Annotated in this window: 115 protein-coding genes, 1 other RNA gene and 3 pseudogenes (1 of these 119 cut by a window edge); 56 read left to right on the top strand and 63 right to left on the bottom strand. The window is 70.3% G+C overall.

The annotated features are described in order from the left end of the window. Positions 1–72 precede the first annotated feature (72 nt). The 3 genes from PGN25_17620 (at position 73) to PGN25_17630 (ending at position 3347) form a co-directional block, all read left to right on the top strand. Complete coding sequence (locus PGN25_17620) at positions 73–2016, top strand: PAS domain-containing sensor histidine kinase (protein ID MEH3119341.1); 1944 nt, start codon at positions 73–75, stop codon at positions 2014–2016. A 43-nt stretch (positions 2017–2059) separates the two neighbouring features. Further along, the gene (locus PGN25_17625) at positions 2060–2812 is read left to right on the top strand and encodes a peptidoglycan-binding domain-containing protein (GenBank protein ID MEH3119342.1); all 753 of its coding nucleotides are present in this window, start codon (positions 2060–2062) and stop codon (positions 2810–2812) included. Between the two features lie 193 nt (positions 2813–3005). Further along, positions 3006–3347, top strand: a complete 342-nt coding sequence (locus tag PGN25_17630; GenBank protein ID MEH3119343.1) for a DUF1491 family protein — start codon at positions 3006–3008, stop codon at positions 3345–3347. 55 nt (positions 3348–3402) lie between these two features. On the opposite strand, the gene PGN25_17635 is transcribed toward PGN25_17630, so the two are convergent. From PGN25_17635 to flhA, 8 genes are all read right to left on the bottom strand, one after another. Next, positions 3403–4398: a hypothetical protein gene (locus PGN25_17635; GenBank protein ID MEH3119344.1), complete on the bottom strand. Its 996-nt coding sequence runs from the start codon at positions 4396–4398 to the stop codon at positions 3403–3405. Positions 4399–4498: 100 nt separating this feature from the next. Then, on the bottom strand, positions 4499–5392 hold the full coding sequence (locus PGN25_17640) for a dihydrodipicolinate synthase family protein (protein MEH3119345.1): 894 nt from the start codon (positions 5390–5392) through the stop codon (positions 4499–4501). A 167-nt stretch (positions 5393–5559) separates the two neighbouring features. Next, positions 5560–6006, bottom strand: a complete 447-nt coding sequence (locus PGN25_17645) for a hypothetical protein (protein MEH3119346.1) — start codon at positions 6004–6006, stop codon at positions 5560–5562. A 3-nt stretch (positions 6007–6009) separates the two neighbouring features. Next, positions 6010–6339 carry a flagellar protein FlgN gene (locus tag PGN25_17650; protein ID MEH3119347.1) on the bottom strand — a complete coding sequence of 110 codons (330 nt, stop codon included), beginning with the start codon at positions 6337–6339 and terminating at the stop codon, positions 6010–6012. Positions 6340–6344: 5 nt separating this feature from the next. Beyond that, complete coding sequence (locus tag PGN25_17655; GenBank protein MEH3119348.1) at positions 6345–6818, bottom strand: rod-binding protein; 474 nt, start codon at positions 6816–6818, stop codon at positions 6345–6347. A gap of 73 nt (positions 6819–6891) precedes the next feature. Continuing rightward, entirely contained in the window at positions 6892–7302 is a 411-nt protein-coding gene (locus tag PGN25_17660) for a hypothetical protein (protein ID MEH3119349.1), read from the bottom strand. Between the two features lie 7 nt (positions 7303–7309). Beyond that, positions 7310–8080 carry a flagellar biosynthesis protein FliR gene (gene fliR / locus PGN25_17665; GenBank protein MEH3119350.1) on the bottom strand — a complete coding sequence of 257 codons (771 nt, stop codon included), beginning with the start codon at positions 8078–8080 and terminating at the stop codon, positions 7310–7312. Then, a complete protein-coding gene (gene flhA / locus PGN25_17670; GenBank protein ID MEH3119351.1) occupies positions 8077–10158 on the bottom strand; it encodes a flagellar biosynthesis protein FlhA in 2082 nt (693 codons plus the stop codon). The genes fliR and flhA overlap by 4 nt, the downstream gene beginning before the upstream one ends. A 308-nt stretch (positions 10159–10466) precedes the next feature. Between flhA and PGN25_17675 the strand changes: the two genes are divergently transcribed. Further along, positions 10467–12164, top strand: coding sequence for a methyl-accepting chemotaxis protein (locus tag PGN25_17675; GenBank protein ID MEH3119352.1), 1698 nt, complete (start codon positions 10467–10469; stop codon positions 12162–12164). 502 nt (positions 12165–12666) lie between these two features. Here PGN25_17675 and fliQ read toward each other — a convergent pair. The 11 genes from fliQ to PGN25_17730 all read right to left on the bottom strand — a co-directional run bounded on the left by fliQ (position 12667) and on the right by PGN25_17730 (position 22438). Beyond that, positions 12667–12933 (bottom strand): flagellar biosynthesis protein FliQ, encoded by a 267-nt coding sequence (gene fliQ, locus PGN25_17680; protein MEH3119353.1) that lies wholly within the window; start codon positions 12931–12933, stop codon positions 12667–12669. Positions 12934–13112: 179 nt separating this feature from the next. Then, the gene (gene flgD / locus PGN25_17685; protein MEH3119354.1) at positions 13113–13526 is read right to left on the bottom strand and encodes a flagellar hook assembly protein FlgD; all 414 of its coding nucleotides are present in this window, start codon (positions 13524–13526) and stop codon (positions 13113–13115) included. A 6-nt stretch (positions 13527–13532) separates the two neighbouring features. After that, entirely contained in the window at positions 13533–14060 is a 528-nt protein-coding gene (flbT, locus tag PGN25_17690; protein MEH3119355.1) for a flagellar biosynthesis repressor FlbT, read from the bottom strand. Between the two features lie 10 nt (positions 14061–14070). Continuing rightward, positions 14071–14421, bottom strand: a complete 351-nt coding sequence (flaF, locus tag PGN25_17695) for a flagellar biosynthesis regulator FlaF (protein ID MEH3119356.1) — start codon at positions 14419–14421, stop codon at positions 14071–14073. Between the two features lie 52 nt (positions 14422–14473). Then, on the bottom strand, positions 14474–15538 hold the full coding sequence (locus PGN25_17700) for a flagellar hook-associated family protein (GenBank protein ID MEH3119357.1): 1065 nt from the start codon (positions 15536–15538) through the stop codon (positions 14474–14476). Further along, a complete protein-coding gene (flgK, locus tag PGN25_17705) occupies positions 15535–17004 on the bottom strand; it encodes a flagellar hook-associated protein FlgK (GenBank protein ID MEH3119358.1) in 1470 nt (489 codons plus the stop codon). The genes PGN25_17700 and flgK overlap by 4 nt, the downstream gene beginning before the upstream one ends. A gap of 75 nt (positions 17005–17079) precedes the next feature. Beyond that, a complete protein-coding gene (locus tag PGN25_17710) occupies positions 17080–18291 on the bottom strand; it encodes a flagellar hook protein FlgE (GenBank protein MEH3119359.1) in 1212 nt (403 codons plus the stop codon). Between the two features lie 82 nt (positions 18292–18373). Further along, complete coding sequence (fliI, locus tag PGN25_17715) at positions 18374–19702, bottom strand: flagellar protein export ATPase FliI (protein MEH3119360.1); 1329 nt, start codon at positions 19700–19702, stop codon at positions 18374–18376. A 4-nt stretch (positions 19703–19706) separates the two neighbouring features. Then, positions 19707–20435, bottom strand: coding sequence for a flagellar basal-body rod protein FlgF (flgF, locus tag PGN25_17720; GenBank protein ID MEH3119361.1), 729 nt, complete (start codon positions 20433–20435; stop codon positions 19707–19709). Positions 20436–20439: 4 nt separating this feature from the next. Continuing rightward, on the bottom strand, positions 20440–21693 hold the full coding sequence (locus PGN25_17725; GenBank protein MEH3119362.1) for a DUF1217 domain-containing protein: 1254 nt from the start codon (positions 21691–21693) through the stop codon (positions 20440–20442). A gap of 172 nt (positions 21694–21865) precedes the next feature. Further along, the gene (locus tag PGN25_17730; GenBank protein MEH3119363.1) at positions 21866–22438 is read right to left on the bottom strand and encodes a hypothetical protein; all 573 of its coding nucleotides are present in this window, start codon (positions 22436–22438) and stop codon (positions 21866–21868) included. A 195-nt stretch (positions 22439–22633) separates the two neighbouring features. Between PGN25_17730 and PGN25_17735 the strand changes: the two genes are divergently transcribed. Together PGN25_17735 and PGN25_17740 are read left to right on the top strand one after the other, a co-directional pair. Continuing rightward, on the top strand, positions 22634–22996 hold the full coding sequence (locus PGN25_17735; protein MEH3119364.1) for a PilZ domain-containing protein: 363 nt from the start codon (positions 22634–22636) through the stop codon (positions 22994–22996). 278 nt (positions 22997–23274) lie between these two features. Beyond that, positions 23275–25047: a flagellin gene (locus tag PGN25_17740; GenBank protein MEH3119365.1), complete on the top strand. Its 1773-nt coding sequence runs from the start codon at positions 23275–23277 to the stop codon at positions 25045–25047. 127 nt (positions 25048–25174) lie between these two features. On the opposite strand, the gene PGN25_17745 is transcribed toward PGN25_17740, so the two are convergent. Further along, the gene (locus PGN25_17745; protein ID MEH3119366.1) at positions 25175–25855 is read right to left on the bottom strand and encodes a response regulator transcription factor; all 681 of its coding nucleotides are present in this window, start codon (positions 25853–25855) and stop codon (positions 25175–25177) included. A 388-nt stretch (positions 25856–26243) separates the two neighbouring features. Here PGN25_17745 and PGN25_17750 point away from each other — a divergent pair, with 388 nt between their 5' ends. Next, a complete protein-coding gene (locus tag PGN25_17750) occupies positions 26244–27524 on the top strand; it encodes an aminotransferase class I/II-fold pyridoxal phosphate-dependent enzyme (GenBank protein MEH3119367.1) in 1281 nt (426 codons plus the stop codon). A gap of 135 nt (positions 27525–27659) precedes the next feature. Here the strand turns inward: PGN25_17750 and PGN25_17755 are convergent, their stop codons facing one another. The 5 genes from PGN25_17755 to PGN25_17775 form a co-directional block, all read right to left on the bottom strand. After that, positions 27660–28778, bottom strand: a complete 1119-nt coding sequence (locus tag PGN25_17755; GenBank protein ID MEH3119368.1) for an ATP-dependent RecD-like DNA helicase — start codon at positions 28776–28778, stop codon at positions 27660–27662. 227 nt (positions 28779–29005) lie between these two features. Continuing rightward, a complete protein-coding gene (hemF, locus tag PGN25_17760; GenBank protein ID MEH3119369.1) occupies positions 29006–29932 on the bottom strand; it encodes an oxygen-dependent coproporphyrinogen oxidase in 927 nt (308 codons plus the stop codon). A 42-nt stretch (positions 29933–29974) separates the two neighbouring features. Continuing rightward, on the bottom strand, positions 29975–32164 hold the full coding sequence (locus PGN25_17765) for a TonB-dependent siderophore receptor (GenBank protein MEH3119370.1): 2190 nt from the start codon (positions 32162–32164) through the stop codon (positions 29975–29977). Between the two features lie 191 nt (positions 32165–32355). Continuing rightward, positions 32356–33666, bottom strand: a complete 1311-nt coding sequence (locus PGN25_17770; protein MEH3119371.1) for an IS4 family transposase — start codon at positions 33664–33666, stop codon at positions 32356–32358. A gap of 439 nt (positions 33667–34105) precedes the next feature. Then, complete coding sequence (locus PGN25_17775; GenBank protein MEH3119372.1) at positions 34106–34240, bottom strand: hypothetical protein; 135 nt, start codon at positions 34238–34240, stop codon at positions 34106–34108. 185 nt (positions 34241–34425) lie between these two features. On the opposite strand from PGN25_17775, the gene PGN25_17780 reads away from it, so the two are divergent. After that, positions 34426–35172, top strand: a complete 747-nt coding sequence (locus PGN25_17780; GenBank protein ID MEH3119373.1) for a YebC/PmpR family DNA-binding transcriptional regulator — start codon at positions 34426–34428, stop codon at positions 35170–35172. 418 nt (positions 35173–35590) lie between these two features. On the opposite strand, the gene PGN25_17785 is transcribed toward PGN25_17780, so the two are convergent. Together PGN25_17785 and PGN25_17790 are read right to left on the bottom strand one after the other, a co-directional pair. After that, entirely contained in the window at positions 35591–36451 is an 861-nt protein-coding gene (locus tag PGN25_17785; protein ID MEH3119374.1) for a phosphoribulokinase, read from the bottom strand. Between the two features lie 28 nt (positions 36452–36479). Beyond that, positions 36480–37535 carry a class 1 fructose-bisphosphatase gene (locus tag PGN25_17790; protein ID MEH3119375.1) on the bottom strand — a complete coding sequence of 352 codons (1056 nt, stop codon included), beginning with the start codon at positions 37533–37535 and terminating at the stop codon, positions 36480–36482. A 205-nt stretch (positions 37536–37740) separates the two neighbouring features. Between PGN25_17790 and PGN25_17795 the strand changes: the two genes are divergently transcribed. Together PGN25_17795 and PGN25_17800 are read left to right on the top strand one after the other, a co-directional pair. Continuing rightward, a complete protein-coding gene (locus PGN25_17795; GenBank protein ID MEH3119376.1) occupies positions 37741–38766 on the top strand; it encodes a LysR family transcriptional regulator in 1026 nt (341 codons plus the stop codon). Further along, positions 38763–40005, top strand: a pseudogene (locus PGN25_17800) (FAD-dependent oxidoreductase). The gene PGN25_17795 and the pseudogene PGN25_17800 overlap by 4 nt, the downstream one beginning before the upstream one ends. Before the next feature lie 12 nt (positions 40006–40017). Here PGN25_17800 and PGN25_17805 read toward each other — a convergent pair. Further along, positions 40018–40296: an XRE family transcriptional regulator gene (locus PGN25_17805; GenBank protein MEH3119377.1), complete on the bottom strand. Its 279-nt coding sequence runs from the start codon at positions 40294–40296 to the stop codon at positions 40018–40020. Between the two features lie 398 nt (positions 40297–40694). Between PGN25_17805 and PGN25_17810 the strand changes: the two genes are divergently transcribed. From PGN25_17810 to PGN25_17840, 7 genes and pseudogenes are all read left to right on the top strand, one after another. Continuing rightward, a complete protein-coding gene (locus PGN25_17810) occupies positions 40695–41207 on the top strand; it encodes an META domain-containing protein (GenBank protein MEH3119378.1) in 513 nt (170 codons plus the stop codon). A gap of 118 nt (positions 41208–41325) precedes the next feature. After that, on the top strand, positions 41326–41505 hold the full coding sequence (locus tag PGN25_17815; GenBank protein MEH3119379.1) for a hypothetical protein: 180 nt from the start codon (positions 41326–41328) through the stop codon (positions 41503–41505). 406 nt (positions 41506–41911) lie between these two features. Then, positions 41912–42892 (top strand): cysteine synthase A, encoded by a 981-nt coding sequence (gene cysK / locus PGN25_17820; protein ID MEH3119380.1) that lies wholly within the window; start codon positions 41912–41914, stop codon positions 42890–42892. A gap of 233 nt (positions 42893–43125) precedes the next feature. Beyond that, complete coding sequence (locus tag PGN25_17825; GenBank protein MEH3119381.1) at positions 43126–43422, top strand: hypothetical protein; 297 nt, start codon at positions 43126–43128, stop codon at positions 43420–43422. Then, positions 43412–43558 (top strand): hypothetical protein, encoded by a 147-nt coding sequence (locus tag PGN25_17830; GenBank protein MEH3119382.1) that lies wholly within the window; start codon positions 43412–43414, stop codon positions 43556–43558. Before PGN25_17825 ends, PGN25_17830 begins: the two co-directional genes overlap by 11 nt. A 43-nt stretch (positions 43559–43601) precedes the next feature. Continuing rightward, entirely contained in the window at positions 43602–43766 is a 165-nt protein-coding gene (locus PGN25_17835) for a hypothetical protein (protein MEH3119383.1), read from the top strand. 95 nt (positions 43767–43861) lie between these two features. Then, a pseudogene (locus PGN25_17840) lies at positions 43862–44047 on the top strand (Rrf2 family transcriptional regulator). A gap of 19 nt (positions 44048–44066) precedes the next feature. Here PGN25_17840 and PGN25_17845 read toward each other — a convergent pair. Together PGN25_17845 and PGN25_17850 are read right to left on the bottom strand one after the other, a co-directional pair. Then, complete coding sequence (locus PGN25_17845) at positions 44067–45440, bottom strand: PleD family two-component system response regulator (GenBank protein ID MEH3119384.1); 1374 nt, start codon at positions 45438–45440, stop codon at positions 44067–44069. A gap of 56 nt (positions 45441–45496) precedes the next feature. Further along, on the bottom strand, positions 45497–45877 hold the full coding sequence (locus PGN25_17850) for a response regulator (GenBank protein MEH3119385.1): 381 nt from the start codon (positions 45875–45877) through the stop codon (positions 45497–45499). 78 nt (positions 45878–45955) lie between these two features. Here PGN25_17850 and PGN25_17855 point away from each other — a divergent pair, with 78 nt between their 5' ends. After that, positions 45956–46252 carry a DUF3572 domain-containing protein gene (locus PGN25_17855; protein MEH3119386.1) on the top strand — a complete coding sequence of 99 codons (297 nt, stop codon included), beginning with the start codon at positions 45956–45958 and terminating at the stop codon, positions 46250–46252. A 134-nt stretch (positions 46253–46386) separates the two neighbouring features. Here PGN25_17855 and ruvA read toward each other — a convergent pair whose 3' ends face one another. Then, a complete protein-coding gene (ruvA, locus tag PGN25_17860; protein MEH3119387.1) occupies positions 46387–47013 on the bottom strand; it encodes a Holliday junction branch migration protein RuvA in 627 nt (208 codons plus the stop codon). Between the two features lie 87 nt (positions 47014–47100). Between ruvA and PGN25_17865 the strand changes: the two genes are divergently transcribed. Continuing rightward, the gene (locus PGN25_17865) at positions 47101–47730 is read left to right on the top strand and encodes a YceI family protein (GenBank protein ID MEH3119388.1); all 630 of its coding nucleotides are present in this window, start codon (positions 47101–47103) and stop codon (positions 47728–47730) included. A 94-nt stretch (positions 47731–47824) separates the two neighbouring features. After that, positions 47825–48391, top strand: a complete 567-nt coding sequence (gene ruvC / locus PGN25_17870) for a crossover junction endodeoxyribonuclease RuvC (GenBank protein MEH3119389.1) — start codon at positions 47825–47827, stop codon at positions 48389–48391. A 31-nt stretch (positions 48392–48422) separates the two neighbouring features. Here the strand turns inward: ruvC and PGN25_17875 are convergent, their stop codons facing one another. The 7 genes and pseudogenes from PGN25_17875 to PGN25_17905 all read right to left on the bottom strand — a co-directional run bounded on the left by PGN25_17875 (position 48423) and on the right by PGN25_17905 (position 53453). Then, entirely contained in the window at positions 48423–49403 is a 981-nt protein-coding gene (locus PGN25_17875; GenBank protein ID MEH3119390.1) for an NADPH:quinone oxidoreductase family protein, read from the bottom strand. Between the two features lie 154 nt (positions 49404–49557). After that, positions 49558–49845: pseudogene (locus PGN25_17880) on the bottom strand (hypothetical protein). 154 nt (positions 49846–49999) lie between these two features. Further along, the gene (gene urtA, locus PGN25_17885; GenBank protein MEH3119391.1) at positions 50000–51244 is read right to left on the bottom strand and encodes an urea ABC transporter substrate-binding protein; all 1245 of its coding nucleotides are present in this window, start codon (positions 51242–51244) and stop codon (positions 50000–50002) included. Positions 51245–51324: 80 nt separating this feature from the next. Beyond that, positions 51325–51501, bottom strand: coding sequence for a hypothetical protein (locus tag PGN25_17890; GenBank protein ID MEH3119392.1), 177 nt, complete (start codon positions 51499–51501; stop codon positions 51325–51327). 36 nt (positions 51502–51537) lie between these two features. Next, positions 51538–52050, bottom strand: coding sequence for a hypothetical protein (locus PGN25_17895; protein ID MEH3119393.1), 513 nt, complete (start codon positions 52048–52050; stop codon positions 51538–51540). A 47-nt stretch (positions 52051–52097) separates the two neighbouring features. After that, positions 52098–52703 (bottom strand): flavin reductase family protein, encoded by a 606-nt coding sequence (locus PGN25_17900; protein ID MEH3119394.1) that lies wholly within the window; start codon positions 52701–52703, stop codon positions 52098–52100. A gap of 162 nt (positions 52704–52865) precedes the next feature. Further along, on the bottom strand, positions 52866–53453 hold the full coding sequence (locus PGN25_17905) for a nitroreductase (protein ID MEH3119395.1): 588 nt from the start codon (positions 53451–53453) through the stop codon (positions 52866–52868). A gap of 113 nt (positions 53454–53566) precedes the next feature. On the opposite strand from PGN25_17905, the gene PGN25_17910 reads away from it, so the two are divergent. Further along, complete coding sequence (locus tag PGN25_17910; protein MEH3119396.1) at positions 53567–54487, top strand: hypothetical protein; 921 nt, start codon at positions 53567–53569, stop codon at positions 54485–54487. A 4-nt stretch (positions 54488–54491) separates the two neighbouring features. Continuing rightward, complete coding sequence (locus PGN25_17915; GenBank protein MEH3119397.1) at positions 54492–54878, top strand: hypothetical protein; 387 nt, start codon at positions 54492–54494, stop codon at positions 54876–54878. 14 nt (positions 54879–54892) lie between these two features. On the opposite strand, the gene PGN25_17920 is transcribed toward PGN25_17915, so the two are convergent. Continuing rightward, positions 54893–55024 carry a hypothetical protein gene (locus tag PGN25_17920; protein MEH3119398.1) on the bottom strand — a complete coding sequence of 44 codons (132 nt, stop codon included), beginning with the start codon at positions 55022–55024 and terminating at the stop codon, positions 54893–54895. 124 nt (positions 55025–55148) lie between these two features. Here PGN25_17920 and PGN25_17925 point away from each other — a divergent pair, with 124 nt between their 5' ends. Next, on the top strand, positions 55149–56561 hold the full coding sequence (locus PGN25_17925) for a PLP-dependent aminotransferase family protein (protein MEH3119399.1): 1413 nt from the start codon (positions 55149–55151) through the stop codon (positions 56559–56561). Positions 56562–56583: 22 nt separating this feature from the next. Here PGN25_17925 and thrS read toward each other — a convergent pair whose 3' ends face one another. Both thrS and PGN25_17935 read right to left on the bottom strand, forming a co-directional pair. Then, complete coding sequence (thrS, locus tag PGN25_17930) at positions 56584–58611, bottom strand: threonine--tRNA ligase (GenBank protein ID MEH3119400.1); 2028 nt, start codon at positions 58609–58611, stop codon at positions 56584–56586. Positions 58612–58760: 149 nt separating this feature from the next. Then, entirely contained in the window at positions 58761–60152 is a 1392-nt protein-coding gene (locus PGN25_17935; GenBank protein ID MEH3119401.1) for a dicarboxylate/amino acid:cation symporter, read from the bottom strand. 487 nt (positions 60153–60639) lie between these two features. On the opposite strand from PGN25_17935, the gene ileS reads away from it, so the two are divergent. From ileS to bioD, 10 genes are all read left to right on the top strand, one after another. After that, on the top strand, positions 60640–63621 hold the full coding sequence (gene ileS, locus PGN25_17940) for an isoleucine--tRNA ligase (GenBank protein MEH3119402.1): 2982 nt from the start codon (positions 60640–60642) through the stop codon (positions 63619–63621). Then, on the top strand, positions 63618–64145 hold the full coding sequence (gene lspA, locus PGN25_17945; GenBank protein ID MEH3119403.1) for a signal peptidase II: 528 nt from the start codon (positions 63618–63620) through the stop codon (positions 64143–64145). The genes ileS and lspA overlap by 4 nt, the downstream gene beginning before the upstream one ends. Positions 64146–64340: 195 nt before the next feature. Continuing rightward, entirely contained in the window at positions 64341–65030 is a 690-nt protein-coding gene (locus tag PGN25_17950) for a hypothetical protein (protein MEH3119404.1), read from the top strand. A gap of 210 nt (positions 65031–65240) precedes the next feature. Then, positions 65241–66623: a pitrilysin family protein gene (locus tag PGN25_17955; protein MEH3119405.1), complete on the top strand. Its 1383-nt coding sequence runs from the start codon at positions 65241–65243 to the stop codon at positions 66621–66623. Between the two features lie 73 nt (positions 66624–66696). Further along, positions 66697–67980 carry a pitrilysin family protein gene (locus PGN25_17960; protein ID MEH3119406.1) on the top strand — a complete coding sequence of 428 codons (1284 nt, stop codon included), beginning with the start codon at positions 66697–66699 and terminating at the stop codon, positions 67978–67980. A gap of 473 nt (positions 67981–68453) precedes the next feature. Next, positions 68454–68657, top strand: coding sequence for a type II toxin-antitoxin system HicA family toxin (locus PGN25_17965; protein ID MEH3119407.1), 204 nt, complete (start codon positions 68454–68456; stop codon positions 68655–68657). Between the two features lie 180 nt (positions 68658–68837). Further along, positions 68838–68963, top strand: a complete 126-nt coding sequence (locus PGN25_17970; protein MEH3119408.1) for a type II toxin-antitoxin system HicB family antitoxin — start codon at positions 68838–68840, stop codon at positions 68961–68963. Positions 68964–69056: 93 nt separating this feature from the next. Beyond that, a complete protein-coding gene (locus PGN25_17975; protein MEH3119409.1) occupies positions 69057–69989 on the top strand; it encodes a ring-cleaving dioxygenase in 933 nt (310 codons plus the stop codon). Positions 69990–70158: 169 nt separating this feature from the next. Next, positions 70159–70932, top strand: coding sequence for a ferredoxin--NADP reductase (locus PGN25_17980; GenBank protein MEH3119410.1), 774 nt, complete (start codon positions 70159–70161; stop codon positions 70930–70932). A 162-nt stretch (positions 70933–71094) separates the two neighbouring features. Further along, positions 71095–71775 (top strand): dethiobiotin synthase, encoded by a 681-nt coding sequence (bioD, locus tag PGN25_17985; protein ID MEH3119411.1) that lies wholly within the window; start codon positions 71095–71097, stop codon positions 71773–71775. A 483-nt stretch (positions 71776–72258) separates the two neighbouring features. Here bioD and PGN25_17990 read toward each other — a convergent pair whose 3' ends face one another. Both PGN25_17990 and PGN25_17995 read right to left on the bottom strand, forming a co-directional pair. Then, the gene (locus tag PGN25_17990) at positions 72259–72618 is read right to left on the bottom strand and encodes a photosystem reaction center subunit H (protein ID MEH3119412.1); all 360 of its coding nucleotides are present in this window, start codon (positions 72616–72618) and stop codon (positions 72259–72261) included. 37 nt (positions 72619–72655) lie between these two features. Then, positions 72656–73075, bottom strand: a complete 420-nt coding sequence (locus PGN25_17995) for a response regulator (GenBank protein MEH3119413.1) — start codon at positions 73073–73075, stop codon at positions 72656–72658. Between the two features lie 165 nt (positions 73076–73240). Here PGN25_17995 and PGN25_18000 point away from each other — a divergent pair, with 165 nt between their 5' ends. The 7 genes from PGN25_18000 to PGN25_18030 all read left to right on the top strand — a co-directional run bounded on the left by PGN25_18000 (position 73241) and on the right by PGN25_18030 (position 78176). Continuing rightward, positions 73241–73915 carry a YoaK family protein gene (locus PGN25_18000; protein MEH3119414.1) on the top strand — a complete coding sequence of 225 codons (675 nt, stop codon included), beginning with the start codon at positions 73241–73243 and terminating at the stop codon, positions 73913–73915. 17 nt (positions 73916–73932) lie between these two features. Beyond that, positions 73933–74940, top strand: coding sequence for a WD40 repeat domain-containing protein (locus PGN25_18005; protein MEH3119415.1), 1008 nt, complete (start codon positions 73933–73935; stop codon positions 74938–74940). A 15-nt stretch (positions 74941–74955) separates the two neighbouring features. Further along, positions 74956–75216, top strand: a complete 261-nt coding sequence (locus PGN25_18010; protein ID MEH3119416.1) for a hypothetical protein — start codon at positions 74956–74958, stop codon at positions 75214–75216. A 203-nt stretch (positions 75217–75419) separates the two neighbouring features. Then, a complete protein-coding gene (locus tag PGN25_18015) occupies positions 75420–75707 on the top strand; it encodes a hypothetical protein (GenBank protein MEH3119417.1) in 288 nt (95 codons plus the stop codon). Next, positions 75700–76161, top strand: a complete 462-nt coding sequence (locus PGN25_18020) for a hypothetical protein (protein MEH3119418.1) — start codon at positions 75700–75702, stop codon at positions 76159–76161. The genes PGN25_18015 and PGN25_18020 overlap by 8 nt, the downstream gene beginning before the upstream one ends. 122 nt (positions 76162–76283) lie before the next feature. Then, positions 76284–76814, top strand: coding sequence for a DUF2937 family protein (locus PGN25_18025; GenBank protein ID MEH3119419.1), 531 nt, complete (start codon positions 76284–76286; stop codon positions 76812–76814). A 129-nt stretch (positions 76815–76943) separates the two neighbouring features. Further along, complete coding sequence (locus PGN25_18030) at positions 76944–78176, top strand: peptide ABC transporter permease (protein ID MEH3119420.1); 1233 nt, start codon at positions 76944–76946, stop codon at positions 78174–78176. Positions 78177–78331: 155 nt separating this feature from the next. On the opposite strand, the gene PGN25_18035 is transcribed toward PGN25_18030, so the two are convergent. From PGN25_18035 to argB, 3 genes are all read right to left on the bottom strand, one after another. Next, positions 78332–78784: a metallopeptidase family protein gene (locus PGN25_18035; protein ID MEH3119421.1), complete on the bottom strand. Its 453-nt coding sequence runs from the start codon at positions 78782–78784 to the stop codon at positions 78332–78334. Beyond that, on the bottom strand, positions 78781–79512 hold the full coding sequence (locus PGN25_18040; GenBank protein MEH3119422.1) for a pyrimidine 5'-nucleotidase: 732 nt from the start codon (positions 79510–79512) through the stop codon (positions 78781–78783). Before PGN25_18040 ends, PGN25_18035 begins: the two co-directional genes overlap by 4 nt. A gap of 93 nt (positions 79513–79605) precedes the next feature. After that, positions 79606–80502 (bottom strand): acetylglutamate kinase, encoded by an 897-nt coding sequence (argB, locus tag PGN25_18045; GenBank protein MEH3119423.1) that lies wholly within the window; start codon positions 80500–80502, stop codon positions 79606–79608. A gap of 560 nt (positions 80503–81062) precedes the next feature. On the opposite strand from argB, the gene PGN25_18050 reads away from it, so the two are divergent. Beyond that, positions 81063–81287: a hypothetical protein gene (locus tag PGN25_18050; GenBank protein ID MEH3119424.1), complete on the top strand. Its 225-nt coding sequence runs from the start codon at positions 81063–81065 to the stop codon at positions 81285–81287. A gap of 6 nt (positions 81288–81293) precedes the next feature. Here the strand turns inward: PGN25_18050 and PGN25_18055 are convergent, their stop codons facing one another. Next, positions 81294–82073, bottom strand: coding sequence for an MOSC domain-containing protein (locus PGN25_18055; GenBank protein MEH3119425.1), 780 nt, complete (start codon positions 82071–82073; stop codon positions 81294–81296). Positions 82074–82295: 222 nt separating this feature from the next. Between PGN25_18055 and clpB the strand changes: the two genes are divergently transcribed. From clpB to PGN25_18080, 5 genes are all read left to right on the top strand, one after another. After that, a complete protein-coding gene (clpB, locus tag PGN25_18060; GenBank protein ID MEH3119426.1) occupies positions 82296–84914 on the top strand; it encodes an ATP-dependent chaperone ClpB in 2619 nt (872 codons plus the stop codon). Between the two features lie 224 nt (positions 84915–85138). Then, positions 85139–85405: a ribbon-helix-helix protein, CopG family gene (locus tag PGN25_18065; protein ID MEH3119427.1), complete on the top strand. Its 267-nt coding sequence runs from the start codon at positions 85139–85141 to the stop codon at positions 85403–85405. Beyond that, complete coding sequence (locus tag PGN25_18070; GenBank protein ID MEH3119428.1) at positions 85402–85713, top strand: type II toxin-antitoxin system RelE/ParE family toxin; 312 nt, start codon at positions 85402–85404, stop codon at positions 85711–85713. Before PGN25_18065 ends, PGN25_18070 begins: the two co-directional genes overlap by 4 nt. A gap of 95 nt (positions 85714–85808) precedes the next feature. Continuing rightward, entirely contained in the window at positions 85809–86483 is a 675-nt protein-coding gene (locus PGN25_18075; GenBank protein MEH3119429.1) for a metallophosphoesterase family protein, read from the top strand. Between the two features lie 144 nt (positions 86484–86627). Then, positions 86628–88067 carry a TIGR00366 family protein gene (locus tag PGN25_18080; GenBank protein MEH3119430.1) on the top strand — a complete coding sequence of 480 codons (1440 nt, stop codon included), beginning with the start codon at positions 86628–86630 and terminating at the stop codon, positions 88065–88067. 9 nt (positions 88068–88076) lie between these two features. Here PGN25_18080 and PGN25_18085 read toward each other — a convergent pair whose 3' ends face one another. From PGN25_18085 to rpmH, 6 genes are all read right to left on the bottom strand, one after another. Continuing rightward, on the bottom strand, positions 88077–88667 hold the full coding sequence (locus PGN25_18085; protein MEH3119431.1) for a hypothetical protein: 591 nt from the start codon (positions 88665–88667) through the stop codon (positions 88077–88079). Positions 88668–88695: 28 nt separating this feature from the next. Then, positions 88696–89067: a DUF423 domain-containing protein gene (locus tag PGN25_18090; GenBank protein ID MEH3119432.1), complete on the bottom strand. Its 372-nt coding sequence runs from the start codon at positions 89065–89067 to the stop codon at positions 88696–88698. After that, entirely contained in the window at positions 89064–89723 is a 660-nt protein-coding gene (gene yihA, locus PGN25_18095) for a ribosome biogenesis GTP-binding protein YihA/YsxC (GenBank protein ID MEH3119433.1), read from the bottom strand. The genes PGN25_18090 and yihA overlap by 4 nt, the downstream gene beginning before the upstream one ends. A gap of 113 nt (positions 89724–89836) precedes the next feature. Beyond that, positions 89837–91684, bottom strand: coding sequence for a membrane protein insertase YidC (gene yidC, locus PGN25_18100; protein MEH3119434.1), 1848 nt, complete (start codon positions 91682–91684; stop codon positions 89837–89839). Next, the gene (rnpA, locus tag PGN25_18105; protein MEH3119435.1) at positions 91677–92180 is read right to left on the bottom strand and encodes a ribonuclease P protein component; all 504 of its coding nucleotides are present in this window, start codon (positions 92178–92180) and stop codon (positions 91677–91679) included. Before rnpA ends, yidC begins: the two co-directional genes overlap by 8 nt. Before the next feature lie 76 nt (positions 92181–92256). After that, positions 92257–92391, bottom strand: coding sequence for a 50S ribosomal protein L34 (gene rpmH, locus PGN25_18110; GenBank protein MEH3119436.1), 135 nt, complete (start codon positions 92389–92391; stop codon positions 92257–92259). A 528-nt stretch (positions 92392–92919) separates the two neighbouring features. Between rpmH and PGN25_18115 the strand changes: the two genes are divergently transcribed. After that, entirely contained in the window at positions 92920–93453 is a 534-nt protein-coding gene (locus PGN25_18115; protein ID MEH3119437.1) for a DUF1465 family protein, read from the top strand. A 291-nt stretch (positions 93454–93744) separates the two neighbouring features. Here PGN25_18115 and rpmE read toward each other — a convergent pair whose 3' ends face one another. Next, positions 93745–93999 (bottom strand): 50S ribosomal protein L31, encoded by a 255-nt coding sequence (gene rpmE / locus PGN25_18120; protein ID MEH3119438.1) that lies wholly within the window; start codon positions 93997–93999, stop codon positions 93745–93747. Between the two features lie 313 nt (positions 94000–94312). Here rpmE and PGN25_18125 point away from each other — a divergent pair, with 313 nt between their 5' ends. Both PGN25_18125 and PGN25_18130 read left to right on the top strand, forming a co-directional pair. Continuing rightward, positions 94313–96172, top strand: a complete 1860-nt coding sequence (locus PGN25_18125) for an ABC transporter transmembrane domain-containing protein (GenBank protein MEH3119439.1) — start codon at positions 94313–94315, stop codon at positions 96170–96172. A gap of 7 nt (positions 96173–96179) precedes the next feature. Next, positions 96180–97187 carry a D-cysteine desulfhydrase family protein gene (locus PGN25_18130; GenBank protein MEH3119440.1) on the top strand — a complete coding sequence of 336 codons (1008 nt, stop codon included), beginning with the start codon at positions 96180–96182 and terminating at the stop codon, positions 97185–97187. Positions 97188–97752: 565 nt separating this feature from the next. Here PGN25_18130 and PGN25_18135 read toward each other — a convergent pair. From PGN25_18135 to PGN25_18170, 8 genes are all read right to left on the bottom strand, one after another. Then, on the bottom strand, positions 97753–98001 hold the full coding sequence (locus PGN25_18135; GenBank protein ID MEH3119441.1) for a DUF4926 domain-containing protein: 249 nt from the start codon (positions 97999–98001) through the stop codon (positions 97753–97755). 78 nt (positions 98002–98079) lie between these two features. Then, positions 98080–99093: a peptidoglycan -binding protein gene (locus PGN25_18140; GenBank protein MEH3119442.1), complete on the bottom strand. Its 1014-nt coding sequence runs from the start codon at positions 99091–99093 to the stop codon at positions 98080–98082. A gap of 4 nt (positions 99094–99097) precedes the next feature. Continuing rightward, positions 99098–100084 carry a MotA/TolQ/ExbB proton channel family protein gene (locus PGN25_18145; protein ID MEH3119443.1) on the bottom strand — a complete coding sequence of 329 codons (987 nt, stop codon included), beginning with the start codon at positions 100082–100084 and terminating at the stop codon, positions 99098–99100. 212 nt (positions 100085–100296) lie between these two features. Continuing rightward, on the bottom strand, positions 100297–101118 hold the full coding sequence (locus PGN25_18150; GenBank protein MEH3119444.1) for a TIGR00282 family metallophosphoesterase: 822 nt from the start codon (positions 101116–101118) through the stop codon (positions 100297–100299). An 11-nt stretch (positions 101119–101129) separates the two neighbouring features. Continuing rightward, positions 101130–101720, bottom strand: a complete 591-nt coding sequence (locus PGN25_18155) for a 5-formyltetrahydrofolate cyclo-ligase (GenBank protein MEH3119445.1) — start codon at positions 101718–101720, stop codon at positions 101130–101132. Then, positions 101710–101866, bottom strand: a non-coding RNA gene (gene ssrS / locus PGN25_18160) — 6S RNA. Before ssrS ends, PGN25_18155 begins: the two co-directional genes overlap by 11 nt. A 73-nt stretch (positions 101867–101939) precedes the next feature. Next, the gene (locus PGN25_18165) at positions 101940–102287 is read right to left on the bottom strand and encodes a cell division protein ZapA (protein MEH3119446.1); all 348 of its coding nucleotides are present in this window, start codon (positions 102285–102287) and stop codon (positions 101940–101942) included. Between the two features lie 23 nt (positions 102288–102310). Then, on the bottom strand, positions 102311–102634 hold the full coding sequence (locus PGN25_18170; protein ID MEH3119447.1) for a DUF4164 domain-containing protein: 324 nt from the start codon (positions 102632–102634) through the stop codon (positions 102311–102313). Positions 102635–103090: 456 nt separating this feature from the next. Between PGN25_18170 and gap the strand changes: the two genes are divergently transcribed. The 7 genes from gap to PGN25_18205 all read left to right on the top strand — a co-directional run bounded on the left by gap (position 103091) and on the right by PGN25_18205 (position 110487). Then, positions 103091–104098 carry a type I glyceraldehyde-3-phosphate dehydrogenase gene (gene gap / locus PGN25_18175; GenBank protein ID MEH3119448.1) on the top strand — a complete coding sequence of 336 codons (1008 nt, stop codon included), beginning with the start codon at positions 103091–103093 and terminating at the stop codon, positions 104096–104098. Positions 104099–104210: 112 nt separating this feature from the next. Continuing rightward, positions 104211–104726, top strand: a complete 516-nt coding sequence (locus PGN25_18180) for a hypothetical protein (GenBank protein MEH3119449.1) — start codon at positions 104211–104213, stop codon at positions 104724–104726. Positions 104727–104742: 16 nt separating this feature from the next. After that, positions 104743–105945 (top strand): phosphoglycerate kinase, encoded by a 1203-nt coding sequence (locus PGN25_18185; protein ID MEH3119450.1) that lies wholly within the window; start codon positions 104743–104745, stop codon positions 105943–105945. A 165-nt stretch (positions 105946–106110) separates the two neighbouring features. Beyond that, positions 106111–107178 carry a fructose-bisphosphate aldolase class II gene (gene fba / locus PGN25_18190; GenBank protein ID MEH3119451.1) on the top strand — a complete coding sequence of 356 codons (1068 nt, stop codon included), beginning with the start codon at positions 106111–106113 and terminating at the stop codon, positions 107176–107178. Between the two features lie 6 nt (positions 107179–107184). Beyond that, a complete protein-coding gene (locus tag PGN25_18195) occupies positions 107185–107853 on the top strand; it encodes a thiamine phosphate synthase (protein MEH3119452.1) in 669 nt (222 codons plus the stop codon). Continuing rightward, entirely contained in the window at positions 107850–108995 is a 1146-nt protein-coding gene (locus PGN25_18200) for a tetratricopeptide repeat protein (GenBank protein MEH3119453.1), read from the top strand. Before PGN25_18195 ends, PGN25_18200 begins: the two co-directional genes overlap by 4 nt. 88 nt (positions 108996–109083) lie before the next feature. Next, the gene (locus tag PGN25_18205; GenBank protein MEH3119454.1) at positions 109084–110487 is read left to right on the top strand and encodes an amino acid permease; all 1404 of its coding nucleotides are present in this window, start codon (positions 109084–109086) and stop codon (positions 110485–110487) included. A gap of 9 nt (positions 110488–110496) precedes the next feature. Here the strand turns inward: PGN25_18205 and PGN25_18210 are convergent, their stop codons facing one another. Continuing rightward, positions 110497–111143, bottom strand: partial view of an NAD(P)H-hydrate dehydratase gene (locus PGN25_18210; protein MEH3119455.1) — the final stretch only. Its footprint extends 877 nt past the window's final position; the window shows 647 of its 1524 coding nt (coding positions 878–1524); its start codon lies off the right edge, out of view; the stop codon is at positions 110497–110499.

Genomic DNA, 111143 nt, shown 5'->3' on the forward strand with positions numbered 1-111143 from the left:
TTGCCCAAGATCGTAGCGAGCAGTCGAGGGGCGCGGGACACCCGTGTTGCAGGGTCGTTCTTCGCGCTGTGCGTGGTGGTGTTGCGTAAAGACGGTGCCCTTGCCTCCCTGTTCGATGCCCGTCTCGCCGGGCTGGTCCACGCCTCCGTGCTGGCCGAGCCGGGCGTGCGCTTCCGCCACGAGCGTTTCCTGGTTTCGCGGCTCGCCACCGGCGCGGTGATGATGGCGGCGCTGCCGCCCTACCTCGTCTGGCGCGGCGTCCCGAGCGGCATCGAGGCGGTGGCCATCGCCAGCCTGTTCCTGCCGGTCTTCGCCGCCGTCGTCCTGTCGCGCACCGGCTCCCTCTGGGTCGCCCACGCGCTGTCCTCGGCGGGCCTGACCGGCCTCGTCGTCTGCCTCGCCGCTCTGACCGGCGGCGCGAGTTCGGCCGCCGCGATCTGGCTCGCGGCGATCCCGCTCGAAGCGATGATCTCCGGCTCGCGCCGGGCGACGGTGGCCGCCTCGGTCATCGCCGTGCTCGGCGCCTTCGCGGTCGCGCTCAGCGGCTACGTGCCGGTGGGCGGCCTCGCGCTCGCCTGGCCCAACGCCGTCGCCATGCCGGTCTTCGCCGTGACCGCCATCGGCCACATCGCGGCGCAGGCGATGGAGCACATGCGCCGCGAGGGCGAGTGGCGCGCGCGGATGCAGGACAACGAGGCCCGCGACCGCCTGCTGCTCTCGGCCATCGACGACCTCGTGACGTGGCACGACGCCAATGGCCGCGTGCTGGAGGCGAGCGGCTCGGCCGCCCGCTTCGTCGGCGCCGAGGCGAGCCGCCTGCGCGGCCACGGCCTGCTCGACCGGGTGCATATCGGCGACCGTCCGGCCCTGCTCCAGGCGATCAGCGACGTCGCCGCCAGCGGGCTCGCGGCCACCGTGCCGTTCCGCCTGCATCTCGACGCGCCGCGCGCCGACGGCACCCGCACCCTCTTCGCCGAGATGCGCGCCCACCGGATCGAGGCGGGACTGGCCGGCGCCAACGGCTCGACCGTCGTCGCCGTGACCCGCGACGTGTCCGAGCACCGCCGCCACGCCCAGGAACTCGACCGCGCCCGTGCCGAGGCCGAGCGCGCCGACGAGGTGAAGACGCACTTCCTGGCCACCGTCAGCCACGAGCTGCGCACCCCGCTCAACGCCATCATCGGCTTCTCGGACGTGCTGGCGGGAGAGGGCGCGGTCGCGCTGTCGCCGGAGCGGGCCTGCGAATATGCCGGCATCATCGCCCATTCCGGGCGCCACCTGCTCGACGTGGTGAACACGCTGCTCGACATCTCGCGCATCCGCGGCGGACATTTCGACTTCCAGCCGGAGCCGGTCGATGTCGAGGCGCTGATCCGCGGCTGCTGCGACCTGATGCGGCTCAAGGCCGACGCCTCGGGCATCGCCCTGGCGAGCGCGCCCGTGCCGGCCGGCTCGGCCCTGGTGGCCGATGCCCGCGCCTGCCGCCAGATGCTCATCAACCTGATCTCGAACGCCGTGAAGTTCACGCCCCGCGGCGGCCGGGTCGAGGTCATGGTGCGCCGGGGCGGGGCCTATCTCGACTTCGTGGTGAGCGACGACGGCATCGGCATCACCGAAGCCGACCTGCCGCGGCTCGGCGATCCCTTCTTCCAGGCCGCCGGCGGCTACGGGCGGGCGCACGAGGGCACCGGCCTCGGCCTGTCGGTGGTGCGCGGGCTCGCCGGACTGCATGGCGGCGCGGTCTCCGTCGAGAGCGCGCCGGGCAGGGGCACCGCCGTCACCGTGACGCTGCCGCTCGATTGCAGCCGCAACAGGAGCGGCGCGCGGGGTGCCGCGGCGCAGGCGAAGGCCGTGAGCCAGCCCGCGCCGATCCGGACCTCGGTGCGCAGCGCCGCGATGCCGGAGCCGGCGCCCGAGCCGATCCGCCTGCCGGTCGGCCTGTTCGACCCGGCGCCGCGTTCCTCGGCCGCCCCCACGGCCGCCTCACCGAACCCCCCGATGCGCCGTGCCGGCTGAGCCCTCCGATGCAACCCCGACATCGATCCGAAGGAGCGAAGTGATGCGCGAGCCGCCCGCCAGACGGGATCAGCGCGAGATCGTCGTCCCCGGCGACATGCGCGCCGCCCGCACCCCGGCCCGATCCCCACGCCGCAAGCCGGCCCTGCGCGGCCCCGTCGCAGCGGGCTGGCAGGCCTCGGTGCTGAACGCCGCGGCGGGGGCCGGCCGGTTCTGCCTGCGCTATCCCGGCGGCGTGTTCGGGACGGTGACGGGCATCGGCGCGGCGGCCTATGTCTGCGTCAACGCCATGGGCCTGCAGGCCGGGCCGCATCCGGCCCCGATCCTGCCGACCGTCGAGCCCAAGCTCTCGGTCGCACCCTCGGCCGCCGCGCGGCCCGCGCCGCAGCCGGTGCGAGAGGTGCGCGCCGCCGAGGCGCCGAGGCCCGCTCCGGTGCGGGAAGTGCCCGTGCCTCCGCGCGACGCCATCGCCGACATGATCCGATCGGGCGAGACGACCGCCTCGGTCACGCCCAGGCTTGAGCGCAGGCCGGAGCCGAAGGCCGCTCCCAAGGTCGAGAAGGGCGAGGCCCGGAAGTCCGACGGCCCGAAGCCCGACCCGGCGGTGATCCGCGTCCAGCGCGCCCTGGCCAAGCTCGGCTACGGCCCGCTCAAGGATGACGGTCTGATGGGGCCGGGCACGAAGGCGGCGATCGAGAAGTTCGAGCGCGACCGCAAGCTGCCGGTCAAGGGCGAGGCGGCCGGGCCGACCCTGCGCGCGCTGACCCGCGAGATGACCGCCAAGGCGAACGGGTAGCGGGGCCATCGACGCGGCGGCGGCGGGCGCTTATGAGTGCCTCCGCCGTGCAGACCCCGGCCGAGCGCGCTTCTGCCGGCGTCAACGCCTCGCGTCTCCCATTCGCGCGCTCATCCTTCGAGGCCCGCTCACGCGGGCATCTCAGGATGAGGCGTCGAAGGGGAAAGCCGTGCCCGCAGGATAAGAAGGCGCCATGCCACGCCTCCGCTCGGATTTCTGGGTCTCCGCGCAACTGCGCCGCCTCAACGGCGAGGGCATCCCGGCGGTGCAGCGCCGCCGCGGCGCGGCGGAGGCCGGCGCCGTCTTCGTCAAGATCGATCGGCTCGACGGGACCGCCGATCTCTACGGCCCGGCGCCGCAGGCGCTGATCGAGGCCGAGGCGGCGGGCGAGCGGCTTTTCACCGCCGTGCTGGGCGCCGTCCCGTCCCCGGATGTCGAGGAGCGGCTCGCGCGGGAAATCCGCTTCGATTCCGATCTCTGGATCATCGAGATCGATGACCGCGAGGGCCGGCACGGCCTGCCGCTCGCGGAATAGTGTTTCGGGATTTTCCGCCGATCGCCCCCGGCGTCTGCGGAGGCGCGTCCGCGGGTCAGCTCGTGCGGCGCAGGCGCGTCGGCAGCACCGTGCGCAGGCCGCCGCGCTCGGCCGCCGTGGCGGCGCCGCGCCTGGCCTCCGGCCCGTGCAGCGGCTGGTGCTCACCGGCGGCGCGCTCCATCACCGGCGCACCGAGGATCGCGCAGAGCAGGTCGCGGGCGGTGGCCCGGCTGGTCTCGCGAAACAGCGTGACGAGGGAGAACACCCGGTCGACCGAGCGCGCCACGGTGTCGTTGAGGGTGAGGAAGACGAACACCGCCTCGCCCTCGCGAAGATCCGCCGCGCGCAGGGCCAGGGTCAGCAGGTCGTAGCGGGCGGCCGGGTCGATCGCGGCGCCGAGATAGTTTTGCGGCAGGCCGAGGCCCTGGCCGAGGGCGGCGACGAAGACCTGAACGTTCCGGGAATGGGAATGCTCGACGAGGCGCGTCGCCAGCGACCGGGGCGCGGGCGGGCAGGGCCGCAGGGCGGCGGTGGCCTCCACCGCCTCGCGGATCGCCCGGCGCTGCTCCGCATCGGCGTGCAGCCAGAGCGGGGCGAGGTCGGCGGGCGGAATGTCGGACCGGGCGAGCAGGGTGCGGGCGAGATCGAGATCGGTGCGGGCGCGGGCGAGCAGGCGCTCCAGAGCCCGCGTGCCGATCAGCGCGCCGGGGTTTTCCGCGAGCGCCCGGTCGGCCTCCGCTTCCGTTTCCGGCTCCTGCGGTGGCGCGACGGAGAGCCCGCGGGCGGCGAGGGCGGCCCGCACGCCGGCCGGTATGTCGGGACAGCCGCCGAGCTTGTCGGCGACGATGCGCGCGGTCTCGGCATCCACCGTCGGGATCAGGCCGGCGGCCAGCGACTCGAAGGCCTGGAGGATGGCCCGGTCATGGACGGGTGCGGCCAGGAACAGGTCGGTCTGGACCCGCAGGATCACGGGCTTCAGGTCCAGCGCGGGATCGCGCGAGAGCTCGATGAGGCCGGACAGGTCCGGCGCGTCGGCGACCGATGAGGACATGGCACTTCGATTACGCGGAACTCAATCGACCCTCAGTCAAGCAGTTCTGCGTGAATCGACCTTTAAGGCCGTACCGGGGCCGGTGTCCCGCGACGGTTGCTCAGGCCGGATCGAGCCGCCTCACGACATCCGCCACCCGTTCGCGGACGGGTTCGGGCAAGGGCAGGATCGGGCGGGGTGGATCGGCCTGGCATAAGTCGAGGATGCCGGCCGCCGCGTAGATCACCCGCAGGCTCGAGAACTCCTTGAACAGATCCCAGAGAGGCTGCATCCGTGCGTTCAGGGTCCGCGCCTGCGCCGCGTCGCCCGCCTGCGCGGCCCGGAGGATCGCGAGGCAGGGCTCCGGAAAAAGTCCGGCTGCGACGGAGTACCAAGTCTCGCCGCCGGCGAGCAGCGCCTCGGCGGCGTTCCAGTCGCCGCTATAGCCGAGGCGGAATCCGGCCGGCACCGCGCGGCTCAGGGAGTCGAGATGACCGGCTGCCGAATCCGCGTCCGGAGCCGGGCTCTTCAGCGCCGCGATGCCCGGCACCTGCGCGAGCCGCCCGACCAGCGAGGGTGTGAAGCGGAAATGCGTGGTGCCCGGATTGTCGTAGATGCACAGCGGCAGGCCGCCCCGCGTCGCGACGGTGGAAAAGTGCTCGAACACTTCGTCATCGGTCAGCGGCGTGTAGGAAACGGCGGCCAGAAGCCCTGCGGCGGCGCCAGCCACCCGCGCGTCTTGCGCGAGCGCCACGGCCTCGTCGGTGCGCAGCGCCCCGACGCCGACGATGATCGGCACGCGGCCGTCGGCCTCCTCCAGGGCGGTGTCGATGGCGCGGCGGCGCTCCCCGCGAGAGAGGTAGGCGTAGGTGCCGGTGCTGCCGAGAAGCCCGATCGAAGTGATGTCCGTGGCGGCAAGCGCCGCGATCAGGGCGCGTAGCGCCGCCGTATCGACACGACCCTCGGGCGAGGCGGGGGTGATGGGGAAGGCGGACAGGCCGGTGAAGCAGGTCATGGCCGCAGCAGGATGCGAGTGCGCCGTGGCGCGGTCAACGCGGAAACGGGTGCACGCTGCGGCATTCGGCCCAACCCATCAGGGCGAGCGGAGCGAAGCAATCCAGGACCGCGACGTCCACCGGACTCGAGCGCAGTCCGCCGCATTCGCAGGCCGCAGAGGAAAAACTACGAGCGCACCTCGCGCTTGGCCACGAAGTTCAACTCGTCCACCAGCACGTCCTTGACCACGTCGGAGCCGAGGCGTTCGTTGACCCGGGCGCGGATCCGGGCGAGGCGGCCGTTGATGTCGTAGCGGGCGAGCTTGCGGAAATCGATTCCGGTGTCGCCGTAGATCTGGCGGAAGGCCTCGTCGACCACGAAGGCGTTGGGGGCGACGGGCAGCGTGTGCATCAGCTTGGCATCGGCCGTGAAGACCAGCACCGCGACGACGTAGCCCTGCACCTTGCCGTCCGCGACCATCGGGATGTTGATGGGCGCGAGCTTCTGGTATTGCAGCCCTTCGAGATAGGGCTCGGTCGATTTGGTGAAGAACCCGCCGCCGAAGGTCACCGCCGCGTAGCAGGAGGCGAGGGTGACGGCGCAGATCCACAGGCCGGTGACGAGGACGCGCATGGCCTAGCGCCCGAGGCGTGCGGAGTAGGTGCCGTCGGATTCGGCGGCCTGGAGGCTGGCCTGGAGCGTGTCGCCGATCTCCTCCACGGCCCGCAGATGCAGGGCGACCGCCTCCTGGTTGCGGATCAGCTTGTCGCGCAGCCGCGCCAGCACGATGCCCGTCTCGGCGTCGATGCTCGCGGCGTCGATCCCGCGGGTGAGGCGGGTGAGTTCGAGCAGGCTCCGGCTCTTGGCGCGGTTGGCCGCCTCCAGATCGAGCGGGGCGTTGGCCGTCAGCGCCTCGGTCTCGGCCTCGACGGTGACTTCCAGGCGCTTGAGGGATTCGAGCAGCATCGCGGTCAGACCTTCCCTGCGACGCCCGTGGTCGTGGGCGCCGCCGTCGTGCCGGTGGTGGGATGGGCGGCGTTGAGCATGCGGGCGATGCCGATGCCGCCGGTCTTGGCGATCTGCTGGCCGATCTGCTCGGAGAGCATCGACTTCCAGATGCCGCCGGCATTGCCCTTGCCGAACACCGTCTCGGCCTTCGGCAGCATCGCCTCGACGAATTGCTGCAGCACCTGACCCTCGAACTTCCGGTAGGGGTCGGCGGAGCCCGTCCGCGCGGTGTCGTTCTTCAGGCTGGTCAGCGCGCCGTGGACGTCGAGCGGCATGTGCGTGCCCGGACCCGCCTCGCGCGCCGCCTCGTCGGCGGCGCTGGCGAAGGCGGCCGGGTCGCCGGGCTGCGACAGCCTGGCCGCGGCCTCCTGATAGCGGGCCGGGTCGGCGGCGCGGGCCACGTCCATCACGATGTCGGAAGGGGGGGTGATGCTCATCGCGCCATCGAGCCTTGACGCGGCGCGGACCGGGCGCGCCGCTGAAGATCGATCGGACCGTAGACCCGCTGGCTTACGGGAGGCTTGCGTCGCGGCGCTGCGCCAGCCCGTCGAGCCGCTCCATCGCCTCGGCCCGCTCGCGCTCACGGCCGAGCAGCGCCTCGATCCGCTCGGCGCTCACCGCGGCGCGCCGCCGAGCGAGGCCCTGTTCGCGCACCGCGTCCGCTTGCGAGGCGGCGATCCGTTCGAGTTCGGTGGCGCGCGCGGCGAGCCCGCGCAGGCGGCGGTTGGCGGATTCCAGGAACAGGTGGCCGTGGGCGCTCGTGCCGAGCGCCGCGAGCAGGGCGGCCCGGTCGGCTTCCACCGCGTCCGCGTCGCGCCGGGTCTGGGCGAGCTGCCACTCGGCGGCGCGGCGCATCTGCTCCTGCACGGCGGTGAGCCGCTCCGCGCGCTTCAGGCGCTTGGCGAGGTCGGCGGCGGACATCGACGCTTCAGCCCTTGCGCAGCCAAGCGAGGTAGCCGGCGAGGAACTGCGTCATGAACTCGCCCGACAGCGTGTGGAGCAGGATCAGCGCGCCGAACATCACGAAGGGCGTGGCGACGAAGTAGACGGGGATCGTCGGCGTGAGCTTGTTCACGAAGCCGGCCGCGAGGTTCACCGCCACGGCGTAGATGATGAAGGGCGCGGCGATCCTCAAACTGAGGGTGAAGGCCTCGCCGATCTGGTCGGCGAGACGCACCAGCGCGGTCTGCGTGCCGAAGCCCTCGCCCGGCGGGATGCGACTGTAAGAATCGACCAGCCCGCGAAACAGCTCCCAATGCAGGTCGGCGGCAAACAGCAGCGCGACCGCGGTGAGGACGATCAGCGACTCGACCGCGGGGATCGCGTCGGTGCCCTCGACCGGCGTGCCCGGCATCGAGCCGAAGCCGACCATGGTGGAGACCGCGTTCATCACCGTCTCCAGCACGAAGACGAAGATGCGCCCGAGCAGGCCGATGAGGAGCCCCGTCACCGTCTCGCTGCCGATCCAGGCCAGCGTCTCCGTCGGCGCCTGCCCCGGGAGCCTTGCCTGGAACAGCGGCAGCAGCAGGGGCGTGACGGCGAGCGACACGCCGCCGGCGATGAGGAGCCTCACCTGCGCCGGCACGCGGGGGCTGGAGAAACCGGGCACGATCAGCAGGCAGCCGCCGATCCGGCAGAAGATCAGGAAGAGGCCGAGGAAGGCGTCGCCGCCGAGCAGGCTGCCGAAGCCGGGGATCACGAGATGGTGCCCAGCGACTTCAGCTCGACGCCCCGCGCGATCTCCAGATGCGAGAGAACGGGCAGCGTCGGGAAGATGCGCTCGACGATCATGCGCACATAGGGCCGGGCGTCGGGGGCGGTGACGAGGGCGAAGCCGTGGACCTGCCGCATCCGCTCGCGGATCGCCTCGCCGGCCTCGGTGCCGAACTGCTCCACGAGGCGCGGGTCGATGTCGAACTCGATCACCTCGCCCTTGGCGTCGCGCTTCAGGCTCTGGTGGAAGGTGAGGTCCCAGTTGGCGCCGAGCCGCAGCACGTGCAGCACCCCGTCCTCGGCGAGATCGCCGCAGATCTGCTGGGCGACGCGCATCCGGACGTGCTCGGCGATCTGCTCGGCGCGGCGGGCATGCGGGGTGATCTCGGCCACCGCCTCCAGGATCAGGTGCAGGTTGCGGATCGAGACCCGCTCGGCGAGCAGGAGCTTCAACACCGCCTGGAGGCCGGAATGCGAGATCTGCGAGGGGCAGATCTCGTCGATCAGCCGCTTGTATTCGGGATCGAGCCGGTCGAGCAGCGCCCGCATGTCCTTGTAGGACAGGAACTGGGGCAGGTTGTTGCGGATCACCTCGGAGAGGTGGGTGAGCAGCACCGAGGCGCCGTCGATCGCCTCGAAGCCGGAGCGGCGTACCTCGCCGGCATAGGCGTCGACGATCCACAGGGCCTTCATGCCGAAGGCCGGCTCGCGCACCTCCTCCGCCGGCACGTCGGGGCGCGGCCCGTCGCCGACCACGACCAGCAACTCGCCGGGGCGCATCTCCTGCGTCGCCGCCGCCGTGCCGTGGATGCGGATCTGGTAGCTCTTGGGCGGCAGGTTGAGGCTGTCGGTGAGCTTGATGTCGGGCACGACGAAGCCGTACTGGCGCGCGAACTTGCGGCGCATCTTGGCCACGCGGTGATGCAGTTCGGCGTGGCTGCCCTGGATCTGCGCGGCGACCTGGCGGCCGAGGCACAGCTCGATCTCCGGCGTGCGCAACTGCTCCTTGACCGAATCCTTGACCTCGGCCTGCTTCGCTTCCTCTTCGTTCTTCGCCTTCGCCGCGGCGGCGGCCGCTTGCGCGGCGCGGCGCCTGGGAATCGTGACCGCGACGAAGCCCATCAGCCCGGCGAGCGCGACGAAGGGCAGGAAGGGCAGGCCCGGGACGAGCGCGAACATCAGCATCAGCACGGCGGCGACGAGCAGGGCTCGCGGGTAGGCGCTGAGCTGGCCGAGCACGGCCTCTTCCGCCGCGCCGCGGGTGCCGCCCTTCGAGACGAGGAGGCCGGCGGCGAGGGAGACGATCAGCGCCGGGATCTGCGAGACGAGGCCGTCGCCGACCGAGAGCTTGACGAAGACGTCCGCCGCCTGACCGAGCGGCATGCCGTGGCGGGTGGTGCCGATGATGACGCCGCCGAACACGTTGACGGCGATGACGATGAGCGAGGCCACCGCCTCGCCGCGCACGAACTTCGAGGCGCCGTCCATCGAGCCGAAGAAGGCGGATTCTTCCTCCAGTTCCCGGCGGCGGCGCTGCGCCTCCTTGTCGTCGATCAGGCCGGCGTTGAGGTCGGCGTCGATCGCCATCTGCTTGCCGGGGATGGCGTCGAGGGTGAAGCGGGCGCCCACTTCCGCGATGCGGGTCGCGCCCTTGGTGATGACGAGGAAGTTGACGGTGATCAGGATCACGAAGACGACGATCCCGATCACGAAATCGCCGCTCATCACGAATTGCGAGAAGCCCTGGATGACGTGGCCGGCGGCGTCCACGCCCTTCTGGCCGTTGGCCAGGATCAGCCGCGTCGTGGCGATGCCCAGCGCGAGCCGCAGCAGCGTCGCGATCAGGAGCACGGTCGGGAAGGCGGAGAATTCGAGCGGCTTCTGAATCCAGAGCGCCACCATCAGGATCAGTACCGAGAGCGCGATCGAGAAGGCGAGCCCGACATCGATCAGCAGCGCGGGCACCGGCAGGAACAGCACCGCCAGGATCGCGACGATGCCGGCGGCGAAGCCGACATCCCGCCGCGACCGCTTCTCCAGGACGAGCGCCTCGCTCACCGCCATGACGTCAACCGTTCCCCACAGGTGAACCAGCTTGTGGCCGGGCAAGCTTGCGCGGGGATGGGCGGCGGCGGCGCGGACCGGATCGGTTGGAAACACGATCGTCGCGATGTCGAGAGGGAACTGCGCCGTGCACCCACACCGTCGACTTCGGGGGCGGCCGGCGCCTGAAGTGGGATGATGCCGGGGCAAATACCTGCCGTGCCACCGATCGAAGCGATCACGGGAAATTTATCGTTTGATAAAGCTATTTCACGCAAAAGTGCTCTGACGAGCACGAATCGCCTTGCGTGCATGGTTAGGGGGGACGGATGAAAATTCTCGATAATGCGAGGTTGCTTTCAAAAACGATTGTGCCGATTCTCGTCATACTTTCTGTATCGATCGGGCTGATTTATTACGCGATCGGCATCATTTCCGGTCTCTCTGAGCAGACTAGGCAAATCGTCGATGTGCAAGCTGCACGCCTCGAAAGCATCCTTTCCGTTCGAATTCATGCCAATGAAACAAGCATTTTGGCGCGCAACATCATCATCGAAACGCGCCAGGGCGAGTTGGGAACTTACAAGCAGCGCTACGATGCGACGATCGCCTCGGCCTATAAGGCTCTCGATCGTCTGACCGCGCTCTCCGACAGTCCCGAGCGACGCCGGGAGAACGAAAAGCTTCGCGAAATCGCCGCCACTCTCTACGCCGTCAATGACCGCGCCATCCAGTTGGGGCTCAGGAACGAGAACGAGGCTTCCGCGAAAGTCCTGCTGACGGAAGCGTCCGTAGCCCGTGCGAAGTTGCGTGACAGCATCCAGTCGCGAATCGATGTGCTGACTTTGGAACTCGCCAAGGCCAGGGATGAGGCCGCGCAGGCCGCAAGCCGGTCGAGCCTGATTCTGGGCGTTGCGTCGGCACTGGGCTTTCTTGTCGCCCTCGGGCTTGCCGGTGCGATCACCGTGTTCGGGGTCATCCGGCCCCTGGCCAGCCTCGTCGCCGTGCTCCGGCGCATGGCGGAGGGGGACGTCGATGCGACGATCCCGGAGGCCGCGCGCGGCGATGAGATCGGCGCGGTCGGCCGGGCGGTCGAGGGCATCAAGGCCATGGTCGCGCAGAAGGCGGCGGAGCAGGCCGAGATGCGCCGCGTCGCCGACGAGGCCGCCGCCGCCGAGCGCCGCCGCACCATGATCGAACTCGCCGACGGCTTCGAACAGGCGGTCGGGGGCATTGTCGGCCAAGTGTCCTCGTCGGCGACCGAACTTCAGGCGACCGCGCAGCAGATGTCCTCGACCGCCAACGAGACGGCGAGCCAGTCGAGCACCGTCGCCGCGGCCGCGGAGGAGGCCGCGAGCAATGTCGGTACCGTGGCGGCGGCGGCGGAGGAACTCGGCGCGTCCGTCCAGGAGATCGGACGGCAGGTTCAGGGTTCCGCGGGGCTCGCGCAGAACGCCGTCGCGGAGGCGGATCAGACCGGCCAGCTCGTGCGCGAGCTCAGCCGCACCTCCGCGCGCATCGGCGACATGGTGAACATGATCTCCAACATCGCCTCGCAGACGAACCTGCTCGCCCTGAACGCCACGATCGAGGCGGCGCGCGCGGGCGAGGCCGGGCGCGGCTTCGCCGTGGTCGCGACGGAGGTGAAGGAACTCGCCGGCCAGACCGCCCGCGCGACGGAGGAGATCGTCGGCCAGATCGGCGAGATCCAAGGCGTCACCGAGAGGGCCGTCTCCGCCATCGGTTCGATCACCGGGCGCATCGGAGAGATCAACGCCGTCGCCGCGACCATCGCGGCCGCGGTCGAGCAACAGGGCGCGGCCACCCAGGAGATCGTGCGCAACGTGTCCCAGGCCTCGGTCGGGACGACCGAGGTGACCCGCAACGTCGTGGGGCTGGCGCAGGCCTCGGACGAGGCCGGGGCGGCGGCGGGCCAGGTCCTGTCGGCGGCTTCCGAACTGTCGCGTCAGTCGGAGCATCTCACCGGCGAGGTCGATCGCTTTCTCGCCACGATCCGCGCGGCCTGACCCCACGCGGCGCGGATCATGCGCGACGGGCCCGACCGATCTCGCGGCCATATTCAAGCGCTTACACCGACCTGTTCACTGTCAAACGACGCATGGCAGGCCATCCCGTCGCGTGCTGTCAACTGGCGGCAGCGATGCTAAACTCTCTTCGCCGAAGCTTTTGTCCTTCCCAAGGTCGAGGCTTTCGCGAGGGACCGGGCGGTCAAGTCTCGACAGCTTCCTCCGCCCGGTTCCATCCTTTCTCCTCTTCGCTCATCGGACGGATGCCCGCTCGCGGCGTGTGACGTCCGGCACCTATTACGGCCGGGTCGGCAAGGACCAGACGCAGGCCTTCCGCTTCTCGGGCGGGACGAGGTTCTGATCGGTCCGGTTCCTTCCGTCATCGCGAGCGCCGCTCGATCCAGAGGCGCGACCTCTCCGGATCGAGCGGCGCTCTGGACTGCTTCGGCTTCGCCTCGCGACGGGGGCGTCACGGGATTGTGCGCAACGGCCGACAGCGCGGTCAGAATCCCGTGGCGATCCGCCCGTAGGTCATCTCGGCGAACGCATGGATCTGCGAGCCGACGAAGGTGCCGGTCACCAGCATCACCAGCAGGATCGCGACGATCTTCGGCACGAAGGTGAGGGTCACCTCCTGGATCTGGGTCAGCGCCTGGAGCAGGGCGACCGCGATCCCGACCAGCATCGCCGCGCCGACCGAGGGGCCGGCGGCGACCAGCACCGTCCAGATCGCCGAGCGGACGAGTTCGAGGGCGTCGACCTCGTTCATGGTGCGGTTTTCTGTTGGCGCATCGTCTTTTCAGAGCCGTTTGACCGGGAACAAGCCCACCCTGGTCCTCATCCTGAGGTGCCGGAGCATGGCGGAGGCCTCGAAGGGTGTTCCAGGGATCGTGCGGGGGCTGGAGGATCCTTCGAGGCCCGCCGACGCGGGAACCTCGGGACGACGCGCTAGCTGATCGAGATGCCGGAGGCGAGCAGCATCTCGCGGCCGTCGGCGAGCTTGGCCATGGCGCCGTCGCCGGTGACGCGCACCGACCGCACCACGCCGGAGATCGTGCCGTCCGCCGAGGTGATCGTGCGCCCGATGATGGCGTCGGCTTGGTCGAGGAAGCTGGAGGCGAGCAGCGAATCGAGCTTCTGGTTGGTCTTGGTCGCCTGCTCGACCTGCGAGAACGTGGCGAGCTGGCCGACATATTCCGTCGAATCCATCGGCTTCGTCGGATCCTGGTTCTGAAGCTGCGCCATCAGCAGCTTCAGGAAGGTGTCGGCGTTCATCTTCGAGGCGACGGAGGTCGCTGCCGCGGCAGCCGTGGCCGTGGTCGCGGCGGTGCTCGTGCTCGTGGCGGTGCTGGTGACGTCCATCGTCTGTCAGGCCTTGTCGGAGGGCGAAGCCGGCTGGGCACGCGATGCCGGCCGGCGGCGGGGATTGAGCCGGGCGGCGGGGACGAGGGCGGCGGTCGGCCCCTCGGGAAGGGGGCCCGCCTCTCCGAGCAGCATGGCCTCCGCCGGGTAGAGCCCGCGGATGATCTTCAGCGCCTCGAACGGCCGCCCGGCCTCGACCAGGGCGTGCGCCGCGCTCAAGCCCTCGCGGATCGCGGCCTCGGTCGTGGCGGCGAGGATGCCCTCCTCGATCCGGCCGTAGAGGGTCCGGGCCGGACCGGCCTGGGCCGGTGCGATCAGCAGGGTCTGCGCCGCGAAGTAGAGTTGGCGCAAGGGCGTCGTCGCGTCCTCGGCCTGGAGCACGTGGCCCTCCAGCAGGAAGGTCGCGTCGTTCATCAGTTCGAGCGAGACCTTGCGATCGACGCGCACCACGGCGCCGTTGATGAAGACGCGCTCGCCCGCCTTCAGGCTCAGATGCATGGTGCGGGCCGCGGCCTTGCCGGCTTCGCGCGTCATCGCTTCACCCTCACCGCAGGCCGTCGCGGATCGAGGTGTTGACCTCGATCAGCGCCGCGAGGCTGCGCTCGGGCGTGCCCAGCACCGCGCCCGCCTCGCGCATGTTCCACAGGCCGATGGCGACGAGATCGGCGCGCAGGGCCTCCGGCAGGCCGTTCTCGGCATCGAGCAGGTCGGCGATCAGCACGTTCCACAGATCCTGGATCGAGCCGATCGCGGCGTTCCGCTCCGGACCCGCCGCGGCGCCCCGTGCCTCGGCCGCGCGCAGCAGGCCGAGCGCCCGGTCGAAGGCCTCGCGCTCGCGCTCGCGGCCGAGATCGGGCGCGTCCTCCATGATCTCGGAATAGGATAGGCGATACATCGAGGACCGATGCTCCGTGACGGTTCGGGGACGGTTCGGGAAGGGCGCGCGTTCAGGAGACGAAGTTGATCAGGCTGAGGCTGCGCAATTGCGCGGTCAGCCCGTAGGACATCTGCATCTGGGTGGTGATGGCATCGACGCGGGCTTTGGCCTCGGCCGGATCGACGCCCTCCAGATCCTTGATCCGGCTCGTCAGCAGCGTGGTCTGCTTGGCCATGCGCGCGTTCGCATCCGCGATGCGGCTCTGCGATCGGCCGAGATCGGCCTGCATCGTCGTCAGCCCGCCGCTCGCTTGGCCGAGCAACTGCATCGCCTTGTCGGTGGCCACCCCTTGCGCCTCCTGCGAGAGGCCGGACAGGCCGAGCCCCGAGACGACGACGTAGGCCATGCCGAGCGTGCGGAAGGGCTCGGCATTGGCGCTGGCGGAGGTGGTCGCGGTCTCGGTGAGGGAGATCTGGCTGTCGATGGTGCGGCTCGACGCCCCCGACCACGTCCGGCTCCAGTTCGCTTCCGTGAACAGGCCCGCGAGCGGCCCGTCGATGAAGCCCTTGAGCGCAGTCGCGGTGATGCCGGAGGCCGCCGCGCTGCCCGGGGCGAAGCCGAAGAAGCTGGTGAAGGCCGCCTCGACCGCCGTCTTCGCGGCCGAGATCGGGCTGCCCTCGTAGGGCGTCAGCGGCGCGGCGCCGCTGTCGGTGCCGCCGAACACGGATTGGCCGCCGGCGCTGGTGTTGAGCGCGCCCGCCAGCGCGGCGAGCCGGCCCTTCGCGGTCTCCGCGAGCGTCTTCGCGCGCTGATCGACGGGGAGGGCGACCAGCTCCTTCAGCGTCGCGTCGGCGGCGGACTGGATCTCCTTGAGCGCGCTCTGCGTGGTGTCGAGCCGCAGCGAGGCCGCCGCGTTGCCCTGCGTCAGGGCCGCGAGCACGGCGCTCTGCCGCCGCAGGCCGAAGGCCTCGGCGACGCCCTCGCCGAGCGTCGCGCCGACATCGGCGTGGCGGCCGGTGGCGATCTCCTTGGTCGCGGCGGCCAGTTCCGTCTGCAGGCGCGCGGTGCCGGTGCGCGGCGCGTTCCACAGGTTGAGACTCGAGATGAAGCCGGTCGTCATCATGGCCGTGGTCACCGCACCGCGTCGAGGAGGGTCTTGAGGAGGTCGTTGACCACCGTGACGAGCTTGGCCGAAGCGCTGTAGGAGCGCTCCAGTTGCAGCGCGAGCGCGGTCTCGTCGTCGCCGTTCACGCCCGATGCGTTCGAGAGCGCCTCGTTCGCCCGCGTCAGCAGGGTCTTCTGGTAGGTGGCGCCGTCCGAGGCGTCCTTGCGCTGCGCTTCGAGCCAGCCGGCCGAGGCCTCGGCGAGGTCGGGCAGGCCGGACGACGTGCCGAGGCCGAGCGCCGGATCGAGCGTCCGCCGCTCGCCGAGCGCCGAGACGAGGCCGCGCAGGCGGCCCGCATAGGCGGCGTCGCCGACGGCGGCCGGATCGGCGTAATCGGTGCCGTTCATGCCGCCGCCGCGCAGCAGGGCGAGGTTGCCGCCCCGGCCGGGATCGACCGCGGCGTTGACCGCGATCGACGCCGCGAGGCCGGTGCGCCCTGCGGCCGTGTCCGCGGGCAGGGTCGCGCTGCCGCCGGCGGTGAACAGGCCGGCCCGGGGGCCGCTGTCGAACCCCACCGCGTCGCTCTCGGCGAAGGCGCCGATCAGGCCGCCGGCCACGGCGTCGAGCTGCGCCTCGTAGGTCACCGCCGTCCGGTCACGGAGCGTCGCGAGTCCGGCGATCCGCCCGGAGGCGAGCGGCATCGGCGAGGCGGAGCCGGTCACGGGCACGCCGTCGATCATCACGGCGGCTCCGGCGGTGCCGGCGGCGAAGGTGGTCGTGGCGGCGAAGGTGACCGTGCGGGCCCCGCGGTCGAACAGGGTGACGCCGCCATCGGTGTACAGCGCCATGTCGCCGCCCTCGCGGATCACCGCGGTGACGCCGATCTCCTGCGAGAGCGCGGTGAGGATCCGGTCGCGGTCGTCGAGGGCATCGGTGGCGTCGCCGCCATTGGCCGTGCTCCGGGTCACGGCCCGGTTGGCCGCGTCGAACCGGCCGAGCAGGTCGTTGATGCGCGTGACCGCGTCGGCGATCCCCTTGTCGGCCTCCGCCCGCACGGCGTGGACGGCGTCCGTGGACTCCTTGAGGCTGCCGGCCAGCGCCTTGGCCGCATCGACCGCGCTGCGGGCGAGCGCCGTGCTGTCGGGCTGGTTGGCGGCGGCCTGGAGCGCGGCCTGGAAGGCCGAGAGCCGCGCGGCGGGCGCGGTGGCGTCGTCCGTGTCGCCGACGGTCTGCGCGAGCTTGGTCAGGCCGTCGAGCACGGCGGCGCTGCGCGCGGCGTCCGACGAGGCCGTCAGCGTGCGGGCGTACAGGGTCGGATCGCCGGCGCGGGTGATCGTCACCGTCGCGCCGCCCCCGCTGCCGGCGACCAGCGTGGCGATCTTGCGCGAGTAGCCGGGATCGTTCGCGCCCGCGACGTTGCGTGCGGACACGGCGATCTGGTTCGAGGTCGCGAGCAGCGAGGCGCGCGCGGTGTTGAGCGCGAGGGTGAGACCCATCGGTCGGTTCCTGGGACGCGGGGCGTGGCGGGCGCCCCTTCGGGAAAGGGCGCCCGGATGCGGCGGCGTGCGCCGTCAGCGCTTGAGGTTCATCAGGGTCTCGAGCAGCTCGTTGCCGGTCATGAACACCTTCGAATTGGCGGTGTAGACCGTCTGCGCCTCGATCATCGTGGTCAGCTCGCTGCTGACGTCGACGTTCGACTGCTCCAGGGCGCCGGCCTTCAGGGTGCCGCGGCCGCCCTGGCCGGCGAAGCCGATCTGGATGTCGCCCGACTCGGTGCCGGTGGTGAAGACGTTGCCCGCCCGCGGCGAGAGGTTGTCGGGGCTCGCCACGTCCGCCAGCGGCACCTTGAAGGCGGCCTTGCGGGTGCCGTCGGAATAGACCGCATAGACGGTGCCGTCCTCGCCGAAGGCGGTGCCGGTCACGGCGGTGGGCGAGGAGCCGTCGGCGGTGCCGGACAGATTATGGGCGCCGGAGAGCTGCGTCAGGCCGCTCAGGTCGACCGTGACGCTGCGGCCGTTCGGCACCTGCACGGTCGCCGAGCTGCCGCTGCCGACCTTGCCGTTGGCGTCGAAGGTCAGGGAGGTCGAGCCGATGGGCGTGGTCGGCGCGGCCGGGTTGTAGACGTTGACCGTCCAGGTGTCGGCGGCGGTCTTGGTCATCTGGACGTCCAGGGTCACCGGCTGGCCGACGTTGTCGTAGACCTTGAGCGAGTTCTTCTTCGAATAGCCGACCGCGCCCGCCGCACTGGAATCGTAGACGGGGGTCTCGAAGGAGAGGTTGCCGCCGATCGTCGCCTTCGTGGAGGGGCGCGCCTCCTGCCCCATCACGCTGACGTTGACGGGCTGGAGGTCGGCCACGCCGTTGAGGACCGGGTTCGGGGTGCCGTTGGCGAGGCTGTAGCCCATCAGGGTGAAGCCGCCGGCATTGACGAGGTTGCCGGTCTTGCCGTCGACCACGAAGCTGCCGGCCCGCGTCAGGAACGGGGCGCCGCCCGCGTCGCGCACCACGAAGAAGCCGTTGCCCTGGATCGCGAGATCCTTGTCGGAATTGGTCGAGGCGATCGGACCGCCAGCGCTCACCGAGCGGCGCAACGTGGTCTCGACGGCACCCGAATTGTAGGTGCCGACATCGCCGGAATCGAGCAGCAGCGACGAGAACTCGGCGGAGGTGCGCTTGTAGCCGGTGGTGCTGGCGTTCTGGATGTTCTCGGCCACGGTCGAGATGCGGTTCGACTGGGCGTTCATCCCGGAGACGCCGGTGCGGAGCACGCCGATGAGACTCATGCTGACACCTCGTTGACTTTCGAATTCGTGCGCAGTGGACACGGCGTCGCTTGCGCGGGGCTGAAGGGGTGGTGGGGTCCGCTCATCCGCGCAAGGATTGAGCGAGTTCGAGGAAGGCGTCGCGGCTCGGCGGCTGGCCCGGCTCCTGGCGCAGCGCCTCGTAGATCCGCGGCACGAGGCTGACCGCCTGGTCGAGGTCGGGGTCGCCGCCGGCGCGGTAGCCGCCCATCAGGCGCAGGTCCCGCGTCTCCTCGAAGCGGGCCATCATGCTCCTCAGCTTGCGCACCAGTTCGCGCTGGTCGCCGGTCCAGACCTCGCCCGAGAGGCGCGAGATCGAGCCGAGCGGGTCGATCGCCGGGTAGCGGCCCTGCTCGGCGATGGCGCGGTCGAGCACGACGTGGCCGTCGAGGGTGCCGCGGATCGAGTCGGCGACCGGATCGTTGTGGTCGTCGCCGTCGACCAGCACCGAGAAGATGCCGGTGACCGTGCCCGTGCCCTCGGCGCCGGGCCCGGCGCGCTCCAGGAGCCGCGGCAAATCCGAAAAGACGCTCGGCGGATAGCCCCGCGCCACCGCCGGCTCGCCCGCGGCCAGCGCCACGTCGCGGGCGGCGTGGGCGTAGCGGGTCACCGAATCGACGATGAGCAGCACCGACTCGCCGCGGTCGCGGAAGGATTCGGCCACGGCCAGCGCCACCTTCGGCGCTTGGCGCCGCATCATCGGGCTCTCGTCGCCGGTCGAGACGACGACGACGGCGCGCTCGCGGGCGGCGGCGATCGGGCCTTCGAGGAACTCGCGCACCTCGCGTCCGCGCTCGCCCACCAGCGCCACCACGACGCTGTCGAAGCCCTGAGCCCCGGCCAGCATCGCCAGCAGGGTCGACTTGCCGACGCCGGAGCCGGCGAAGATGCCGATGCGCTGGCCGGCGCAGAGCGGCGTGAACAGGTCGATCGCCCGCACCCCCGTCGGCAGCGGTGTCTTCACCCGCGCCCGGGTCATCGCCGCGGGCGGGTCGGCGTCCAGCGGAACGCTGTCCGGTCCGTCGGGCAAGGGGCCGAGACCGTCGACGGGGCGGCCGAGCGCGTCGATCACCCGGCCCTTCCAGCGCGGGTCCGGGCGCAACTGCGCCGGGCCGATGCGGTGGGCACGGCTGCCGATGCCCGCCTCGATCCGGCTCTCGAACGGCTTCACCGTCGCGCCGTCGGCGTCGATGCGCACCACCTCGCCGATCTGCTCCCGGCCGTCGGCGGAAAAACCCATGCGGTCGCCGAGCCGCACGAAGGCGGAGACGCCCGCGACCCGCGCCGCGGCGGCGGTGACCTCGCGCACGGGGCCGCCGACCCGCACCAGCGGAAGCGCGCGGCGCCCGGCCTCCATCGCCCGTTCCAGGCGCTCGATGGCGTTCTCCGTCATCGCGCTAGCCCTGCGGACCCAGCGTCTTGATCGCGCCGGTCAGCGTGTTGTCGGCCTCCGCATTCATGGCGGCCGCGCTCTCGAAGGCGCGCTGGATCGCGATGAGCTTCGTCATCTCCAGGATCGGGTTGACGTTGGCACCCTCGACATGGCCCTGCACGAGACCGATCCGGGTGAAGTCCTGCACCGGCCGGCCGGGCAGGCTGGAGGCGACCGCGTTCTCGCCCGCGCGGGTCAGCTTCGCCTTCGGATCGAGGCTGAACAGGCCGAGGGCGCCGACCTGATTGACGCCCTGGTGGATGCTGCCGTCGCGGCCGATGGTCGGTGGGCCGGCCTGGGGATCGAGCAGCAGCGGACCGCCGCCGGGATCGACCACGGGCAGTCCGCCGACCGTGCGCAACTGTCCGTTGGCATCCATCGTCAGGCGGCCGTCGCGGGTATGGAGCGTGGTGCCCTTCGGTCCCTGCACCCCGAGCCAGGCATCGCCCTGCACGGCGACGTCGAGGGGGGAATCGGTCTTCGTGATCGGGCCGGCGGCCCGCGAGAGGGTGCTGCTGCCCGGTCCGACGAAGGCGACTTCGCCGCGGTTCGAGCGCGCGAGCAGTTCCGAGAAGCTGACCTCCTCCGCGCGGAAGCCCGCGGTCGCCATGTTGGCGACGTTGTTGGCGGTGGTGGTCAGGCGCTTTTCGAGGGCGATCTGGCTCGACAGCGCGACGTAGAGGCTGCTCTGCATCGGCTCAGGCCCGGGCCGTCTGGACGCTCATGAGCGTCTCGGCATCGATGCCGTCGGCGGTGTCGCCGAAGAGGGCCAGCACGGGCGCGCCGGCGGTGTTGTTCTGCGCGTCCCAGATCGCCGCGAAGCGGCGCACGAAGGCATCGACCTTGGCCGGGTCCTGGAAGCGCGCGATGTCGATCTTGTCGGCGAGCAGCGCGGCGCGCTTGGCCAGGGCCTCGCTCGTCGCCGCGCCGCTAGTGGCCGGCAGGCCGATCACGGTGTTGGCCACCTGGCTCAGCGCTGCGTCGCCGAGGATGTCGTAGGCGCTCGTCAGCGTCGCGGCCTTGCGGGCGAAGTAGAGCGCGAGGCGCACGCCGGTATCCGCGTCGCCCGCGTCGCTCTCCAGCGACTGGCGCAGGTAGGCCTCGGTGACGGTCTGCGCCATCGCGTCCGGCCCGAGATCGGTGCCGAAGCCGACATCGGCCGCGCGCTTGTCGGAACCGGAGAGCGGGACGTTGCGGATCGCCAGGGTGCGGTTCGCCCCGCTGCCGCTCACCAGGGTGTCGGCGTTCGGACCCGAGCCGCCATAGGCGCCGTCGGCCCCGAGATCGGTCAGGCCGGTGGTCTCGAAGAACAGGCTGCCGTCGGCGGCGAGCCCGGCCTGGACCTTGCCCTTGAGGGAGGAGGCCTCGATCTGCGCGGACACGGCGGCGGCGATCTCGCGCGGCGTCACCTTCGACAGGTCCTGCACCCGGCCGGCGAGCGTCTGCGCGTTGAGCCGGATCGTCACCGATTGCGTCGTCGCGGCATCGATGCGGGATTCCACGAGGAAGCTCGCCTCGGCCGGGCCGCTGAAGTCGTAGGCGTCGGCCAGGAGCTTCGGCGCGCCGAGCGAGGCGGCCCGGGCCGCCGTGCCGAAGCTCGCCGCGTCGGCGCCCGAGGCCGAGAGCCCCCGATCGAAGCTGAAAGCCCGGGCGAAGGCGGTGTAGCGGTCGTCGGCCAAGCGGTTGGCGAAGCTCGTCGTGCTCGAAGTTCCTTCCGCCACCACCTTGCGCATGAACGCCTTGGCGTAGGTCATCTCCTCCAGGCCGTAGGCCTTCATGGCGTAGGCGTAGAGGCGCTGGTCGCCGAGCAGGTCGTCGATCGATTTCACGCTGCCGATATGCGCCTCGTAATAGGCGGTCTCGCGCGCGACCGCCGGCTCGGCCGCCTTCCGCTTGAGCGAGGCGGTCAGGTCCTTGGCGATCAGCCGGTAGCTGGTGAGCGTGTCGGTCACGGGCGGCGCCTGAGCGGGAGCGCGGGGGGACGGCGGCCATCGGGGCGGCCGGTGGTGAGGGCAGGATCCGAGCCCGGCTCTAGGGCGGCTCGCTTGTCCCAGGCTTGCCCGATTCCTTGTTGGGTCCCTTGCTCGCGTCCTTGCCCACGCCGGCTGCCGCGCAGCGATGTCGTCATGGCGCGGCCGGGCCGATGATCGTCTCGGTGGTGATGACGACCCAGCCCGCACCGGTCCGGCGGATCGACAGGACGCGCCCCGCGCCGGGCAGTTCGCTGCCGAGGGAGGCGGCGAGCCGCCCCCCGCTTCCCTCCAGGGTCGCGACCCCGTCGGCGACGCCCCGCAGGGCGTAGGCGCCCGCGGGCGGCGGTGCCGGCCGCTCCGAGGCGGCGGGGGACGCGGCCACCGGGCGGTCAGGCAGCGAGCCCGTGGTGACGGGGTCGAAATCCGGATCGGCGAGACGGCCCTGCGCCACGGTCTTCTTCCAGGCGAAAGCGGTGGGGCCGGCGGGCAGCACCGCCTGGACGTCGTAGCCGTGGGTGCCGGTGGCGATGCCGTAGCCGGCGAAGCCCGTGGCGGTCAGGGCGAGCAGGACGAGGCCGGCCAGAACCGCGCGCTCGCGTCCCGCCTCGCGGGCGCGCCGGGCGGCGACGCTGCCCGCCAGCGGCCGCGGTGCCGGCACGAGGGGCTGTACGAGGGGCCGTGGAGTCCGGCCGGAGGAGAGGCGCCGTGCGGCGTGGGGCGTCATGCGAGTCTCGAGCGCCCGATCCCGAGGCGGCCGGCGACGGGATGGCGCGGCGCGTCCGATCGTCATCGGGGTTCACGACATGTGAAGGTTTATGCTTGACGCGAAGTTAACGCTGTCGCGCGACAGCCTTCGCCGCCTCATCGACAGCGCCGCGGCCGGTTGTTAAGCCGGAGCGTGGGAGGCGCCGGGGCGAGCATGGACGATCCGCGGGAGAGTGTTTCGCGCGAGTCCGGCGCGCTCGCGGTGCGGGCGGGCAAGCGCTACCGCGTGGTGCAGCAGGGCCGCATCGTCCTCGGCCCCGAGCGGCTTCTGGCCTGCACCGTGCGCGACCTCTCGCACCGGGGCGCCAAGATCCACGTCGCCGCCGCGCACGATCTGCCGGAAACCTTTCCCCTCGTCATCGCCGCCCACGACCTGCGCACGGTGACCGTCCGGCTGCGGTGGCGCCGGGGCGATCTCGCCGGCGTCACCTTCGAGGCCGGGGCGGCACCTTCTCCACAGATTCGCGGAACGGCTGTGGAGGGCGCGGGCGGGACGGTCCCGGCCCGCCCCGCTTAATCGCTTCGTAACGGGCTCGGGCCATTCTCCGCCCATCGCGAGGCGCTTCCCGCAACCCATGCCGGGGCGGCTTCCGAGAACAGGCCAGCGGGTGGCGTCGTCAACGGCGCCACGGACATGATGTCGGTCCGCTGATCCGGTGCGAGTCCGGAGGTGTGATGCGCGGCGCCACGGGCCCTCACGGGCCTGCCGCGGCCCTCTCGGGGGGCCGCGCGGCCGCACCGGTGCGAGTCCGGTCCTGAAGAACCGTCCCCTCTCCCTTGCCGGAAGTCTGATCCGTGACCAGCCTGCTGACCAACTCCGCCGCGATGACGGCACTGACGACGCTCAAGTCGATCAACACCAACCTCGACGCCACCTCGAACCGCGTCTCCACCGGCCAGCGCGTCTCGAACGCCGCCGACAACGCCGCCTACTGGTCGATCGCCACGACCGTGCGCACCGACAACGCCTCGCTCTCGGCCGTGAAGGACTCCCTCGGCCTGGGCTCCTCGGCGGTCGACACCGCCTATAACGGCCTGAACTCGATCCTGTCCGACCTGCAGAACATGCGCGCCAAGCTGCAGACGGCGCTGCAGCCGGGCGTCGACCGCTCCAAGGTGCAGACCGAGATCGCCGCGCTCCAGAGCAAGATGAAGGCGACCGCCGACTCGTCGAACTCGTCCGGCCAGAACTGGCTCTCGGTCAACTCCTCGGCCAGCAACGCCGCCTACAAGGCGACGCAGAACGTGGTGGCCGGCTTCGCCCGCACCAGCACCGGCGCGATCACCTTCTCGCAGATCACCATCGACGTGCAGAGCATCCGCCTCTACGACACCAACTCCACCAGCGTCACCACCGCGGCGACCAACGCCCAGGTCGTCGGCGCCACCGCCCTGACGGGCACGGCCGCCTTCCGCCCCAACGACGCCATCGCCGCCAACCGCGGCACGGCCGATTTCAGCGGCACCAACGAGGTGGGCTTCACCCTGACCACGGGCGCCACGTCGGTGACCGTGCGGCTCAACGCCGACACGCTGAAATCGGCGGCCAAGGATCTCACCAAGGTCACGACCGACGAGTTCCTGAGCGCCTTCAACAACCAGATCGCCGCCTCCGCCCTCAACGGCGCGGTGACGGCGGCTCTCGACAGCGCCGGCCGCCTGACCTTCTCCACCTCGGCGACCGGTTCGGCCACCGGCCTGAACGTCGCGGTGGCGCCCGCTTCCGTCCCGACGAAGACCCTGATCGACGCCGGCTTCGGCACCGTCCCCGACGTCGCCTCGGTGACCGGCGGCGCCTACACCAACCTGGACACCTCCACGGCCAAGGTCATCACCATCAACGACGGGACGACGGTCAAGACCATCACCCTGAACGCGGCCTCCTACACGGCCCTCGGTGCGGCGGCCACCTCGACGGGCAACAACGCGGTCAACGGCGCCGACGCGGCGGCGATGATCAACGCGCAGCTCGCCGCGACGGGGACGGGGACCCCTCCCGGTGCCAGCACGGTGAGCGCGAGCTTCGCGGGCGGCAAACTCACCCTGACGAACGCGGTGACGGGCAATGCGATCACCCTCGGCGGTGCCGACGTGGCCGGCTTCGGCTTCACGGCGGGGGCGACGGCCGCTCCGACCGGCCGGAATGCCTCGGGCACCAATGCCGGCACCACGCAGGCGCAGGGCATCCTCGACACCAACGTCGGCACCTACACCACGCCCGGCGCCGGGACCGGCTACTCGATCGCCAGCCTCGACATCTCGAAGCTCGTCGGCACCACCGGCGACACCGATCTCTCGGCGATCATCACCGCGGTGGACAAGGCGATCGCCAAGGTCACCGATGCCGGCACGAAGCTCGGCGCCGGCAAGACCCAGATCGACGGCCAGAAGTCCTTCGTCGACACCCTGATGAAGGCCAACGACCGCACCATCGGCATCCTGGTCGATGCCGATGTCGAAGAGGAGTCGACCAAGCTGAAGGCGCTCCAGACCCAGCAGCAGCTCGCGGTCCAGACGCTGTCGATCGCCAACAGCTCGACGCAGAGCATCCTGTCGCTGTTCCGCTGAGCCCGGCGGCGGGCCCGTCCCTCGCGGACGGGCCCGCACCGACACGCGAAAGGGCCGCGCTCGCACCGAGCGCGGCCTTTTTTCGATTTCGACGTTCGGTGCGGAATTCTCAGCCGACGCGAGATTCTCAGCCGACGAAAGTGTAGCCCGCCATCCGCTTGGCCTCGATCGGGTCGTGGCCCAGCCGCATCCGCAGCTTCTTGCGCAGCTTGCTGATGTGGCCCTCGACCACGCTCTCCTCCACCTCGGTGTCGCGCTCGCTGTAGACGGCGGAAAAGATCTGGCCCTTGGTCACCTGCCGGCCGCGGTTCTTCGCGAGGTATTCGAGGATGTGCCGCTCGCGCCGGGGCAGGATCAGCGGGCAGCCGTCGATCTCCGGGTCGCGCCCGTCGGCGAACACCTTGAGGCGGCCCTCCCGGTCCGGGGCCGGAGCGGGCTCGGCACCCCGGCCGGTGCGGCGCCGGATCGCGCTCGCCCGGGCGATGATCTCGCGGATGTGGACGGGCTTGCGCACCACGTCGTCGATGCCGGCGGTGAACAGCGCCAGGGTCTGCTCCAGGGAGCGGGTCTCGTTCAGCGCGATGATCGGCGCCCGGCTGAGCGAGCGGATCGCCACGGTGCAGGAGGCGCGGTCGCCGCAATCGCCGATCAGGAAGCCGTCGATCGCCTCCACATCGATCCGAGACGCGGCGTCGAGCCAGCCCTTCATGGTCTCGGCGGCGAGCCCCTGCGCCGGAACCCCCTCGGTGCCGAAGCCGGCGACGTAGTGATCGGTCACGCTCTGCCGCTCGTCGATGACGATGTACATCTTGCGACACTCGAAGACGTGCGAGCTCGTCGCGGCGAGCGCGGTCGTTCGCTGCGCGCCGCTCGGACCCGTCGGATTGGGGGATGATCTGTCGAATGCGGCGTTAGGCCGGAGGAAGAAGGGACGCGGTGATCGCCCGCGGCTCTTCCTTGCCGGTGTTAAGCATCATTTGACGTTCGTTAGCTTTTTGTCTGGAATGGTTAACGACCGGTTAAGGGGCCGGCCGCGCGTTAGGAGTTCGGCAGAGTGACCCGGACGCTCGTGACAGATCTGCCACACTGTGACGGAACGGTCGCGCTTTGATCGCGTATCGTCGCGCGCCGGCCCCTTGACCGCTGGAGGGACACGGTCTCGAACGGCGGCTCGGCTCCGCCACGAGGATTCTTCCATGCCGTCGCTGTCCACCCTGTCGTCCGAGGCCCTGTCGGAGCTCCGCTCCGGCCTGCGCGGCGAGTACGAGGCTCTGAAGGCGCAGGGGCTCAAGCTCGACATGACCCGCGGCAAGCCCGCTTCCGACCAGCTCGACCTCGCCGCCGGGATGCTGGCCCTGCCCGGCAACCGCGACACCACGGCGGAAGACGGCACCGACGCGCGCAACTACGGCAACCTCCAGGGCCTGCCCGAGACGCGGGCGCTGTTCGCACCCGTGCTCGGCGCGCCGCCCGAGCAGGTCGTGATCGCCAACAATTCGAGCCTCGCGCTGATGCACGACGTGCTCGTCTACGCGCTGCTGAAGGGCGTGCCCGGCGGCGAGCGTCCGTGGTCGAAGCAGGAGCCGATCGCGATCCTCTGCCCGGTGCCCGGCTACGACCGGCACTTCACCCTGTGCGAGGGCTTCGGCATCCGCATGATTCCGATCCCCATGACGGGGGCGGGGCCCGACATGGACGCCGTCGAGCGCGAGGCCGCCGATCCGTCGGTGAAGGGCATCTGGTGCGTGCCCCAGTACGCGAACCCGAGCGGCGAGACCTATTCCGACGAGACCGTGCGGCGGCTGGCCTCCCTGAAGGCGGCCGCGCCCGATTTCCGCATCCTGTGGGACAACGCCTACGCGGTGCATCACCTCACCGAGGCACGGCCGGCGCTCACCAACATCCTGGAGGCCTGCGCGGAAGCCGGACACCCCGACCGGCCGATCGTGTTCGCCTCGACCTCGAAGGTGACGCTGGCCGGCGCCGGCCTCGCGATGCTGGCCGCCTCGCCCGCGAACGTGAAGTGGTATCTCGCCCAGGCCGGGCGCCGCAGCATCGGTCCGGACAAGCTCAACCAACTGCGCCACGTCCGCTTCCTGCGCGACGCCGCCGGGATCGGTGCCCACATGGAGCGCCACCGCGCCCTGATCGCCCCGAAATTCGCGGCCGTCGAGCAGGCGTTCTCCGCCCGCCTCGGCGGTTGGGAGGTGGCCCGCTGGAGCCGACCGCTCGGCGGCTACTTCGTCACCCTCGACGTGACCGACGGCACCGCGGCGCAGGTGGTCGGGCTCGCGGGCGAAGCCGGCATCGCCCTGACGCCGGCCGGGGCGACGCACCCTTACGGCCGTGACCCGCACGACCGGACCCTGCGCATCGCGCCGACCTTCCCGGGGCTCGATGCCGTGCGCAAGGCGGCGGAGGCGGTGGCCTTGTGCACGCTGCTGGCGGCGGTGGAGGCGCGGGCGGCGGGTTGGTAGGACACTCCGATTCCGTCATTGCGAGGCGAAGCCGAAGCAATCCAGCGCGCTGCCGTTTCCGGAAAAGTCGCGCCGCTGGATCGCTTCGCATCCGCTCGCGATGACGGCGGAGACGGGTCGATCGAGAGGCCGCCCTCACACCACCACGGTGATCGCCTGCGCCGCCCGGGTCAGGCCCGTATAGAGCCAGCGGGCGCGGTGCTCGCGGAAGGCGTAGGACTCGTCGAACAGCACCACCTTGTCCCATTGCGAGCCTTGCGCCTTGTGGACGGTGAGCGCGTAGCCGTAGGTGAACGCGTCGGTCTCGCGGCGCAGGAACGGCGGGATCTCCTCCTCCGAGCCCTCGATCACCTGCCGCAGCACCTTGATGTCGACGGCGCGCCGCCGCACCGCCGGGTCGTCCTCGGGCACGATGTCGAGGCGGATCGTGTCGGGGCGGGGCGGCGCGCGCAGGGCCTGCACCGTCCAGGTCGAGCCGTTGAGCAGGCCCTTGGTGCGGTCGTTCCTCAGGCAGACCAGCTTCTCGCCGACCGAGGGCATCGGGTCGGTGTGGCCGGCGAGCTCCCGCAGGCGGTTGTTGTAGAGGCGACGCGTCCGGTTGAGGCCGACCAGCACCTGATCGCAATCGAGCACCTGGGCCGGGTCGATGTCGCGGCGGCGGATCACCCGGCTCTCGCCGTACGCGCCGACCTCCAGGCGTCCGCCTTCGCGGATCGTCATCGCCATGCGCACGATCGGATCGTCGGCGGCCTGTCGGTGCACGTCGGTGAGCATCACGTCGGGCTGGCCTTCCGTGAAGAAGCCGCCGCCGCGCACCGGCGGCAACTGCGCGGGATCGCCCAGGACCAGCACCGGCTTGTCGAAGGAGAGGAGGTCGTGGCCGAGATCGGCATCGACCATCGAGCACTCGTCGATGACGATGAGGTCGGCCTTGGCCGCCGGGCCGGCGCGATTGAGGCTGAAGGTCGGGCCGCCCTCGTCGCCCTCCTTGGTGCGGTAGATCAGCGAGTGGATCGTCGCCGCGTCGTGGCAGCCCTTCTGGCGCATCACCGAGGCCGCCTTGCCGGTGAAGGCGCCGTAGACGACCGGGCCGTCGACGTCGTCGGCGAGGCGGCGGGCGAGCGTGGTCTTGCCGGTGCCGGCATAGCCGAACAGGCGGAAGACCTGGGAGCCGCCCTCCTTGCGCCAGCGGGCGATCGCTTTCAGCGCCGCATCCTGCTGCGGGGCGAACCGGGTGGGAACGGACTCGGCCATGGCGTCACGTCGTCAGCGGGTGGGCGGGCCGGCGGCCGGGCTTTCTCGGAGCGGATTGGACCGGCGATATCCCATTTCCATCCGCACCGTGAGGTGCCGGAGCGCAGCGAAGGTCTCGAAGGGGAGTTCCAGGGATCGCGCGGAGCCTGGAACACCCTTCGAGACCGCTCACGCGGCGCCTCAGGATGAGGGTGAGGGTAGGAGACTCGCGATGATCGGACAGGCTTTCACGGCCAGCGCACGGTCGGCGGCAGCGAGGACAGGATCGAGGCGACGTTGCCGCCGGTCTTCAGGCCGAAGATGGTGCCGCGGTCGTAGAGCAGGTTGAACTCGACGTAGCGCCCGCGCCGCACCTGCTGCTCTTCCCGGTCGGCCTCGGTCCACCCTTGGGCGAGGTTGCGCCGGACGATCTCGGGATAGGCCTTGAGGAAGGCTTCGCCGACATCGCGGGTATAGGCCAGGTCCGCCTGCGGCTCGCCGGTCCAGTGATAATCGTAAAAGATGCCGCCGATGCCGCGGGGCTCGTTGCGGTGCTTCAAGTGGAAGTACTCGTCGCACCACGCCTTGTACTTCGCGTAGTCCACGGCCGGCGCGTGCGCCTCGCAGGCCGCCCGCAGGCAGGCGTGGAAGAACTGCGTGTCCGGGTCCTCCTGCGTGCGCCGCCGGTCGAGCACGGGGGTGAGGTCGGCCCCGCCGCCGAACCACGCCTTCGTCGTCACGACGAAGCGGGTGTTCATGTGCACCGTCGGAACGTTCGGGTTCCAGGGGTGGACGATCAGCGAGAGGCCGGTGGCGAAGAAGCGCGGGTCCTCGGCCGCGCCCGGCATCTGCGCCCGGAATTCCGGCGCGAACGCGCCGTGCACCGTCGAGACGTGGACGCCCGCCTTCTCGAACACGCGGCCCTTCAGCATCGCCATGACGCCGCCGCCGCCGGGCACGCCGCTATGGTCCGTGCGCTGCCACGGCGTCTTCTCGAATGTGCCCGCTTCCCTCGGGGCGTCCGGGTGGAACGGGCCCTCGGCCTCGCTCTCCAGCGCTTCCAGTGCGGCCACGATCCGGTCGCGCAGGGTGGAGAACCACGTTCCCGCCTCGCTCTTCAGCGCGGCGAGGTCGTCGTCGGGTGAGGGGAGGGTGGATACCGTCGCGTCGGCCATGGACAGGCTTTCCCACCCGAGGCGCGATCCGTCAATTCGGGGTCAGAACTTGTAGGCCAGGCTGCCGAGGATCGTGCGCCGCGTGCCGACGAAGCAGTCGCCGCGGGCGAGGCAGGTCGAGAGGTACTGGGTGTCGGCGATGTTGGAGACGTTGAGCTGCGCGCGCCAATGCGCGTCCTCCCAGCCGATCACCGCGTCGGCGAGCGTCACCGCGGGCGTGTCGAAGCTGTCGATCGAGCCGTCGAAGGACTCGCCGATGTGGCGCACGCCGCCGCCGACGAGGAAGGTGCCGGGCAGGTCGGACAGGGTGAAGCGGTGCGTCACCCAGAGCGAGGCGAGGTGCAGCGGCACGGTCTCGACCCGGGCCCCGGCCAGGTCGCCGGAGACGTAGCGCGCGTCGGTGTAGGCGTAGCTCGCGATGATGTTGGTGTCGTCGTCGATCGTGGCGATGGCCTCGATGTCGCCGCCCTGGATGGCGACCCGGCCGGTCTGCACCGAGAGCACGCCGCCGCTCGGATCGGAGGAGAGCCGGTTGCGCTCCACGGTGTCGTAGATCGAGCCGTTGATCGCCAGCCACGGCGTCGGGTTGTACTTGAAGCCGCCCTCGATCTGCTCGCCCTCGATCGGCCGGCAGGTGCCGGTCGCGCAGACGCTCGCTCCGAAGATCGGGGTGAAGGAGGTCGCGTAGGAGACGTAGGGCGTGAGCCCGTTCTCGAACGCGTACATGAGGCCGATGCGGCCGGTGGTGGCCTCGTAGACCTGGGTGTCCGAGCCGCGCGTCGTGCTGTTCACCCAGTCGTGCCGCACGCTGGCGAGCAGGATCCACGGGCCGAGGCGGGCCTGCTCCTGGAAGTAGAGGCCGGTCTGGTTCTGCGAGACGCCGGCCTCGCCGACCAGCGGTTGCTGCGCCACGGGGGTGTAGACCGGCGCGTACAGGTCGAACGGGGTGGAGTCGATGCCGAAGGCCGAGCGTCCCCGCTCCCATTGCTGGCGGAAATCGACGCCCGCCAGCACCGTGTGGCTGATCGGGCCGGTGTCGAAGCGCCCCTGCACGTTCGTGTCGGCGGTGATCCGGTCCTTCACCGTCTCGCGGCCGTAGACGTAACGGTCGACCGTGCGGCGCGCCGGATCGAGGAACGGCGCATTCGGCAGGCTCGCGCTCGGCGTCAGGGTATAAACGTTGCCGTAGGCCGTCTGGTAGACACCGTCGATGTGGCTGTAGCGCAGGCTCTGCCGCAGGATGAGGCTGTCGTCGAAGCGGTGCTCGAACAGGCTGGTGATCGAGCTCGTCTCGGTCTCGTACCGGTTGTAGCGCGGGTCGCCCGTGAAGCGGCTGAAGGGGATGAACCCGTTCGGGCCGGCATAGAGCGTGCCCTCCCGCGGCAGGAAGGAATCCGATCCGCCGAACGCGTCCTTCTGGTGCAGCCCGATCAGGGTCCAGCTCGTGTCCGCGTCCGGCCGCCACGTGATCGACGGGTTGATGACGTAGCGGTCGTTGGTCACGAAGTCGGTCTGCGCGTCGGCCAGCCGCCCGACCCCGACGAAGCGGTAGAGGAACTGTCCGTCCTGGGTGAGCGGCCCGGTCGTGTCGACCATCGACTCCTTCCAGCCGAAATTGCCGAACCGGACCCCGACCTCGCTGTAGGGCACGTCGAGGGGGCGCTTCGAGATCAGGTTGACGAGGCCGCCCGTCGGGCTCGAACCGTAGAGCGTCGCGGCCGGGCCGCGCAGCACCTCGACGCGCGAGAGCGTGTAGGGATCGGGGCGCGGCTCGTTGAAGGAGGCGTCGGCGTCCCGCAGGCGCAGGCCGTCGAGGAAGATGTCGGCGGTCGAGCCGCGCACGCGCGCATAGTCGCCGCGGGTGCTCGGGCCGTAGCCTTCGCCGACGACGCCCGCCGCGTAGCGCAGGGTCTCCTGCACGCTCGTGGCCGCCTGCTCGCGGATCTGCTGCTCGCCGACGACCGTGATCGATTGCGGCGTCTCGGCGATCGGCGTGTCGGTCTTGGTGCCCGTGGCGCTGCGCTTGGCGACGTAGCCGGAGACGGGACCGAAGGCGCTCTCCGCGCCGGTGCCCGATCCGCTCAGGCCCGCGCGGCCCTGGCCCCGGCTCCGCCCCTCGACGCTCAGCGTCTCCAGCGTGACCGATTCCTGCGCTCGTGCCGCGCCCGGGTGGCCGGTGCCGGACGCACCCAGGAGCACGGCGGCCACAGCGTAGCTGGGGCGGATACGCAACGCATTCGACATTCGAGAATCCAAGGTCCATCCGTTCTTCGCTTGCGGCTCAGCTAGAACGAGACGCCGGACTCCGCAACACAAGTAATGTTTCTATAAATATAACAGTTATAATGTGAGCAGATCTTGAGAAGAGGTTTCAAGGTGAGGGACTGCGGTCGGGAAGACTCCACCTCTCAGAGCCATGCCTTTTAAGGTGTTTTCTTAGCCATTAGCTTGGCCTTTTCGAGGACCCTGGCGGTGGCGACGTGTTTTCGGGCCGTAGCCGCCGCTACATAGGGCTTGTCGACCTTGCGCTTGGGACCACGCGGGCTGGTTGCAATCCGCCCTGGGTCGACCCGCTCCGCCAAGGCGAGCAAGCGGGCCGCGACGCTCGCCGCATCCTCCTGGCCCGTCAACACAGAGCCGTGTCCGAGCGCCACCATCAGCCCCTCGTAGCCGGCACCGATCTGACGGCTCAGGTGGAACACCGAGACCCGCGGCTCGGGCCCGTGCACCTGCTCGATGCACGCGCTCAGCAGGCTCAGCACGTTGTGGGCCAGAACGGCAGCGGCAAACCCCAGCAGGGCCGCCCGCGGACGACCCAGGCGACCGGCCTCGCTGTGCAGCACCCGTTCCATCTGCAGGAACAGACCCTCGATCCGCCAGCGTCGCCGATACACCTGCGCGATCTGCGCCGCACTGACGCTCGCCGGCAGGTTGCTCCACAGCCAGATCGTCCGGTCTCCCTCCGTCGTTGGCGCCGTCAAGCTCAGCGCGATGCGCCGCCACGCATCGCCGCTCCCCTCCAGCGTAATGCTCTGCTCACACAGTGTGCCGGTCTCGCAGGAGCCGCACGCCTGCCAATCCCCCTGCGCGCCCAGGCGGGGATGGTTGCCGTGCCGACGCACCACGAAGTGGCTGCCTGCCTCAACCAGACCCTGCAGCCAGGTCCGGACACAGAAGTGCCGATCGGCGACCCAGACCTGACCGGGCGCGGCAGCGTCCAGGAGGGCCCGGGCCAGCGCCCGTTCGTCGGCATAAGCATCTTCGGCCGCCACCAGATCGACGGCCAGGCCGGTATCGGGATCGTAGACGACCAGGGTCTGCCCCGGCAGGGCGGCGCCGCGATGCGCGCGCAGAGGCTTCAGGCGCTTGTCGCTGCCGGGCAGATGGTTGCCGTCCAGCACGCGCAGTGCGTAGCCCGGCAGGCTCGGATGGCCGGTGCCCGCCGCGGTCATCACCGGGGCCAGTCGGGTCGCGCTGCCGCGCACGAGGGCGCGCAGCAGGTCGGGCTCGGTGCGGTTGACCTTGTCGTAGAGGGCGGGCAGCGAGACGGTCAGGTCTTCGGCTTCGCGCGCAGCGGCGTGCAACGACGAGCGCAGGCCGAGAGCGACGAGCATCGTCAGCCTGACGACAGTGGAGAACAGCAACTCCCGCGTGTATTGCCGCTGGCGATGCTGCTCGAACACCTCGTCGATCCAGCCGGCCGGCAGCGCGTGTTCCAAGGCCGTGCGGGCCATCAGGCTCGTCGGCGCATAGTTCTCGAACCGTTCAATGACGGCAGACCAGACTGGATCGGATCCTTGCAATGCTTCGCTCATTGCAAGGATATAGTTAATATAAACGAACCTTAAAAGGCATAGCTCTGAGAGCCTGTTTGACCAGCCGATGTGTCTTCGTCAGGCAACGGCAAGGCGAGAGGGAAGCCCTGCTCCCATCCTGAAACCCTCATCCTGAGGTGCCGGAGCGCAGCGGAGGCCTCGAAGGGTGCTCCAGGAATCGCGCGGGATCTGGAGCATCCTTCGAGGCCGCTCAAGCGGCACCTCAGGATGAGGGTGGGGATGGGATCACCGCAGTCAAACAGGCTCTGGCAGCGCCCCTTCGACGGGGCCGCAAAGGCTCATCCGGCGTGACCTGCCGTTCCGATCGAGCGAAGGAGCGGCAGCGCCGCGTCGGCTCTCAAGGCTTCCGCTTCTTCTGCCCCTTGGCGGGCCGCGGACACAGCGTCGCGCCGGCCACGGTGCCGAGCAGTGCGGCAAGGACGAGCCGCCATCCTCCGCGATGCCGGGGCACGGCAGCCTGATCGTCGCTCATGTGCCGCTTCGTCCTCATCCCCGGGCAACGCCGGCCGGCACCGCCGGTTCGCGACGATCCTCCCGCGTTGCCTCGGGCGGCGGCGGCGGCCTATAAGCGGGGCTCCCGCCACATCCCGCGCGGCGTCGAGGATCCTCTCCGATGGAGGAGCCCTCCGCCGGCACGAACGAGAAGACGATCCCGCCATGGCCGGGCATTCCCAGTTCAAGAACATCATGCACCGCAAGGGCCGCGTCGACGCGGTCCGCTCGAAGGTGTTCAGCAAGCTCGCCCGCGAGATCACGGTGGCGGCCAAGCTCGGCACGCCCGACCCGTCGATGAATCCGCGCCTGCGCGCCGCCATCCTCGCGGCCCGGGCCGAGAACATGCCCAAGGACAACATCGAGCGCGCCATCAAGAAGGCCGCGGGCAACGACGGCGAGAACTACGAGGAGATCCGCTACGAGGGCTACGGCCCCGGCGGCGCCGCGCTGATCGTCGAGGCGCAGACCGACAACCGCAACCGCACCGCCTCCGACGTCCGCTCGGCCTTCACCAAGTCCGGCGGCAGCCTCGCCGAGACCGGCGCCGTCGCCTTCCTGTTCGATCGGGTCGGCGTGATCGCCTTCGCTCCCGACGTCGCCGACGCCGACACGATGCTGGAGGCCGCCATCGAGGCCGGCGCCGACGACGTGCGCTCGGACGCCGACGGTCACGAGGTCACCTGCGCCCAGGACGCCTACGGCGAGGTGTCGAAGGCGCTGGAGGCCCGCTTCGGCGAGCCGCGCCGCACCGGCCTGATCTGGAAGGCGCAGAACGCGATCGATGTCGACGACGAGACCGGCGAGAAGCTGATCCGCCTCGTCGAGGTGATCGAGGACCAGGACGACGTGCAGAACGTCTACGTCAACTTCGCGCTCTCCGACGCGCTGGTGGAGAAGATGGGCGCCTGAGGCGCCTTTTCCCGAGCGCGAACATCCCATCCAACCCCTCATCCAGAGGTGGCCGCGTCAGCGGCCCTCAAGGGATCTGCCGTTCGGCTTCGTCTACTGAGCCGACCTCCGCTACGACGCGCCGCTCTCCGACGAGAACCACCACAAGTCCTACGGCTACTTGGCATCCCGGAGTTTTCGGAGGCCGTGGCCGCGTTTCTGGACCGGGAGGGGAGGGCCGGACGGGCGGCCGCGGTTGCTCCGGCCGAGATGTCGGGCGCTGCCGTCATCGCGAGGCGAAGCCGAAGCGATCCAGCGCGCCGCACCGTCCGGATCGGTCGCGCCGCTGGATCGCTTCGCATCCGCTCGCGATGACGGAGAGCGTTCGTCCGCATCGTCGAGACGGCAAGAGCCGAAGCCTCGCGATGACGGGCCGGCTTCAGGCCAGCCGCCGCCGCCGCTCCACCAACTGCATGATGATCGGCGTCAGGATGAGCTGCATCGCCAGATCGAGCTTGCCGCCGGGGATGACGATGGAATTGGCCCGGCTCATGAAGCTGTCGTGGATCATCGAGACCAGATAGGAGAAGTCGATTCCCTTCGGGTCCTTGAAGCGGATCACCACCATCGATTCGTCGGCGGTCGGTATCCAGCGGGCGATGAAGGGGTTCGAGGTGTCGACCGTCGGCACCCGCTGGAAGTTGATGTCCGTCCACGAGAATTGCGGACAGATCGTCTGCACGTAGTCGGGCATCCGCCTCAGGATCACGTCGGTGACGGCTTCCGTCGAGTAGCCGCGGGTCGAGCGGTCCCGGTGCAGCTTCTGGATCCATTCGAGGTTGATCACCGGCACCACCCCGATCTTGAGGTCGGGATAGCGGGCGAGATCGACGTTGTTGTCGACCACGCAGCCGTGCAGCCCCTCGTAGAACAAGAGGTCCGAGCCCGGCTGGAACGGCTCCCAGGGGGTGAAGGCACCCGCGGCCACGCCGTAGCGGGCCGCATCCGCCTCGTCGTGGGCGTAGTGCCGGGTGCGCCCGGTGCCCGACTCGCTGTAGCTGCGAAACACCTCCTCCAGCTCGGGCAGGAGGTTGGCGCGGGGCGCGAAGTGGCTCAGCGTCGGCTCGTGCGCCATCATCGCGCGCATGGTGTCGCGGTCGAAGGCGTGGAAGCCGTCGCCCTCGATGTAGACGGCGCTGACATCCTCCCGGCGGAAGATCTGCTCGAAGGTGTTGCGGACCGAGGTGGTCCCGGCCCCCGAGGAGCCGGTGACCGAGATGATGGGGTGACGCGCCGACATGGCTTTTCGGGGCTGAACGGCGACGGCTCTAGCTGCGCATCAGGCCGCGCTGGCCGAACAGGGGCGAGCGGCCGGCGCTGGGCTGGCGTCCGTCGTAGTACTTGCCCACGCATCCGACCTCCTCGGTCGAGCCGAACACCAGCGGCGAGCGCTCGTGGATCTTGGCGGCCACCCGGTCGAGGATGCGGCCCTGGCCGTCGGTGGCGCCGCCGCCCGCCTGCTCGATCAGGAGGGCGATCGGCGCGGTCTCGTAGAGGAGGCGCAGGCGCCCTTGCGCGTAGCCCTTCCGGTTGTCGCCCGGATACAGGAACACGCCGCCGCGGATCAGCACCCGCTGCGCGTCCGCCACCAGGGCGGCGGTCCAGCGCATGTTGAAGTCGCGGTCGAGCGGGCCTTCCGAGCCGCGCAGGCAATCCTCGATGAAGGATTTCACCGGCCCGTCCCAGTGCCGGACGTTCGAGGCGTTGATGGCGTACTCGTTGGCGCTGGGCACGATCGTCAGCGCGTCGTGGGTGAGGCGGAACACGCCCGCCGCCCGGTCGAGGGTGAAGATGCGGGTGCCGTTGCCGAGCGTCACGACGAAGGTGGTGGCCGGGCCGTAGACGACGAAGCCCGCGGCCGTCTGCGTCGTGCCCGGCGTGAGGAAGGAGGCGTTCGCGTCTTCGATCCCTTGGCCCCGCGTCACCGGGCGGATGCCGAAGATGGTGCCGACCACCATGCCGACGCCGATGTTGGAGGAGCCGTCGAGCGGGTCGATCGCCACCGCCAGCGGCGCGTCGGCCTTCAGCGTCACCACGTCCTCGGCCTCCTCCGAGGCGACCTGCGCCACGGGGGCCTCTTCCAGCGCCTGCATGAAGCGCTTGTGGGCGATCACGTCGAGGGCCTTCTGCACGTCGCCGTCGCTGTTGTGCTCGCCCTGGGCGGCGAGGTCGCCGGCCAGGGCCCCGCGGCCCACGGTCTCGCTCACGTCGATCGCGGCGGCGGCGAGCGCCCGGATCGTGGCGGCGGTGTCGGCGAGCGAGGCGTCCCGCGCGACCTCGGCGTCGAGATGATCGTCGAGGGATGACCCGTTGGGCTTCGTCATCGTCTTAAGGTTCGCTCCCGTCGCGGCCGCGCCGGATCTCAGGTCCTGCGCGCCGTTCTTGCCGGCCATGCACGCCGTGCTGCGTGCGGCCTCTTCCTCGGCCATGATACGCTGCCGCGAGGCGGCTGCGCCAGACGGCAGGGGAAGGTCGTCGAAGATTTTCTAAAAAAACTTGTGGCGCTACGCAAAAAAACTAAAACGAGGCATGCGCAATCTCTCGCTCAAGCAGCTTCAGGCGGTCGCCGCGGTGGCGCGGCTCGGGACCATGACGCGGGCCGCGCAGGAGCTCAACGTCACCTCCGCCGCGCTCTACGCGCGCATCCGCCAGCTCGAGGAGGAGGCCGGCCTCCTCCTGTTCGACCGGACGCCCACCGGCCTCAAGCCGACCGATGCGGGCCGCGAGATGCTGTGGGCCATCAACAGCATCAACACGGTGCTGGAGACCTGTACCGACCGCCTGCGCACCTTGAAAGGGGGCGGCGGCGGCCGGGTCGGCCTCGGCGTGGTCTCGACGGCGAAGTATTTCGCGCCGCTCGTCATCGCCGGCTTCATGGAGAGCCACCCGAAGGTCGAGGTCTCGCTGACGGTCGGCAACCGCCAGGACACGATCGAGGCCCTGCGCAACTACGAGATCGATTTCGCGATCATGGGGCGCCCGCCGCGGGACTTCGCCATCGAGGCGGAGATCTTCGGGCCCCATCCCCTGGTGCTGATCGCCGCGCCCGACCATCCGATGGCCGGACGGCGCGGCCTGATCCGGGCGGATCTGGCGGAGGAATCCTTCCTCGTGCGCGAGGAGGGGTCGGGCACCCGCTCGGTGTTCGAGGAGTTCATGAGCGGCGTGATGATCCGCCGGGCCAAGCTCGGGATCGATTCCGGCTCGAACGAGACGCTCAAGCAGGCGGTGATGGCGGGCCTCGGCATCGCGCTCCTGTCCGGCCACTCGGTGGCGGCGGAGGTCGAGAGCGGGCGCCTCGCCCTCCTCGACGTGGAGGGCCTGCCGATCCGGCGCGACTGGTACGTGGTGCGCCGGGCCGACAAGGTGCTCGGACCCGCCTCCGACGCGTTCTGGGACTATCTCGTGCGGGAGGGACGCCGCTTCCTGCCGAGCATCCCCGGCGGCTTCTTTCCGGAAAGTGCCGTTCCAAGCCCCTTGCCCAGCCCCTTGCCCAGCCCCTCGCCCGGCCCGTCGGTCAAGGCGGTCCGCAGCCCCGCCGAGGCCGGTGAATGAGCGGCCCGATGGACGGGATCGTCATCGTCGGGGCGGGGCAGGCCGGCTTTCAGGCCGCGGCCTCGCTGCGGGAGGCGGGGTTCTCGCACGATCTCACCCTGATCGGCGAGGAAGCGGCGCTGCCCTACCAGCGGCCGCCGCTGTCGAAGGCCTACCTCGCCGGCAAGACCGATGCCCGCGGCCTCCTGCTGCGCCATGAGCGTTTTTTTTGCCGAGCACCGCATCGTTCATCGGCCCGGGACGCAGGTGACCGGGATCGACCGGGCCGGGCGCCGCGTGCGGCTCTCGGACGGGCAGAGCCTCGCCTACGACCACCTCATCCTCGCCACCGGCACCCGTAACCGGACGCTGCCGGTGCCGGGCGCTGACCTTTCCGGCGTGCGCCAGCTTCGCTCCCTCGACGATGCCGACGCCCTGCGCGCGGCGATCGAGGGCGTGCGCCGCATCGTCGTGGTGGGGGCGGGCTTCGTCGGTCTCGAATTCGCGGCGGTCTGCGCTGCGCGCGGCCTGTCGGTCACGGTGATCGAGGCGGCCGGGCGCGTGATGGCGCGGGCCGTCTCGCCCGAAACCTCGCAGGCCTTCCGCGCCTTCCACGAGGAGGCCGGGGTCACCTTCCTGTTCGGGACGGACGTCGGCGCCATCGAGGGGGAGGACGGCCGGGCCGTGGCCGTCCGCACCGCCGACGGGCGGAGCCTGCCCGCCGACCTCGTGCTCGTCGGCATCGGCGTGGTGCCGAACCAGGAACTCGCGGAAAGCGCGGGATTGCCGGTGCGGGACGGCATCGAGGTCGACGCCTTCCTGGCGACGAGCGACCCGGCGGTCTCGGCCATCGGCGACTGCGTGCGTTTCCCGACCCGATTCGCGGCGGGAATGCCCGGCGGCGACCGGGTGCGCATCGAGTCGGTGCAGAACGCCGTCGATCAGGGCCGCTGCCTCGCGGCACGCCTCACCGGACGCCCGGTCGCCTACGACGCGGTGCCGTGGTTCTGGAGCGACCAGGGCCCGCGCAAGCTCCAGATCGCCGGGCTCGCCGCGCCGGGCGACACGAGCGTCCTGCGCCGGTCCGGCGCCGGGTTCTCGGTGTTCCGCTTCCGCGACGGACGGTTGAGCGCCGTCGAATCGATCGACCGCCCGGCCGACCACATGGCCGCACGGCGCCTGCTGGCCGCCGGCAGGCCGCTGACGCCGGAGCAGGCCGCCGATCCGGGCTTCGACCTCAAGGCGCTGGCGACCGCCTGAGGCCGGGAGCGCTCAGCGGTCGTTCTCGGTGGTGAGGTCGCCGAGCCGCGTGCCCTCGTTGCCGCCGCGCTGCCGCTCGGACAGGCGCACGCCCGGCGTCGCGCCGTCGGCGAAGACGATGCCGCCCTGCATCAGGGCGCTGCGCAAGGCCTCGACCTGACCCGAGGCCGGATCGCCCGTGCCGGCCTCGAAGCCCTTCACGAAGCCCTCGCCGAGCCCCGACCGGCGGGCGAGATCCGCCTCCGACCAGCCGAGCAGGCCGCGCGCGCCCCGGCACTGGGCCGGCGTCATCGTGTTGGGCGAGGTTCCGCTCGATACCCCTTCGTCCGATCCCGTCAAACCACGCTCCTCGATCACACGGTGCCCGCCTTGCGGGGCGTCGGATCGTTCAACGGCCCGGGTGCCGCGATCGTTTCGGCCGAAGAGCCGGAAAGGATCGAGAATCCCCCGTCCGCCGCCTCGACCATAATTGTGCTCGAATTTCTGACGATTCCGCGAGCGTTCGCGGCCGGACACGCGATTCTTGCCCTGGATCGTGCCGACTCGGCCTTGCGGCCGTGGCCGTCGTCCCGAAAGGTGGCGACCGGCTTTCGCGACGACGCAGAGAAGAGACAAGAATCGAGCCCGTCGCTCCCGGTTCGATATCCGTGGGGCAGGGCGCGGCAGCCGAGCAGAGAGGGGGCTGAACGATGAACAGGATGCTGACCGCCGTGCTGGCCTGCGCGGTTGCCGCGGTTGCCGCGGGCACGCTCGGTGCGGCGCCGGCCATGGCGCAGATGGGCATGGGCGGCAATCCGTCCGGCTTCGGCGCCGGCAAGCAGCCGGAGAAGAAGCCGCAATACGTTCCCGGCGCGAAGCCGCAGGAGAAGATGTTCCCCCTCGGCTCGATGTGGACCGCGGTCAGCATGAACGGCAAGCCGTTCACCGGGGCGGACCGGCCGAGCTTCATCATCGACTCGCAGTACCGCGCCCGCGGCTACGGCGGCTGCAACACCTTCACCGCCACCGCCTTCCCCCTGCGCGAGCAGCACCTCGCCGTCGGTCCCCTGGCTCTGACCAAGAAGACCTGCGACAAGGCCCTCTCGGCCTCCGAGCAGGCCTTCCTCGTCGCCCTGCGCACGGCCGGCAAGTGGGATCTCGTCGATTCGCAACTCGTGATCCAGAGCCCGAACGGCGTGCTGCGCTTCGACCGCGCCCTTTAAGCTTCCGTTGACGACGATTCGCAGCCCCCGCACCGGATTCACCCTCCGTCAGGCTCGCGACCCGTTTCCTCGCACCCGTCGGCCGCGCTCCGCGCGGCCGGACAGGCGGAGAGACGGAATGCGGATCGCCCGGGCCCATCATCAGCGTGTCGTCCCGACGGTGCGGCCGGCGGCGTCGCCCGCGACGCGCTACGATTTCCTGCGCGCCCACCACGAGGGCGCCGCGACGCTCGCCACCCTCGCCACCGGTTCGGGGATCGGCCTGATCCTGCTCGCGACCCGCCTCTTCGCCGCCTGACCGGATCGTCCGGCCGGGCCGGCGCGCCGTCCGGGCCCGTTGCCGCGACGCGCCCTGCCGCGCTGCGCCGGCATTCACTTTCGGCGATACCGGCTCAAAGGTAACAATACTGTCGTTTCGACGCGAAAAGAGAAAATAAAATTCTCCTCTCAAGCTCAGGCGTGCGACGGGCGTGTAAAGCGTCGGTGTCCGCCGGGGTCAAACCTCGACGCAGCTTGTGAAATCGGCTACGCGTCGCCCCGGCGGCTCCCGCATCGGCGGAGGGCCGCGGCCCTTGTTTTCGCATCGGCTCCGCCCGAGTTCCGGCGACGACGGGCGTGGCGCCAAGCCTTTGTTCAGACGCGCTCTCTTCTCGCCGAACCGGTATCCGCTTCGGCGAAGGAGCGCTTCAGGGAGCGGACAGACGATGACAGACACCTCGACCCCGGCCACCGCGCGCAAGCCCGGTCACGGCCGCGTCTACGGCTCGATCACCGAGACCATCGGCAACACGCCGCTGGTGCGCCTCAACCGGCTCACCAAGGAGCGGGGCGTCGATGCCGAGATCCTGCTCAAGCTCGAATTCTTCAACCCGATCTCGAGCGTCAAGGACCGTATCGGCGTCAACATGATCGACGCCCTCGAAGCCTCCGGCCGGCTCAAGCCCGGCGGCACGCTGGTCGAGCCGACCTCCGGCAACACCGGCATCGCACTGGCCTTCGTCGCGGCCGCCCGCGGCTACCGCCTGATCCTGGTGATGCCCGAGACCATGTCGCTGGAGCGGCGCAAGATGCTTGCCTTCCTCGGCGCGCAACTCGAACTGACCCCCGGCCCGCAGGGCATGAAGGGCGCCATCGCCCGCGCCGAAGAGTTGCTGCGCGAGATCGACGGCGCGGTGATGCCGCAGCAATTCTCGAACCCGGCCAACCCGGAGATCCACCGCAAGACCACCGCGGAGGAGATCTGGAACGACACCCAAGGCCGGCTCGACGCCTTCGTGGCGGGCGTGGGCACCGGCGGCACGGTGACCGGCGTCGGCGAGGTGCTGAAGCCCCGGCTGCCCGGCCTCAAGGTGTTCGCGGTGGAGCCGGTGGAAAGCCCGGTGATTTCCGGCGGCCAGCCCGGCCCGCACAAGATCCAGGGCATCGGCGCGGGCTTCATCCCCGACAACCTCCACACCGACGTCCTCGACGGCGTGCTCAAGGTGACGAACCAGCAGGCGATCGACACCGCCCGCGACCTCGCCAAGTACGAGGGCATTCCCGGCGGCATCTCGACCGGCGGCAACGTCGCCGCGGCGCTCGAACTCGCCGGCCGCCCCGAGTTCCAGGGCAAGCGCATCGTCACCGTCGCCTGCTCGTTTGCCGAGCGCTACATCTCCTCGGTGCTGTTCGAGGGCATCGGCTAGAGCGCTCTCTCGCCGAAGCGGACACCGGTTCGGCGTGAGAGCGCGCGCCGAATCGAGAGCTTGGCGCCGCTCCCGATCGCGACGTGATCGGAGCGGCTCTATCGTCCCGAAAGGCGGTCGCCGGCTTTCGGAACGAGGCGATGCGTGATTGGCGACGGTGCGGGTCCGTCGCGGGCCCGTGCCGCAACTCCTCCGATCCCGGACCGTTGTCCCGGTCAGATCAGGAGGACGCTATGACCGACACCACCCGCTCCCGGCCGTCGCTCAAGGAGTTCGACGCCTACGCGGATCGCAACGGCCAGGATCTCGGCACCGACTCGCCCCTCGACGTGGGCATTCCCGCGCGCACCCAGGCCGATCTGCGGAGCAATCCCGACGGTCAGGCCGAGGCCGAGACCCCGAAGGAGAACCTGCGCCGGATCTCCGATCCCTCCACCACGCCGGCCGAGCCCGATGCGCAGGCGCAGGAAGCCATCGAGCGCGCCACCGCCGCCGTCGGGCAGGAGGAGGCGCCGCGCCATGGGAAATGAGAACCGCCCCGACGAGGCGGCCGGCTCCCGCGGGCCCCGTCCGGCGGGCGGCGGACATTCCGACCGCAAGGCCGCCTCCGGTCCGCGGGAGGGGCAGCCCGTGGCCGGCGAGCCCGATCGGGCGAAGTACGCCTGACCGATTTCCGCTCTGCGGATGACGAGACGAAAGCGAGGCGTGCATGGACAGACAGGACAGGGACGAACGCGAAAAGCCGCGGGAGCGCCGGGACGGGGACAAGCCCGCCAACAGCGCCCCCGACGCGGTGATGGACCCCAACGAGAAGACCGACGGCAAGCCCGGCGCGCCGGGTCAGGGCGACGAAACCGATCCCGGGGCGGGCTGAGACACGCCCTCGCCGCCATGTTCAGGCGGCCTGCTGTGGTGCATCGGCTCGGCCGGCTCGGCTTGATCCAGACGATCCGGGGCGGGGTGGGGGCCTGCGCGATCACCGCGCCCTGCCGCCTGCGGCGGGCGTTGGGCGAGGCGCTGGCGGCCTTCCTCGCGGTTCTCGACCGTTACACCCTGGCGGACCTGCTGGGCGGAGCCGAGGGCGACGAGATCACACGGCTGCTCGGCCTGTCCGCGCCCGCGCCGCCTGCCGAGGCAGTGCCGGCCGCCGATTGAGCGGTGCCGTCCGTCGGCCCTACGCCGCCGCCGCCTCGACCCGGTTCCGGCCGGAGGACTTGGCCCGGTAGAGGGCGGCGTCGGCGCGTTTGAGCATGTCGGCCGGCCCGGCATCGGTCGGGCGCCGCACCGAGACGCCGACCGAGACGGTGACGCCGATGTCGCGGGTTCCGCCCTCGATGGCGAAGGGGCTCGCCTCGATCCGCTCGCGGATGCGCTCGGCGATGGCGCGGGCGTCGGGCAGTTCGGCACCCGGCACCACCATCACGATCTCCTCGCCGCCGTAGCGGGCCAGGATGTCCATCGGCCGCACCTGCTGGCGGATGCGTTCGGCAAACGCCCGCAGCACCTCGTCGCCGGCCTCGTGGCCGTAGGTGTCGTTGATCGACTTGAAGCGGTCGATGTCGAGGAGCAGGCAGGCGAGGCCCTTCTGGTGGAGGGCGGCCTCGCCGAAGACCGGGCCGAGATGCCGGTCGAGGTAGCGCCGGTTGTGCAGGCCCGTCAGGTCGTCGGTGATGGCCAGTTCCATCGAGGCCTGAAGCGCCCCGCGCAGGGTCTCGGAGAAGCGGCGGCGGCGCACCTGCGTGCGCACCCGGGCGATCAGCTCGTTGCGGTCGATCGGGCGCAGCAGGTAGTCGTTGACGCCGAAATCGAGGCCGCGGGTGATGCGGGTCCGCTCCTGCATCTCGCCGATCATGATCAGCGCCATGCCGCGGGTCCGTTCGAGCGAGCGGAGCTGGCTGCACAGGCGCAGGCCGTCGAAGCCTTCGAGGTCGAGGCTCACCAGGGCGAGATCGAACCCGCCCTCCGGTGCCCGCACCAGCGCCCGGTGCGGATCGCTCTCCACGGTGACGTGGTGGTGCTGCGCCAGCGCGGTGGCGATGCGGTCGACGGCGCCGGGCCGGTCCTCGACGAGGAGGATGCGCGCGCCTTCGCCGGTGTCCGAGGCGGCGGCGACCAGCGGATCGGGGCCGCCGATCTCGCGGGTCGCCAGCGCGCGCGAACGCAGTTCGTCGGTCACCGCCTTCAGCCGGACGAGGCTGCGCACCCGCGTCATCAGCGCGGTGTCGTCGATGGGCTTGGTCAGGAAGTCGTCCGCCCCCGCATCGAGGCCCCGCAGCCGGTCGGCCGGCTGGTCGAGGGCGGTGACGATCACCACCGGCAGGTGGGCGGTGGCGGGGTTGCCTTTCAGCCGGCGGCAGACCTCGAAGCCGTCCATGCCCGGCATCATCACGTCGAGCAGCACGACGTCGCAGCCGCCCTTGTCGCAGATCGCCAGGGCGTCGGGCCCGTTCATCGCCACGACCACGTCGAAATACTCGAGCGACAGCTTCGTTTCGAGCAGACGGACGTTCGGGTAGAGATCATCGACGATCAGGACGCGAGCCGACATCGTTCCTCCGATGCGCGGCTGTCACGGCCGCCGCGGCATTCGAGGCCTCGGGGGCCTCAAGGGGCGCCATCATCGCCGATGTAGCGGCGGACCGTTGCTAAAAACTTCGCGACCGAGATCGGCTTCGAGAGGTAGGCCTCGCAGCCGCCTTCCCGTATGCGTTCCTCGTCGCCCTTCATCGCGAAGGCGGTGATGGCGATCACGGGGATGTCGCGCAGGTCGTCGTCGTCCTTGAGCCACTTCGTCACCTCCAGCCCCGAGACCTCGGGAAGCTGGATGTCCATCAGGATCAGGTCGGGATGGTGGGTGCGCGCCAGCTCGATCGCCTCGATGCCGTTGGCGGTCTTGAGGGTCGCGTAGCCGTGCGCCTCCAGCAGGTCGTTGAAGAGCTTCATGTTGAGCTCGTTGTCTTCAACGATGAGAACGGTTTTCTTCATGGCCCGCTCCGGCACGGTCGCGATGGCGTTCCACCCCGTGGCCCGGCCCTCGTCCTCACGTTAAACTGCCACTCGTTGATGAAACGCAAACTTGATCATAGCGATGCGGGGAGCGAGCGTCTCGCCGTCGAGGTGCTCGGCTGGCTCGCCGGCGACGAGGATCGGCTGTTCCGGTTCGTCGCCGCGAGCGGGCTGGAGCCCGGGACGCTGCGCGAGAGCCTGCACGATCCCGGCTTCCTCGGCGCCGTCCTCGACCATGTGATGGGCGACGAACCGTCGCTCCTTGCATGCGCCGAGGCGCTCGGGGTGAAGCCGGAGCGGATCGCCTCGGCCTGGCAGCGCCTGCAGCCGCCGCCCTTCGACGAGGGCGGCTGAATACCAGGCTGCAGGGAAGCCGGCCGATGGCCGGCTTCCCTGCGTCCGGCGGACGCCCGCCGCCGCGCCTTCGCGCGGGCAACCGACGATGAGGCGGGATCATCGCCGGTTGGTATGAGGCGTACCGATCGCCCCTACCGCGCCAGTTCCCGCAGCCCGAGCCGGATCAGGGTCCTGGCCTCGATCGAGCCGGCCTCCGCGCCCGCACCCTTCAGCGCGGCGGCGATGGCGGCCGAGGCCTGAACCTGGGGATAACCCAGATTGACCAGCGCCGAGATCGCGTCCGCGACCGGCTGGGGCGCGCTCCCGTCCTCGACGGCGCCCGTCAGGGCGACCAAGGCCGGATCGACGGGGGCGAAGGCGGGCGCCTTGTCCTTCAGCTCCGCCACGAGGCGGGCGGCGAGCCGCGGGCCGACGCCGGGGGCGCGGGCGATCGCCCCCTTGTCGCCGGTGGCGATGGCGGTCGCGAGCGCCGCCGGCTCCAGCACCGAGAGCACGCCGAGCGCCACGCGGGTGCCGACGCCCTGCACGGTCTGGAGGATGCGGAACCACTCCCGCTCGGCGTCCGAGCGGAAGCCGTAGAGCCGAATCATGTCCTCGCGCACATGCGTCTCGATGGCCAGGTCCGTCGCCTCGCCGGGCTTCGGCAGCCGCTGCAGGGTGCGGGCGGAACAATGCACGACGTAGCCGACGCCGTTCACGTCGAGGATCACGAAGTCCTCTCCGTAGGAATCCACGATGCCCTTGAGCTTGCCGATCATTTGAAACCGTCGTTCCTCGAAGGGTCCGTTGCCGCGCTCGGCCTAACGCCATATCCGTCCTGGCGGCACAACCGACAAGGTGACCGCATGAAGCGCACGCCCGCCCTCGCCGCCCTCCTGCTGGCGAGTCTCGCCCTCACCGTGCCGGGCGCTGCCCGGGCCCAGGAGGCCGCCGCGGCACTGACCAAGGATCCGAATCAGGTGAAGGCCGGGCGCTACCGGCTCGATCCGGCGCACGGCAAGATCACGTGGTCGCTCAACCATCTCGGCTTCTCGACCTATTACGGCCAGTTCACCGAGGTCTCGGGCGACCTCGTCCTCGATCCGAAGGAGCCGGGCAAGAGCAGCCTGTCCGTCAGGATCGGGACGGGCAGCGCCGATGCGCTCAACGAAAAGCTCAACGCCCACCTCAAGCAGCCGGATTTCCTCGACGTCCGGAATTTCCCGGAGGCGACCTTCCTCAGCAGCTCGGTCGAGCCGACGAGCCCGACCACCGCCCGGGTCAACGGAACCCTGACCCTGCGGGGCGTGTCGAAGCCGGTCTCGTTCGACGCCACCTTCAACCAGGCGGGCGTCAACCCGGTCGACAAGGCCTACTCCGTGGGCTTCGATGGCTGGACGGTGATCAAGCGCTCGGAGTTCGGCGTGAACGCCTTCCTGCCGCTGCTCGGCGACGAGGTGGCGCTGCGGCTGGAGGGCGAGTTCAAGCTGCAATGAGCGGCGGCGGCGGGGCCCGCGGGTTTGCGGCAACGCTCCGTTCACGGTACGTGCCGTATCGAACCGCCAGCGGCGGGAAAAGGAGGCTGCGGCCATGACGAGCGACGTCCGCATCCTCGGCATCGATCCCGGCCTGCGCCGCACCGGCTGGGGGCTGATCGCGGCGCGCGGCACCAAGCTGTCCTATCTCGCCTGCGGCGTCGTCACCTCCGACGGCGACCTGCCGCTGGCCCTGCGCCTGCGCGAACTGCACGAGGGCCTCACCCGCATCGTCGCAGGGTACACGCCCGACGAGGTCGCGGTGGAGGAGACCTTCGTCAACAAGGACGCGCAGGCGACGCTCAAGCTCGGCCATGCCCGGGCCGTGGCGCTGCTGGTGCCGGCGCTCGCCGGGCTGCCGGTGGCGGAATACGCCGCCAACCTCGTGAAGAAGACGGTGTCCGGCTCGGGTCACGCGGACAAGGTCCAGATGCAGGCGATGGTGAAGTTCCTGCTGCCGAAGGCGGAGTTCAGGCTCGCCGACGCGGCGGACGCGCTCGCCATCGCCATCACCCATGCCAGCCACCGCGGCGCCATCGCCCTCGATCGCCGCCACGCGGTGGGCACGGCCGGAGGGCCGGGGGCGGCGCGCATCGCTGCGGCGCTGGCGCGGCAGGGCTGACGCTTTCGGCGCTCCGAGGCGGCCGCCTGCCTTACGGGTCCACCCGCAGCAGCACCTTGCCCGAGGCCTCCCGCCGCTTGAGGATGCCGAGCGCCTCCACGTAGGCGTCGAGCGGATAGACGCCGTGCACCTTCACGGTGAGCTTGCCTTCCGCCGCCCAGGCGAGCAGCCGGGCCTGATTGGCCGCGTGCACCGCCGGCTCGCGCTCGACGAAGGCGCCCCAGTGGACGCCCTGCACGTCGATGCCCTTGAGCATGATGACGTTGAGGGGAAATTTCGGGATCTCGCCCGCGGCGAAGCCGATCACGAGGTAGCGGCCCTTCCAGCCCAGCGCGCGCATGGCGGGCTCGGCCAGATCGCCGCCGACCGCGTCGTAGATCACGTCGATCCCGCGCTCGCCCGCGAGCCGGCGCAGCTCTTCCCGCAGGTTGTTCGCCCGGTAATCGACGAGCGCGTCGGCGCCGTGGGCGCGGGCGGTCTCGAGCTTTTCGGGGGAGGAGGCGCAGGCGATCACCCGGGCGCCGAGCAGCTTGCCGAGTTCCACCGCGGCCAAGCCCACGCCGCCCGAGGCGCCGAGCACGGCGAGGGTCTCGCCCGGCGCGATCTTCGCGCGGTCGGCGAGCGCGTGGAGCGTGGTGCCGTAGGTGATCGAGAGCCCGGCGGCGGTCTCGTCGGAGACGGCGTCCGGCACCCGCGCGAGCCGCCCGACCGGCACCGCGATCCGCTCGCGGGCGGTGCCGTGGCTGAGATGGACCATCACCCGGTCGCCGACGGCAAACCCCTCCGCATCCGACCCCAGAGCCTCGACCACGCCGCAAGCCTCGCCGCCCGGCGAGAACGGCAGTTCCGGCTTCACCTGATAGCGGCCGGCGATGATCAGCGTGTCGAAGAAGTTGAGCGCCGCCACCCGCACCCGCACCCGCGCCTCGCCGGGCCCCGCCACGGGATCGGGCAGATCCTCGACGCCAAGATCCTCCGGCCCGCCGAGCCGGCTGCACACCAGGGCCCTCATCGTCTCGCGCTTCCTTCGCGTTTCCCTCGGGACAGGTCATGCCCTTGCGCGCCGATCCTGTGCAAGCGTGCATCGCCGCCGCGAAAGCCTTTCCGGGGTGGACTTATGGTGCCCCCGGCTCTTCGAGCACCGCCGTCCGATCCGCCGCCCGGCGATAAAGCATCCGCGCCGCCGCCATCACCGCGACCTGCTGGCTGCCCGATTGCCAGGAGACGATGAATCCCTTGCGGCCGGGCGCTGAGTTCGACGCCGGCCGAAAACCCCTGGAGCAGGCGCCCGATCGGCACGAGGACCGGCGCGGCGACGAAGAACGCCCTCGCGACGGAGGAGGCGTAGAACCCGAAGAGGAAGAAACAGACATCTCCAGGACGTTGCCGCTGGTCACGCGCAGCACCGTCGCGATCGTCGAGGGCGCGCGGGCCTCGTCCGTGGAGGATGTCATCGATGGCTGTCCGTCTGCTCCGAACCGATCCCACACCGTGTCCGGGGGGCGATTCTCGCCTGGCGTGATCGCTCACGCTCGCGATGACGGCGTGCGGACCATTGACGGGAAGCCAGTCGGATCGGCTGGAAACCGCACGCCGCCCGGCCGCGGCCTACTGATACCCCTTCGGGAACGGATCGGGCTCGATCAGCTCGGGGCTCTCGTAGACCACGTCGAACTGTCCGTCCGCCCGCGCCCGCGCCACGCGGGTCTTGGACCACAGGTGATGGTTCTCGTGGATCTTCACGTAGCCCTCCGGCGCCTCCTTCATCTCGATGCCGGGGGAGGCCGCGATCACCCGGTCGATCTCGAAGCTGCCGGCCTTCTCCACCGCCGCTTTCCACAGGAACGGGCTCAGATAGGCCGCCTGCGTCGCGTCGCCGATCACGGTCTTCTCGCCCCAGCGCTTCTTGAAGGCGGCGACGAACTTTTCGTTGGCCGGGTTCTTCAACGACTGGAAGTACTTCATGCAGGTGTAAGCGTCGGCGATGTTCTCGCCGCCGATGCCGTCGACCTCGTCCTCGGTGACGGAGACCGTGACCAGGGTCTGCTTCTTGAGATCGATGCCGGCCGCCTTGAGCTGCTTGTAGAAGGCCACGTTCGAGCCGCCGACGACGGTCGAGAAGATCACGTCCGGTTTCTTGAGCTTGATCTTGTTGATGACCGAGTTGAACTGCGTGTGGCCGAGCGGGAAGTATTCCTCGCCCACGACCGTGCCCTTCAGCACGTTGGTGATATGCTTGGTGGCGATCTTGTTGGTGGTGCGCGGCCAGATGTAGTCCGAGCCGATCATGAAGAAGGTCTTGGCGCCCTTCTCCTTGCCGACCCAGTCGAGACCCGCCAGCGTCTGCTGCGCCGCCTCCTGGCCGGTGTAGATGACGTTCTTCGACTGCTCCAGGCCCTCGTAATAGGTCGGGTAGTAGAGAAGGCCGTTGTACTGTTCGAAGACCGGCAGCACCGCCTTGCGCGAGGCCGAGGTCATGCAGCCGAACACCGCGGCGCAATGATCGTTGACCACGAGCTTGCGCGCCTTCTCGGCGAAGGTCGGCCAGTCGGAGGCGCCGTCCTCCTGGATGATCTTGATCTGCCGGCCGAGCACCCCGCCCGCTGCGTTGATCTGCTCGATGGCGAGCTTCTCGCCTTGCGTCGTTCCGGTCTCGGAGATCGCCATCGTGCCGGTGAGCGAGTGCAGGATGCCCACCGTCACCTCCGTGTCGGTGACGGCGAGCGCGCCCGCGCCGGTCTCCGCAGCGAAGGCTCGCCCGGGCAGGGCGGTCATCAGCGGCGAGGCGGCAAGGCCCAGGAGAAGCCGGCGGCGGAGATGGAAGTGGGCGTCGTTTCTGTCACGCGAGCGCATGTTTCTTCGAAATCCTTCGAGCGTCGTCCGGCGGATCGGGCGAATGCCGGCCGTCAGGCCGACAGACGAGACCGATGCCATCATCCGTATTTCGGCTCAAGAAATGAAAATGTATCAAGAGCAATTGATGGGCGGCGTGCCCATATTTCTTGCGATATGCAGCCAAGATCGCCGATCATGAACGATAGTTGCTTGCGCCGCCGCCCCGGCCCACATCCGGATTGGACCTCGAACACGATCCGGAACACCGCGTCCATGCCGCTCGGGGGCATTTCGGTGACCTTTTTCGTCGATCAGGCTTCGATAAACACGCGCTTCCGCGCATCAAGGCTGACATCGACACGATAGCGTTCGATCAGATCCTCGTCGAGTTTCACGCCCAGTCCCGGCGTGTCGGGAACCACGACCTGGCCGTCATCGAGCGGGATCAGATTTGTCACCAGATCCTTGAACAAGGGGCTGCTGCTCTGCGAGTATTCGATGAGATCGCAACCATCCTGGCTCGCCAGAAACTGGACCGTCGCGGCAAGCAGGATCCCGGTGCTGAAGCCGTGCGGCACCAGACGGGTATCGGTGCGACGGGCGATCCGAGCAATATGGACGGCCTCGCTGATGCCGCCGCAGCGCGTGATATCAGGCTGAATGATGGACGGGTCGGTCAGAGTGATGAAATCCTTGAACTCCGCCACCGAGGCTGTTCGCGAAGTGGCCGTTGTCGGGGGCGTGTCGGCAGCTCGCGACCGATCGCCACTCGGCGAAGGCGCTCTCAAGACGGGCTCCGGCCAAACGCTCCAGTCCACCTGCATCGGCTCTTCACCCGATCGAGCCGATCGGAACGCCACCCCGGGCGCCCTCAGCCCTCCTGCGGCCGCCGCAGCTCGAACCGGTTCTCCGGTTCGGTCGTGAAGTAATCGAAATAGCCGCCGCGCAGGATCGGGCGCATCGCCCCCGTATCGACCCGGCCGCCGCTCACGAAGCGGTCGTCGACGTAGATCGAGACCACCTGCCCGATCACCATGAAGTTGGCCGGCTTCCCCCCGCCGAGCGGCACCAGCGGCACGGTCTGGAGCCACTTGCACTCGATCGCCGCGGGCGATTCGGCCACGCGCGGCGGGCGCACGAGGCGGGACGGCGCGGGGGTGAGCCCGGCGAAGCCGAACTCGCTCTCCCCCCGCTCCAGCGGCGCCGAAGTGGCGTTGACGGCCTCGCGCAGATCGAAGGTCGCGAGGCTGCACACGAACTCCCCGCCGTCCTCCGCGAAGGTCATCGCGTCCTTGCGGCCGGAGGAGGAGAACATCACCATGTCGGGCTCGCCCCCGACCGCGTTGAAGAACGAGTAGGGCGCGAGGTTCACGCGTCCCGCCCGGTCCATCGCGCTGATCCAGCCGATCGGGCGCGGGGCGACGATCGCTTTCAGCGGGTTGTGCGGCAGGCTGGGATTGGCGGCCTCGTAGTGCATGGCGTGCTCCTCCGGCATCGTCCCGAAAGGGGGATGCCGGCTTTCGGAAAAAGACGATGCGCCAGAGCCGCTCCCGATCAGGTTGTGATCGGGAGCGGCTCCAAGCTCTCGATTCGACGCGCTCTCACGCCGAACCGGTGTCCGCTTCGGCGTGAGAGCGTTCTAGAAGCGCGTGACGATCCGTGCGAGGTCCGGCCGCGGCCGGTCGGAGGGCACGTCCTGCGGCCGGCCGATATGGATGAAGCCGGCGATCCGCTCGGCCGGGGCGAGGCCGAGCGCGTCGAGCACCCGGCGGTCGTAGGCGAACCATTCGGTGAGCCAGGACGTGGCGTAGCCCGCCGCGTTGGCCGCGACCACGAGGTTCATGCACACGGCGCCGGCCGAGAGCACCTGCTCCCATTCGGGGATCTTCGCGTGCGGGCCGGCGCTCGAGACGACGCCGACCACCACCGGCGCGTGGGTCAGGCGCTGCCGCTCCTGCGCGCGGCGCTTCTCGTCCGCCTCGGGGAAGTCGGCGAGATGGATCTTCTCGATCAGCGCGCCGACGCGCTCGCGCGCCGTGCCCTCGATCACCAGGAAGCGCCAGGGCGCGAGCTTGCCGTGGTCCGGCACCCGCGCGGCCACGGTCAGCCAGCCGTCGAGTTCCTCCGGCGAGGGGCCGGGTCCGGCGAGCAGCATCGGCGGCACCGAGCGGCGGCGGCGCAGCAGGTCGAGGGTGCGGTCGTGGGCGGCATCTCGAATCCCGGTCATGGACAATCCGCGTGCAGGGGCCGAAGCTCGGAGCCGGACCGCCATGCCGCCGCCACGGTCCGGTTGCAAGGGCTGGGCGGATACCGAGCGGCGAACGGGAGCGCGAAGGGACGATGGGACGCGGGGCCGCAGGCGGCAAGATCGTTTCTCCGGCTGTCCTCGCGGCCGCGGCGCTGGCCGTGCTCCCCGTCCGCGCGCAATCGCCGAGCCCGTTCGGGGCGGGCCTGCCCCCTTCCGGCGTCACCGGGCCGATGCTGCCGCCGCCCGCGGCGGAGGGCGAAGCCGATCTGACGCTCTCGGCGGTCTTCGCCGGCTCGAGCGGGCCGATCCGCTCGGGGCTCACCTGGCGCCTCTACGGCGAGAACGGGGAGGGCGGGCACCCCGCCATCGTCGCCCGCTCGAACGAGGCCGCGCCGGTGTTCAAGCTCGCGGCCGGCGCCTACGTCGCCACCGTCACCTACGGCTACGCCAGTGCCTCCAAGCGGATCACGATGTCGGGCAGTCCGGCCGCGGACCAGCTTCGGGTCGCGGCCGGTGCGCTGAAGCTGTCCGGGGCGGTCGGCGACCAGAGGATACCGGGCAACCAGCTCGCCTTCTCGGTCTTCGTGCCGATCGGGACGAATTCGGAGGGGCGCCTCGTGCGCAGCGGCATCAAGGCCGGGGAGATCGTGCGCCTGCCCGAGGGCACCTACCACGTCGTGTCGAGCTACGGCGATTCGAACGCGATCCAGCGCGCCGACCTCAGGGTCGAGAACGGCAAGGTCACCGACGCGACCATGAACCACCGTGCCGCCACCGTGACCCTGAAGCTCGTCGCCGCCCCCGGCTCCGAGGCGTTCGCCGGCACCGCCTTCAGCGTGCTGACGCCGGGCGGCGACACCATCCGGGAGGCGATCGGCGCCTTTCCGTCCGTGACGCTGGCGGAGGGCGACTACGTGCTGATCGCCCGCCACGACGGGCAGGTCTTCACCCGCGAGTTCAAGGTGGAGAGCGGCATGGACCGCGACATCGAAGTCGTGGCGAAAGGGAGCTGAGACCGTGCCGTATCCGGCCGCGCTCGCAGCGCTCCTCCTCCTCTCCGCGACGTCGGCGCGGGCGCAGACGGTCGTGGACGGCTCCGACGCCGCGGTCGGTCCGGAGGCGGCGCGGACGGCGCTGACCCTGATCGGCCGGCAGTTGCGCGATACCGGCGCGAGGGTCGCGAACCTGCGGATCGGCCGGGCCGGGGCGCTCTGCGGCACGGTCGATGTCCGCAACCGCATGGGCACCTATACCGGTCCCCGGGGCTTCGTCGCCGACATCCCGCAAAGCTTCCTCGGGCGATTGCCGGAGGGGCCGGAACTGCGCAACCCGGGAAGCCCGGCGGATTTCCGCGCCATGGAGCGGGCGCGGGCGCTGTTCGAGGCGAACTGCACCGAGGGCTGACCGGAAAGCCGCCCTCAGGCGAACGGCACGATCAGCGGCAGGGCGAGAGCCAGCCCGCCGGCCAGCACGATGGCATCGCGGACGCGCCGCCCGATCCAGGCGCGGGTGCCGCGGCGCCGTGCGGTGATGTCGTCGGTGAAGGTCATCGTCCTCTCCTGCCTCTTCGGTGGCCCCGATATGAGCGGGACGCCGCTTTCGCGACAGGGACGGTTGCCGTACGATTCCAAAGAACTGTCCGGTACGAGTGCCGGTACGGTTCGGAGGACAGCCATGACCGAGATGTTGGCCGAAGCGGTGCCCGCGGCGCTTTCGCGGGTCGAGGCGGTGATCCGCGCCATCGAGGACCGGATCGAGGGCCGTGCGCTCGGCCCCGGTGCGCGGCTCCCCTCGGTGCGGGGCCTGGCCGAGAGCATGCAGGTCTCGAAATCGACGGTGGTCGAGGCCTACGACCGGCTGGCGGCGCGCGGTGCCATCGTCTCCCGGCCGGGCTCCGGCTTCTTCGTCTCGGCCCGTGCCGAACCGCTCAGCCTCGCCGCGATCGGACCGCGGCTCGACCGGGCGGTCGATCCGGTCTGGATCACCCGGCAGTCGCTGGAATCGGGGCCGGATTCGCTGCGGCCCGGCTGCGGCTGGCTGCCGAACGCCTGGCTGCCGGAAGAAGGCCTGCGCCGCGCCCTGCGCCAGGTCGCCCGCCAGAGCGGCGCGGTGATGTTCTACGATACGCCGCAGGGCCACATCCCGCTGCGCCAGCAACTCGCCCTGCGGCTGACCGAGCGCGGCATCCGCGCCCATCCCGACCAGCTCGTGCTGGCCGATTCGGTCACGCAAGCCCTCGACCTGATCATCCGCTTCCTCGCCGAGCCCGGCGACACGGTGCTCCTCGACGATCCCTGCTACTTCTCCTTCCAGGCCCTGGCCCGCGCCCACCGCCTGCGCATGGTCGGGGTGCCGTTCGGGCCCGACGGGCCGGATCTCGCCGCCTTCGAGCAGGCCCTGATCGAGCACCGCCCACGCTTCTACATCACCAATTCCGGTCTCCAGAACCCGATCGGCGCCAGCTTGAGCCCGGTCGTCGTGCACCGCATCCTGCGGCTCGCCGAGATGCACGGCACGCTGATCGTCGAGGACGACGCCTATGCCGATTTCGAGGCCGAGCCGGGCCCGCGGCTCGCCGGCTTCGACGGCCTCGACCGGGTGATCCATGTCGGCGGCTTCTCGAAGACGCTCTCGACCGGGGCCCGCGTCGGGGTGATCGCGCTCCGCCCCGACTGGGTCGAGCGCCTGGTCGACCTCAAGCTCGCGGTGTCGTTGAGCGACAACCATCTCACCGCGGCGACCATCCACCGCTTCCTCGGCGAGGGCAGCTATCGCCACCACCTCGACACGATGCGCACCCGGCTGGCGGAGGCCCGCGGCACGGTGGTGCGGCGGCTCGCGGGCGTCGGCGTTGCCGTGCCCTTCGTGCCGAGCGCCGGCATGTTCCTCTGGGCGCGCCTGCCGGACGGCCTCGACGCCGCCGACGTCTCCCGCCGGGCACTCGCCCGCGGCATGGTGCTGGCGCCGGGCAACGTCTTCTCCCTGAGCCAGGGCGCGGCCGGCTCCATGCGCTTCAACGTGGCGCAATGCGCCGACCCGCGGGTGTTTTCGGAATTGTCGCGGGCGATGGAGGGGCGAGGCGCGTAAGGCGCCCACCCCCTCTCTCGCGTCAGGGCGCCGGCTGCTCCCCGTGCTGCCCGTCGAGCACCGTGCCGGTGCTCGGCCGGCTCTCGGCGGCGGCCTCGGCCCGGCGGCGGTCCGGCGAGGTCGCCTCCTCGACGAAGGCGGCGAGCGCCGCGTCGAGATCGAGCGTGGTGGTCTTCTGGCTGCCGAGGCGGCGCACCGAGACCGTGCGCTCCTCCGCCTCGCGGCGGCCGAGCGCGAGCAGCACCGGCACCTTGGCGAGCGAGTGCTCGCGGACCTTGTAGTTGATCTTTTCGTTGCGCAGGTCGGCCTCGACCCGCAGCTCGGCGCGCTCCAGCACCCGCACCACCTCGCGGGCGTAAGAATCGGCCTCGCTGGTGATGGTGGCGACCACCACCTGCACCGGGGCGAGCCAGAGCGGGAAGTGACCCGCGAAATGCTCGATCAGGATGCCGGTGAAGCGCTCCATCGAGCCGCAGATGGCGCGGTGGATCATCACCGGCGGCTTCTTCTGGCTGTCGGCGTCGATGTAGCTCGCGTCGAACCGCTCCGGCAGGTTGAAGTCCACCTGCGTGGTGCCGCACTGCCAGTCGCGGCCGATGGCGTCGCGCAGCACGTACTCGAATTTCGGCCCGTAGAACGCGCCCTCGCCGGGATTGACCGCGGTCTTGATCCGCCCGCCGGACTGCTCCTCGATCTGCGCCAGCACCCGCGTCATCACGGCCTCGGCGTGGTCCCACAGGGCGTCGGAGCCGACGCGCTTCTCGGGGCGCGTGGAAAGCTTCACCAGGATCTGGTCGAAGCCGAAATCGGCGTAGGTCGAGAGGATCAGGTCGTTGATCTTCAGGCACTCGGCGGCGAGCTGGTCCTCGGTGCAGAAGATGTGCGCGTCGTCCTGGGTGAAGCCGCGCACCCGCATCAGGCCGTGCATCGCGCCGGACGGCTCGTAGCGGTGGACGACGCCGAACTCGGCCATGCGCAGGGGCAGGTCGCGGTAGGATTTGAGCCCGTGCTTGAAGATCTGCACGTGGCCGGGGCAGTTCATGGGCTTGAGGGCGAACCAGCGCTTGTCCTCGGCCTCCTCGCCGGCGGATTGGGCCGCGAACATGTTCTCGCGGTACCAGCCCCAGTGGCCGGAGGTCTCCCACAGCGACTTGTCGAGGATCTGCGGTGCGTTCACCTCGGCGTAGTCGCCCTTCAGGCGGCGGCGCATGTAGGCGATCAGCGCCTGGAAGATCGTCCAGCCCTTGGCGTGCCAGAACACGACGCCCGGCCCCTCCTCCTGGAAGTGGAAGAGGTCCATCTCCTTGCCCAGGCGACGGTGGTCGCGGCGTTCGGCCTCCTCCAGCCGGTGGAGGTAGGCATCGAGATCGCCTTGAGAGGCCCAGGCGGTGCCGTAGATGCGCGTCAGCATCGGATTGCCGGCGTCCCCCCGCCAATAGGCGCCCGCGACCTTCATCAGCTTGAAGGCGGTGCCGACCTTGCCCGTCGAGGTCATGTGCGGGCCGCGGCAGAGGTCGAACCACGCGCCCTGGCGGTAGATCTTCAGATCCTCGCCCGGCGGAATCGCATCGACCAGCTCGACCTTGTAGCTCTCGCCCCGGTCGGCAAAGAGCGTCTTCACGTCGTCGCGCTTCCAGACCTCCTTCGTGAACGGAGCATCGCGCGAAACGATCTCGCGCATCTTCGCCTCGATCTTCGGGAAGTCCTCGGGCGTGAACGGCTCGGCTCGCGCGAAGTCGTAGTAGAAGCCGTTCTCGATGACGGGTCCGATCGTCACCTGCGTGCCGGGCCAGAGCGCCTGCACGGCTTCCGCCAGCACGTGGGCGCAGTCGTGGCGGATCAGTTCGAGCGCCCGTGGGTCGTCGCGGGAAATGAACTCGATCGCGGCGTCGCGCTCGATCGCGGCGTCGAGGTCGCGCACCGTGCCGTCCAGCGCCATGGCGACCGTGCGCTTGGCCAGCGACTTGGCGATGCCCTCCACCACGGTCCGACCGGTCACCGCGGCGTCGTAGGCGCGGGTGTTGCCGTCGGGGAAAGTCAGGATGGGCATGATGGGACCGTGTTTGTGCGACGTGCGACCCTACTCGAGGGGTCGGCGGGTTTTCGGGAGGCGGGGGGGTTAAGTCAATGCACGATCCCGGCGGTCTTGGTGCCGCCGAGATCGATCCCGATCCGCAATCGCCCGGAGGCCGACGGCGCCTACTGCGCCGCGACGGCTTTCGGGGCGGTGGTGGTCGTGGAGTTTTCGCCGGGGCCCTCCGGCGCCTCGTCCGAGATCTCGGTGCCGATCGAGACCGGATGCGCCATCACCTGGGCGAGCTTCTTCCTGTCGAGCTCGCCCTCCCAGCGGGAGACCACCACGGTGGCGACGCCGTTGCCGATCAGGTTGGTCAGCGCGCGGCACTCCGACATGAACTTGTCGACGCCGAGCACCAGGGTCATCGCCGCCACCGGGACGGGATTGCCGGGGATCGCGGCGAGCGTCGCGGCCAGCGTGATGAAGCCCGCGCCGGTCACGCCCGAGGCGCCCTTCGAGGTCAGCATGGCGACGAGGAAGATCGTCGCGTACTGCCCGACCGAGAGGTCGGCACCCACCGCCTGCGCCAGGAACAGGGTGGTGAGCGTCATGTAGATGTTGGTGCCGTCGAGGTTGAACGAGTAGCCGGTCGGGATCACGAGGCCGACGACCGAATCCGAGGCGCCGAGGCGCTTCATCTTGGTCATCATGTGCGGCAGCACGGTCTCCGAGGAGGAGGTGCCGAGCACGATCAGGAGCTCGTCCTTGATGTAGGCCAGGAACTTGAAGATCGAGAAGCCGGCCATCGCCGCGATGCCGCCGAGCACCACGAAGATGAAGAGCAGCGAGGTGGTGTAGAACGTGCCGACGAGCCAGGCGAGGTCGATGACCTTGCCGATGCCGTACTGGCCGACCGTGAAGGCCATCGCGCCGAAGGCGCCGATCGGGGCGAGCTTCACCACGAGGCCGATGATGCGGAAGAACACCTGCCCCGCCGCGTCGATGCCGTGGGTGATGCCGGCGCCCTTCTCGCCCATCCCGGTGAGGACGACGCCGGTCAGCACCGCGATCAGCAGCACCTGGAGCAGGTCGCCGGTGGCGAAGGCGTCGAAGAAGCTCTTGGGGATGATGCCGAGGATGTGGGCGACGGTCGAATCCGCCGCCGCCTTGCTGGCGTAGCCTTCCACCGCCTTGGCGTCGAGCTTCGACACGTCGGCGCCGAAGCCGGCGCCGGGCTGGATGATCTCGCCCACCAGGATGCCGACGAGCAGGGCGACCGAGGAGACCACCTCGAAGTAGATCAGCGCCTTCAGGCCGACGCGGCCGACCTTCTTCAGATCGCCGATCGAGGCGATGCCGTGCACGATGGTGCAGAAGATGATCGGCGCGATCAGCATCTTGATCAGCGCGATGAAGCCGTCGCCGAGCCACTTCAGCGACTTGCCCCATTCGGGGTGATACCAGCCGAGCAGGACGCCGAGCACGATGGCGATCAGAACCTGGATGTAGAGCACCCGGTACCAGGGCACGGGCGCGCCGTGCGCGCCCGTATCATGCGTCGCGGAATGGGCCATGTTTCCTCACCGATACCGTATCGCGCGGCCTCGCCCGGGCGGCTTTGCGCGGACGCTATTCCCTTTGATCCCGGTGCTCAATCGCACCCCGGTAAACGGGGCGGCCTTTGTAACAAGAGAGTCTTTCGACCTGCGGGGCGTTTTGCGGGGCGTTCGACGCGGCCGGTCGAGGCAGCCTTCGGGCCGACGGGCAAGGAAGCGGCGCGCGCGAAGTCTCCGGTGGCGAGAGACCGCAGGCGGTGCCGTTCCGCCGCGCTCGACGGCGGCCGCGGCCTTGCCCCCGGTCCCGCGACGAAGCCGCTTCCCCTCGAACGGCGAGCGCTCTAGAAGCGCTCCATGTTCGGCCCGATCCTCTCTCCGTCGCGAATTACGGGCCCGGCCTCCGTGTAGGCGCCGCGTGCCGCGGCCGCGCCGGATGCCGGGTGAAGCCCCTTCCGCCCGTTCCCCTTCGACCGTCCCCGCGACGAGAGCCTCTGCCGAACCCGCCATGAGCGACCAGAACGATGCGGTCCCCGCGGCCGCCCGCGACTATTCGCGGACCCTGTTCCTGCCCAGGACCGACTTCCCCATGCGCGCGGGTCTGCCGACCCGCGAGCCGCTGCTGCTCGAGCGCTGGAAGAGCATCGGCCTGTACGAAAAGATCCGCGCCGCCGCGAAGGGCCGCCCGCGCTTCGTGCTGCATGACGGGCCGCCCTACGCCAACGGCAACCTCCATATCGGCCACGCCCTCAACAAGATCCTCAAGGACGTGGTGGTGCGCTCGCAAGGGGCGCTCGGCCGCGACGCGGACTACGTGCCGGGCTGGGACTGCCACGGCCTGCCGATCGAGTGGAAGATCGAGGAGCAGTACCGCGCCAAGGGCAAGAGCAAGGACGAGGTGCCGGTGCTGGAGTTCCGCCGGCAATGCCGGGCCTTCGCGGCGGAGTGGCTGAACATCCAGCGCGAGGAGTTCAAGCGGCTCGGCGTCACCGGCGACTGGGACCGCCCCTACGCGACCATGGCCTACCCGGCCGAGGCGCGCATCGCCGCGGAACTGATGAAGTTCGCGGAAAGCGGCCAGCTCTATCGCGGCTCGAAGCCGGTGATGTGGTCGGTGGTGGAGAAGACCGCGCTCGCCGAGGCCGAGGTCGAGTACGAGGAGCATGTCAGCGACACGGTGTTCGTGGCGTTCCCGATCCGCGACGGCGCTCCGGCCGATCTGGCCGGCGCCCGCGTCGTGATCTGGACGACGACGCCCTGGACCCTGCCGGCCAACCGCGCCGTCGCCTACTCCAAGCGGGTCGCCTACGGGCTCTACCGCGTCACGGCGGCGGCCGAGGACAACTGGGCCAGGGTCGGCGACGCCTACCTGCTCGCCGACGCGCTGGCGGACGGTGTGTTCAAGGCCGCTCGGGTCGAGGCGTTCGAGCGCGTCGCCGACGTGCCGGCCGCGAGCCTTGCCGGGCTCACCCTGTCGCATCCGCTGGCGGGCTTCGATCCCGGCTACGGCTTCCCGGTGCCGATGTTGGAGGGCGAGCACGTCACCGACGAGGCCGGCACCGGCTTCGTCCACACGGCGCCGAGCCACGGCCGCGAGGATTTCGAGGTCTGGATGGCCAGCGGCCGGCGGCTCACGCAAGCCGGCATCGACACTCGCATCCCCTACACCGTCGATGCCGACGGGGCGCTGACCGAGGAGGCGTTCGGCTTCACCGGCCGGCGCGTCTTCACCGAGAAGGGCGAGAAGGGCGACGCCAACAAGGCGGTGATCGCCGCCCTGACCGAGGCCGGGGCGCTCGTCGCCCGCGGGGTGCTGCGCCACCAGTACCCGCATTCCTGGCGCTCGAAGAAGCCGGTGCTGTTCCGCAACACGCCGCAATGGTTCATCGCCATGGACCGTCCGGTGGAGGCGCTCGGCAACCGCACCCTTCGCGAGACCGCGCTGCACGCCATCGAGGAGACGCAGTGGGTTCCGCCGCAGGGAAAAAACCGCATCAACGGCATGGTCGCGGGTCGGCCCGATTGGGTGGTCTCGCGCCAGCGCGCCTGGGGCGTGCCGATCACGGTCTTCGTCGAGCGCGAGACCGGCGCGGTGCTGCGCGACGAGGCGGTGAACGCGCGCATCGCGCAGGCCTTCGCGCAAGAGGGCGCCGATGCGTGGTTCGCCGACGGCGCCGCCGAGCGCTTCCTGGCCCCGGAGCACGACCCGGCCAAGTACGAAAAGGTGACCGACGTCCTCGACGTCTGGTTCGATTCCGGCTCGACCCACGCCTTCGTGCTGGACGACCCGCAGGCGTTTCCGGGACTCGCCGGCATCCGCCGCGCGGTCGATGGCGGCCCCGATCAGGTGATGTATCTCGAAGGCTCCGACCAGCACCGCGGCTGGTTCCAGTCCTCGCTGCTCGAATCCTGCGGCACCAAGGGCCGTGCGCCCTACGACGTGGTGCTCACCCACGGCTTCGTCCTCGACGCCCGGGGCGAGAAGATGTCGAAATCGCGCGGCAACGTCGTCGCGCCGCAGAACGTCATCAAGGAATCGGGCGCCGACATTTTGCGCCTTTGGGTCGCTGCCGCCGATTACTCCGACGATCTGCGCATCGGGCCGGAGATCGTGAAGACCTTCGCCGAGACCTACCGCAAGCTGCGCAACTCGCTTCGCTGGATGCTCGGCTCGCTCGCCCACCGGGTGCCCGGCGACGACGTGCCGTTCGCGCAGATGCCGGAACTGGAGCGCTTCATCCTGCATCGCCTCGCCCAACTCGACGGCGAGATCCGCGAAGCCTACGCGGCCTACGACACCAAGCGGATCGTGGCGCTGCTCAACGGCTTCATGACCGGCGACCTCTCGGCCTTCTACTTCGACGTGCGCAAGGACGCGCTCTACTGCGACCCGATCTCCTCGGCGACGCGCCGCGCCGCGCTTCAGGTCATCGACGAGGCCTTCCGCCGGGTGACGATCTGGCTCGCGCCCGTGCTCGCCTTCACGGCGGAGGAGGCGTGGCTCGACCGCTACCCGTCGCAGGACGGCTCGGTGCATCTCCAGACCCTGCCGGACACCCCCGCGGAATGGCGCGACGACGCGCTCGCCGCCCGCTGGCAGAAGGTGCGCAAGGTCCGCCGCGTCGTCACCGGGGCGCTCGAGATCGAGCGCGCGGCCAAGCGCATCGGCGCCGGCCTGGAGGCGGCCCCGACCGTCTATGTCGCCGATCCCGACCTGCTCGGGGCGCTCGACGGCGTCGATTTCGCGGACGTGTGCATCACCTCGGCGATCACCGTGCGCGCGGGCGAGGGCCCGGCCGGGGCCTTTCGCCTCGACGAGGTGAAGGGCGTGGCCGTGGTGCCGGAGCGGGCCGAGGGCACCAAATGCGCCCGCTCCTGGCGGGTGACGCCGGCGGTCGGCAGCGATCCCGACTATCCCGAGGTGACCCCGCGGGACGCGCGGGCCCTGCGGGAGTGGGACGCGGCGCATCCGGGCGCGGGGGCGGTGTGACCCCCTTCCGCTCCGGCCTCGCCGCCCTGCTCGCCACGCTGGTCCTCGACCAAGCCTCCAAGCTCTGGCTCCATCTCGGCACCGATCTCGTGATGACCCAGCCCTGGCGGCTGGGGCCGTTCGCCGACTTCGTCGTGGTCTGGAATCGGGGCGTGTCCTACGGTCTGTTCCAGCAGGAGGGCGGGCTCGGGCGCTGGCTGCTGGTCGCGCTGTCGCTGGCCGCCGCCGTCGGCCTGTCGGCGTGGATGCTCCGGGCCGGCTCGCGGTTCCTGGCGGTGGCCCTCGGCCTCATCGTCGGCGGCGCGCTCGGCAACGCCATCGACCGGGCAGCCTACGGCGCGGTGTTCGATTTCGTCCACCTCCATGCCGGAGCGTGGTCCTGGTACGTGTTCAACGTGGCCGATGCGGCCATCGTCGCGGGTGTGATCGGCCTCCTGCTCGACAGCCTGCGCCCGAGTCCGAGTCCGGTTGCGCGCGCACCGCGGGCGGACGTTTCCGAGGGGCGGGATCGCCCCCGGTCTTGAGGCGCGGGGCGGCGGCCCCGCGTCGAGGCGCCATACCTTCGCCCGAAACCCGGCTCACCTCGGTTTCGGAGGGCCCGGCACAACGATTCTCGAGCGATCGTCATCCGGCCGACTCCCGGCAAAACGGGGGCGGGGCCGGCCCGAAGCCACGACCGGCGAAAGGTCGTCGGGAACGAAAGCCCTGGGGAACACGGCATGAGTGGGCGGCGCAGCTTCTTTCGGACGCAAGGGTGGGTCCACCGTCTGGCCCTCGGAGCCGTGCTGCTGCCGGGCCTCGCCGGCGCGGCCCGCGCCGAGGGCGAGTTCATGCGCGACACGCTGAGCAATCTCGGACTGATCGAGCCGGACCGGCCGGCCATCACCTACCGCGAGCGGGCGCCCCTCGCGATGCCGCCCAAGGCCGGCCGCGGCGACGATCTCACGGCCGGGCTGCCCATGCCCCGCACCCGGCAGGCCGATCCGGCCTGGCCGAAGGATCCGGAGGTGATCCAGCGCGAGCGCGCCGCGGTCGACGCCAAGAAGCCGATCGTGCGCGGCGCCCAAGGGCGCATGAACGACAACAACGAGACCCTCTCGGTCTACGAGATGGATGCGGGCCGCCGCGCCGGTGCCGGCGCGCTCACCGGGCCGGCGAACGCCCCCGGCGAGGGCGACACCCGCGACTCGACCTGGCTCAACCCGTTCGAACTCCTGAAGGGCAAGGCCGAGAAGACCGAGCCGGCCCTGGTCGAGCCCGATCGCGATGCGCTCACCGATCCGCCCACCGGCTACCGCAAGGCGCCGATCAAGGTGGCCAAGCCGCAAGGCGGTCCGGTCGGCGGTCCGATCAGCGACAGGGACGAAGCCGATCCGCGTGCCTATATGAGGGCTTCGTCCGGGCGCTGAGACCGGCTTGTCCCGCGGTGAGGCCGGCCGTTCCCCGTGCGGCCGGCGAGGCCGCCGGAAATTCGGCCGGGCATTCGGACGAGCCGTGACCGTGCGGACACGCCGCGCGGTACGGGATTTGCCACCGGCATCCGATCTCGGAACAATGCCGGGACTTTTTGGGACGGAAAGCGCGGACGGGCGGAAGGGCCACCGCATAAGGACAGCAGGATGCACCTCTACCGGAAGGCCATCGCTCCCGTCGGACCGCAGCGAGGCCTCAATCACGCCGGCCGCGTGGACGCCGCCCCGTTCGGGCGCTCCGAGGCCGGTGGGCCGGAGGTCTCCGCCTTCGTGCTCGACAACGGGCTCGACGTGGTGGTGGTGCCCGATCACCGGGCGCCGGTCGCGACCCACATGATCTGGTACCGCAACGGCTCGGCCGACGATCCGATCGGCCGGTCCGGCATCGCCCACTTCCTCGAACACCTGATGTTCAAGGGCACGGAGCGGCACCCGGCCGGTGCCTTCTCCAAGGCGGTCTCGTCGCTGGGCGGCCAGGAGAACGCGTTCACCAGCTACGACTACACCGCCTATTTCCAGCGCGTCGCCCGCGACCACCTCTCGACGATGATGGCCTTCGAGGCCGACCGGATGAGCGGCCTCGTGCTCGACGATGCCGTGGTGGCGCCCGAGCGCGACGTGGTGCTGGAGGAGCGCCGGATGCGGGTCGAGACCGACCCGTCCGCCCAGCTCTCCGAGGCGATGGCCGCCTCGCTGTTCGTGCACCATCCCTACGGCATCCCGATCATCGGCTGGATGCACGAGATCGAGGAACTGAACCGCACCCACGCGATCGACTACTACAAACGCTTCTACACCCCCGAGAACGCCATCCTCGTGGTCGCCGGCGACGTGACGCCCGACGAGGTGCGGCGCTTGGCCGAGGACACCTACGGCCGGGTGGCGCCGCAGGGCGCGCGGCCCGTGCGGGGGCGCCCGCGCGAGCCCGATCCGCGGGCGATGCGCCGCATCGCGGTCGCCGACCCGAAGGTCGAGCAGCCGACCTTCCAGCGGCTCTATCTCACCCCCTCCTGCATGACCGCCCGCGACGGCGAGGGCCACGCGCTCGAACTGCTCGCCGAGGTGATCGGCGGCGGCGCGACCTCGTTCCTCTACCGCAAGCTGGTGCTGGAGATGGGCGTCGCGGTGAATGCCGGCGCCTGGTACATGGGCTCGGCCATCGACGACACGCGCTTCGCCGTCTACGCCGTGCCGGCCGAGGGCGTGACCCTGGAGGCCCTGGAGGAGCACGTCGACCGCGTGCTGCGCCGCGCCCCCGAGGCGCTCGACCCGGAGGCGATCGAGCGGGCCAAGATCCGGCTCGTGGCCGAGACGGTCTACTCCTCCGATTCGCAGAGCTCGCTCGCCCGCATCTACGGCTCGGCGCTCGCCATCGGCGAGACCGTCGAGGAGGTGCGCCGCTGGCCCGCCGAGATCGAGGCGGTCACCCGCGAGCGTCTGGTGGCGGTCGCCGCCCGCTACCTCGTGCCCGCCCGCTCGGTGACCGGCTACCTCACCAAGGCCCGCGAGACCGGACTCTCCGCCGCCTGAGGGCGATCCCGTTTCTTCGCGTCGCCCGATGCCGGCGGCGCCGTTTGCGAAAAGACGCTTTGAGGAATTTCCGATGAATCTCGCCGAGACCGGCACCCGACCTGCGACCTCGCCGACCCAGGCGCTGCCGCTGGCGGCCGCCCCCGGCATCGAGGCCTGGCACGTCGCCTCGCCGGTGGTGCCGATGATCGCGCTCTCCTTCACCTTCGAGGGCGGCGCGGCACAGGATGCGGAAGGCAAGGCGGGCACCGCGCAGATGATGGCGCGCCTGCTCGACGAGGGCGCGGGCGACCTCGATTCCGACGCGTTCCAAGAGGCGCTGGCGGCCCGCGCGATCGAGCTGAGCTTCCACACCGGTCCCGATTCCATCGGCGGCTCGCTGAAGACTCTGGTGACGCATGCCGACGAGGCGATCCGCCTGCTCGCTCTCGCGCTCGCCGAACCCCGCTTCGATCAAGCCGCCATCGAGCGGGTGCGGGCGCAGATGATCGCCAGCCTGCGCTACCAGCAGAACGATCCCGGCGTGCTCGCCTCCCGCCGCTACTTCCGCGAGGCGTTCCCGGGCCACGCCTACGGCCGGCCCTCGGCCGGCACGGTCGAGAGCCTGTCGGCCATCACCCGCGACGACCTCGTGGCCCTGCACCGGGCCGTGATCGGCCGCGGCGGCCTCAAGGTCGCGGCGGTCGGCGCCTTCGACGAAGAAGCGATCACCGGCATGGTGGCGCGCGCCTTCGGCGGCCTGCCCGAGGCCGGCCCGCTGAAGCCCGTGCCGCCGACCGCGATCCACGAGCTCGGCCGGCGCATCGTCGTCGATCTCGACGTGCCGCAATCGGTGATCCGCTTCGGCCTGCCGGGCGTGGCGTGGCGCGACCCCGACTTCATCCCGGCCTACGTGCTCAACCACATCTTGGGGGGCGGCGCCTTCACCTCGCGCCTGTTCCAGGAGGTGCGCGAGAAGCGGGGACTGGCCTACTCGGTCGGCACCTCGCTGACCTCGCACCGGGCCGTCGCCATGACCTGGGGCTACACCGCCACCAAGAACGAGCGCGTCGGGGAAGCCCTCGACGTGATCGGCGAGGAGATCCACCGCCTCATCGCCGACGGCCCCTGCGACGAGGAACTGCAGAAGGCCAAGGACTACCTCACCGGCTCCTACGCGCTCGGCTTCGACACCTCGACCAAGATCGCCAACCAACTGGTGCAGATCGCCTTCGAGGGCTTGGGCATGGACTACATCGCCCGCCGCAACGACCTCGTGGCGAGCGTGACCCAGGCCGACATCCGCCGGGCCGGCGCCCGCACGCTGGGCGACGGCCGGATGCTGGTGGTCGCCGCCGGGCGGCCGACGAGGCTGTAGGCGATTTTTTTCGAAACGGGTCTGGATCGGGCCGGCACGCGGGAACGCGTGGCCGGCCTTTTCATGAGCAAGGGCCTGATTGGTGTGTATCGTTGTGTATATGTCGATTGCGTGCGGTTTCGGGTGCTAAATAGAAATTCGCTATCTGAACGAGCACAGCGTCACGCATATGCCCGCCGTGGTTTCATTCGCCAGGGTCCGCGCAGCCGGTGGCAACTGATACGATATCCGGTTGATGACTTCGGCCTGTCCTGCGTCCTTGCGAGGCGAAGCCGTGGCAAACCAGGGCGCGCCCTTTCCGGACCTGTCGCGCCCTGGATCGCTTCGCGGCCGCTCGCGATGACGGAGGGGGGCGAAACCCGAAGCGATCAATCGGAAACGGTATGAGACCTCTGCCGGACGATCCGGAGAGATCGACAACGTGAGGCTTGGGCACTGAGGGCAGCGGAAATGCGGGCTGTCGGAGACCTCTCGTGTCACATCGCAAGAAGGAAACGCGCGACCTCATCGCCCGGCTGCGCGACGATGGATGGATCGTTGCCCGAAAAGGTCCCGGCGACCATGTACCAGTACAGACATCCCACGAAGCCGGGGGGGTAACGCTGGATACGGGGCGCCGTGAGCAGGCTCCGGGCACGCTCCGCAGCATCGACCGGCAGGCGGGTTGGGACTGGTGAGAGCGGGGCCGCTTCGAGGCGCGGGAGAGGGAAACCTCGGTGGCTTGGTGGAGGACGGTGAGCCGGTGCCGCGGGCGCGTTCGCTCGAAGAACTGCGCGGCGATCCGGTCTTCGTCGGGGACGGCCGGGACGCGATGATCGGCCTGATCGAGGTCGATTTGCCAGGGCGCGCCGTGCGGTGTGAACATCTCGGTGGAAGAGAGCCTGCTCAAGCGCATCGACCGCGCAGCCGAGGCCGCCGGCGAGAGCCGATCCGGCTTTCTGGCCCAGGCCGCCAAGGCGCGGCTGACCTCCATGGTGGCGTGAGCCCGGGAACTCGACGCCTCTCGCTCCCCTTGGGTCCACCGCCTGACGTCCTATCTGGTGCCCGAACCCGCTTCCCGCGCGAGGCCTCAAGCGATGCAGCTCACCGGACTCCACCACGTCACCGCCGTCACGGCGCGGGCGGCCGACAACCTCGCCTTCTACACCCGCGTGCTGGGGCTGCGCTTCGTCAAGAAGACCGTCAATCAGGACGACGTCTCGGCCTACCACCTGTTCTATGCCGACGGCCGGGCCTCGCCGGGCACCGACCTCACCTTCTTCGACTGGCCGGCGCCCGCCGAGCGGCGCGGCACCGACAGCATCTCGCGCACCATGTTCCGCGTCGCCGGGGCGGGGGCGTTCGACTGGTGGCGCGAGCATCTCGCCCGGCAGGGCGTGGCGCATCATCCGGCGATCGAGCGGGACGGGCGCCTGACCCTCGACTTCGAGGACGGCGAGGGCCAGCGCCTCGGCCTCGTGGACGATGGCGGCGTCGGCGAGGCGCATCCGTGGGCGGGCAGCCCCGTGCCGCCCGGGCACCAGATCCGCGGGCTGGGGCCCATCCGCCTCACCGTCGCGCAGCCCGAGCGCACCGAGGCCGTGCTGACGCAAGTCCTGGGATTCCGGCGTGCCCGCACCTTCGAGCTGCCCGAGGGCGCGGTGAGCGTGTTCGAGACCGGCGCGGGCGGCCCGGCCGCGGAGGTCCAGCTTCTCGAGGGCACGGGGGCGCAGGCCCGCCCCGGCGCGGGCGGCGTCCACCACGTCGCCTTCCGCATCCCGGATGCCGATTACGAGGCCTGGGCCGACCGCCTGAAGCAGCGCCGGGTGCCGTCGAGCGGCCCGGTCGACCGCTACTATTTCCGCAGCCTGTATTTCCGCGAGCCGAACGGCATCCTGTTCGAGATCGCCACCGACGGGCCGGGCTTCGCCACCGACGAGTCGATGGAGCGCTTGGGCGAGCGCCTCGCCCTGCCGCCCTTCCTCGAACCGCGCCGGGCCGAGATCGAGGCGGGGCTGAAGCCGCTGTGACCCGGCACCTCGATGCGCGCGGCCCGGGTCGGCCATGCGTCGGAATCAAGAAGAGTTCCAGGCAAAGTCACATTCCAACGGCTGTGGCAGCCCTGCGTCTTGACGCGGATGCTGCGCCTGCGAGAAGACCCCGCGTTCGACGCTGAGAGAATCGGGAAACCTGCGGCCGATGAGCAAGTACAACGAGGAGCGCGTCCTCTCCGTCCATCACTGGACCGACACGCTCTTCTCCTTCCGCACGACGCGCGATCCCTCGTTCCGCTTCCGCAACGGCGAGTTCACGATGATCGGCATCGAGGTCGAGGGCCGGCCGCTGCTGCGTGCCTACTCGGTGGTCTCGGCCAATTATGAGGAGGAACTGGAGTTCTTCTCCATCAAGGTGCCGAACGGCCCGCTCACCTCGAAGCTCCAGCACCTCAAGGTCGGCGACCCGATCATGGTCGGCAAGAAGCCGACCGGCACGCTGGTGCTCGACAACCTCCTGCCGGGAAAGAACCTCTACCTGCTCGGCACCGGCACGGGGCTCGCCCCCTTCCTGTCGATCATCAAGGACCCGGAGACCTACGACCGTTTCGAGAAGGTCGTGCTGGTCCACGGCTGCCGTCAGGTGCAGGAACTGGCCTACGGCGAGACCATCACCGAGACGCTCCCGAAACACGAGTTCCTCGGCGAGACGATCGCCAGCCAGTTGATCTACTACCCGACGGTGACTCGCGAGCCGTTCCGCAACCGCGGCCGCATCACCGACCTGATGACCTCGGGCAAGCTCTTTTCCGACATCGGCCTGCCGGAGATGGACATCGCGGCCGACCGCTTCATGCTCTGCGGTTCGCCGGAGATGATCCGCGACACCCGCGAGATGCTCACCGGCCTCGGCTACGAGGAGGGCAACCACGGCGAGGCGGCCCACTACGTGATCGAGAAGGCCTTCGTCGAGAAGTGAGGTTTTTGAAGCTTCGTCGAAGAACGGCAGGCGTCGCGCTTCTGGATTGCTTCGGCTGAAGCCTCGCAAGGACGGTGAGGGGCATTCATGCCGTCATGGCGAGCGAAGCGAAGCCATCCGGGGAGCCGCGACGAGGCCGGGCGGAGCGCCGCCGCACCCGATATGCCCCTTCTGCCCGCCCTGTTCATCGTCGGCGCCGGCACCGAGATCGGCAAGACCTACACCACCGCCGCCCTCGTGCGGCGGTTGCGCGCCCGGGGCCGCCAGGTGCGCGCCCTGAAGCCGCTCGCGAGCGGCGTTCCCCCGCTCGACCATCCCGACTTCGCCGCGAGCGACACCGGCCGGCTGCTCGCCGCGCAGGGGCTCGCCATCACCCCCGAGACGGTGGCGGCCTGCTCGCCCTGGCGCTTCGCCGTGCCGCTCGCGCCCGACCTCGCCGCGGCGCGCGAGGGGCGCAGCCTCGCGCTGGCCGATCTCGCCGGCTGGTGCCGGGAGCGGCTCGCCGAGGCCGAGGACGGCGAGACCGTGCTGATCGAGGGCGTCGGCGGCCTGATGAGCCCGATCACCGAGGCCGCGACCGGTCTCGACTGGCTCAAGGCCCAACAGATTCCGGCGCTGCTCGTTTCCGGCAGCTATCTCGGTGCGATCAGCCACGCGCTGACGGCGGTCGAGACGGTGCGGGCGCACGGCATCCCGCTGACCGGCATCGTCGTCAGCGAGAGCGAGGGGGCGCCGACCCCCCTCGCGACGGTGGCCGGGCAGATCGCGCGGCATGCCGGCGTGCCGGTCGGCTGCCTGGGCCGGGGAGGGGATTTTCCCGAAAGCCTCTCCGGGATCGTCTGAGAGCCTGTTCGACTGCGGTGATCCCCTCTCGCCCCTCATCCTGAGGTGCCGCGTGAGCGGCCTCGAAGGGTGCTCCAGGTTCCGCGCGATTTCTGGAGCCCCCTTCGAGGCCTCCGCTGCGCTCCGGCACCTCAGGATGAGGGTTCAGGATGGGAGCAGGGTTTTCCTCTCGCCTTGCCGTTGCCTGACGAAGACACGTCGGCCGGCAAACAGGCTCTAAATAGAAACTCGCCATCTGAGCGAGCACAGGGTCACGCATATGCCCGCCGTGGTTTCATTCGCCAGGGTCCGTGCAGCCGGTGGCAACTGATACCGTTTCCGGTTGATCGCTTCGGGTTTCGCCACCCTCCGTCATCGCGAGCGGCCGCGAAGCGATCCAGGGCGCGACCTGTCCGGAAAGGGCGCGACCTGGATCGCCACGGCTTCGCCTCGCGATGACGGAGGAGAGGCCGAAGTCATCAACCGGATATCGTATGAGTTCGTCTAGCGGCCGGAGCCGCGGTGCTCCTTCGGCGCCTTCGGCTCGCGGGATTCCTGGACCTCCTCGGCCTTCTCCTCGTCGGTGTCGCTGCTGCGCTTGACCGTGTCGTCGGGCTTGGCCGCCAGGCCCTTCACGATCGTCACGAGGCGCTTGCACGCGTCCGGGAAGCCGTAGGAATCGAGTACGATCGCCGCGTCGCGCAGGGTGCGCAGGTCGCGCACGATCTGCGCGTTCTTGGCCTCCTGAAGCTCCTTCTTCGCCGCGATGGCCGGTTCGAGCCCGGCATCCTCGACATCGCATTCGGCTCGGGCGGCCGGCATCGCGGCGAGCATCAGGAGGGCGCAGGCGATCAGGCGACGCATCGTCAACGTCTCGTGTGGGTTGCGGGGCTCGAAAGACTCAGCCGCGGTGGCGCAGCAGGTCGTTGGTGACGGCCACGAGCTGCGCGGCGCGATAGGGCTTGGGCATGAACACCGACTGGTTCACCGCCTCGGCGGCGGTGAGGCCGTCGCGGCCGCCGGAGGTGTAGACCACCGGCAGGCGCGGCAGGCTGCGCCGGGCACGGTGGGCCAGCGCGATGCCGTTCGTGTTGCGGGCGAGATCGATATCGGTGAAGAGCAGATCCACGTGCTCGCTCGACAGGATCGCCTCCGCCTCGTCGGCATCGGCGGCGGTCAGCACCCGGTAACCCTCGTCGAGCAGGGCCTCGGCGGCCAGCTCGCAGACGAAGGCCTCGTCCTCGACCACGAGGATCGTGTCGGCGTTCGGCGCGAACGGGAACGGGGGAAGGGCGGCGGGGGCGCAAGCGAAGGGGATCATGGCAGAACTCCAACTCACCCGTGCTCGGACAACGGTCGAGCTTGCGGATCGCCGGACCAACGGGGCCGCGAAGGGCCTCGTTCACCGTGATTGCTTCGATTTGCGCGCATTTGGTAACCGATCGGTTAACCTTGACGCTGCCCCCGCAAGGGACGTGGCCGCACCGTGACGCGGCCCTGGCAGATCGGTTTCGGTATGGTGCTCACGGCGCTCGCCGGCTTCGTCGACGCCCTCGGCTTCATCCGGCTCGGCGGCCTCTACACCTCGCTGATGAGCGGGAACACGACGCAGCTCGCCGTCTCGCTCGGCCACGGCGAACCGTGGGCCGCGATGCTGCCGGCTCTCCTGATCGGCGCCTTCCTCGTCGGCGCGGTCTCGGGCGGGGCCATCGCGGCGCTCAGCCCGCCGCGCTGGGTGACGCCGGCGGTGCTCGGCCTGGAGGCCGCGGCGCTGAGCGCGGCGGCGGCGATGGCGGCCGAGCACGCCCATGTCGGCGTGGCCTCGCTGTTCCTGGCGCTCGCCATGGGCGGGCAGAACGCCGTGCTGGCCCATGTCCAGGGCTTTCGCGCCGGCACGACCTTCGTCACCGGCGCCCTGTTCGCGTTCGGGCAGAAGGCGGCGCTGGCGCTCGCCGGCCGCGGCCCGCGCCTCGGCTGGGCCGGCGACGGCTCCGTCTGGCTCGCGCTCCTCGCCGGGGCGGTTGCGGGCACGCTCGCCCATGCGCATCTCGGCATCGCGGCCCTGGCGATTCCCGCAGGCGTCGCGGGCGGGCTGTGCCTCGCCGCGAGCCTGTTCACCCTGCTGTACCGGCAGCCGCCGGTGACGCTGACCAAGATCTGAAGGAAGGCCCCTCCGGCATGAGCGTCTCCGCGCCCTCCCTCACCGAGCACGTCGCCGACATCGCGGCCGGTGCCCACGTGACCGCCGCCCGCTGGCTGAAGGGAACCCTGGCGCTGGCGCTCGCCGATGGCGGCGTTCTTCTCCGGCACGAGGATGCCGCCGAGACCGTTCCCGCCCACCCCGAGGCCGGCCTCCTCGTTGCGGTGGGCGACGGCGCCCGGCTGGTGAGCGGCGGCGGCGACGGCAGGGTGGTCGCGACCGACGCGAGCGGCCGCGTGGCCGAACTGGCGCAGGCCAAGGGCGGCGGCTGGATCGACGCCCTGGCGCTGCACGGCGACGGCTCGGTCGCCTTCGCCGCGGGCCGCACCGTCGTCGCCCGCGATGCCAAGGGCCGCGAGAAGACGTTCGCCGCGCCCTCCACCGCCCGCGGCCTCGCCTTCGCGCCGAAGGGCTACCGGCTGGCGGTGGCCCACTACAACGGGGTCAGCCTCTGGTACCCGAACCTCGAGACGCCGCCGAACTTCATCGAGTGGAAGGGCTCGCATCTCGACGTGACGTGGTCGCCCGACGGCCGCTTCGTCGTCTCGACCATGCAGGAGAACGCGCTCCACGGCTGGCGCCTCCAGCCCGACCGCGGCCACATGCGCATGTCGGGCTATCCCGCGAAGGTCCGCTCCCTGTCGTGGTCGGCGGACGGCAAGTGGCTCGCCACCAGCGGCGCCGAGGCGGCCATCGTCTGGCCGTTCGACTCGAAGGAGGGTCCCACCGGCAAGGCGCCGCGCGAATGCGGCGTGCGGCCGGCCCGGGTCTCGCAGGTCGCCTTCCACCCGAAGGCGCCGGTCCTGGCCATCGGCTACGAGGACGGCTGCGTGCTGCTGGTGCGCTTCACCGATGCCTCGGAGCTGCTGGTGCGCCCGGCGGTGAAGGGCAGCGCGGTCTCGGCGCTCGCCTGGGATTCGACCGGCGCCCGCCTCGCCTTCGGCTGCGCCGACGGGCAGGCCGGGCTGCTCACCCTGCCGGCCTGAGCCGGGCTTGGGATCATGGCCCTGTTCGGACGTGCCCCGAAGCCGGACGCCGCCGCCCGGCGCCGGGTGGAGGCCTGGGCCCGGGCGGCGGGGGGCTACGGGCCGGACACGGCGATGACGGTGAGCGAGATCGTCTGCGCCGATCCGGCCTGCCCCGGCACCGAGACCGTGCTGCTGATCTTCCCGCCCGGCGCGCCGACGCAGGCGGTGAAGATCGCCGGGGCGCTCGACGCGTTGAGCGAGGCGGACGTGGCCGAGGCGTTCGGCCGAGTTTGATCCGCAGGCCGCCGCGCGTCTCGATTTTCGCTCCAGGCACGGCAAGCCACTTTCGGCGCCATCTGGTTGCGATGCATGACAGCGCAAGCGACATGATCTGCGGCGCCAGGAACACACCCATTGCCTCGACGTTCACGGCTCGTGTACCCAGATCGTGCATCTTCCCATGAGAGGCGTTGCATCGCGGGTAGGAAGCAGGTTGGATGGCTCTGTTCGTCGTCATAGCGCCACGCAACGGCGACCCCATTCAAGCCGCTCTATCCGAGCGCTTTCCAGACGATTTTTATCGGATGAACGATACATCGTGGGTCGTGTCCGCGTCTGGTCTTACGTCCCGCCAAATCAGTGACAAGCTCATGATTACCGAAGGCACGAGCGGTGGCCCGAACAGCCCGGCTGCCGTCTTCCAGCTCGGGCGGGGTTATTGGGGCGCTTATCCCGCAGGCTTGTGGGAGTGGATGCAAGTCAAGGTCGAGGGCGCCGATGCATGAGCCTTATGGGCCGCCTGAACCCGTTGGAACACCCGGACGGCGTGAACCCTTCACAACACCGGCAGCCTTTGCTCCGCAGCGGGCAACTGAGCAGGCAATCTACACCACGCTCCACGAAATTCAGAATGAGCAGGGACGTCACAACGAGCGAATCGACACGCTGTTGAGGGCGACACATGCCTTAACAGAGCGGGTTGAAGCATTGACCACAAGAATGTCGCACGTCGATCGGTCTATTCAGGAATTCAATCCAAAAATTGACAAGATGGATGATACTTATAAGGGGGCTCGTGGCGCCTTTTGGGCTTTCAGTGTGTCTCTTGGTCTTTTGACGGCTGTCATCATCGGTGCTGCGACTCTAATCTATTGGTCTAATGCAACGCGTATTGACAAGCTTATTAAGGTGCTGGAGAGCCCGGGAATCGAAAAATTGCTGAAGCGAGATGGCAGGTAATCGATCGCTCCAGATTGCGAAGATTCTTTAGTACTTGGTTCCAACGGCGGCTTGCGAGTGGGTTGCCTCCAATAGGAATTATACTCCAGCCTTTAAGGATCGTGTCTAAGGAGTTTTCCCACGTGTTCCGTGTCGTCCGCACCCTCGGGCTCGCCTTCGGACTGCTCGCCGCGGTCGTCGCCGCGCAGGCGCCGGAATTCGCCCAGCAATACACGCAGCGTCTCGGCGGAGCGCTGGACGAGTTGCGCCGCGCGATCGCCTCCCTCGACGCCGACGCCCAGGCCACCGGCCACAGCCGGGACGAGGCGCTGGCGCTGCTGCGCACCAATCCGGACGCCTTCGTCGCCCGGCGCGGCGCGTCGGCCCGGGCCGATGTCGAGCGGCTGAAGAGCCTGGAAGCGCAGAAGCAGGCGCTCGACGCCGCTGCCAGCCCGCTCGGGCGCCTCGCCGTCATCGCCCGCGACCCCGACATGAGCATCGCCCGCGCAGCCTACCGCGACTATCGGCCGGCGGTGCCGACGACGACCGACGGGCTCGTGGCCGGCCTGCTCGGCTTCCTCGCCGCCTGGGGCGGCTGGCGCGTCACCAGCGATTTCGGCCGCCACATGGCTCGCCGCAGCCGGCGCCCACGGGTGGAAACGACCTCGGTTTGAGGGAAATCCGGCGCCGATGCACGCGCCGAGGTGTTGCACCGCCTCTACAGCCCGGTCCCCCCGCCTGCACTAGGTGTAGGCGGGCGCCCGCACCCCGCTCACGGCGCCGGATCCGGTTCTCCCTCCGCCATGCCGCATCCCTCGAACACGATCGTCGATCCCGCCCTCGACGCGGCGGCCCTCCTGCGCCGCGTCGGCTTCTTCGGTCTGTTCGTGGTGCTGCCGGTGACCGCGCAGGTCTCGCGCCGCGCCACCGTGGTGCTCGCCCCCATCGCCGTCGTGCTGCTGATCACCGCGAGCGCCATCGACCAGCGCCAGCGCGCGGTCGGGCCGGCGCTGAAGCGGCTCCTGACCGCGCCGTCCTTCCTGGCGGGGATGCTGGTGGTGTTCTGGTCCGGCCTGTCCCTGGTCTGGACGCCGTTTCCCGGGCCTGCGAGCGAGCGGCTGGCCAACCTCGTCGCCACGGTGGTGATGACCCTGCTGGCCTATCTCGCGCTGCCCGAGCGGATGCGCTCGGCCAACCTCTACCTGCTGCCGCTCGGTGTCGGCGCGGCGTCCATCGTCGCGATCCTGATCAACCTCGTCGGCGATGCGATGCTCAAGGACAATCCCGACGGCGACAGCGCCCTGGAGCGCGGCGCGGTGCTGCTGGCGCTGTTGGCCTGGCCCGCCGTGGCGTGGCTGCGCTCGCGCCGCCGGGATGCGGAATCGATCGTCGTGGTGATGCTGGTCGCCGGCGCGCTGCTGCTGGCGCCCGGGATGACCGCCCTGTTCGCCCTCGCCGTCGGCGCGCTCGCCTTCGCCGTGACCCACTGGCGCCTCTCGCTCGGTGTGCGGATCACGGCCATCGCCGCCGCCGGCCTGCTCGCGGTGGCGCCGCTGCTGCCGTTCCTGGCCCGGCCCGTCGGCGCGGCCCTGTTCGGGCCGGTGGCGCCGGGCGTGCTCGCACTCAAGGCGTGGCAGAAGGTGGTGACGCTGGAGCCCGTGCGGCTGGTGACCGGCCACGGCCTGGAGACGGCCCTGCGCGGGCGCATCTTCGGCATCCTGCCGATCAATGCGCCGACGACGACGCTGTTCGAGTTCTGGTACGAACTCGGCATCGTCGGCGCCTTCGCCGCGGCCTTCGCCCTCTACGGCGCGATCCGCCGCGCCGGCCACGGCGCCACGGTGCTGGCGCCCTGCGCCATGGCGGCCTTCGCCACCGCCTTCGCCATCGGCTGCGTCGGCGTCGGTCTCACCACGATCTGGTGGCTGACGACGCTCGCGCTGGCGATCCTCACCTTCGTGGCGATCGAGCGCGGCCAGTTCCGCTCCAGCCGTCCCAAGGTCGGGCCGATCCCGCGGTTGCCGGTGCGGGGCTGAGGGCGTTCGTAGAGCCCCTTCCGGCTTGCGTCGCGCTGCTGGATCGCTTCGCCTGGCGGCTCGCGATGACGGAAAGGAAAACCCGCGCCGTCATTGCGAGGCTCGGCGCAAGCGATCCAGTCCGCCGACCCTTCCGAAAGAATCGTGCGGCCAGATTACTCCGGCGTCTCGATCGCGTCCGCTGCCGCCTCGATCGCGGCCATGTCGTCGTCGGAGAGGCCGAAATGGTGGCCGATCTCGTGGACGAGGACGTGGGCGACGAGGTGGCCCAGCGTCTCGTCGTGCTCGGCCCAGTAATCGAGCAGCGGCCGGCGATAGAGCCAGACGGCGTTGGGCATCTGCCCCGTGGCGACCTCGCCGCCTTGAGCCAGCCCGACGCCGCGGAACAGGCCGAGCAGGTCGAACTCCGACCGGCACGCCATCTCCGTCAGCGTTTCCGCGTCGGGGAAGTCGTCGACGTGGATGCGCACGCCCGCGCAGAGCGTGCGGAACGCCTCCGGGAGCGCGGCGAAGGCGGCATCGGCCAGCGCCTCGATCTCGGCGAGGCTCGGCGCCCGGGTCTCGGCCCAGGGATTCTCGGCCCAGGCATTCTCGGCCCGGCCGCTCACGGTGCGGCGACCGGCAGCACGCAGCCCCTCAGGAAGGCGGCGAGGTCGCTGGTGATGTGGTCGATATGCGCTTCCTTCACCGCCTCCTGCTCGAAGGCTTCGCGGAACGGGTCGGGGGTCGGCGGAACCACGAGCACGGTGGCCATGCCGAGATCGTGCGGCACCACGAGGTTGCGGGCGATGTCCTCGAACAGCGCCGAGCGGTGCGGATCGACCCCGTGCCGGTCGAGGAAACGCTCGTAGGTGGCGCGGTCGGGCTTCGGCACGAAATCGGCCGCCGCGATGTCGAACACGTCCTCGAAGTGGCCGAGGATGCCGAGCTTGTCCGCGACCCGCTCGGCGTGGCGGCGCGAGCCGTTGGTGAGGATCAGCTTGCGCCCCGGCAGGTGCTCGATGGAGGTGCCGAGGGATTCGTCGAGCTTGATCGTCGAGTGGTCGATGTCGTGGGCGAAATCGAGGAAGTCGTGCGGATCGACGCCCTCCTCCACCATCAGCGCCTTCAGGGTGGTGCCGTAGCGGTGGTAGAAATGCTTCTGCAGCGCGCGGGCCGAGATCGCGTCGAGCCCGTACAGGCGCATGACGTAGAGCGTGATCCGCTCGTCCACCTGCGGCCAGACCCGCGCATCGCTCGGGTAGAGCGTGTTGTCGAGGTCGAACACCCAGGTGTCGACGCCGGAAAACCCGCGGGACTCGGGGGTGGTGAAGTGGCTCTCGCCGGGAAGGAGCAAGGGACGGGTGACGCTCGGATCAGGGGAAGCGGGACGGGAATGCCCCGTCCCGTATGTAGGTGACACGCTTGCGAAGGGAAATGCCGGCCCTCTTCAGGTCCGCCGGATCAGGGTGCCCGCGCCGAAATCGGTGAAGAGTTCGAGCAGCGCGGCATGCGCGGTCTTGCCGTTGAGGATGACCACGGCCTCCACGCCCTGCTCGATGGCGTAGATGCAGGTCTCGACCTTCGGGATCATGCCTGCGGTGATGGTGCCGTCGGCGATCAGGCGCCGGCAATCCTCCACCGAGAGTTCGGGGATCAGCTTCTTGTCCTTGTCGAGCACGCCCGGCACGTCGGTGAGGAGCAGCAGGCGCTTGGCCCGCAGTGCGCCGGCGATGGCGCCGGCGAAGGTGTCGGCGTTGACGTTGTAGGTCTTGCCGTCGTCGCCGTAGGCGACGGGGGCGAGTACCGGGATCAGCTCGGCCTTCAGCACCGCGTCGAGCACGCCGCGCTCGACATGCTCGGGCTCGCCGACGAGGCCGAGATCGATCGCCTGCTCGATGTTGCTGTCGGGATCCTTGATCGTGCGCAGCGCCCGCTTGGCGCGGACCATGTTGCCGTCCTTGCCGCACAGGCCGATCGCCCGGCCGCCCTCGGCGGCGATCCAGCCGACGATCTGCTTGTTGATCGAGCCGGCGAGCACCATCTCGACCACCTCGACGGTGGCCTCGTCGGTGACGCGAAGCCCGCCGCGGAACTCCGATTCGATGCCGAGCCGGGCCAGCATCTTGCCGATCTGCGGCCCGCCGCCGTGCACGACGATCGGCTTCACGCCGGATTGTTCGAGCAGCACGATGTCCTCGGCGAAATCCTCCGCCGCCGCCGGGTCGCCCATGGCGTGGCCGCCGTACTTGATGACGACGATCTGCTGGTCGTAGCGCTGCATATGCGGCAGCGCCTGGGTCAGGATCTCGGCGCGCACATGCACGTTCGGCAGCGGATCGGTCATCGCGGGTCGTCCTGGCTCGCTTCGAGTCGGAGGCGGGATTCGGCTGGGCTTCTAGCGCAGGCTCGCTGCGGTGCGAAGCGTCCGAGCGCTCCCGATCCCGCGACGGGGATCGTCCGGTCGCCTCTTCGATCCGGACCGGCCGGAGCGGCCGGAAGATCGGCGGCGATGATCGGCAAACCGGCAATCTCGTCGTCACGGCCATGCGCTTCGGAGAGATCGAGCGGGGCCAGGCCGCCCTCGTCTTGCAATCGTCGGAGCGGACCGCCCAAACGACCGTATCGAAGCCGGTCACCGAAGATTTCCTGAAATCCCGTGTGACCAATTCGCCGGTCCGGGCCGCCTTTTCCTCGAATATCGTGGCCGACTCTTCCCGATCCTGTTCGCCGGTCACTGGATCGAGGCGCCGGAAATGCCGTCTTTCAGGTTCGGCGGGTAAGTCCGCCGCAATCCTGGCCGAGGGCTTTGCCCGTCGAACACTGATTGATTGAGGTTTCGTGAAAAATTAATCAGTCATTAACCATCTTTATCAATCATCCCCTCATCGAACGAAGGGGCCGACCATGCTGAACGCCGATCCGCTGACGCCGCGTCCGAGCCTCACCCATCCCGGCCTGCTCGCCCGCGTGGTCGAGCGCTTCGGCCAGGGGGCGGGCTCGTCGGCGGAGGTGTGGCGGCGGCTCACCGAAAACTATGCGGTCGATCTCGACGCGGTCGCCGCGCTCCTGCCCTGTGCCGAGCCGGAGCCGCTCTGGCTCACCGCCCGCGCCGAGCGCCGCCCGCGCTGAGCCGGTTCAGCCGATCACCCGCAGCGTCTCGCCCGCCCGCAGCGGGCCGCCCGCCAGAACCTCGGCGTAGACGCCGCAATCGGCGTGGCCGAGACGCTCGGTGAGCGTTCTCGGGATGGCGAGATCGCGGATGCCGGTCTGCGGATCGACGTTCGTGGCGGCGCACCGAACCGTCCGGCCGGTGATCTTCAGCCGCACGCCCGCGTCCGCCTCCAGCACCCGGCCGACCATGTCGAGTTCGGCCCACGGCGCCAGCCCCTCGACGTAGAGATTGCCGCGGAAGCGCAGGGGATCGACGGGCGCCCCGACGAGATCCTCGATCGCCGCGACGCTCGCCCGGTTGATCAGCGAGACGTAGCCGGTGCGCGAATCGGTGAAACGGTAGCCGGGCGCCGCCGTGAGCACCCGCGGCGCGCCGCGCAGTTCCTGCGGCAGGAACCCTCGCATGAAGTCCGCCAGCGCCGCGCGTCCCTCCGCGGTGCTCAGATCGGCGTCCAGAACCTGCGCGCCGTTCTCCTCCACGGTCAGGCGCCGCGCGGCGGCGTCGAAGCGCGTGCGCAGCCGCGCCAGCGCCTCGTTGCGCATCAGCATCAGGTAGGCCACCTTGGGCAGGTGGCGCGGCACGGCTTCGTCGAAGCCGGAGGGGCCGTTCTCGATGGCGTAGAGCCGGTCGCCCGGAAAGTAGCCGCTCGTCTCCAGTTCCGCCGCCTCGACCGCCTCGGGCGAGAGACCCTTCACGGGGTAGCGGTAGAGGGCGGCGATGTGAAGGGCGGCGGAGGCGCTCATGCTTCCCTCGCTAGCCCGACCCCAACCGCCGGGCAAGCATGCGCGGCCGGCGGCTGGGACCCCTTGTGTTACGAAAAGGCAACACCCAATTCAGCCCTGCCGGCGGCTCACAAGACAGCGCCGGTGTCCCGGCGGGGCCGACCCCGCGGGACGACGCATCGAAGGCTCCGTGCCGCGCGAGTGGGCGGAGGACGGTTCGATCCGGGGAAGGGCAACACGCGAATGAACTTCGAAAAGTACACCGAGCGCGCTCGCGGCTTCGTCCAGGCGGCGCAGAATCTCGCCGTCCGCGAGGGCAATCCGCAACTCGCGCCCGGCCATCTCCTCAAGGTCCTGCTCGACGACGCGGAAGGTCTCTGCGCCGGTCTGATCGATCGTGCCGGCGGCCAGTCGCGGGTCGCGCAGGCGCAGGTCGAGCAGTGGCTGGCCAAGCAGCCGAGGGTGTCCGGCAATTCCGCGCAGCCGCAGGCGACGCGCGAGCTCGTGCGCCTGTTCGACACCGCCGAGCAGGCCGCCGAGAAGGCGGGCGATTCCTACGTCACCGTCGAGCGCCTGCTGCTCGCCTTCGCCGTCGAGAAGGATTCCGAGGCCGGCCGCATCCTGACCGCGGCGGGCGTCACCGCGGCCTCGCTCAACGGCGCGATCAACGCCCTGCGCAAGGGCCGCACCGCCGACAACGCCAGCGCCGAGAACGCCTACGACGCGCTGAAGAAATATGCCCGCGACCTCACCGAGGCCGCCCGGGAGGGCAGGCTCGACCCGGTGATCGGCCGCGACGAGGAGATCCGCCGCACGATTCAGGTTCTGTCCCGGCGCACCAAGAACAATCCCGTGCTGATCGGCGAACCCGGCGTCGGCAAGACCGCCATCGTCGAGGGACTGGCCCTGCGCATCGTCAACGGTGACGTGCCGGAATCCTTGAAGGAGAAGAGCCTGCTCGCCCTCGACATGGGCGCCCTCATAGCGGGGGCAAAGTACCGCGGAGAATTCGAGGAGCGGCTCAAAGGCGTGCTCTCCGAGGTCACCGCGGCCGAGGGCCGGATCATCCTGTTCATCGACGAGATGCACACGCTGGTCGGCGCCGGCAAGGCGGACGGCGCCATGGACGCCTCGAACCTCCTGAAGCCCGCGCTCGCCCGCGGCGAACTGCACTGCGTCGGCGCGACCACGCTCGACGAGTACCGCAAGCATGTCGAGAAGGACGCCGCGCTCGCCCGGCGCTTCCAGCCGGTCTTCGTCTCCGAGCCCACCGTCGAGGACACGGTGTCGATCCTGCGCGGGATCAAGGAGAAGTACGAGCAGCACCACGGCGTGCGCATCCAGGACTCGGCGCTCGTCGCGGCGGCGACCCTGTCGAACCGCTACATCACCGACCGCTTCCTGCCCGACAAGGCGATCGACCTCGTCGACGAGGCCGGCTCGCGCCTGCGCATGCAGGTCGATTCGAAGCCGGAGGAACTCGACAACGTCGACCGCGAGATCGTGCGGCTGAAGATCGAGGGCGAGGCGCTGAAGAAGGAGACGGATTCCGCCTCCCGCGACCGGCTCCAGCGCCTGGAGAAGGAACTCGCCGACCTCGAGGAACAGTCCGCGACCATTACCGCGCGCTGGAAGGCCGAGAAGGACAAGCTCGGCGCCGCGGCCGAGCTGAAGAGGCGGCTCGACGAGGCGAGGAACGAACTGGCCGCGGCGCAGCGCCAGGGCCAGTACCAGCGCGCGGGCGAACTCGCCTACGGCATGATCCCGGGCCTGGAAAAGCAGCTCGCCGAGATCGAGGCCGCGGCCGAGAGCGGGAGCGACGGCATGGTCGAGGAGGCGGTGACCCCGCAGCACATCGCGGGCGTGGTCTCCCGCTGGACCGGCGTGCCGGTCGACAAGATGCTGGAGGGTGAACGCGAAAAACTGCTGGCGATGGAGGAGGCGCTGGGCAAGCGGGTCGTCGGCCAGCGCGAGGCGGTGGAGGCGGTCTCGACCGCGGTCCGCCGGGCACGCGCCGGCCTGCAGGACCCGAACCGGCCGATCGGCTCGTTCATGTTCCTGGGCCCGACCGGCGTCGGCAAGACCGAGCTGACCAAGGCGCTCGCCGGCTTCCTGTTCGACGACGACACGGCGCTGGTCCGCATCGACATGTCCGAGTACATGGAGAAGCATGCGGTGGCCCGCCTGATCGGCGCCCCTCCGGGCTATGTCGGCTACGAGGAGGGCGGCGCGCTGACCGAGGCCGTGCGGCGCCGGCCCTATCAGGTCGTGCTGTTCGACGAGGTGGAGAAGGCGCATCCGGACGTGTTCAACGTCCTGCTGCAGGTGCTCGACGACGGGCGCCTGACGGACGGGCAGGGCCGCACGGTCGACTTCCGCAACACGCTGCTCGTCATGACCTCGAACCTGGGCGCGGAGTATCTGGTGAACCAGCCGCCCGGCCAGGACACCGACGCGGTGCGCGACGACGTGATGGGTGTCGTCCGCAGCCACTTCCGGCCCGAATTCCTGAACCGGGTCGACGAGATCATCCTGTTCCACCGCCTCGCGCGCTCGGAGATGGGGGCGATCGTCGACATCCAGCTCGGGCGTCTCGCCAAGCTTCTGGAGGATCGCAAGATCAGTCTCGACGTGGACGACGAGGCCCGCACCTGGCTCGCCGACAAGGGCTACGACCCGGCCTACGGGGCGCGGCCGCTCAAGCGGGTGATCCAGAAGAACGTGCAGGACCCGCTCGCCGAGGCGATCCTCTCAGGGACGATCCACGACGGCGAGGCGGTGCCGGTCCGGGTCGGCCCGGCCGGCCTGATGATCGGCGACATCGCCGCCGAGCGCCGGCCGGCGGGGGTGCTGCTGAACTGATCGGTTGGAAGAGCACGCTCCGGCGCGGGAGACCGCGCCGGGGTTTTTTGCGTGCAGGATCGTCCGCGGAGTGCCGCCGCACCCCGCTCGTGCTAGAGCATCGTCCTGGATATCGGATCCAGGACGATGCTCGCGGTTTTCGATTGTGCATCGTCTTTTCAGACAAGCCGGCAGCCACCTTTCGGGACGATGCTCTAGCGTATTGTGGGCGTATGCGAGGAACGATGTCCGACTTCTCGACACTGACGGTCCGCCTGCCGCGCGAGGCGAAGGCGAAGCTCGACAAGCTGGCCGGCCAAGCCCGCCGGACGCGAAGTGAACTCGCGGGTGAAGTCCTGACGGCTTTTGTCGAGCGGGAGGTGGCGATCATCGAGGCGATCGAACGGGGTCGAGCCGAGATCCGCGCCGGACAAGGTTTCGATCCAGATGAGGTCTTTCGTGATGTTGAGGGCGTGATTGCCCAAGTGGAGGCCGAACGGGCGGGGCGGTGAGGCGTCGCGTTCTCTGGTCGCCCATCGCGAGGAGTGATCTCCTCGCGATGGTTCGCCATATCGCGGCCGACAACCCGAGGGCCGCCCGAACTGCAGCCGCCAAACTGCGCGCTGTAGGCGATGCTCTGGGTCAGACGAATACGGGGCGGCCCGGACGCGTGAGCGGAACCTACGAGAAGTCGGTGCCGGGATTGCCCTATGTGATCGCCTACGAGCTTTTCGACGACGAAAGCGGAAGCGAGGTCGTCGCCATCCTGCACGTCATCCATACGGCAAGACACTGGCCGCCGGGAGGATGGCCCACATGACATCGTGTCGTGACGTATCCGCAAGGTCCCCAGTCTGAGGCACTGCCGCACACCGCCTTCTTGCGTCGCAGCAAGATCCCGCCGACAAGAGGTGGATGACCGCCGAGACGCTCACCTACGCCGTCGGCGACATCCACGGCTGCGCCGACCTGCTCGACCGCCTCCTGGAGCGCATCGGCGCCCACGCCGCCGGCCGCGCGAAAAAACTCGTCTTCCTCGGCGACTACATCGACCGCGGACCCGACAGCGCTCGGGTGATCGAGACCCTGCGCCGCCTGCAATGGCGCGAGCCGGAGGACGTGGTCTGCCTGATGGGCAACCACGAGGAGATGCTGCTGAAGAGCCTGCGCGAGCCCGGAGCCCTCGACCACTGGGTCTATAACGGTGGAACGGAGACGCTGGCCGCGTTCGGCGCGTCGGGGCCGGAAGAGTTGCCCGGCGAGGTGCTGGACTGGATCGAGGCCCTGCCGACCCTGCACGAGGATGCGCAGCGCTGGTACGTCCATGCCGGCTTCCGTCCCGAGGCCGAGGTGCCGGACCCCGACCCGCACAACCGGCTCTGGATCCGCGAGCCGTTCCTGTCCGAGGACCACGATTTCGGCCGCCACGTCGTTCACGGCCACACGCCGCAGATCCGCGGCGGGCCGGACTGCCGGCGCTTCCGCACCAATCTCGATACGGGGGCGGTCTACGGCAACGCCCTGACCGCGGGCGTCTTTTCGGATGCGCAGGGACCGGCCTTGGAATTCCTGAGGGTGCCGGCCGGTTGAGCGGCCGATGCCGCGCGGCTGGCGAGCCTCGATTTCCGTGAGCGCCGAGGTTTCGTAACCGGACGTTCTTGAACTGTGCGTCGGCTCCCTCTCTAACGGAGCTCAAATGCGGCCGTTCGTGCCGCGGAGGAGGAGCCGACGCCGATGGATGCGCCCGCAGAACCCCGCGCCCGCACGGAGGAGAGGGCGATGGCCCGCCTCGCCCTGCGTTTCACCGACTGGGCCGAGAAGTGGTTTCCCGACGCCTTCGTGTTCGTGGCCATCGCCGTCGTCATCGTGGCGGCGGCCGCGCTCGTCAACGGGGCGCCGGTCCCCGCGGTGACGAAGAGTTTCGGCGACGGCTTCTGGAGCCTGATCCCCTTCACCATGCAGATGGTCTTCGTCACCATCGGCGGCTACGTGGTGGCGACCTCCGGACCGGTCCAGGCGCTGATCGACCGGATGGCCCTGGTGCCGAGGACCGGGCGCGGCGCCATCGGCTTCGTGGCGCTCGCCACCATGCTCTCCTCGCTCCTGAGCTGGGGCCTGAGCCTGATCTTCGGCGGCCTTCTCGCCCGCGCGCTCGCCCGCCGCACCGAGTTGCGGATGGATTACCGCGCGGCCGGTGCGGCCGCCTATCTCGGGCTCGGGGCCACCTGGGCGATGGGCCTGTCCTCGTCCGCCGCGCAGCTCCAGGCGAACCCCAAAAGCCTGCCGCCGGGCCTGCTGCCGATCACCGGCGTGATCCCGTTCAGCGAGACGATCTTCCTGTGGCAGTCGATCCTGATCGCCGCGATCCTCGTGGTGATGTCGGCGCTGATCGCGCTGGCCTCCGCGCCGGGCCGCGAGACCGCGGTGACGGCCCAGGATCTCGGCGTCGACGTGTCGAAGGCCGACGACCGCATCGCCCCGCCCAAGCAGCCCGGCGAGTGGCTGGAGCACGCGCCCGTGCTCACCATCCTCATCGGCCTGCTCGCCGCCGGCTGGCTGATCCAGGAATTCGCGCGTCAGGACTGGATGATCGCGATCTCCAACCTCAACACCTACAACTTCCTGTTCCTGATGGCCGGCTTCGTGCTGCACTGGCGGCCGAAGCGCTTCCTCGCCTCGCTCGCCAAGGCGGTGCCGGCCACCGCCGGCATCCTGATCCAGTTCCCGTTCTACGCCGCCATCGCCGCGATCCTGACGGGCGCCAAGAATGCCGCCGGGCACAGCCTGTCGGACGTGATCGCCCACGCCTTCGTGGCGATGAACACGCAAGGGAGCTTCCCGCTCGCCATGGGCGTCTACTCGGCGCTGCTCGGCTTCTTCATCCCGTCGGGCGGCGGCAAGTGGCTGTTGGAGGCGCCCTACGTGATGCAGGCGGCCAACGAATTGAAGGTGCATCTCGGCTGGGCGGTGCAGGTCTACAACGCGGCGGAAGCTCTGCCGAACCTCATCAACCCGTTCTTCATGCTGCCGCTGCTCGGCATCCTCGGGCTGAAGGCGCGCGACATCGTCGGCTTCAGCTTCCTCCAACTCATCGTCCACCTGCCGGTGGTGCTGTTCCTGCTCTGGGCGCTGGCCTTCACGCTGGACTATCACCCGCCGGTGCTGCCGGGATAGGCGAGCCCGCTACGGGCGGCCCTGCGGCGGGCCGCCCATCACGATGAGGCCGGCATCCGCGAGGCCGCGGGCCTCGTCGCCGCCCGAGGCGAGGAGCGAGAAGCTGGCGGGGCGCCGGGGGCCCCTGTCGTGACCGGTGCTGCCCTCCGACCAGTAGCTCGTGGAGAACGGCGAGAATTCGTCCGCGATCCCGGCTTCCGTCAGACGCTCGGCGCGGGCGCGCGCATCGACACGCTGGAGGAAGCCCTTCGCCCGCACGCCGAGCCGCATGGACAGGCCGTCCTGCTCGGCTGACCAGACCGTCAGGACGAGGCAATGCCGGCCGTCCGCATCCCGCCCCCAGGACGCGACGTAGCGCGGCGACAGCAATTCGACGGCCTTCTCCCGATCCGGCGCACGGCTCGGGATCTGAGCGATCGCCGCGCGGGAGGCGGGCCGTGTCGCGAGACCCTCGAACGGGGTCCGGCCGTGGCGGATGTAGCCGAGGCAATCCTCGAAGATCAGCCGCATCACCAGCGGCTCGTTCTCCTCGATCTCGGCGGCGCTGAGGGGAGACGCCGCGAGGCAGGCCGTGGCGAGCAGAAGCGGGAGGCGGAGCAAGTGTCCTCCTTCGGTTTCGACCGAGAAATCAGCGCCGGGCCGGCACCAGCATGGCGAAGGCAGCCAGGAGCCATCCCGCCATCAACACCACGCCGCCGCTCGGCGCCGCCATGGGGAACAGCGGCATACCGGTGAGCGCCCGCAGGGCGAGGTCGCCGGAGAACAGGGCGAGGCCCACGAGCAGGGCGGCGGCGGCGAGGCGGGCGAGACCGCCGCGGACGAGGCCGGCGGGGGCAAGGCCCGTCAGGGCGATCACCGTCGGGGCATGGAACAGCAGGAACTGCGCCGCCGTCTTCAGGGTCTCGCCGCCGCTGGTATGCGCGGCCGCCGCGCTGGCCGCGACGCCGAGGCCGCCGGCCAGGGCCGCCAGCGCGGCGAGGATGCGGTCGAGGCCGGTCATGCACCGCGCTCCTGCAGCAGCCGGACGATGCTGGCGCGCAACTCCGCCACGCCGCGGTCGTCGCGGCTCGACGTCAGCAGCACCTCGGGATAGGCCGCCGGGCGCTTGGCCAGAGCGTCCTGGATGCCGGCGACGCGCCGGTCGATCTCGGCTTTCTTCAGCGCGTCGCCCTTGGTCAGCACGACCTGATAGGACACCGCCGCCTTGTCGAGCCCGTCGAGCAGGTCGGTGTCGATCTGCTTGAGCCCGTGGCGGGAATCGATCAGCACGTAGACGCGGGCGAGGTTCGAGCGGCCCTTCAGGTAGGCATGGATCAGCTTGGTCCAGGCCTCGACCTTGGCCTTCTCGACGGCGGCGTAGCCGTAGCCCGGCATGTCGACCAGCGTCAGGCGCCCGCCGATGCGGAAGAAGTTGAGCTGCTGGGTGCGCCCCGGCGTGTGCGAGGTCCGCGCCAGGGTGTTGCGCCCGGTCAGGGCGTTGACGAGGCTCGACTTGCCGACGTTCGATCGCCCGGCAAAGGCGATCTCGACGCCTTCCATCGGCGGCAGCGCGCCGAGGGCCGGGGCGGCGGCGGTGAAATCGGCCGCGCCCGCGAACAGGAGACGACCGGCTTCGAGAAGCTCGGGGGAGGGGGCTTCGGTCTCGGCGTCGGTCATGAAGGTTCGTTGCCTCTTCCCCTCACCGGACACACGCGCATCGGGCCGATCATGACGGCAGGATGCGGTATCTCGGGGGCGGCCCGAGATCCGCGGGAGGACGGTCGTCGTGCTCAGCCCTTGGCGGCGGCGCTCTTGTCGCCGCGTTTGAACATGCCCCTGAGGTTGTCCCACAGCTCCACCTTCACGCCGTTGCGGCGCATGATGATGTATTGCTGGATCACCGAGAGGGTGTTGTTCCAGGCCCAGTAGATCACGAGGCCGGCCGGGAACGAGCCGAGCATGAAGGTGAACACGATCGGCATCAAGGTGAACACCTGCGCCTGGACCGGATCCGGCGGCGCGGGGTTCATCTTCATCTGGACGAACATCGTCAGCCCCATGATGATCGGCCACACGCCCAGATGGATGAAGTCGGGCGCGGCGAACGGCAGCAGGCCGAACAGGTTCACGATGCTGGTCGGATCGGGCGCGGCGAGATCCTGGATCCAGCCGAAGAAGGGCGCGTGCCGCATCTCGATGGTGATGAACAGGACCTTGTAGAGCGCGAAGAAGACCGGGATCTGGATCAGCACCGGCCAGCAGCCGGCCACCGGATTGATCTTCTCCTTCTTGTACAGCTCCATCATCGCCTGCTGCTGCTTCATCTTGTCGTCTTTGTACCGCTCCCGGATGGAGGTCATCTCCGGCTGCACGGCCTTCATCTTGGCCATGGAGACGTAGGACCGGTTGGCGATCGGCAGGAAGAAGATCTTCAGGATCAGCGTCACGAGCAGGATCGAGACGCCGAAATTGCCCAGCAGGTGGAAGAAGAAGTCCAGCGCCCGGAACATCGGCTTGGTCAGGAACCAGAACCAGCCCCAGTCGATCATCAGGTCGAACTGCTTGATGCCGAGCTCGCGCTCGTAGGCGTTGATCTGGTTGACCTCCTTGGCGCCCGCGAACAGGCGCTGGGTCGTGGCCGACGACGCGTTCGGCGCCACCGTGACGGCATCGCCCCGGACGCTGGTCTGGTAGACCTTGGTCGCGCCGTCGGTGCGCTCGGTGAAGGCGCCGGTGTAGGGCTTGTCCTGCTCGGGGATCGTCGCGGCGGCCCAGTACTTGTCGGTGATGCCGACCCAGCCGCCGGTCACGCCCGTCCACGCCTTGCCCTGCGTGGCGGCCCCGCTGTAGGCCGGCTCCTTGCCGACCTTGTCGTAGGTGTATTCCTGCAGGCCGTCGCCGCCGAGAACGCCGATCAGGCCCTCGTGCAGCACGTAGTAGCCCTGGGTGTGCGGCTTGCCCCAGCGCGAGACGAGGCCGTAGGGATAGAGCGTGACGGCGTTGGCCGAGCCGTTCTCGACCTCGTCGCGCACCGTGAACATGAACTTGTCGTCCACCGCGACGATGCGCTTGAAGACGAGGCCCTGGCCGTTGTCCCAAGACAGTGTCAGCGGCTTGCCGGGGGCGAGCAGGTCGCCGTCGGCCTTCCACACGGTGTCGCCGTTGGGCAGCGGGCCGGCATTGGCGCCGACCCAGCCGAATTCGGCGTAGTACGGGTTGGCGCTGCCGGTCGGCGAGAGCAGCACGATGCGCGGGCTCTCGTCGCTGACGGTCTCATGGTAGTTCTTCAGGCTCACGTCGTCGATGCGCGCGCCTTTCAGCGCGATCGAGCCGTAGAGCGCGGGCGTGTCGATCCGCACCCGGGCCGAGCGGGCCAGTGCGTCCTCGCGGGAGACGGGGCCCTGCGCGGCGGCGCCCGGCACGGTGCCGGGGACGGGTGCGCTCGGGCCGCCCTCGCGCGGGCTCGGGGCCGGGATGCCGTCCGCCGTCTGCGGCGTGCCGGGCTGCGTGGGCTGGCTCTGCGCCGCCGCCTGCCGCTGGCGCTCGCTGGCCGGCCCGGTGACGAAGTAATGCCAGCCGAGCAGGACCACCAGCGACAAGGCGATGGCGACGAACATGTTCGTCTTGTCGTTACCCATCGGTCGATCCGTCAGGCGCTTTCGATGTGGGGGAGGAGGTGGGCGAGCCGTCGGGGGCCGCGCCCCGTCCGGAGCGAGAGCCGCCGCGTCGCGGCTTCGAGGCGTTGCGAGCCGCGGCATCGCCGGAGCGCGGGGCGGCCGGGCGCGTCACCGCGTGGAGGGCGCGGCGCAGGTCCTCGACGAGGCTGTCGAAGGGGGCGTCGAGGGCGGGGCGCCGGGCGATCACCACGACATCCGCTCCGACCGCGGGCGCATCCGCCGCCACGGCCGCGACCGCGCTGCGCAGGCGTCGCCGGATCCGGTTGCGTTCGGTCGCATGCCCTACGCGCTTGGTGATGGTGAAGCCGAGGAAGAGGCCCTCGGCGGTCGCGCCGTCGCGGATCTCGTCCGGCCGGCGCAGGCGCCCCTGGGCGCTCATGCGCTCCGTGTGGAAGCGCCGGCCCTGGGCGGCGGCCAGGAAGTCCGGGCGCCGCCGGAGACGTCGGATCGTCGACACGGGCGCTCCGATCCCGATCCGTGGGCTCGTGTGTGCGGGTGCGGCGCCGCGGAGGCACGGCGCCGGACGGGCTCGATCAGGCCGAGAGGCGCTTGCGGCCATGCGCGCGGCGGGCGGCGATGACCTTGCGGCCGCCGGCGGTGGCCATGCGGGCGCGGAAGCCGTGACGGCGCTTCCGGACGAGCTTGCTGGGCTGGTAGGTTCTCTTCATGGTCGGTCTCCGGCGGTCGAGGTGTCGACCCGGCGGCGCTCGCGAACAGCGCGCGGACCGTGGCGTGGGCCTCGAAATGGGATCTGCAAACGCGAAGGGCGCCCGGAACGGGCCGCCGCTTCGCAATGGCGCGGCTTATGGAGGAGGGGGCGCCGCAAGTCAATGACGGCAGCCTGCCGCGGGCGCGCCGCCGGTCCCACGCGTAACGCTTCGTTAACCTTTCCGGTCTACGAAGGAGGCACATCCAGATTGTCTGGATCCTGATTGGGATCTCCGCCCAGTCTGTTTGATGCCTCCCTGTAAACTTCCGACAGCCGCTCCTCCCCGGGGCGGCTTCTTTTTTGGCCCGCATCGCCTCGGGTCTGGGCCGGGCCACCCGACTTTCGCCCCTTCGACGCCATTAAGGTTAAAAGGACGTGAACCCTCTTCCGGGCCGCGTTCGGCGCTACACTTGCGCCACTGGCCGCATTCGCACCGAAATCGTCCCGATCCGGGACGGATGGTGTCGCCGGCGGTACAGGAGGCAGGATGACCGAATTCGACGTCACGTTCCGGGACGAGCGCGAATGGGTGAGCTTCGGCGCGTCCTACGTGTCGTCGGAAGGTTTCAAGACCCTGTTCCGCGAGGGCATGCTGCTGGTCGAGGAGACCGCGGCCTATCTCGACGGGGAGGGGCGGGCCGAATCGCGGCTGATTTCCCGCGACGCCACGCTGGCCTATGCCAGCGAGAGCATGCGCCTCACCACGCGGCTCATGCAGATCGCCTCCTGGCTGCTGGTGCAGCGGGCGGTCTCCGAGGGCGAACTCACCCTGAGTCAGGCGCAGGAGGAGAAGACCCGCGTCAAGCTCAACGAATCGGAGCGTGCTCTCCCTGAGGCCGGCGACGCCTTCGCCGCGCTGCCGCTGCGGCTCCAGGATCTCGTGTGCCGCTCGCGGCGGCTGCACGCGCGCATCCTCCACCTCGACACCCTGATCAGCGAGGACCGCCCGGTGCCGGTGCCGCGGGAGAGCCCGGTCACGGCCCAGTTCGGCCGCCTGCGGGCCGCCTTCGGCGGCGAGTGATTCGATTTCGGGGGCTCGATCCGAGATGTTCGGGGAGAGCCTGCCGGACCGGCTCTCCGGTCGGCACCGTCGTGCTCCTGGATTGCTTCGCCCTTCGGCTCGCAATGACGTTTCTGGAAATCCTCCCCGTCATCGCGAGGCTTCAGCCGAAGCAATCCAGGAGCGCGGCGCGGGCCGGACAAGTCGCGCCGGTCCCCGGGGCCTTTATCGGAACGACAGCTCCGCACAAACGAAAACGGCGCCGCGAGCGGCGCCGTCCGGTCGATTCGGGCGCGCCCAAACCGCAAGGAATCACTTCTTGCCGAAGCCGAGGCCGCCGAAGCGGGAGTTGAAGCGCGAGACGCGCCCGCCGCGATCCAGCATCTTCTGCTCGCCGCCGGTCCAGGCCGGATGCGTGGTCGGGTCGATGTCCAGGTTGAGGACGTCGCCCTCCTTGCCGTAGGTCGACCGGGTCTTGTACTCGGTGCCGTCGGTCATCACGACCTTGATGAAGTGGTAGTCGGGGTGCTCGGTCCCCTTGGCCTTGGCGGCCTCGTTCTTTGCCATGACGAATTCCTGAGGTCGCACGCCGACCGGCTTCGCCGCCCGGGGCAGGGACCGGGGGCAAGACATCGCGCGCATTCCGATGAAGGCGCGCCTATACCCCAGCCCCGGACCGCGGACAAGAGAGGGCGGGCCGATCGAGGATCTTCGAGGGCCATGCCCGCCGAAATACCCGCTGCGACGTGAAGGGGCGGGGCGCGCGAACTGGAAATCGGGGCGCGCGCTGCTTATGCGATAGCCCAAGGGCAACAGCCCAAGGGCAACACGTCGATGACGACGGCCGGACAGGAACGGGACGAAACGATGTCGAGGAACGATGGCCCGCAGGCGTGACGCGTCGTCCGACGCCAGGGAGGCGGTCGCCATGGAGGCGGCCCGGGGGCGGGCGCCGCTCGGGGCGCTGAGGCCCCTGATCCCCTTCGCCAGCCGCTACCGGGGCCGGATCCTCGCGGCGCTGATCTCGCTGCTCGCGGCGTCCGGCGCCACGCTGGTGGTGCCGGTCGCGATTCGCCGAGTGATCGACCACGGCTTCTCGCCGGAGGGGCAGGCGCTCATCAACTCCTACTTCCTGGCGCTACTCGGGGTGGTGGCGGTGCTCGCGGTGTCGAGCGCGGGCCGCTACTACTCGGTGGTGACGCTCGGCGAGCGCGTCGTGGCGGACCTGCGCGCGGCGGTGTTTTCACGGCTGACGAGCCTCGATCCGACCTTCTTCGACACGTCGCAATCGGGCGAGATCGTCTCGCGGCTGACGGCGGACGCGACGCAGGTCAAGGCGGTGTTCGGCGTCTCGATCTCGATCCTGCTGCGCAACCTGTTCCTGTTCGTCGGCGCCGTCGCGATGATGGTCTGGACGAGTCCCGGCCTGTCGATCCTCGTCCTGGCCGCGATCCCGCTCATCGTGTTTCCGCTGATCCTGTCGGGGCGCGGCGTGCGCCGCCGCTCGCGGGCGGCGCAGGACCGGCTCGCCGACGCCTCGGCCTACGCGGCGGAAGCGGTCGGAGCCGTGCGCACCATGCAGGCCTTCGGCATGGGCCGCACCGCCGCCGCCCGGTTCGCCGACGCGTCCGAGAACGCCTACCGCGCGGCGCGCGCCTCGATCACGGCGCGGGCCCTGCTCACCGGCGTGGCGATCTTCCTGATCTCGGCCTCGGTGGTCGGCGTGATGTGGTACGGCGCCAAGGGCGTGCTCGCGGGCACCACCAGCGCCGGCCAGCTCTCGCAGTTCGTGCTCTACGCCGTGTTCGGCGCGAGCGCGCTCGGCCAGCTCTCGGAGGTCTACGGCGAACTCGCCCAGGCCGCGGGCGCCGCCGAGCGCCTCGGCGAGATCCTGGCGGCCGAGCCGGCGATCCGGTCGCCCGAGCGTCCGACGCCGCTGCCGAGCCCGGCCCGCGGCGAGGTCGCGTTCCGCTCGGTGCGCTTCCGCTACCCGACCCGGCCGGAGCATCCGGCGCTGGACGGCGTCTCCCTCACGGCGGCGCCCGGCGAGCGCATCGCCCTGGTCGGCCCCTCGGGCGCCGGCAAGACCACGGTGCTGCAACTGCTGCTGCGCTTCTACGACCCGGACGAGGGCCGCGTGGAGATCGACGGCGTGTCCCTGCCGCAGGCCGACCTCGACGCGGTGCGCGCCCGCCTCTCCCTGGTGCCGCAGGATCCGGTGGTGTTCTCCGGCACCGTCCTCGAAAACATCCGCTACGGCCGCCCCGGCGCGAGCGAGGCGGAGGTCGAGGAAGCGGCCCGGCTCGCCAACGCCGACGGCTTCATCCGCGCCCTGCCGCAGGGCTACGCGACGCTGCTCGGCGAGCGCGGCACCACGCTCTCGGGCGGGCAGCGCCAGCGCATCGCGATCGCCCGCGCCATCCTCAAGGACGCGCCGATCCTGCTCCTCGACGAGGCGACCTCGGCCCTCGACGCCGAGAGCGAGCGCGCGGTGCAGAACGCCCTCGACCGGCTGATGCAGGGGCGTACCACGCTGGTGATCGCCCACCGCCTCGCGACGATCCGCGCGGCCGACCGCATCCTCGTCCTCGACGGCGGGCGGATCGTGGAGGAGGGCACGCACGAGAGCCTGCTCGCCCGCGGCGCCCTCTACGCGCAGCTCGCCAGCCTGCAGTTCGCCGACAGCTTCGACGAGAGCGCCCGCGCCCGCGACCCCCGGCCGAAGCACGCGGCGGAGTAGGCGCCGCATGGATCTGACCCGTTTCCCGCGCGCGGCGCTCACCGACGGGCCGACGCCGATCCGCTCCCTCGACCGGCTCTCGACCCATCTCGGGGCCGAGCTGAACGGCGTGCGCCTGTTCGTGAAGCGCGACGATGTCGGGCCGGTGGGCCTGGGCGGCAACAAGCTGCGCAAGCTCGAATTCCTGCTCGGGCAGGCGCTGGCGGAGCGGGCGGACACGGTGATCACCGTCGGTGCGCTGCAATCGAACCACGCCCGGCTCACCGCCGCCTCCGCCGCGCGGATGGGGCTCGCCTGCGAGCTGTTCCTGACCCGCAGCGTCCCGCGCGAGGACGCCGACTATACCGGCAACGGCAACCGGCTGCTGCAGGATCTGTTCGGCGCCCGGGTCCACCTCCTGCCGGGCGAGGCCGATTCGCTCGGCGAGGCCGAGGCGCGGGCGGACGAGCTTCGCGGGCAGGGGCGGCGCGTCGCGGTCTTTCCCTCCGGCGGATCGAGTCCGCTCGGCTGCCTCGGCTATGCGGCCTGCGCCGCCGAGATCCTGGAGCAGGCGGATAATTTCGGCCTCGCCTTCGCGCGCATCGTCGCGCCGAACGGCAGTTCCGGCACCCATGCCGGCCTCGCCGCGGGCCTCGCCGCCGCCGGCCGCGACCCGCTTCTGGCACAGTCCTACACGGTGCTCGCCCCCGAGGCGGAGGCGCGGGCGGCGACCGCCGCCAGGGCGCGCGACACCCTCGCGCTGATCGACGGCGGCTCGGCGCTCTCCGACGACGCCATCCGCGTGGACGGCGCCCATCGCGGGCCGGGCTACGGCATTCCGACCGAGGGCATGCGCGAGGCCGTGCGATTGATGGCGCGGACGGAAGGGCTGCTGCTCGATCCCGTCTACAGCGGCAAGGCGTTCGCCGGCTTGCTCCACGACGTGCGCGCGGGGGCTTACGAGCGCGGCGCGGCGGTGCTGTTCGTGATGACCGGCGGGGTGCCGGGATTGTTCGCGTATCGGGGGGAGTTTTAGCGGTTATCCTTCAGAGCCTGTTTGACAGCGGTGATCCCATCTCGCCCCTCATCCTGAGGTGCCGGAGCGCAGCGGAGGCCTCGAAGGGGGCTCCAGGGATCGCGCGCGGGATCTGGAACACCCTTCGAGGCCGCTTCGCGGCGCCTCAGGATGAGGGTGGGGATGGGAGTTATGGCTTTCCTCTTGCCTTGCCGTTGCCTGACGAAGACACGGCGGCCGGTCAAACAGGCTCTCAGGGGAACGGCCGTTACGAACAGCGCCGTGTCATCGGGCAAGACGCGCCAAACCGTCCTGATGAAGGGTGAACGGCCGTCGGGGGCATGAAGAGGCTCTTCGTGGATGAGCTTGAGGTCGCCGAGAGGTGTTGGCCCCTCCTTCGCCAAGTGTTCCGGTTTGGCGTGAGCGAGCAGCGCTCGTGCCAGAACATCCGGAGCAGAGGCGGAGAAGCCGAAGAGTTCGAGAAAGCGCGCCTTCGATCCACCGTCGGGATGGGCCGGGTTCAAGAGATAGCCGGCGATCTTTTCCGAGTTGATGCTGAAGGTCGTGGGTGACTGAGGCGGCCCGCTCAAGGCTGAGGGTCCAGGGAGCGCAGGGCGCTCGGAAGAACCGTCGCCAGACCCGCGACGGGTGTCGTGAACTCCACCTCGTAGGCTGCGCCGTCGCGCCACACGCCGACAATCGTCCCCTCCGACCCGGCAACGACCGTGTCTCCGTCATCGGTCGCCATGTCGGCCGTCAGGATGACGCGGTCGAGATCCTTGAAAGCGGATCGCGGTGCCTGCCGACGCAGAATGTAGAGTGCTTCGACGGTCATGATCGAAGAGTAGACCGTGCGACGATTTCCGCAAGCCGCATCGTTCTGCGGCTTCGAGCGATTGTCCTGCTTTACAGCTTACCGCTCCGTCAGTTTCATCTCGATCCGGCGGTTTCGTGCGTAGGCCTCTTCCGTCGTGCCCGAATCGAGCGGCTGGAACTCGCCGAAGGCGCCGGCCAGGAGCCGTTGCGGCGGCAGGCCCTTGCTGCGCAGGTACTGCACCACGGCGATGGCACGGGAGGCCGAGAGCGCCCAGTTCGAGGGGAACTGCGACGACTGGATCGGCCGCGCATCGGTGTGGCCGTCGACGCGCAGCACCCAGGGAATGTCTGCGGGAATCTCCTTGGCGATGTCGAGGATCGCGCCGGCGATCCGGTCGAGTTCGGGACCGGCCTCGGGCTTCAGCGCCGCGGAGCCCGCCGCGAACAGCACCTCGGATTGCAGGACGAAGCGGTCGCCGACGACGCGGACGTCCGAGCGGGAGCCGACGATCTGGCGCAGGCGCCCGAAGAAGTCGGAGCGGTAGCGGGCGAGTTCCTGCACCCGCTGGGCCAGCGCGACGTTGAGGCGGCTGCCCAGTTCGGCGATGCGGGCCTGGCTCTCCCGATCGCGGGATTCGGAGGCCGCCAGCGCGTCCTCGAGCGCCGCGAGCTGACGGCGCAGGGCCCGGATCTGCTCGTTGAGCAACTCGACCTGATTCTGCGCCCGCTGCGTCGCCCCGCGCTCGGCGGCGAGCTGCGCGTCGACGTCGGCGCTCTTGCCCTGCGTCGCCGCGTTGGCGTCGGCCAGCGTCTGAAGCCGGTCGCGCTCGGCTTCCGCGGCGGTGAGCGTGTTGCGTAAGGATGCCGACGCCTCCTCCTGGGCGCGGCGGTTCGAGCGCTCCAGCGCCAGCAGGTCGGTGAGGTCGGCGATCTGGCGGTTGAGGCGGGTGAGCACCGCGTCGCGCCCGGTCAGCTCCTGCGACAGGAAGAACTGGCCCACCATGAAGACGGTGAGCAGGAACACGACCGAGAGCAGCAGCGTCGCGAGCGCATCGACGTAGCCCGGCCAGACGTTGAGGCTGCGCTGCGCGCGCGCGCGGACCGAGGCCATGCTCTCAGTCGACCTTCTCGCGCGCCAGCCGGTCGAGCACCTGCTTCAGCTCGCGCTCGCGGGCGGCCTGGGCCTCGACCCAGTCGCGGATCATCTGCTGCTCGGCGCGCATGTGCTGCACGAGCCCCTGGATGCCCTCGGCGAGGTTCGTCATCGCCTGGGTCGCGCCCCGGCCCCCGGCCCCCTCGGCGATCACGCCGCTCAGCCGGTCGACGGCCGCCTGAAGCTCGCGGGCGATGGCCGGATCGTGCTCCGGCGCCGGCCGTACGGTGCTCGCGGCGACGCCCTGTTCGTCGCCCGAGACCAGCCAATCCTCCAACTCGTTGTGGAAGCGCGCCTGCGCCTGCCCCGCCTGGAGATCGAGGAAGCCAACGATCAGCGAGGAGGCGAGGCCGAACAGCGACGCGGAGAAGGCCAGACCGATCCCGGAGAGCGGCACGGCGAGCCCGCTCTTCAACTCGTCGAACATCACCGCGGCATCGCCCCCGCCGCGCATGCCGCCGATCACCGAGCCGACCGCGGAGAGCGTCTCGATCAGGCCCCAGAACGTGCCGAGCAGGCCGAGCAGGATCAGGATGCCGGCGATGTAGCGCAGGATCTCGCGGCCCTCGTCGAGCCGTACGGCGGTGGTGTCGAGATGCGCCCGGGTGCCCGACAGGGTCACGCCCTCGGGCCGCGCCTCGATCGCCGGCACCAGGGGACCGAGCAGCGCCGGCCTCTCCTTCGGGTTCCGCCCGGCGGCCACCGCGTTGACGTAGCGCACCTCGCTGAACAGCCGCGTCACCTGCCCGAAGGCGAGCAGCACCGCGATCAGCAGCACGCCGAGGATCAGCCCGTTGAGGCCCGGATTGGCGAGGAAGGCCGGGGTGATCTGCTTGTAGAGGACGAAGGCGAGGAAGCCCGCGAGCGCCAGGAACACCAGCATCCGCACCAGCGTCATGCCGGGCCGGGCGAGGGGAGGCGTGTCGGAGGACGCGGAACGGGCCGCCATCGGGTCCATGCTCGTGTTGGGCCTGACGCCGGGACCGGCGGCACCGCTGTGACGAAAACCGGCGGCACTGTGGCCGCTCGGTCTACCGCGATCAAGTCGCGGTGCGGCGTCGTTCAAGGGACATCCGCCGCGACGGCCGCGTCTTCCCGTAAACGATGCGTGTCGGCCGGTCATCGATGCCGGCTTGTTCGAACGGCCCGATCCGGGACCGTTCAATCCCACGCGCGCGGCCAGGTCTCCTCCAGATGCGGCCCGAGCCGCACCGCCCAGACCCGCCGGGCCAGCCCCGTCGCGTCGTCGGTCTCGACGGCGACGCCGCACAGGGTGCCGGGGCCGGTGGCGGCCTCCAGGCGCGAGCCCGGCGTCTTCTGGAGGAAGCGGCGCACCGGCTCGTCCTTCTGCATGCCGAGCACCGAATCGTAGTCGCCGCACATCCCGGCATCCGAGAGGTAGGCGGTGCCGCCGGGCAGGACGCGGTGGTCGGCGGTGGGCGCGTGGGTGTGCGTGCCGACGACGAGGCTCGCCCGGCCGTCGAGGAAGTGGCCGAGCGCCTGCTTCTCGCTGGTGGCCTCGGCGTGGACATCGACGATCACCGCATCCGCCGCGGCACCGAGCGGGCAGGCCTCCAGTTCCCGGTCGGCCGCCGTGAAGGGATCGTCGAGGGGATCGAGGAAGATCCGGCCCATCACGTTGACGACGAGGACGCGGGCGCCGCGGGCGGTTTCGATCACCGTGGCGCCGCGGCCGGGCGTGCCGGGCGGATAGTTCGCCGGCCGGATCAGCCGCGGCTGGCGGGCGATGAAGACGAGCGCCTCGCGCTGGTCGAAGGCGTGGTTGCCGAGCGTCACCGCGTCGGCGCCGGCCTGGAGGATCTCGTCGCAGATCGACTCGGTGATGCCGAAGCCGCCGGCCGCGTTCTCGCCGTTGATCACCACGCAATCGAGGCGCCAGCGCTCGCGAAGGCCGGGAAGCCGGTCGGTGACGGCATGGCGGCCGGGACGTCCGACGATGTCGCCGAGGAAGAGGATGCGCATCGCTCGCAGAGTCAGCCTTGCCGGAGCGGCACGGGTCCGGTCTCGGTCACGAGATGGTCGAGGGGGCGGTCGTGCGGCTCGGCCGGGACGAGCGCGATCTCCTGCACGGAGAAGGCGATCCCGACCGTCAGCACCGGGCCGTTCTTGGCAAGGCGCTCGATCGCCCGATCGTAGTAGCCGGCGCCGTAGCCGATGCGCTGGCCCGCCCGGTCGAAGGCGGCGAGCGGCACGATCAGCGCGGTGGGATCGACGGGGGGGAGGTCGTCGCGGGGCTCGCTGAGGCCGAAGCCGCCCTTTACGAGTTCCTCGCCCGCGCGCCATTCGCGGAAGACGAGACCCTGCTTCGTGACCTTCGGCAGCGCCACCCGCTGCCCGCGGGCGAACAGGCGCTCCATCAGCGGGCGTGGATCGATCTCGCTGCGGATCGGCCAGAACGCGCCGACCAGCGGCGCCCGGGCGAGTTCGGGAATGGCCGCGACGGTCTCGGCGGCGCGCAGCGATCCGGCGGCGCGGGCCTCGGGCGAGAGGGCATCGCGGCGGCTCAAGGCCTCGGCGCGCAGGCCCGCCTTCAGCGAGCGTTCGGGGGAAGAGTGCGGAGCCACCTGAGCCGTTGGAGTGTCGATCCCGGGAAACCTACGGAGTAGGTGGGCGCCGTGTTGGCCAAGTCCACGGACGAGGCCAGGAACAGCTCCCGAGGGAGTCGATAAGGCCCCGGGGAAAGTTCTCCTGACGAACCCTGCAGCCCCGCCCGCCAGAGATAGACGCGCCAAGCCTCCGGCGCCAGGGGCCGATCGCGTCGCAGGCGCGATTTTCGGAGCCGGTCAGCCCCCGCCCTGTCCCGCCGGCGGCCCCGACAGCGCCCGGGCGAGGCGGTCGATGCGCTCGGCGGCGATGCCGACGCCGCTGGCGAGCCGTGCCTGCTCGGCGGCGCCCTGGGCCGCGTCCCGCTCCAGGTCGGCGATGCGGCGGCGGGCCTCGTGCAGCTCGTCGGCCAGCGTCAGCGCGGCCATGACGTGCAGGCGCATGTCGCCGATCTCGCCGAAGGTGCCGCGCATCTCGGCGACCCGGTCGTCGAGCCCCTTGGCGAGAGCGGCGAGATGGTCCTCCTCGCCCGGGCCGCAGGCCATCCGGTAGCTCTTGCCCGCGATGGTGACGTTGACGTGCGGCATCCGCGTTTGAACCCGACTCGAACTCAGCGCCCGGCCGGGCCGGACAGCACGTCTTCCACCGTCCCGATGGCGCGATCGAGGCGACGGTTCACCTCGCCGGTGGTGGCGGTCATCCGGGCGAGCCGGGCGCCCGCCGCGTCGAGTTCGGCGGCGAGCCGCACCCGGTCCTCTTCGAGCAGGGCGAACTCGGTCTCGCGGTCGCCGCGGCTGCGCTCGATCTCGAGCTTGCGCGCGACCGCCGATTCGAGGAGGGCCAGGGCCGTGTCGAGCCGATGCAGGGCTTCCTCCAGGGGGAGGCTCTCCTGTCCCTTTCCCTGCGCCGCCTTCGCCGTATCCGCTCGCGCCATCGTCACCCGTCGATCACCGTCTGACCGGAGCCTGCCACGAAAGCCGCCCCGACCCGCCGCGGCCGGAGGGCGAGGGGCATGAGGTCTTTCGCGGGACTCCGGCGCCTCGCTCCGAAAAGGTTTCAGCCAAGAGCATTCGAAATACCAGCCGATTCCCAGGCCTGCACACGATCTTTGACAGCCCCGGTCGCCATGTTAGAGAGCCGGCGCCCGGCCCCGATCCCCCGGCGCGGGGCCGCCCAGCGGATTCTCGAAGACCGTGACCCTTCCCGGCTCCCCGCGCAGACCGTCCGCCGACCGGACGGGTGCGGGCCGCCTCGCGGTTCATCCCCCGTTCAGTGCCGTCCCGCTTGGAGCGGTCTCGGCTTTATCGGACGCCGCGCGCGAAGGCCGCCGGCCGCCCCGACCCGTTTTCCATCGGCGCGCGGGCGCGCCCCATCACGAAGGAGTCACGCCGTGACCGTCAAGGTTGCCATCAACGGGTTCGGACGCATCGGCCGCAACGTGCTGCGCGCCATCGTCGAGGCCGGCCGCACCGACATCGAGGTCGTGGCCATCAACGATCTCGGCCCCGTCGAGACCAACGCCCACCTGCTCCGTTACGACTCCGTCCATGGCCGCTTCCCGGCCGACGTGGCGGTCGACGGCGATGCCATCGTCATCGACGGCAAGCGCATCCGCGTCACCGCCGTGCGCAACCCGGCCGAACTGCCCCATCGCGATCTCGGCGTCGACATCGCGATGGAGTGCACCGGCATCTTCACCTCGAAGGACAAGGCCAAGGCCCATCTCGACGCGGGCGCCAGGCGCGTCCTCGTCTCGGCGCCCGCCGACGGCGCCGACCTGACGGTGGTCTACGGCGTCAACCACGACAGGCTGACGGGCGATCACCTCGTGGTGTCCAACGCCTCCTGCACCACGAACTGCCTCGCGCCGGTCGCCAAGATCCTCGACGAGACGGTGGGGATCGAGCGCGGCTTCATGACCACGATCCACTCCTACACCAACGATCAGCCCTCGCTCGATCAGATGCACAAGGATCTCTACCGGGCGCGCGCCGCGGCGCTCTCGATGATCCCGACCTCGACGGGCGCGGCCAAGGCCGTCGGCCTCGTGCTGCCGGAGCTGAAGGGCAAGCTCGACGGCACCGCGATCCGCGTGCCGACCCCGAACGTCTCGGCGGTCGATCTCGTCTTCACCGCCAAGCGCGCGACCTCGGTCCAGGAGATCAACGACGCGATCAGGGCGGCCGCCGCCGGCCCGCTCAAGGGCGTGCTCGGCGTCACCGACCGGCCGAACGTGTCGATCGACTTCAACCACGATCCGCACTCGTCCACCTTCCACCTCGACCAGACCAAGGTCATGGACGGCACCTTCGTGCGCATCCTGTCCTGGTACGACAACGAGTGGGGCTTCTCGAACCGCATGGCCGACACCGCCGTGGCCATGGCCAAGCTGATCTGACGCTCTAGCTTCGCCTGGACGAGGGGCGGCCGGGCAGGCCGTCCCTCGATGCCTGCGAGATCCGTGAGAGGGGCCGCCGAGGCCGCTTCACCGAAGAAGGGTGCGATACGCGATGACCGAAGCCTCGCCGACCAAGCCTTCCGGGTCCGACTTCATTCCGCCGACCCCGGCACCCCCGCCTTCCGCCTCCGTGACGCCCGCACCCGCGCAGCCTGCCGCCGGCAAGGCGGAGCTGCCGCATTCCGGCGCGGTCAACCACGCCGACCAGCTCGCCCGCATCGAGGACAAGACGGCGCGCATCGAGGACAAGTACGCCCGCTCCGAGGCGCTGCTCTCGCGCGTCGAGGAGAAGGTCGAATCCGCCTCGACCCGCATGAACGATGCCGCGCGTCAGGCCGATCTGTCGTCCCTGCGCAGCGAGGTCCGCACCCTGTCCGACCGGATCGGCCGCCTGCCCGGCACCGGCGCCCTGGTTCTGACCGCCATCGTCACCGCCGTGCTCACCGTCGCGCTGATGGTCGCCGTGCAGCGGCTGAACCTCGACCGGATGCTGCCCCACGGCGTCGGCGGCCAGGGCCAGACGGCGCCCGCCAATCCCTCTGCCAATCCCCCGGCCTCCAACCCGTGAGACTCAAGACGCACCCATGACGGATTTCCGCACCCTCGACGATGCCGGCCCGCTCAAGGGCAAGCGCGTGCTGCTGCGCGTCGATCTCAACGTACCGATGGAGGGCGGCCGCGTCACCGACGCGACCCGCATCGAGCGCGTGGTGCCGACGATCCGCGCGATCGCCGACGGGGGCGGTCGGGTGATCCTGCTCGCGCATTTCGGCCGACCGAAGGGCAAGCCGGACCCGAAGGACTCGCTGAAACCGATCCTGCCGACGCTCTCGGAGAAGCTCGGCCGCCCGGTGGCCTTCGGCGAGGATTGCGTCGGCGAGGCTGCCGCCTCCGCCGTCGCGGCGCTCAAGGACGGCGACGTGCTGCTCCTCGAAAACACCCGCTACCACGCGGGCGAGGAGAAGAACGAGCCCGACTTCACCAGGGCGCTCGCCGCGAACGGCGACCTCTACGTCAACGAGGCCTTCTCCGCCGCCCACCGCGCCCACGCCTCGACCGAGGGGCTCGCCCGCCTGCTGCCGGCCTATGCCGGGCGCCTGATGCAGGCCGAGCTCGACGCGCTGACCAAGGGTCTCGAAGCCCCGGCCCGGCCGGTGATCGCCCTCGTCGGCGGCGCCAAGGTCTCGACCAAGATCGACCTGCTCGAAAACCTCGTCGCCAAGGTCGACATGCTGGTGATCGGCGGCGGCATGGCCAACACCTTCCTGCACGCGCAAGGCAAGGATGTCGGCAGGTCGCTGTGCGAGAAGGATCTGGCCGAGACGGCCCGGCGCATCCTCGCGGCGGCCAAGGAGAAGAACTGCACCATCATCCTGCCCGCCGACGCGCGGGTCGCCCGCGCGTTCAGGGCCCATGCCGAGAACGAGACGGTGACGGTCGACGCGGTGCCCTCCGACACGATGATCCTCGATGTCGGCGCCGCCTCCATCGCCATGATCGACGGCGCCATCGACGAGGCGCGCACCCTCGTCTGGAACGGCCCGCTCGGCGCCTTCGAGCTGACGCCCTTCGACACCGGAACGGTGGCGGTCGCCCGGCACGCGGCCCGGCGGACCAAGGCCGGCCAGCTCGTCAGCGTCGCCGGCGGCGGCGACACGGTGGCGGCCCTGAACCACGCGGGGGCGGGCGAGGACTTCTCCTACGTCTCCACCGCGGGCGGCGCCTTCCTCGAATGGCTGGAGGGCAAGGAACTGCCCGGCGTCGAGGCGCTGCGGGCCAAGGGCTGACTGTGAGCGGCAACCCTCCCCCAGAGGGGGGAGGGAAGAGCGCGCGGCCAGACGGGGACGCTTACGTTTTTCGTGCCCGAGCACGGGCTCACGGCGGCGACGCACCTATATCGGTCTCAGCAACGGGCAGGTCCGGCTGAGGCCGCATCGCACGAGGATCGAACCATGGCACGCATCACCCTTCGGCAGCTTCTCGATCACGCCGCCGAGTACGGCTACGGCGTGCCCGCGTTCAACCTGAACAACATGGAGCAGGGACTTGCCATCATGGCGGCGGCGGATGCCGTCGACGCGCCGGTCATCCTCCAGGCGAGCCGCGGCGCGCGCGCCTACGCCAACGACGTGGTGCTGGCCAAGCTCATCGACGGCCTCGTCGAGATCTACCCGCACATCCCCGTCTGCATGCATCTCGACCACGGCAACGACGAAGCCACCTGCGCCACCGCGATCCAGTACGGCTTCACCTCGGTGATGATGGACGGCTCCCTGAAGGCCGACGGAAAGACCCCGGCCGATTACAGGTACAACGTCGAGATCACCGGTAACGTCACCAGGATGGCCCATTGGGCCGGCGTCTCGGTCGAGGGCGAGCTCGGCGTGCTGGGCTCGCTGGAGAGCGGCCAGGGCGAGGCCGAGGACGGCCATGGCGCGGAGGGCACGCTCTCCCACGACCAGCTCCTGACCGACCCGGACGAGGCGGTGAGGTTCGTGGCGGCCACCAGGGTCGACGCGCTCGCCGTCGCCATGGGCACCAGCCACGGCGCCTACAAGTTCACGCGGAAGCCCGACGGCGAGGTGCTGGCGATGAGCGTGATCGAGGAGATCCACCGCCGCCTGCCGACGACCCACCTCGTCATGCACGGCTCCTCCTCGGTGCCGCAGGAGTTGCAGGACATCATCAACTCTCACGGCGGCCAGATGAAGCCGACCTGGGGCGTGCCGGTCGAGGAGATCCAGCGCGGCATCAAGCACGGCGTGCGCAAGATCAACATCGACACCGACAACCGCATGGCCATGACCGGACAGATCCGGAAGGTGCTCACCGAGAACCCCTCCGAGTTCGATCCGCGCAAGTACCTGAAGCCCGCCATGGAGGCGATGACCAAGCTGTGCAGGCAGCGCTTCGAGGAGTTCGGCACCGCGGGCCAGGGCTCGAAGATCCGTCCGATCTCCGTGGCCGAGATGGCCAAGCGCTACGCCGACGGCTCGCTCGACCCGAAGATCGACGCCTGATTCGCCATGGCTGCGTCAGAGTCGGCGGCGCCGCGGCCCCGCCTCGCCCTCCTCACCCCCTACGGCCTCGGCGCTTCCGAGGCCGAGGCGACCGCGCGGGCGCTCGATGCGGCCTGCGCGGTGGGCGACGTGGCGGCGGTGATCCTGCGGCTGGCGGTGTCCGACGAGCGCAGCCTCGCCGGCCTCGTCAAGCGGCTGGCGCCCCCGGCGCAGGAACGCGGCGCGGCGGTGCTGGTCTGCGTGCCGGGTTTCGCCGGCGACATCGTCTCAGTGGCCGCCCGCGGCGGGGCGGACGGCGTGCATCTCGACCGGGCCGACGAGGAGACCCTGCGCGATCTGCGCGGGCGCCTGCGCGACGGGCGCATCCTCGGGACGGGCGGCGTGCTCGGCTCGCGGGACGCGGCGATGGTCGCGGGCGAGACCGGCGTCGATTACCTGATGTTCGGCGGCCTGTTTCCCGACGGGGCCGCTCCCGACGCGGAGGATGTGCGCGAGCGCGCCGCGTGGTGGGCGGAAATCTTCGAGACGCCCTGCATCGCCGCGGCAGCCTCGGCCGGCGAGGTCGCGGCGCTCGCAGGCACGGGCGCCGAGTTCGTCGGGCTGGAGGGCGGCCTGTGGCGCGACGATCCGGACGCGGTGAAGGCGGCCCAGGCGCAACTCGACAAGGCGCGATGATTTTTTCCGGAGATTTTTTCAAGGGGCCATGGTGCGAAACCCTCCCCCCTCTGCGGGGGGAGGGAAGACGCGCCGTCGGAAAACGCGGACCCATCCGTTCGGCCTCTCTTCGCCTCACCGCCCTGACGGCCTGCGCCGTCCTCGCGCTGAGCGTCGGCGGCCTGCACGCCGCCCCGACGTCGCCCGCCGCGAAGGCACCGGCCACCCCGATCCCGGTCGAGCCGGAGCGGCTCGATCTCAAGCGCGAGCTGCCCTCGCCCTACAGCCCCGACGCCCAGGGTGCGCGGCCGCCGGGCGCCGACCCGAACGCCGATGCCGCCTACGGCGCCTACCAGCGCGGGCGCTACGTCACCGCCTTCCGCGAGGCGACGAAGCGGATCGAGGCCAATCCGAAGGACGCCGCGGCGATGACGCTGCTCGGCGAACTCTACAACCAGGGGCTCGGGATCAAGCAGGACCCCAAGCGCGCCCTCGAATGGTACCGGCTCGCCGCCGCGGAGAACGACGCCCACGCCATGGCCTCGCTCGGGCTGATGGCGATGGACGGGCGCGGCCAGCCCAAGGACGAGAAGGCGGGGCGCGCCTGGCTCGAACGGGGCGCGGCGAAGGGCGAGCCGACCGCCTGCTACAATCTCGCCCTGATCCAGCTCGCCACCGGCAAGCCGGAGGATCTGACGGCGGCGGTCGCCAACTTCCGCAAGGGCGCGGAGGCGGAGATCCCGGCCGCGCAATACGCGCTCGGCGTGCTCTATCTCCAGGGGAGGGGCGTCACGCGGGACACGACCCAGGCCGCGCAATGGTTCCGCCGCGCCGCGGATAACGGCGATCTCGGGGCCGAGGTCGAGTTCGCGATCCGGCTGTTCAACGGCGACGGCGCGCCCAGGGACGAGGCCCGCGCCGCCCGCTACTTCCTGCACGCGGCCCAGCGCGGCAATGCCATCGCCCAGAACCGGATCGCCAGGCTCTACGCCTTCGGCCGCGGCGTGCCGAAGAACCTCGTCGAGGCCGCGGGCTGGAACCTCGCGGCCGCCGCGCAGGGCCGCGCCGACGCGTCGCTCGATCAGGCGACGGCCGGCCTGAAGCCGGAGGAGCGCAAACGCGCCGAGGCGCTCGCCGCGGAGCGGGCGAACCTTCAGCAGTAGAGGACGGACGCCTTTTGTCAGGCATCGGCACGATGATGTGACGGTCGTGCTCGGGTACGCTCTCGTGCACGACACGACAGGAGCCCGAATGACTGCCAGCCTTCTCCGCCGCAAGCCCTTGCAACCGGAGCCCGATGGAGAGCGTCGCCTCGCCCGCACCCTCGGCTGGCCGCATCTCGTGGCGCTCGGCATCGGCGCCATCGTCGGCACCGGCATCCTCACGCTGATCGGCGTCGGGGCCGGCAAGGCCGGGCCGGCGGTCATCGTCTCCTTCGCCATCGCCGGCGTCATCTGCGCCTGCGCGGCTCTGGCCTATGCCGAGATGGCGACGATGATCCCGGTCTCGGGCAGCGCCTACACCTACAGCTACGTGGTGCTCGGCGAACTCCCCGCCTGGATCATCGGCTGGAGCCTGATCCTCGAATACTCCCTGGTCGTCAGTGCGGTGGCGGTCGGCTGGTCGGGCTACGCCGCGCCCCTGCTGGCGAACCTGTTCGGCGTGCCGATGGCGCTGATGCAGGGCCCGGATGCGGGCGGGATCGTCAACCTTCCGGCGGTCGCGATCATCGCCCTCGTCGCCGGGCTGCTCCTGGGCGGCACGCGGGAGAGCGCCACCGTCAACGCCGTGCTGGTCTTGGTGAAGATCGCCGCGCTGATCGTGTTCGTGGCCTTCGCCCTGCCGGCCTTCGACCCCGCCCATCTCGAACCGTTCAGCCCGTTCGGCTTCTCCAAGAGCGTCCAGGCCGACGGGGTCGAGCGCGGCATCATGGCGGCGGCGGCGATCATCTTCTTCGCCTTCTACGGCTTCGACGCGATCGCCACCGCGGCGGAGGAGACGCGCAACCCGGGGCGCGACCTGACGATCGGCATCGTCGGGTCGATGGTCGCCTGCGTCCTGATCTACGTCGCGGTGGCGGTCGCCGCGGTGGGGGCCGTGGCCTATACCCGCTTCGCCGACAGTCCGGAGCCGCTGGCGCTGATCCTGCGCGACCTCGGCCGGCCGCTCGTCGCGCAATATCTCGCGGCGTCGGCCGTGATCGCGCTCCCGACCGTGATCCTCGCCTTCTTCTACGGGCAGAGCCGCATCTTCTTCACCATGGCGCGCGACGGGATGCTGCCCCAGGGTCTTGCAGGGCTGTCGTCCCGCGGCCGGCCGGTGCGGATCACGCTGTTCACCGCGGCGATCGTGGCGGTGCTGGCCGGGCTGATCCCGCTCGGCGAACTGGCGGCGCTCGCGAATGCGGGCACCCTGGCGGCGTTCGCCACCGTGGCGGTCTGCCTGCTGGTGATGCGCCGCCGCGCGCCGGACGCCCCTCGTACCTTCCGAGCCCCGGTCCCTTGGCTGATCGGCACGATCACGGTTCTGGGATGCGGATACCTGTTCCTCAGCCTGCCGGCCCAGACCCAGGCGTGGTTCGCGATCTGGAACGCCGCCGGGGTGGTGTTCTACCTCCTCTACGGCCGGCGCCGCGCGGTGATCGCGAGCGGGTAGCCCTTCCCGTCAGCTCCGGTTCGCGAGGTCCCGAAGCACCGTCGGCATCAACTCCGAAAGATCCTCCGCGATCAGCCCCGGCCCGAAGCGCAGGCCGGCATCGCCGTGCATCCACACCGCCGCGCAGGCCGCCTCGAACGGCGCCATCCCCTGCGCCAGCAGCCCGGCGATCAGGCCGCCGAGCACGTCGCCGGAGCCGGCGGTGCCGAGATGGGGCGAGCCGTGGTCGTTGATCGCGACGCGCCCGTCCGGCGACGCGATCACCGTGTCGGCGCCCTTGAGCACCACCACCGCCCCGGCCAGCGCCGCCGCCCGCGCCGCGCGCTCCGTCTTGGCGAGCCCGTCGGCCACGGCCTCGGTGCCGGAGAACAGCCGCGCGAACTCGCCCTCGTGCGGGGTCAAGACCGCCCGTGCCTCGCCGTCCCGGATATGGCGGGCGAGGGTGCGGACCTCGCTGCGAAAGCTCGTCAGCGCATCGGCGTCGAGCACCAGGGCCCGGCCGGCGCCCGCCGCCACCGCGACGAGATCGCAGGTGGCCGGGCCGGTGCCGAGGCCGGGGCCGAGCAGAAGCGCGTTCAGCCGCTCGTCGGCGAGCAGGTCGTCGAGGTCGTCGGCGCTCTCGCACGGGCGCAGCATGATCGCCGTCAGGTGGGCGG

This window comes from Methylorubrum populi, from assembly GCA_036946625.1.
GTDB classification, from domain to species: Bacteria; Pseudomonadota; Alphaproteobacteria; order Rhizobiales; family Beijerinckiaceae; genus Methylobacterium; species Methylobacterium populi_C.

Coding starts and splice junctions, on each gene's coding strand:
- PGN25_17910 (MEH3119396.1), top strand. CDS start 53,567: ATGGGACGCGGGGCCGCAGGCGGCAAGATCGTTTCTCCGGCTGTCCTC.
- flaF (MEH3119356.1), bottom strand. CDS start 14,421: ATGTATCGCCTATCCTATTCCGAGATCATGGAGGACGCGCCCGATCTC.
- PGN25_18005 (MEH3119415.1), top strand. CDS start 73,933: ATGAGCGTCTCCGCGCCCTCCCTCACCGAGCACGTCGCCGACATCGCG.
- PGN25_17845 (MEH3119384.1), bottom strand. CDS start 45,440: ATGTCGGCTCGCGTCCTGATCGTCGATGATCTCTACCCGAACGTCCGT.
- hemF (MEH3119369.1), bottom strand. CDS start 29,932: ATGGCCGACGCGACGGTATCCACCCTCCCCTCACCCGACGACGACCTC.
- rpmE (MEH3119438.1), bottom strand. CDS start 93,999: ATGGCAAAGAACGAGGCCGCCAAGGCCAAGGGGACCGAGCACCCCGAC.
- yidC (MEH3119434.1), bottom strand. CDS start 91,684: ATGGGTAACGACAAGACGAACATGTTCGTCGCCATCGCCTTGTCGCTG.
- cysK (MEH3119380.1), top strand. CDS start 41,912: ATGACAGACACCTCGACCCCGGCCACCGCGCGCAAGCCCGGTCACGGC.
- fba (MEH3119451.1), top strand. CDS start 106,111: ATGGCACGCATCACCCTTCGGCAGCTTCTCGATCACGCCGCCGAGTAC.
- fliQ (MEH3119353.1), bottom strand. CDS start 12,933: ATGAACGAGGTCGACGCCCTCGAACTCGTCCGCTCGGCGATCTGGACG.
- PGN25_17745 (MEH3119366.1), bottom strand. CDS start 25,855: ATGTACATCGTCATCGACGAGCGGCAGAGCGTGACCGATCACTACGTC.
- flbT (MEH3119355.1), bottom strand. CDS start 14,060: ATGACGCGCGAAGCCGGCAAGGCCGCGGCCCGCACCATGCATCTGAGC.
- PGN25_18195 (MEH3119452.1), top strand. CDS start 107,185: ATGGCTGCGTCAGAGTCGGCGGCGCCGCGGCCCCGCCTCGCCCTCCTC.
- PGN25_17815 (MEH3119379.1), top strand. CDS start 41,326: ATGCGGATCGCCCGGGCCCATCATCAGCGTGTCGTCCCGACGGTGCGG.
- PGN25_18090 (MEH3119432.1), bottom strand. CDS start 89,067: ATGACCGGCCTCGACCGCATCCTCGCCGCGCTGGCGGCCCTGGCCGGC.
- PGN25_18180 (MEH3119449.1), top strand. CDS start 104,211: ATGACCGAAGCCTCGCCGACCAAGCCTTCCGGGTCCGACTTCATTCCG.
- PGN25_17735 (MEH3119364.1), top strand. CDS start 22,634: ATGGACGATCCGCGGGAGAGTGTTTCGCGCGAGTCCGGCGCGCTCGCG.
- PGN25_17855 (MEH3119386.1), top strand. CDS start 45,956: ATGAAACGCAAACTTGATCATAGCGATGCGGGGAGCGAGCGTCTCGCC.
- PGN25_17975 (MEH3119409.1), top strand. CDS start 69,057: ATGCAGCTCACCGGACTCCACCACGTCACCGCCGTCACGGCGCGGGCG.
- PGN25_17920 (MEH3119398.1), bottom strand. CDS start 55,024: ATGACCTTCACCGACGACATCACCGCACGGCGCCGCGGCACCCGCGCC.
- urtA (MEH3119391.1), bottom strand. CDS start 51,244: ATGCGCTCGCGTGACAGAAACGACGCCCACTTCCATCTCCGCCGCCGG.
- PGN25_18150 (MEH3119444.1), bottom strand. CDS start 101,118: ATGCGCATCCTCTTCCTCGGCGACATCGTCGGACGTCCCGGCCGCCAT.
- PGN25_17960 (MEH3119406.1), top strand. CDS start 66,697: ATGAATCTCGCCGAGACCGGCACCCGACCTGCGACCTCGCCGACCCAG.
- PGN25_18115 (MEH3119437.1), top strand. CDS start 92,920: ATGACCGAATTCGACGTCACGTTCCGGGACGAGCGCGAATGGGTGAGC.
- bioD (MEH3119411.1), top strand. CDS start 71,095: ATGCCCCTTCTGCCCGCCCTGTTCATCGTCGGCGCCGGCACCGAGATC.
- ileS (MEH3119402.1), top strand. CDS start 60,640: ATGAGCGACCAGAACGATGCGGTCCCCGCGGCCGCCCGCGACTATTCG.
- PGN25_17625 (MEH3119342.1), top strand. CDS start 2,060: ATGCGCGAGCCGCCCGCCAGACGGGATCAGCGCGAGATCGTCGTCCCC.
- PGN25_17775 (MEH3119372.1), bottom strand. CDS start 34,240: ATGAGCGACGATCAGGCTGCCGTGCCCCGGCATCGCGGAGGATGGCGG.
- flgD (MEH3119354.1), bottom strand. CDS start 13,526: ATGGACGTCACCAGCACCGCCACGAGCACGAGCACCGCCGCGACCACG.
- PGN25_17895 (MEH3119393.1), bottom strand. CDS start 52,050: ATGCAGGTGGACTGGAGCGTTTGGCCGGAGCCCGTCTTGAGAGCGCCT.
- thrS (MEH3119400.1), bottom strand. CDS start 58,611: ATGCCCATCCTGACTTTCCCCGACGGCAACACCCGCGCCTACGACGCC.
- PGN25_17825 (MEH3119381.1), top strand. CDS start 43,126: ATGACCGACACCACCCGCTCCCGGCCGTCGCTCAAGGAGTTCGACGCC.
- PGN25_17655 (MEH3119348.1), bottom strand. CDS start 6,818: ATGAGCATCACCCCCCCTTCCGACATCGTGATGGACGTGGCCCGCGCC.
- PGN25_17675 (MEH3119352.1), top strand. CDS start 10,467: ATGAAAATTCTCGATAATGCGAGGTTGCTTTCAAAAACGATTGTGCCG.
- argB (MEH3119423.1), bottom strand. CDS start 80,502: ATGACCGATCCGCTGCCGAACGTGCATGTGCGCGCCGAGATCCTGACC.
- PGN25_17630 (MEH3119343.1), top strand. CDS start 3,006: ATGCCACGCCTCCGCTCGGATTTCTGGGTCTCCGCGCAACTGCGCCGC.
- flhA (MEH3119351.1), bottom strand. CDS start 10,158: ATGGCGGTGAGCGAGGCGCTCGTCCTGGAGAAGCGGTCGCGGCGGGAT.
- PGN25_18030 (MEH3119420.1), top strand. CDS start 76,944: ATGCCGCATCCCTCGAACACGATCGTCGATCCCGCCCTCGACGCGGCG.
- PGN25_18200 (MEH3119453.1), top strand. CDS start 107,850: ATGATTTTTTCCGGAGATTTTTTCAAGGGGCCATGGTGCGAAACCCTC.
- PGN25_18015 (MEH3119417.1), top strand. CDS start 75,420: ATGGCTCTGTTCGTCGTCATAGCGCCACGCAACGGCGACCCCATTCAA.
- PGN25_17645 (MEH3119346.1), bottom strand. CDS start 6,006: ATGCGCGTCCTCGTCACCGGCCTGTGGATCTGCGCCGTCACCCTCGCC.
- PGN25_18135 (MEH3119441.1), bottom strand. CDS start 98,001: ATGACCGTCGAAGCACTCTACATTCTGCGTCGGCAGGCACCGCGATCC.
- PGN25_17830 (MEH3119382.1), top strand. CDS start 43,412: ATGGGAAATGAGAACCGCCCCGACGAGGCGGCCGGCTCCCGCGGGCCC.
- PGN25_17865 (MEH3119388.1), top strand. CDS start 47,101: ATGAAGCGCACGCCCGCCCTCGCCGCCCTCCTGCTGGCGAGTCTCGCC.
- flgK (MEH3119358.1), bottom strand. CDS start 17,004: ATGGGTCTCACCCTCGCGCTCAACACCGCGCGCGCCTCGCTGCTCGCG.
- PGN25_17955 (MEH3119405.1), top strand. CDS start 65,241: ATGCACCTCTACCGGAAGGCCATCGCTCCCGTCGGACCGCAGCGAGGC.
- PGN25_17635 (MEH3119344.1), bottom strand. CDS start 4,398: ATGTCCTCATCGGTCGCCGACGCGCCGGACCTGTCCGGCCTCATCGAG.
- PGN25_17810 (MEH3119378.1), top strand. CDS start 40,695: ATGAACAGGATGCTGACCGCCGTGCTGGCCTGCGCGGTTGCCGCGGTT.
- PGN25_17950 (MEH3119404.1), top strand. CDS start 64,341: ATGAGTGGGCGGCGCAGCTTCTTTCGGACGCAAGGGTGGGTCCACCGT.
- PGN25_18010 (MEH3119416.1), top strand. CDS start 74,956: ATGGCCCTGTTCGGACGTGCCCCGAAGCCGGACGCCGCCGCCCGGCGC.
- PGN25_17780 (MEH3119373.1), top strand. CDS start 34,426: ATGGCCGGGCATTCCCAGTTCAAGAACATCATGCACCGCAAGGGCCGC.
- flgF (MEH3119361.1), bottom strand. CDS start 20,435: ATGCAGAGCAGCCTCTACGTCGCGCTGTCGAGCCAGATCGCCCTCGAA.
- PGN25_17750 (MEH3119367.1), top strand. CDS start 26,244: ATGCCGTCGCTGTCCACCCTGTCGTCCGAGGCCCTGTCGGAGCTCCGC.
- PGN25_17925 (MEH3119399.1), top strand. CDS start 55,149: ATGACCGAGATGTTGGCCGAAGCGGTGCCCGCGGCGCTTTCGCGGGTC.
- PGN25_17770 (MEH3119371.1), bottom strand. CDS start 33,666: ATGGCCCGCACGGCCTTGGAACACGCGCTGCCGGCCGGCTGGATCGAC.
- PGN25_17640 (MEH3119345.1), bottom strand. CDS start 5,392: ATGACCTGCTTCACCGGCCTGTCCGCCTTCCCCATCACCCCCGCCTCG.
- PGN25_18130 (MEH3119440.1), top strand. CDS start 96,180: ATGGATCTGACCCGTTTCCCGCGCGCGGCGCTCACCGACGGGCCGACG.
- ruvA (MEH3119387.1), bottom strand. CDS start 47,013: ATGATCGGCAAGCTCAAGGGCATCGTGGATTCCTACGGAGAGGACTTC.
- PGN25_18055 (MEH3119425.1), bottom strand. CDS start 82,073: ATGAGCGCCTCCGCCGCCCTTCACATCGCCGCCCTCTACCGCTACCCC.
- PGN25_17785 (MEH3119374.1), bottom strand. CDS start 36,451: ATGTCGGCGCGTCACCCCATCATCTCGGTCACCGGCTCCTCGGGGGCC.
- rpmH (MEH3119436.1), bottom strand. CDS start 92,391: ATGAAGAGAACCTACCAGCCCAGCAAGCTCGTCCGGAAGCGCCGTCAC.
- PGN25_18140 (MEH3119442.1), bottom strand. CDS start 99,093: ATGGCCTCGGTCCGCGCGCGCGCGCAGCGCAGCCTCAACGTCTGGCCG.
- ruvC (MEH3119389.1), top strand. CDS start 47,825: ATGACGAGCGACGTCCGCATCCTCGGCATCGATCCCGGCCTGCGCCGC.
- PGN25_17995 (MEH3119413.1), bottom strand. CDS start 73,075: ATGATCCCCTTCGCTTGCGCCCCCGCCGCCCTTCCCCCGTTCCCGTTC.
- PGN25_17900 (MEH3119394.1), bottom strand. CDS start 52,703: ATGCACTACGAGGCCGCCAATCCCAGCCTGCCGCACAACCCGCTGAAA.
- PGN25_17805 (MEH3119377.1), bottom strand. CDS start 40,296: ATGACGCCGGCCCAGTGCCGGGGCGCGCGCGGCCTGCTCGGCTGGTCG.
- PGN25_18170 (MEH3119447.1), bottom strand. CDS start 102,634: ATGGCGCGAGCGGATACGGCGAAGGCGGCGCAGGGAAAGGGACAGGAG.
- PGN25_17890 (MEH3119392.1), bottom strand. CDS start 51,501: ATGGACGCGGTGTTCCGGATCGTGTTCGAGGTCCAATCCGGATGTGGG.
- PGN25_17730 (MEH3119363.1), bottom strand. CDS start 22,438: ATGACGCCCCACGCCGCACGGCGCCTCTCCTCCGGCCGGACTCCACGG.
- PGN25_17980 (MEH3119410.1), top strand. CDS start 70,159: ATGAGCAAGTACAACGAGGAGCGCGTCCTCTCCGTCCATCACTGGACC.
- PGN25_17875 (MEH3119390.1), bottom strand. CDS start 49,403: ATGAGGGCCCTGGTGTGCAGCCGGCTCGGCGGGCCGGAGGATCTTGGC.
- fliI (MEH3119360.1), bottom strand. CDS start 19,702: ATGACGGAGAACGCCATCGAGCGCCTGGAACGGGCGATGGAGGCCGGG.
- PGN25_18050 (MEH3119424.1), top strand. CDS start 81,063: ATGCTGAACGCCGATCCGCTGACGCCGCGTCCGAGCCTCACCCATCCC.
- PGN25_17990 (MEH3119412.1), bottom strand. CDS start 72,618: ATGCGTCGCCTGATCGCCTGCGCCCTCCTGATGCTCGCCGCGATGCCG.
- PGN25_18065 (MEH3119427.1), top strand. CDS start 85,139: ATGTCCGACTTCTCGACACTGACGGTCCGCCTGCCGCGCGAGGCGAAG.
- clpB (MEH3119426.1), top strand. CDS start 82,296: ATGAACTTCGAAAAGTACACCGAGCGCGCTCGCGGCTTCGTCCAGGCG.
- PGN25_18165 (MEH3119446.1), bottom strand. CDS start 102,287: ATGCCGCACGTCAACGTCACCATCGCGGGCAAGAGCTACCGGATGGCC.
- PGN25_18125 (MEH3119439.1), top strand. CDS start 94,313: ATGGCCCGCAGGCGTGACGCGTCGTCCGACGCCAGGGAGGCGGTCGCC.
- yihA (MEH3119433.1), bottom strand. CDS start 89,723: ATGACCGACGCCGAGACCGAAGCCCCCTCCCCCGAGCTTCTCGAAGCC.
- PGN25_18020 (MEH3119418.1), top strand. CDS start 75,700: ATGCATGAGCCTTATGGGCCGCCTGAACCCGTTGGAACACCCGGACGG.
- PGN25_17650 (MEH3119347.1), bottom strand. CDS start 6,339: ATGCTGCTCGAATCCCTCAAGCGCCTGGAAGTCACCGTCGAGGCCGAG.
- PGN25_17790 (MEH3119375.1), bottom strand. CDS start 37,535: ATGACGAAGCCCAACGGGTCATCCCTCGACGATCATCTCGACGCCGAG.
- PGN25_17755 (MEH3119368.1), bottom strand. CDS start 28,778: ATGGCCGAGTCCGTTCCCACCCGGTTCGCCCCGCAGCAGGATGCGGCG.
- PGN25_18205 (MEH3119454.1), top strand. CDS start 109,084: ATGACTGCCAGCCTTCTCCGCCGCAAGCCCTTGCAACCGGAGCCCGAT.
- PGN25_18145 (MEH3119443.1), bottom strand. CDS start 100,084: ATGGCGGCCCGTTCCGCGTCCTCCGACACGCCTCCCCTCGCCCGGCCC.
- PGN25_18185 (MEH3119450.1), top strand. CDS start 104,743: ATGACGGATTTCCGCACCCTCGACGATGCCGGCCCGCTCAAGGGCAAG.
- PGN25_18080 (MEH3119430.1), top strand. CDS start 86,628: ATGGATGCGCCCGCAGAACCCCGCGCCCGCACGGAGGAGAGGGCGATG.
- PGN25_17835 (MEH3119383.1), top strand. CDS start 43,602: ATGGACAGACAGGACAGGGACGAACGCGAAAAGCCGCGGGAGCGCCGG.
- PGN25_17850 (MEH3119385.1), bottom strand. CDS start 45,877: ATGAAGAAAACCGTTCTCATCGTTGAAGACAACGAGCTCAACATGAAG.
- PGN25_17710 (MEH3119359.1), bottom strand. CDS start 18,291: ATGAGTCTCATCGGCGTGCTCCGCACCGGCGTCTCCGGGATGAACGCC.
- PGN25_17935 (MEH3119401.1), bottom strand. CDS start 60,152: ATGGCCCATTCCGCGACGCATGATACGGGCGCGCACGGCGCGCCCGTG.
- PGN25_17905 (MEH3119395.1), bottom strand. CDS start 53,453: ATGACCGGGATTCGAGATGCCGCCCACGACCGCACCCTCGACCTGCTG.
- PGN25_18075 (MEH3119429.1), top strand. CDS start 85,809: ATGACCGCCGAGACGCTCACCTACGCCGTCGGCGACATCCACGGCTGC.
- PGN25_17795 (MEH3119376.1), top strand. CDS start 37,741: ATGCGCAATCTCTCGCTCAAGCAGCTTCAGGCGGTCGCCGCGGTGGCG.
- PGN25_17660 (MEH3119349.1), bottom strand. CDS start 7,302: ATGTCCGCCGCCGACCTCGCCAAGCGCCTGAAGCGCGCGGAGCGGCTC.